At 71.3% G+C, this 115,343-nt stretch carries 97 protein-coding genes, 1 tRNA gene and 3 pseudogenes (1 of these 101 cut by a window edge); 62 read left to right on the forward strand and 39 right to left on the reverse strand.

What is annotated here, in order from left to right:
• The 4 genes in view from N6H00_RS31055 to N6H00_RS31070 are tightly spaced (at most 40 nt apart) and all read left to right on the forward strand, a layout consistent with a single transcriptional unit that may run on beyond the window.
• Positions 1 to 1,901 carry the 3' portion of a SpoIIE family protein phosphatase gene (locus N6H00_RS31055; RefSeq protein WP_443073249.1) on the forward strand. It extends 571 nt beyond the left edge of the window, so the window shows 1,901 of its 2,472 coding nt (coding positions 572-2,472); the start codon falls outside the window, past its left edge; it ends in the stop codon at positions 1,899 to 1,901.
• Positions 1,898 to 3,082: a sugar ABC transporter substrate-binding protein gene (locus N6H00_RS31060; protein ID WP_268975143.1), complete on the forward strand. Its 1,185-nt coding sequence runs from the start codon at positions 1,898 to 1,900 to the stop codon at positions 3,080 to 3,082. Before N6H00_RS31055 ends, N6H00_RS31060 begins: the two co-directional genes overlap by 4 nt.
• Positions 3,083 to 3,122: 40 nt before the next feature.
• Entirely contained in the window at positions 3,123 to 3,899 is a 777-nt protein-coding gene (locus tag N6H00_RS31065; protein ID WP_268975144.1) for an ATP-binding cassette domain-containing protein, read from the forward strand.
• Positions 3,896 to 5,104, forward strand: coding sequence for a sugar ABC transporter permease (locus N6H00_RS31070; RefSeq protein ID WP_268975145.1), 1,209 nt, complete (start codon positions 3,896 to 3,898; stop codon positions 5,102 to 5,104). The genes N6H00_RS31065 and N6H00_RS31070 overlap by 4 nt, the downstream gene beginning before the upstream one ends.
• Positions 5,105 to 5,116: 12 nt before the next feature.
• Here N6H00_RS31070 and N6H00_RS31075 read toward each other — a convergent pair whose 3' ends face one another.
• Together N6H00_RS31075 and N6H00_RS31080 are read right to left on the reverse strand one after the other, a co-directional pair.
• Positions 5,117 to 5,353, reverse strand: coding sequence for a DUF397 domain-containing protein (locus N6H00_RS31075; protein ID WP_268975146.1), 237 nt, complete (start codon positions 5,351 to 5,353; stop codon positions 5,117 to 5,119).
• Complete coding sequence (locus tag N6H00_RS31080) at positions 5,350 to 6,171, reverse strand: helix-turn-helix domain-containing protein (protein ID WP_268975147.1); 822 nt, start codon at positions 6,169 to 6,171, stop codon at positions 5,350 to 5,352. Before N6H00_RS31080 ends, N6H00_RS31075 begins: the two co-directional genes overlap by 4 nt.
• Before the next feature lie 121 nt (positions 6,172 to 6,292).
• Between N6H00_RS31080 and N6H00_RS31085 the strand changes: the two genes are divergently transcribed.
• From N6H00_RS31085 to N6H00_RS31095, 3 genes are all read left to right on the forward strand, one after another.
• Positions 6,293 to 6,706 (forward strand): ATP-binding protein, encoded by a 414-nt coding sequence (locus tag N6H00_RS31085; RefSeq protein ID WP_268975148.1) that lies wholly within the window; start codon positions 6,293 to 6,295, stop codon positions 6,704 to 6,706.
• 438 nt (positions 6,707 to 7,144) lie between these two features.
• Positions 7,145 to 8,332 carry a methyltransferase domain-containing protein gene (locus N6H00_RS31090; RefSeq protein ID WP_268975149.1) on the forward strand — a complete coding sequence of 396 codons (1,188 nt, stop codon included), beginning with the start codon at positions 7,145 to 7,147 and terminating at the stop codon, positions 8,330 to 8,332.
• A gap of 155 nt (positions 8,333 to 8,487) precedes the next feature.
• Positions 8,488 to 10,767: a phage holin family protein gene (locus tag N6H00_RS31095; RefSeq protein WP_268975150.1), complete on the forward strand. Its 2,280-nt coding sequence runs from the start codon at positions 8,488 to 8,490 to the stop codon at positions 10,765 to 10,767.
• Positions 10,768 to 10,903: 136 nt separating this feature from the next.
• Here N6H00_RS31095 and N6H00_RS31100 read toward each other — a convergent pair whose 3' ends face one another.
• The 3 genes from N6H00_RS31100 to N6H00_RS31110 are packed head-to-tail and all read right to left on the reverse strand — an operon-like array spanning position 10,904 to position 13,278.
• Positions 10,904 to 11,950, reverse strand: a complete 1,047-nt coding sequence (locus N6H00_RS31100) for a bile acid:sodium symporter family protein (protein ID WP_268975151.1) — start codon at positions 11,948 to 11,950, stop codon at positions 10,904 to 10,906.
• Entirely contained in the window at positions 11,943 to 12,398 is a 456-nt protein-coding gene (locus N6H00_RS31105) for a hypothetical protein (RefSeq protein WP_268975152.1), read from the reverse strand. The genes N6H00_RS31100 and N6H00_RS31105 overlap by 8 nt, the downstream gene beginning before the upstream one ends.
• Positions 12,399 to 12,414: 16 nt before the next feature.
• On the reverse strand, positions 12,415 to 13,278 hold the full coding sequence (locus N6H00_RS31110) for an isocitrate lyase/PEP mutase family protein (protein WP_268975153.1): 864 nt from the start codon (positions 13,276 to 13,278) through the stop codon (positions 12,415 to 12,417).
• Positions 13,279 to 13,495: 217 nt separating this feature from the next.
• Here N6H00_RS31110 and proP point away from each other — a divergent pair, with 217 nt between their 5' ends.
• Positions 13,496 to 14,995, forward strand: a complete 1,500-nt coding sequence (gene proP / locus N6H00_RS31115) for a glycine betaine/L-proline transporter ProP (protein WP_268975154.1) — start codon at positions 13,496 to 13,498, stop codon at positions 14,993 to 14,995.
• 214 nt (positions 14,996 to 15,209) lie between these two features.
• Here the strand turns inward: proP and N6H00_RS31120 are convergent, their stop codons facing one another.
• Positions 15,210 to 16,010 (reverse strand): helix-turn-helix domain-containing protein, encoded by an 801-nt coding sequence (locus tag N6H00_RS31120; RefSeq protein ID WP_268975155.1) that lies wholly within the window; start codon positions 16,008 to 16,010, stop codon positions 15,210 to 15,212.
• An 89-nt stretch (positions 16,011 to 16,099) separates the two neighbouring features.
• Here N6H00_RS31120 and N6H00_RS31125 point away from each other — a divergent pair, with 89 nt between their 5' ends.
• Complete coding sequence (locus tag N6H00_RS31125; protein ID WP_268975156.1) at positions 16,100 to 16,411, forward strand: 4a-hydroxytetrahydrobiopterin dehydratase; 312 nt, start codon at positions 16,100 to 16,102, stop codon at positions 16,409 to 16,411.
• Positions 16,412 to 17,061: 650 nt separating this feature from the next.
• Here N6H00_RS31125 and N6H00_RS31130 read toward each other — a convergent pair.
• The 5 genes from N6H00_RS31130 to N6H00_RS31150 form a co-directional block, all read right to left on the reverse strand.
• Positions 17,062 to 18,237: a S1 family peptidase gene (locus N6H00_RS31130; protein WP_268975157.1), complete on the reverse strand. Its 1,176-nt coding sequence runs from the start codon at positions 18,235 to 18,237 to the stop codon at positions 17,062 to 17,064.
• 178 nt (positions 18,238 to 18,415) lie between these two features.
• Positions 18,416 to 19,249, reverse strand: a complete 834-nt coding sequence (locus tag N6H00_RS31135) for an aldo/keto reductase (RefSeq protein WP_329618580.1) — start codon at positions 19,247 to 19,249, stop codon at positions 18,416 to 18,418.
• Positions 19,250 to 19,352: 103 nt separating this feature from the next.
• On the reverse strand, positions 19,353 to 20,033 hold the full coding sequence (locus N6H00_RS31140) for a hypothetical protein (protein WP_268975158.1): 681 nt from the start codon (positions 20,031 to 20,033) through the stop codon (positions 19,353 to 19,355).
• A 19-nt stretch (positions 20,034 to 20,052) separates the two neighbouring features.
• On the reverse strand, positions 20,053 to 21,855 hold the full coding sequence (locus tag N6H00_RS31145; protein ID WP_268977183.1) for an AMP-dependent synthetase/ligase: 1,803 nt from the start codon (positions 21,853 to 21,855) through the stop codon (positions 20,053 to 20,055).
• A 210-nt stretch (positions 21,856 to 22,065) separates the two neighbouring features.
• Positions 22,066 to 22,959: a LysR substrate-binding domain-containing protein gene (locus N6H00_RS31150; protein WP_268975159.1), complete on the reverse strand. Its 894-nt coding sequence runs from the start codon at positions 22,957 to 22,959 to the stop codon at positions 22,066 to 22,068.
• Between the two features lie 192 nt (positions 22,960 to 23,151).
• Here N6H00_RS31150 and N6H00_RS31155 point away from each other — a divergent pair, with 192 nt between their 5' ends.
• On the forward strand, positions 23,152 to 24,240 hold the full coding sequence (locus N6H00_RS31155; protein WP_268975160.1) for a bile acid:sodium symporter family protein: 1,089 nt from the start codon (positions 23,152 to 23,154) through the stop codon (positions 24,238 to 24,240).
• 11 nt (positions 24,241 to 24,251) lie between these two features.
• On the opposite strand, the gene N6H00_RS31160 is transcribed toward N6H00_RS31155, so the two are convergent.
• Positions 24,252 to 26,216 carry a sialidase family protein gene (locus tag N6H00_RS31160; protein ID WP_268975161.1) on the reverse strand — a complete coding sequence of 655 codons (1,965 nt, stop codon included), beginning with the start codon at positions 26,214 to 26,216 and terminating at the stop codon, positions 24,252 to 24,254.
• Between the two features lie 342 nt (positions 26,217 to 26,558).
• On the opposite strand from N6H00_RS31160, the gene N6H00_RS31165 reads away from it, so the two are divergent.
• Both N6H00_RS31165 and N6H00_RS31170 read left to right on the forward strand, forming a co-directional pair.
• Entirely contained in the window at positions 26,559 to 27,833 is a 1,275-nt protein-coding gene (locus N6H00_RS31165; protein WP_268975162.1) for a serine hydrolase domain-containing protein, read from the forward strand.
• Positions 27,830 to 29,020: a serine hydrolase domain-containing protein gene (locus tag N6H00_RS31170; RefSeq protein WP_268975163.1), complete on the forward strand. Its 1,191-nt coding sequence runs from the start codon at positions 27,830 to 27,832 to the stop codon at positions 29,018 to 29,020. The genes N6H00_RS31165 and N6H00_RS31170 overlap by 4 nt, the downstream gene beginning before the upstream one ends.
• A gap of 272 nt (positions 29,021 to 29,292) precedes the next feature.
• Here the strand turns inward: N6H00_RS31170 and fdhD are convergent, their stop codons facing one another.
• Genes fdhD through N6H00_RS31190 form a run of 4 tightly spaced genes read right to left on the reverse strand, consistent with a single transcriptional unit; the run spans position 29,293 to position 35,379 of the window.
• Entirely contained in the window at positions 29,293 to 30,168 is an 876-nt protein-coding gene (gene fdhD / locus N6H00_RS31175) for a formate dehydrogenase accessory sulfurtransferase FdhD (protein ID WP_268975164.1), read from the reverse strand.
• 5 nt (positions 30,169 to 30,173) lie between these two features.
• Complete coding sequence (locus N6H00_RS31180) at positions 30,174 to 31,046, reverse strand: 2Fe-2S iron-sulfur cluster-binding protein (RefSeq protein WP_268975165.1); 873 nt, start codon at positions 31,044 to 31,046, stop codon at positions 30,174 to 30,176.
• Positions 31,043 to 33,427: an NADH-ubiquinone oxidoreductase-F iron-sulfur binding region domain-containing protein gene (locus N6H00_RS31185; RefSeq protein ID WP_268975166.1), complete on the reverse strand. Its 2,385-nt coding sequence runs from the start codon at positions 33,425 to 33,427 to the stop codon at positions 31,043 to 31,045. Before N6H00_RS31185 ends, N6H00_RS31180 begins: the two co-directional genes overlap by 4 nt.
• 2 nt (positions 33,428 to 33,429) lie before the next feature.
• On the reverse strand, positions 33,430 to 35,379 hold the full coding sequence (locus N6H00_RS31190; protein ID WP_268975167.1) for a molybdopterin oxidoreductase family protein: 1,950 nt from the start codon (positions 35,377 to 35,379) through the stop codon (positions 33,430 to 33,432).
• Between the two features lie 278 nt (positions 35,380 to 35,657).
• Here N6H00_RS31190 and N6H00_RS31195 point away from each other — a divergent pair, with 278 nt between their 5' ends.
• The 17 genes and pseudogenes from N6H00_RS31195 to N6H00_RS31275 all read left to right on the forward strand — a co-directional run bounded on the left by N6H00_RS31195 (position 35,658) and on the right by N6H00_RS31275 (position 58,779).
• A complete protein-coding gene (locus N6H00_RS31195; protein WP_268975168.1) occupies positions 35,658 to 36,335 on the forward strand; it encodes a GntR family transcriptional regulator in 678 nt (225 codons plus the stop codon).
• 291 nt (positions 36,336 to 36,626) lie between these two features.
• Positions 36,627 to 37,808, forward strand: coding sequence for an ROK family transcriptional regulator (locus N6H00_RS31200; protein WP_268975169.1), 1,182 nt, complete (start codon positions 36,627 to 36,629; stop codon positions 37,806 to 37,808).
• A gap of 368 nt (positions 37,809 to 38,176) precedes the next feature.
• Positions 38,177 to 39,706: a sugar ABC transporter ATP-binding protein gene (locus N6H00_RS31205; protein WP_268975170.1), complete on the forward strand. Its 1,530-nt coding sequence runs from the start codon at positions 38,177 to 38,179 to the stop codon at positions 39,704 to 39,706.
• A gap of 50 nt (positions 39,707 to 39,756) precedes the next feature.
• Positions 39,757 to 40,779, forward strand: a complete 1,023-nt coding sequence (locus N6H00_RS31210) for an ABC transporter permease (protein WP_443073250.1) — start codon at positions 39,757 to 39,759, stop codon at positions 40,777 to 40,779.
• An 8-nt stretch (positions 40,780 to 40,787) separates the two neighbouring features.
• On the forward strand, positions 40,788 to 41,840 hold the full coding sequence (locus N6H00_RS31215; RefSeq protein WP_268975172.1) for a substrate-binding domain-containing protein: 1,053 nt from the start codon (positions 40,788 to 40,790) through the stop codon (positions 41,838 to 41,840).
• A 60-nt stretch (positions 41,841 to 41,900) separates the two neighbouring features.
• On the forward strand, positions 41,901 to 43,091 hold the full coding sequence (locus N6H00_RS31220; RefSeq protein ID WP_268975173.1) for a Gfo/Idh/MocA family protein: 1,191 nt from the start codon (positions 41,901 to 41,903) through the stop codon (positions 43,089 to 43,091).
• Between the two features lie 13 nt (positions 43,092 to 43,104).
• Positions 43,105 to 44,112, forward strand: a complete 1,008-nt coding sequence (locus N6H00_RS31225; RefSeq protein ID WP_268975174.1) for a sugar phosphate isomerase/epimerase family protein — start codon at positions 43,105 to 43,107, stop codon at positions 44,110 to 44,112.
• Between the two features lie 335 nt (positions 44,113 to 44,447).
• Positions 44,448 to 46,895 carry a PQQ-dependent sugar dehydrogenase gene (locus tag N6H00_RS31230; RefSeq protein WP_268975175.1) on the forward strand — a complete coding sequence of 816 codons (2,448 nt, stop codon included), beginning with the start codon at positions 44,448 to 44,450 and terminating at the stop codon, positions 46,893 to 46,895.
• A gap of 746 nt (positions 46,896 to 47,641) precedes the next feature.
• Positions 47,642 to 48,925: a ThuA domain-containing protein gene (locus tag N6H00_RS31235; protein ID WP_268977185.1), complete on the forward strand. Its 1,284-nt coding sequence runs from the start codon at positions 47,642 to 47,644 to the stop codon at positions 48,923 to 48,925.
• A gap of 343 nt (positions 48,926 to 49,268) precedes the next feature.
• Complete coding sequence (locus tag N6H00_RS31240; RefSeq protein ID WP_443073093.1) at positions 49,269 to 50,411, forward strand: inositol-3-phosphate synthase; 1,143 nt, start codon at positions 49,269 to 49,271, stop codon at positions 50,409 to 50,411.
• Positions 50,408 to 51,247: pseudogene (locus N6H00_RS40615) on the forward strand (SCO3242 family prenyltransferase); the annotation flags it as partial. The gene N6H00_RS31240 and the pseudogene N6H00_RS40615, both read left to right, overlap by 4 nt.
• Positions 51,248 to 52,053: 806 nt before the next feature.
• Positions 52,054 to 52,938, forward strand: a complete 885-nt coding sequence (locus tag N6H00_RS31250; RefSeq protein WP_268975177.1) for a sugar phosphate isomerase/epimerase family protein — start codon at positions 52,054 to 52,056, stop codon at positions 52,936 to 52,938.
• Between the two features lie 410 nt (positions 52,939 to 53,348).
• Positions 53,349 to 54,119, forward strand: coding sequence for an EboA domain-containing protein (locus tag N6H00_RS31255; protein WP_268977186.1), 771 nt, complete (start codon positions 53,349 to 53,351; stop codon positions 54,117 to 54,119).
• On the forward strand, positions 54,119 to 55,057 hold the full coding sequence (locus tag N6H00_RS31260) for a TatD family hydrolase (RefSeq protein WP_268975178.1): 939 nt from the start codon (positions 54,119 to 54,121) through the stop codon (positions 55,055 to 55,057). The genes N6H00_RS31255 and N6H00_RS31260 overlap by 1 nt, the downstream gene beginning before the upstream one ends.
• A 7-nt stretch (positions 55,058 to 55,064) precedes the next feature.
• On the forward strand, positions 55,065 to 56,243 hold the full coding sequence (gene eboE / locus N6H00_RS31265) for a metabolite traffic protein EboE (RefSeq protein ID WP_268975179.1): 1,179 nt from the start codon (positions 55,065 to 55,067) through the stop codon (positions 56,241 to 56,243).
• Entirely contained in the window at positions 56,240 to 57,700 is a 1,461-nt protein-coding gene (locus N6H00_RS31270) for a nucleotide pyrophosphatase/phosphodiesterase family protein (protein ID WP_268975180.1), read from the forward strand. The genes eboE and N6H00_RS31270 overlap by 4 nt, the downstream gene beginning before the upstream one ends.
• Positions 57,697 to 58,779 carry a sugar phosphate isomerase/epimerase family protein gene (locus tag N6H00_RS31275; protein ID WP_268975181.1) on the forward strand — a complete coding sequence of 361 codons (1,083 nt, stop codon included), beginning with the start codon at positions 57,697 to 57,699 and terminating at the stop codon, positions 58,777 to 58,779. Before N6H00_RS31270 ends, N6H00_RS31275 begins: the two co-directional genes overlap by 4 nt.
• A 37-nt stretch (positions 58,780 to 58,816) precedes the next feature.
• Here N6H00_RS31275 and N6H00_RS31280 read toward each other — a convergent pair whose 3' ends face one another.
• The 4 genes from N6H00_RS31280 to N6H00_RS31295 all read right to left on the reverse strand — a co-directional run bounded on the left by N6H00_RS31280 (position 58,817) and on the right by N6H00_RS31295 (position 65,398).
• Positions 58,817 to 60,208 carry an OFA family MFS transporter gene (locus N6H00_RS31280; protein WP_268975182.1) on the reverse strand — a complete coding sequence of 464 codons (1,392 nt, stop codon included), beginning with the start codon at positions 60,206 to 60,208 and terminating at the stop codon, positions 58,817 to 58,819.
• A 76-nt stretch (positions 60,209 to 60,284) separates the two neighbouring features.
• Positions 60,285 to 62,423: an acetate--CoA ligase family protein gene (locus N6H00_RS31285; protein WP_268975183.1), complete on the reverse strand. Its 2,139-nt coding sequence runs from the start codon at positions 62,421 to 62,423 to the stop codon at positions 60,285 to 60,287.
• Between the two features lie 2 nt (positions 62,424 to 62,425).
• The gene (gene frc, locus N6H00_RS31290; RefSeq protein WP_268975184.1) at positions 62,426 to 63,703 is read right to left on the reverse strand and encodes a formyl-CoA transferase; all 1,278 of its coding nucleotides are present in this window, start codon (positions 63,701 to 63,703) and stop codon (positions 62,426 to 62,428) included.
• 12 nt (positions 63,704 to 63,715) lie between these two features.
• Positions 63,716 to 65,398, reverse strand: a complete 1,683-nt coding sequence (locus N6H00_RS31295) for a thiamine pyrophosphate-binding protein (RefSeq protein ID WP_268975185.1) — start codon at positions 65,396 to 65,398, stop codon at positions 63,716 to 63,718.
• A gap of 193 nt (positions 65,399 to 65,591) precedes the next feature.
• Between N6H00_RS31295 and sucC the strand changes: the two genes are divergently transcribed.
• The 4 genes from sucC to N6H00_RS31315 all read left to right on the forward strand — a co-directional run bounded on the left by sucC (position 65,592) and on the right by N6H00_RS31315 (position 69,605).
• Positions 65,592 to 66,746 carry an ADP-forming succinate--CoA ligase subunit beta gene (gene sucC, locus N6H00_RS31300; protein ID WP_443073094.1) on the forward strand — a complete coding sequence of 385 codons (1,155 nt, stop codon included), beginning with the start codon at positions 65,592 to 65,594 and terminating at the stop codon, positions 66,744 to 66,746.
• 11 nt (positions 66,747 to 66,757) lie between these two features.
• The gene (gene sucD, locus N6H00_RS31305; protein ID WP_268975186.1) at positions 66,758 to 67,654 is read left to right on the forward strand and encodes a succinate--CoA ligase subunit alpha; all 897 of its coding nucleotides are present in this window, start codon (positions 66,758 to 66,760) and stop codon (positions 67,652 to 67,654) included.
• A gap of 187 nt (positions 67,655 to 67,841) precedes the next feature.
• Positions 67,842 to 69,386: an aldehyde dehydrogenase family protein gene (locus tag N6H00_RS31310; RefSeq protein ID WP_268975187.1), complete on the forward strand. Its 1,545-nt coding sequence runs from the start codon at positions 67,842 to 67,844 to the stop codon at positions 69,384 to 69,386.
• A 134-nt stretch (positions 69,387 to 69,520) separates the two neighbouring features.
• Positions 69,521 to 69,605, forward strand: a tRNA-Leu gene (locus tag N6H00_RS31315).
• Here the strand turns inward: N6H00_RS31315 and N6H00_RS31320 are convergent.
• Together N6H00_RS31320 and N6H00_RS31325 are read right to left on the reverse strand one after the other, a co-directional pair.
• On the reverse strand, positions 69,570 to 71,255 hold the full coding sequence (locus tag N6H00_RS31320; RefSeq protein WP_268975188.1) for a recombinase family protein: 1,686 nt from the start codon (positions 71,253 to 71,255) through the stop codon (positions 69,570 to 69,572). The genes N6H00_RS31315 and N6H00_RS31320 overlap by 36 nt on opposite strands.
• A gap of 327 nt (positions 71,256 to 71,582) precedes the next feature.
• Entirely contained in the window at positions 71,583 to 72,068 is a 486-nt protein-coding gene (locus tag N6H00_RS31325; RefSeq protein WP_329618581.1) for a hypothetical protein, read from the reverse strand.
• A 213-nt stretch (positions 72,069 to 72,281) separates the two neighbouring features.
• On the opposite strand from N6H00_RS31325, the gene N6H00_RS31330 reads away from it, so the two are divergent.
• Entirely contained in the window at positions 72,282 to 73,952 is a 1,671-nt protein-coding gene (locus N6H00_RS31330; RefSeq protein WP_268975189.1) for an IS1182 family transposase, read from the forward strand.
• Positions 73,953 to 74,253: 301 nt separating this feature from the next.
• Here the strand turns inward: N6H00_RS31330 and N6H00_RS31335 are convergent, their stop codons facing one another.
• Together N6H00_RS31335 and N6H00_RS31340 are read right to left on the reverse strand one after the other, a co-directional pair.
• The gene (locus N6H00_RS31335; RefSeq protein ID WP_268975190.1) at positions 74,254 to 74,817 is read right to left on the reverse strand and encodes a GNAT family N-acetyltransferase; all 564 of its coding nucleotides are present in this window, start codon (positions 74,815 to 74,817) and stop codon (positions 74,254 to 74,256) included.
• A complete protein-coding gene (locus N6H00_RS31340) occupies positions 74,817 to 75,812 on the reverse strand; it encodes a hypothetical protein (protein ID WP_268975191.1) in 996 nt (331 codons plus the stop codon). The genes N6H00_RS31335 and N6H00_RS31340 overlap by 1 nt, the downstream gene beginning before the upstream one ends.
• 68 nt (positions 75,813 to 75,880) lie before the next feature.
• On the opposite strand from N6H00_RS31340, the gene N6H00_RS31345 reads away from it, so the two are divergent.
• The 4 genes from N6H00_RS31345 (at position 75,881) to N6H00_RS31360 (ending at position 77,575) form a co-directional block, all read left to right on the forward strand.
• On the forward strand, positions 75,881 to 76,546 hold the full coding sequence (locus N6H00_RS31345) for a Scr1 family TA system antitoxin-like transcriptional regulator (protein ID WP_268975192.1): 666 nt from the start codon (positions 75,881 to 75,883) through the stop codon (positions 76,544 to 76,546).
• Positions 76,543 to 76,869 (forward strand): hypothetical protein, encoded by a 327-nt coding sequence (locus N6H00_RS31350; protein ID WP_268975193.1) that lies wholly within the window; start codon positions 76,543 to 76,545, stop codon positions 76,867 to 76,869. The genes N6H00_RS31345 and N6H00_RS31350 overlap by 4 nt, the downstream gene beginning before the upstream one ends.
• 144 nt (positions 76,870 to 77,013) lie before the next feature.
• Complete coding sequence (locus N6H00_RS31355; RefSeq protein WP_268975194.1) at positions 77,014 to 77,445, forward strand: hypothetical protein; 432 nt, start codon at positions 77,014 to 77,016, stop codon at positions 77,443 to 77,445.
• 7 nt (positions 77,446 to 77,452) lie between these two features.
• Positions 77,453 to 77,575 (forward strand): hypothetical protein, encoded by a 123-nt coding sequence (locus N6H00_RS31360; protein ID WP_268975195.1) that lies wholly within the window; start codon positions 77,453 to 77,455, stop codon positions 77,573 to 77,575.
• Between the two features lie 181 nt (positions 77,576 to 77,756).
• Here N6H00_RS31360 and N6H00_RS31365 read toward each other — a convergent pair whose 3' ends face one another.
• From N6H00_RS31365 to N6H00_RS31385, 5 genes are all read right to left on the reverse strand, one after another.
• Positions 77,757 to 78,014: a hypothetical protein gene (locus N6H00_RS31365; RefSeq protein WP_268975196.1), complete on the reverse strand. Its 258-nt coding sequence runs from the start codon at positions 78,012 to 78,014 to the stop codon at positions 77,757 to 77,759.
• A gap of 289 nt (positions 78,015 to 78,303) precedes the next feature.
• Positions 78,304 to 78,513, reverse strand: coding sequence for a hypothetical protein (locus N6H00_RS31370; RefSeq protein ID WP_268977300.1), 210 nt, complete (start codon positions 78,511 to 78,513; stop codon positions 78,304 to 78,306).
• A 45-nt stretch (positions 78,514 to 78,558) separates the two neighbouring features.
• Positions 78,559 to 79,578, reverse strand: a complete 1,020-nt coding sequence (locus N6H00_RS31375) for a hypothetical protein (protein WP_268975197.1) — start codon at positions 79,576 to 79,578, stop codon at positions 78,559 to 78,561.
• A gap of 85 nt (positions 79,579 to 79,663) precedes the next feature.
• Positions 79,664 to 80,314: an NAD(P)-dependent oxidoreductase gene (locus tag N6H00_RS31380; RefSeq protein ID WP_268975198.1), complete on the reverse strand. Its 651-nt coding sequence runs from the start codon at positions 80,312 to 80,314 to the stop codon at positions 79,664 to 79,666.
• Positions 80,315 to 80,452: 138 nt separating this feature from the next.
• A complete protein-coding gene (locus N6H00_RS31385; protein WP_268977188.1) occupies positions 80,453 to 81,349 on the reverse strand; it encodes an NADP-dependent oxidoreductase in 897 nt (298 codons plus the stop codon).
• 149 nt (positions 81,350 to 81,498) lie between these two features.
• Between N6H00_RS31385 and N6H00_RS31390 the strand changes: the two genes are divergently transcribed.
• A complete protein-coding gene (locus tag N6H00_RS31390; RefSeq protein ID WP_268975199.1) occupies positions 81,499 to 81,918 on the forward strand; it encodes a winged helix-turn-helix transcriptional regulator in 420 nt (139 codons plus the stop codon).
• 25 nt (positions 81,919 to 81,943) lie between these two features.
• Here the strand turns inward: N6H00_RS31390 and N6H00_RS31395 are convergent, their stop codons facing one another.
• The 6 genes from N6H00_RS31395 to N6H00_RS31420 form a co-directional block, all read right to left on the reverse strand.
• A complete protein-coding gene (locus tag N6H00_RS31395; protein ID WP_268975200.1) occupies positions 81,944 to 83,344 on the reverse strand; it encodes an MFS transporter in 1,401 nt (466 codons plus the stop codon).
• Positions 83,345 to 83,362: 18 nt separating this feature from the next.
• Complete coding sequence (locus N6H00_RS31400; protein ID WP_268975201.1) at positions 83,363 to 84,601, reverse strand: flavin reductase family protein; 1,239 nt, start codon at positions 84,599 to 84,601, stop codon at positions 83,363 to 83,365.
• 80 nt (positions 84,602 to 84,681) lie between these two features.
• A complete protein-coding gene (locus N6H00_RS31405; protein WP_268975202.1) occupies positions 84,682 to 85,635 on the reverse strand; it encodes a PDR/VanB family oxidoreductase in 954 nt (317 codons plus the stop codon).
• A complete protein-coding gene (locus N6H00_RS31410; RefSeq protein WP_268975203.1) occupies positions 85,632 to 86,165 on the reverse strand; it encodes an aromatic-ring-hydroxylating dioxygenase subunit beta in 534 nt (177 codons plus the stop codon). Before N6H00_RS31410 ends, N6H00_RS31405 begins: the two co-directional genes overlap by 4 nt.
• Positions 86,158 to 87,456: an aromatic ring-hydroxylating oxygenase subunit alpha gene (locus tag N6H00_RS31415; protein WP_268975204.1), complete on the reverse strand. Its 1,299-nt coding sequence runs from the start codon at positions 87,454 to 87,456 to the stop codon at positions 86,158 to 86,160. The genes N6H00_RS31410 and N6H00_RS31415 overlap by 8 nt, the downstream gene beginning before the upstream one ends.
• On the reverse strand, positions 87,453 to 88,655 hold the full coding sequence (locus N6H00_RS31420; RefSeq protein WP_268975205.1) for an acyl-CoA dehydrogenase family protein: 1,203 nt from the start codon (positions 88,653 to 88,655) through the stop codon (positions 87,453 to 87,455). Before N6H00_RS31420 ends, N6H00_RS31415 begins: the two co-directional genes overlap by 4 nt.
• Positions 88,656 to 88,899: 244 nt before the next feature.
• Here N6H00_RS31420 and N6H00_RS31425 point away from each other — a divergent pair, with 244 nt between their 5' ends.
• A complete protein-coding gene (locus tag N6H00_RS31425) occupies positions 88,900 to 89,220 on the forward strand; it encodes a hypothetical protein (protein ID WP_268975206.1) in 321 nt (106 codons plus the stop codon).
• Positions 89,217 to 90,479, forward strand: coding sequence for an amidase (locus tag N6H00_RS31430; RefSeq protein WP_268975207.1), 1,263 nt, complete (start codon positions 89,217 to 89,219; stop codon positions 90,477 to 90,479). The genes N6H00_RS31425 and N6H00_RS31430 overlap by 4 nt, the downstream gene beginning before the upstream one ends.
• A gap of 46 nt (positions 90,480 to 90,525) precedes the next feature.
• Here N6H00_RS31430 and N6H00_RS31435 read toward each other — a convergent pair whose 3' ends face one another.
• A complete protein-coding gene (locus tag N6H00_RS31435; RefSeq protein ID WP_268977189.1) occupies positions 90,526 to 91,056 on the reverse strand; it encodes a nuclear transport factor 2 family protein in 531 nt (176 codons plus the stop codon).
• 301 nt (positions 91,057 to 91,357) lie between these two features.
• Between N6H00_RS31435 and N6H00_RS31440 the strand changes: the two genes are divergently transcribed.
• From N6H00_RS31440 to N6H00_RS31450, 3 genes are all read left to right on the forward strand, one after another.
• Positions 91,358 to 92,161 (forward strand): IclR family transcriptional regulator, encoded by an 804-nt coding sequence (locus N6H00_RS31440; protein WP_268975208.1) that lies wholly within the window; start codon positions 91,358 to 91,360, stop codon positions 92,159 to 92,161.
• Between the two features lie 114 nt (positions 92,162 to 92,275).
• Positions 92,276 to 93,331, forward strand: coding sequence for a maleylacetate reductase (locus tag N6H00_RS31445; protein WP_268975209.1), 1,056 nt, complete (start codon positions 92,276 to 92,278; stop codon positions 93,329 to 93,331).
• A complete protein-coding gene (locus N6H00_RS31450; RefSeq protein WP_268975210.1) occupies positions 93,328 to 94,230 on the forward strand; it encodes a dioxygenase family protein in 903 nt (300 codons plus the stop codon). Before N6H00_RS31445 ends, N6H00_RS31450 begins: the two co-directional genes overlap by 4 nt.
• Positions 94,231 to 94,283: 53 nt before the next feature.
• Here the strand turns inward: N6H00_RS31450 and N6H00_RS31455 are convergent, their stop codons facing one another.
• A complete protein-coding gene (locus N6H00_RS31455) occupies positions 94,284 to 95,099 on the reverse strand; it encodes an alpha/beta fold hydrolase (RefSeq protein WP_268975211.1) in 816 nt (271 codons plus the stop codon).
• 365 nt (positions 95,100 to 95,464) lie between these two features.
• On the opposite strand from N6H00_RS31455, the gene N6H00_RS31460 reads away from it, so the two are divergent.
• The 9 genes from N6H00_RS31460 (at position 95,465) to N6H00_RS31500 (ending at position 104,015) form a co-directional block, all read left to right on the forward strand.
• Positions 95,465 to 95,689 (forward strand): hypothetical protein, encoded by a 225-nt coding sequence (locus N6H00_RS31460; RefSeq protein WP_268975213.1) that lies wholly within the window; start codon positions 95,465 to 95,467, stop codon positions 95,687 to 95,689.
• The gene (locus tag N6H00_RS31465; protein WP_268975214.1) at positions 95,671 to 96,465 is read left to right on the forward strand and encodes an ABC transporter substrate-binding protein; all 795 of its coding nucleotides are present in this window, start codon (positions 95,671 to 95,673) and stop codon (positions 96,463 to 96,465) included. Before N6H00_RS31460 ends, N6H00_RS31465 begins: the two co-directional genes overlap by 19 nt.
• Entirely contained in the window at positions 96,465 to 97,376 is a 912-nt protein-coding gene (locus N6H00_RS31470; RefSeq protein ID WP_268975215.1) for an ABC transporter ATP-binding protein, read from the forward strand. Before N6H00_RS31465 ends, N6H00_RS31470 begins: the two co-directional genes overlap by 1 nt.
• Positions 97,373 to 98,197, forward strand: coding sequence for an ABC transporter permease (locus N6H00_RS31475; protein WP_268975216.1), 825 nt, complete (start codon positions 97,373 to 97,375; stop codon positions 98,195 to 98,197). Before N6H00_RS31470 ends, N6H00_RS31475 begins: the two co-directional genes overlap by 4 nt.
• Positions 98,198 to 98,246: 49 nt before the next feature.
• On the forward strand, positions 98,247 to 99,209 hold the full coding sequence (locus N6H00_RS31480; protein ID WP_268975217.1) for a quinone oxidoreductase family protein: 963 nt from the start codon (positions 98,247 to 98,249) through the stop codon (positions 99,207 to 99,209).
• Positions 99,210 to 99,298: 89 nt separating this feature from the next.
• Positions 99,299 to 100,531, forward strand: coding sequence for an IS30 family transposase (locus tag N6H00_RS31485; RefSeq protein ID WP_443073095.1), 1,233 nt, complete (start codon positions 99,299 to 99,301; stop codon positions 100,529 to 100,531).
• Positions 100,532 to 100,543: 12 nt separating this feature from the next.
• A complete protein-coding gene (locus N6H00_RS31490) occupies positions 100,544 to 101,254 on the forward strand; it encodes a Tn3 family transposase (protein ID WP_268975218.1) in 711 nt (236 codons plus the stop codon).
• A 270-nt stretch (positions 101,255 to 101,524) separates the two neighbouring features.
• Positions 101,525 to 102,961: a carboxylesterase family protein gene (locus N6H00_RS31495; protein WP_268975219.1), complete on the forward strand. Its 1,437-nt coding sequence runs from the start codon at positions 101,525 to 101,527 to the stop codon at positions 102,959 to 102,961.
• A 31-nt stretch (positions 102,962 to 102,992) separates the two neighbouring features.
• Positions 102,993 to 104,015, forward strand: a complete 1,023-nt coding sequence (locus tag N6H00_RS31500; protein ID WP_268975220.1) for an alcohol dehydrogenase catalytic domain-containing protein — start codon at positions 102,993 to 102,995, stop codon at positions 104,013 to 104,015.
• Between the two features lie 30 nt (positions 104,016 to 104,045).
• Here N6H00_RS31500 and N6H00_RS31505 read toward each other — a convergent pair whose 3' ends face one another.
• On the reverse strand, positions 104,046 to 104,978 hold the full coding sequence (locus N6H00_RS31505; protein WP_268975221.1) for a helix-turn-helix domain-containing protein: 933 nt from the start codon (positions 104,976 to 104,978) through the stop codon (positions 104,046 to 104,048).
• Positions 104,979 to 105,109: 131 nt separating this feature from the next.
• On the opposite strand from N6H00_RS31505, the gene N6H00_RS31510 reads away from it, so the two are divergent.
• The 8 genes and pseudogenes from N6H00_RS31510 to N6H00_RS31545 all read left to right on the forward strand — a co-directional run.
• Positions 105,110 to 105,505: an MmcQ/YjbR family DNA-binding protein gene (locus N6H00_RS31510; RefSeq protein ID WP_268975222.1), complete on the forward strand. Its 396-nt coding sequence runs from the start codon at positions 105,110 to 105,112 to the stop codon at positions 105,503 to 105,505.
• On the forward strand, positions 105,502 to 105,870 hold the full coding sequence (locus N6H00_RS31515) for an MmcQ/YjbR family DNA-binding protein (RefSeq protein WP_268975223.1): 369 nt from the start codon (positions 105,502 to 105,504) through the stop codon (positions 105,868 to 105,870). The genes N6H00_RS31510 and N6H00_RS31515 overlap by 4 nt, the downstream gene beginning before the upstream one ends.
• Positions 105,871 to 105,970: 100 nt before the next feature.
• Positions 105,971 to 107,275: a replication-associated recombination protein A gene (locus N6H00_RS31520; RefSeq protein WP_268975224.1), complete on the forward strand. Its 1,305-nt coding sequence runs from the start codon at positions 105,971 to 105,973 to the stop codon at positions 107,273 to 107,275.
• A gap of 376 nt (positions 107,276 to 107,651) precedes the next feature.
• On the forward strand, positions 107,652 to 108,377 hold the full coding sequence (locus N6H00_RS31525; RefSeq protein WP_268975225.1) for a recombinase family protein: 726 nt from the start codon (positions 107,652 to 107,654) through the stop codon (positions 108,375 to 108,377).
• Positions 108,374 to 108,526, forward strand: a complete 153-nt coding sequence (locus tag N6H00_RS31530) for a hypothetical protein (protein WP_268975226.1) — start codon at positions 108,374 to 108,376, stop codon at positions 108,524 to 108,526. The genes N6H00_RS31525 and N6H00_RS31530 overlap by 4 nt, the downstream gene beginning before the upstream one ends.
• A gap of 446 nt (positions 108,527 to 108,972) precedes the next feature.
• A complete protein-coding gene (locus N6H00_RS31535) occupies positions 108,973 to 110,655 on the forward strand; it encodes an IPT/TIG domain-containing protein (protein WP_268975227.1) in 1,683 nt (560 codons plus the stop codon).
• A gap of 244 nt (positions 110,656 to 110,899) precedes the next feature.
• Positions 110,900 to 112,191, forward strand: a pseudogene (locus N6H00_RS31540) (IS256 family transposase).
• Between the two features lie 39 nt (positions 112,192 to 112,230).
• Positions 112,231 to 112,395, forward strand: a pseudogene (locus tag N6H00_RS31545) (TerD family protein); the annotation flags it as partial.
• 386 nt (positions 112,396 to 112,781) lie between these two features.
• On the opposite strand, the gene N6H00_RS31550 reads toward N6H00_RS31545, so the two are convergent.
• The gene (locus N6H00_RS31550; RefSeq protein ID WP_268975228.1) at positions 112,782 to 114,734 is read right to left on the reverse strand and encodes a recombinase family protein; all 1,953 of its coding nucleotides are present in this window, start codon (positions 114,732 to 114,734) and stop codon (positions 112,782 to 112,784) included.
• A gap of 269 nt (positions 114,735 to 115,003) precedes the next feature.
• On the opposite strand from N6H00_RS31550, the gene N6H00_RS31555 reads away from it, so the two are divergent.
• Positions 115,004 to 115,288: a hypothetical protein gene (locus N6H00_RS31555; protein WP_268975229.1), complete on the forward strand. Its 285-nt coding sequence runs from the start codon at positions 115,004 to 115,006 to the stop codon at positions 115,286 to 115,288.
• Positions 115,289 to 115,343 lie beyond the last annotated feature (55 nt).

A 115,343-nucleotide genomic window follows, 5' to 3' on the forward strand; every position in this document is an offset into this window, starting at 1 on the left:
TGTTCGGCATCGCGCCGGAGGACTTCGACGGCCGGGTGGAGACCCTGCTGGCGGCCGCCGTCCCGGACGACGTGCCCGTCCTGATGTCGGTCCTGGAGCCGGACATGCTGACCTCGGGCGCCGCCCACCTGGAGTTCCGCATCCGCCGGCCCAACGGCGAACTGCGCTGGCTGGGCCTGCGCTCCCGGGTCGAGACCGGGACGGACGGCAGGCCCCGGCGCATGCTCGGCGTGGTCGCGGAGACCTCGTACCTGCGGCCCAGCGCCGACGAGGTGTCCCTGGTGCAGCGGCTGTCCGCCGCCCTGGCCGGGGCCACGACCATCCGCGACGTCGGCCGGGCCGTGGTCGGCGCGCTGTGCGAACCGCTGGGGGCGAGCCGGGTCGCGGTCGCCGAGCTCCAGGCCGACCAGCTGGTGGTCGGCCTCCTCGTGCCCGCCGAACCCGGCGCCTGGCCCGAGGTGTGGCGGTCCGCCTGGCGCTCCGAATGGCCCGAGCCGCCCAGCCACGCCCTGCCCTCGCTCACCGAGGCGCTGCGCGTGGGCCAGGTCAGCATCTGGCCCGAGGGCGCCGATCTCGAACCCGGCCTCGCCGGCATCGGCCCCGGCGGCCTCGCCGTCCTTCCGCTCCCGGCGGACGGCCGCACCGTCGGGGTGTGCCTGATCGGATGGGAGCGGCGGCACGCGTTCGGCCCGGAGGAGCGCTCGCTGCTGACCGCGACCGCCGGTCTGGTGGGGCAGGCCCTGGTGCGCGCCCACGCCCTGGACGCCGAGCACGAGCTGGCCACGATGCTCCAGCGCAGTCTGCTGCCCCGCAAGGTGCCGGAGCTGCCCGGCGGGGTGGCCGTCACCCGCTATCTGCCCGCGACGATGGGCCTGGAGGTGGGCGGCGACTGGTACGACGTGATCCCGCTGACCGAGAGCCATGTGGCGCTGGTCATCGGGGACGTGCAGGGCCACAGCGCCGCGGCCGCCACCATCATGGGCCAGATGCGCACCGCCATCCGCGCCTACGCCGTGGAGGGCCATCCACCCGATGTGGCCGTGGCGCACGCCAACCGCCTCCTCGTCGGCATGGAGACCGACCTCTTCGCCACCTGCTGCTACGCCGACCTCGACATGGAGGAGGGCGAGGCGTGGCTCGTCCGGGCCGGACACCTCCATCCGCTGCTGCGCCACCCGGACGGCAGCACCGAGGTCCTGGAGATCGAGGGCGGCCCGCCGCTGGGCGTGGTCGCGGACGCCGAGTTCCCGATGACCGCGGCCGGGCTGTCCGCCGGCACCCTGCTCGCCCTGTTCACGGACGGCCTGGTCGAGTCCGCCCGGCTCGACCTGGAGGACGGGATGCTCCGGGCCCGCCAGGCGCTCGCCCGCGCCGACCCGGCCGACCCCGGAGGGGTGGCGGACGCGCTGCTCGGCGGTGTCAGCCGCCGCGAGGACGATGTCGCGCTGCTGTTGCTGCGCTACGACGGGATGCGGGTGCGGCCCACCCGGGCCGGCTGGACGGTGTGGCGGCTGCCCGACGCCGTCATGCACACCCGCCGCTTCACCGCGCGCACCCTGCGCAACTGGGGCGTGAAGGAGGAGCTGGACGTGGCCCTGCTGGTCACCTCCGAGCTGGTCACCAACGCCCTGGTGCACACCCAGGGCGAGGTGCGGCTCAGTCTGACGCTGACCGCGGACCGGCTGCGGATCGCCGTGAACGACCCGTCGCCGCGCACCCCCGTCAAACCGGCCACCGTGGACTGGGAGGCGACCGGCGGACGCGGGCTGCTGCTCGTCGAGGCCGTGTCGCAGTCCTGGGGCTCGGTGCCGCTGAGCGGGGGCAAGCAGGTCTGGAGCGAGGTCGCCCTGTCGTTCCGGCGGGAGGAGCCACCGGCGGCCGGAAGGGGGACGACCAGATGAGGTGTTTCCGTACCTACCCCCGTACGCGCCCGCACCCGCGTACGCACCCCGGCACGCACCCCCGTCGTACGACCCGTGCGCGCCTCCGTGCGGCCGTCGCCGTCGCGACGGGCCTGGGCCTGGCCGTGTCCCTCGCCGCGTGCGGCAAGGCGGCCCAGGTCGGCGAGACGGCCGGCCCGACCGGCCACCACCGCGGGGCCCTGCGGATCGGCGTGCTGCTCCCGGACAACGAGATCGCCCGGTTCCAGCGCTTCGACAAGCCACTGATCCAGCAGCGGGTCAAGGAGCTGTGCCCGCGCTGCACGATGACCTACGCCTACGCCCAGCATGACCCGGCCGCCCAGCGCTACCAGGTCGAATCCATGATGGCGAACGGGGTCGACGTCCTGATCCTGGACGCGGTGGACACCAAGGCCATCCGCCACTCCGTGATCCAGGCCCACCAGGCCCACGTCCCGGTCGTGGCCTACGACCGGCTCGCGGAGGGGCCGGTCTCCGGCTACGTCTCCTTCGACAACTATCGCGTCGGCGAACTCCAGGGCCAGGCGCTGCTGAGGGCCCTGGGCCCGGACGCCCGCCACCGCCAGATCGTCATGATGAACGGCTCGACCACCGACCCCAACGCGGCCTGGTACGAACGGGGCGCGCTGTCCGTCCTCAAGGGCGAGGTCAGGATCGGCAAGTCCTACCAGACCGTCGGCTGGCGGCCGGAGAACGCCAACCACAACATGACCGCCGCCATCGCCATCCTGGGGCCGCACGCCATCGACGGCGTCCTCGCCGCCAACGACGGCGTGGCCTCGGGCGTCATCGCCGCCCTCAAGACGGCCCGTATCCATCCGCTGCCACCCGTCACCGGCCAGGACGCCGAGCTCAACGGCGTCCAGCGGATCGTCGCGGGTGAGCAGTACATGACCGTCTACAAGCCGTTCAAACCCCAGGCGTACGCCGCCGCCGAGATGGCCGTCGCGCTCGGACACGGCAGGTCGCTCACCGGGATCGCCGACCGGAGGGTCGACAACGCCACCGCCCGCGACATCCCGGCCGTGCTGCTCAGGCCGCTGGCGGTGACCGTGCACAACATCAAGCGGACCCTCATCAAGGACGGCATGTATCGCGTCGATCAGATCTGTACCGAGAAGTACGCGGACGCGTGCCGCGCGGCCGGACTCATCGGCTGACGCGGCTCACGCTCACCGAACGACGGGAAGGGAGGAGCGGATGGCTCATCGACCGTCGGCCCCGCCCCTGCTGGCGCTGCGGGGCGTCTCCAAGCGCTTCGGCGCGGTCCAGGCGCTCGCGGACGTCGAGCTGGAGATCCACGCCGGTGAGGTCATCGCCCTGGTGGGCGACAACGGCGCCGGGAAGTCCACCCTGATCAAAGTGATCGCGGGCGTCGAACCGGCCGACGCGGGCACCCTCGAATGGCAGGGCCGCCCCGTCCATATCGGCCGCCCGCACGACGCCCAGCACCTGGGGATCGCCACCGTCTACCAGGACCTCGCGCTCTGCGACAACCTCGACGTCGTCGGCAACCTCTTCCTCGGCCGCGAGATCCGCCGGGTCGGGGTCCTGAACGAGGTCGAGATGGAGCGCCGTACCCGGGACCTGCTGGCCACCCTCGCCATCCGCGTCCCCGATGTGCGCAGGCCCGTCGCCTCCCTCTCCGGAGGCCAGCGGCAGACCGTCGCCATCTCCCGGGCGCTGCTCGGCGAACCGCGCCTGGTCCTGCTGGACGAGCCCACCGCCTCCCTCGGCATCGAACAGACCGCGCACGTTCTCGACCTGGTGGAGCGGCTCCGTGACCGGGGACTCGGGGTGCTGCTGATCAGCCACAACATGGGCGATGTCAAGGCCGTCGCGGACTGGGTCGCGGTGCTGCGGCTCGGCCGCAACAACGGGTTCTTCGACGTCACCACGACCTCCCAGGAGCAGATCGTCTCCTCCATCACCGGCGCGTCCGACAACGCGGTGACGCGGCGGAAGGAGGAGCTGTGAACGGATTCGGCGACCCGGGCGGCCCCGCCGAACGCTTCCCCCACGCGTTCGTGCGCCGACTGCGCGCCGGTGAACTCGGCTCCGTCCCCGTCGTGGCCGGGCTCCTCCTGATCTGGATCGTCTTCCAGCTCCTCAACTCCCACTTCCTCTCCCCGCGCAACCTCTCCAACCTCAGCGTGGACATCGTCGGCACCGGCATGATCGCGGTCGGCGTGATCTTCGTCCTGCTGATCGGGGAGATCGATCTGTCGGTGGGCTCGGTGAGCGGCCTGGCCTCCGCCCTGTTCGCCGTGTTGAACGTCAACCACGGCATGCCCGAACCACCCGCCGTCATCCTGGCCGCACTCTGCGGTACGGCGGTCGGCCTCGTCCACGGCTTCTTCACCGCCGCTGTCGGCGTCCCAGCGTTCGTGGTCACCCTCGCCGGACTGCTGGGCTGGTACGGCCTGATGCTCGCCCTCATGGGCAGCTACGGCTCCATCAACCTCGACGATCAGGGCCTGGTCGTCCAGTTGACCAACTACTACTTCGGCGATGTCGCCGCCGCGTACGGGCTCGCGGCGCTCGGCACCGCCGGATACTTCCTCGCCGCCCGACGAGAAGCCAAGCGCCGTCGCGCCGCCGGGGTGCCCGCCCGGTCCCGTGGCGAGATCGCCGTACGCACGGGGGCGCTCGCGGTGGTGGCCTTCGCCGCCGCGTCTGTGCTCAACCAGTTCCAGGGCCTGCCGCTGGCCCTGCTGATCTTCCTGGCCGTCCTCGTCGTCCTGGACTACGTCCTGCGCCGCACGGCCTACGGGCGCATGATCTTCGCACTGGGCGGCGGGGTCGAGGCGGCCCGCCGCGCGGGCATCCGTGTGACCTGGGTGCGGATCTCCGCGTTCACGATGTCGGGCCTGATGGCCGCCATCGGCGGACTCTTCCTGGCCTCCCGGATCAGCTCGGTCAGCCAGACGGCGGTCACCACGAGCCTGTTGATGAACGCCATCGCGGCCGCCGTCATCGGCGGCACGAGCCTCTTCGGCGGCCGCGGCAGCATCTGGTCCGCGCTGCTGGGCGTCCTGGTCATCCAGTCGATCGCCTCCGGCGTGACCCTGCTGGACATCCAGGCCGCCGTGCAATACATGATCACCGGTGGGGTGTTGTTGCTCGCCGTCGTGATCGACTCCCTGTCCCGCCGTGCGCAGAAGACGCACGGCCGGGCTTAGGGAGTCAGCGGGTCAGCGGGCGGCGAAGGCCAGGAAGTCCGTCCAGGCGGTGGCGGCTATGCGGAGGTGGGGGCCGCCGGGGTTCTTGGAGTCCCGTATGTGGACGGTGGTGGGGGTGGCGGCGACTTCGACGCACTGGCCGCCGGTGTTGTCGCTGTAGCTGGACTTGTGCCAGTCGTAGGCGACCTCGACGCAATCGCCGCCCGTGTTGTCGCTGTAGCTGCTCTTGAACCACACGAGTCTGCTCATAGCTCACCCATCAACTGCTCGATGAACCTTACGGATTCCTCTGGCCCGAGAGCCTGAGACCTGATCATGGCATAGCGCCGGGCGAGGATGCCTACCTCGTCGGCTTTCGAGACCAGGATGCTCTTGCCCTGACCTTCCAGGTAGACAAGTGGCGTCTCCTCCGGGGTCTCGATTAACTTCATCGGGCCGGGGAGTCCGGCGTGTCCGGCGCGACTCATCGGCATGACCTGGATGACGACATTAGGGCGCGCGGCGCATTCGATGAGGTGCTCGTACTGCGGGCGCATGATCTCTGGTCCGTCGATCAACCGACGTAGCGCCGCCTCTTCGAGGACAACGCTCACCACTGCTACCGGCTTGCGATTGAGGAGCGCCTTGCGGTCCGTACGGGCCGCGACCAGCTGTTCCACCTCCTCCTCGTCGACCGGCGGGAATGCGTAGTCGAACAGTGCGCGGGCGTACTCCCTGGTCTGGAGCAAACCGTCGATCAGGTGCGTGCAGTACGACGAGACACTGAGCGCTTCCTGTTCCAGCTGAACGAAGCCCTGAAAGTGAGCCGGATACCGCTCAAGCTTCAGATACTTGATCGCAGACCTCAGCAACCCGCCCGCGTCCAGAGCCTTCTCGGCCGCATCGATGAACCCGTCCGTGGGCGGCTTCGCGCACGTCTCGACGGCGCTCACCGCCGACCCGGTGTAGTTCATCAGCGCGCCCAGCTCGTCCTGGGTCAGTCCGGCACGCTCTCGTAGAAGCCGCAGCACAGCGGCGAAGTACTGGACGGTCGGCGGCGCGGAGTCCTTCTTCTTCGACGGGGCCATACAGGCCACCCCCCTCAACTTCGGTCAACGTCAATCAACCGGCGTTCGACAGGAGTTGCCGGTCGCCGCGGTCGACGCTCTGTTACTGGTGAAGGTAGCCTCCTGCACTGACAGTGGGAGCATGAACGCGGAAAGTCACGACGTAAATCCGCTCCATGGCTGGAAGCAGCGGTTTACGCCCGTCCCCCCATCCGTCCCTCACGCCCGCCGCGCCGCCGGTGCCGCTCTCCGGGCCTGGGGCCTGGACAAAGGCTCAGCCGGCCTCGTACTTCTGGTCCTCTCCGAGCTGGCGACGAACGCCGTCTGCCACGGGCGCGTACCGGGGCGGTACTACGAGGTGCGTATCGCATACGACGCAGAGAAAATGGTCGGGGTGGAGGTGTCCGACCCGAGGGAGGGCCGCCCCCTGCTCGCGGCCCCGGCACCGGAGGACGAATCCGGACGCGGTCTGGCGATCGTGGATGCCCTGGCCGAGGCGTGGGGCATCCGGGAGCGCATCGTCGGCAAGACGGTCTGGGCCCGCATCCGCCTCTGACGGTGCTCGGTCAGGCGCGGCGCCGTCTCGCGCCTTCGGCGCACTTGAGCAGCGGGGCAGGGGGGGCGGGGGCGCGGCGCCGCCGCCGACTGACGGAGCGGTGGGGGCGGATGCTGGTGGCGGCTCGGCGTCGCGGGCGGTGCGGCCCGACCCGGAGTGCGAGCGGGGTCCGGGTACCCCTCCTCAAAACGCTTGATCTGACGCAACTAATTTGTCAATCAGTTTCCAGAGGGGTACCCCACCCCCGCCAACCCGGAACGAACCGGCACTCCGGCGACGGCCCCGGCCCCGAGCACGGAAGCCGCCACCGGCGCCCACACCCACGGACCCGGCGGACGGCGGCGGCCCGCGCCCCCCACCCCCGCCGCCGCTGCTCAATTGCGCCGAAGGCGCGAAACGGCGCCGCACCCAACCAACGACCCCAACGAGGAGCGAGCCATGACGTCAGACGCAATCAGCCAGCCCGGTCGGCCCGGCCGGGCCGCGCTCGGCCGATTACTGCTCGACGCGGGAGTGATGGCGCCGGACTGGGCGCCGACCTTCGCCACCGTCGACCGGGCCGCGTTCCTGCCGGGGCTGATGTGGACGTTCGCTACGGGGACACAAGAGGCGGTCGCCGTCGACCGGGCCGAGGACCCGGACGCCTGGTACGCCGCCGCCGACAGCGACTTCCCCATCGTCACGCAGTGGGACGACGGCGCGCACACCGGCCCCGAGCCGGGGCGGATGTCCACCAGCTCGTCCTCCATGCCCTCCGTCGTCTACGCCCTGCTGCGGGACCTGGCCGTGGACGAGGGCATGTCCGTGCTCGACGTGGGCACCGGCACGGGTGAGACGGCCGGGGCGCTGACGCATCGCTGTGGCGGCCGTAAGGTCACCACGGTCGAGGTGGACCCGGCCGTGTCGCGCCACGCGGGCGAACGGTTGGCCGCCGCCGGGTTGCGGCCGGACATCGTGGTCGGTGACGGCGCGGCGGGCTGTGCGGGCAACGCACCGTATGACCGCATCCTGGCCACCGTCGGTCTCCGGGAGATCCCCGGCGCGTGGATCGAGCAGACGCGGCCCGGGGGTCTCATCGTCGCTCCCTGGGGCACGCATTACACCCACGCGGACGCCGTGGCCCGGCTGGTGGTACGGAACGGGACGGCCTCGGGGCATTTCACCCGCCCCGTCGAGTTCATGAAGCTGCGCACCCAGCGGCTGTCGCTGCCGCCGCACAGGGAGTACGTCCCGGATGAGGGCGAGGGCAGCGACGGTGGCGACACCTCCACCACCGACATCACCGAGGCGGAGTTCATCACCGCACCGTACTCCGCTCTCCGCTTCGCGCTCGGGCTCCGGGTGCCCAGCTGCGTACAGGTCGTGGCCGACCAGCGCGACGGCGCGCGGCCCGTGTGGTTCTACGGGTTGACCGACCGCTCCTGGGCGTGCGTGGTGTTCCGCGAGGGGGCGGCGGAGGCGCGCGTCCGGCAGGCGGGGGAGCGCCGGTTGTGGGACGAGGCGGAGACCGCGTACCGCTGGTGGGTCGAGCAGGGCAGGCCGGACCACACCCGCTTCGGCCTCACGGTCGGCCCGGCCGGCCAGCGGGTGTGGCTGGACGATCCGGCCGATTCCTGGGCCCCGTAGCAGCCGTAAGGCGTGAGCCGCACTCGTGGGTTGCCGTAAGCGGAATCGATCCGTCCTGGTAACCCACCGTCCGCCGCGTCGCGGAAACGCTGTGCCACGCTTGAAGCCGGCTCGCGCGCCTGGCGCGGGCCGGTGATGCGAAGTGAGGGCGCGGCGTGCAGAAGCCCCGATGGAAGACCGTGGGGGGAGCCCTGCTGCGGGTGACGGCGGTGTGGGCGGTGTCCACGCTCACGATGCTGGCGCTCGCCGGGATTCTCCCCGACTTCAGCCTGAAGTCGGGCGACGGTGACAGCGCGACACGGATCGCGGTCACGGCGGCCAGCGGGGCGGGGGCCTTCGGGGTGCTCAGCGCGCTGGTGTGGCCGCTGCTCGTACGGGCGCTGCTGCTGATGCCCGCGCTGGTGCTGGGGCTGCTGGTGTTCGCGCTCAACGGCTCGATGCTGCTGATCGCCCTCAGCCTGATCCCGGACGGGCCGGGCACCGCCGAGCCGGAGACCGCCGTCGTGGTCGCGGCCGTGATGTCGGCCGCGTCGTCGGCCACCAGCACCTTCCTGACCGTGCGGGACGACGGGGCGTACCGGCGTCGGCTGGCGCGGCTGGCCGGGCGGCGCAGACGGCGGCTCGGCCAGGACGAAGGGGACGAACAGTCCCCGGGAACGGTGTTCCTCCAGCTCGACGGGGTGGGGCACGCCGTACTGCGGGAGGCGCTGCGGGAGCGCGAGAACCGGCCCCCGCTGATGCCCACCGTCGCGGGCTGGGTCCGCACCACCCACCGGGTCATGCCCTGGCGCACCGACTGGTCCAGCCAGACCGGCGCCAGTCAGCTCGGCATCCTGCACGGCTCCAACGAGGACGTGCCCGCCTTCCGCTGGTACGAGAAGAAGAGCGGGGAGGTGATGGTGAGCAACCGGCCGACCAGCGCGGCGGTGCTTCAACGCCGCGCGGCCGCCCGCGCGAGACACGACGGACTGCTCACGGTGGACGGGGCGAGCCGGGGCAACCTGTTCACCGGCGGCGCCGATCAGCTGGCCCTGGTGCTGTCGGTCGCGGCGCGGCGCGGCAAGCACAACCGCTCCCGGTCCGGATACTTCGCGTACTTCTCCGACCCGGCCAACGCCACCCGCACCGCCGTGTCGTTCCTCGCCGAGGTCGTCCGGGAGATCGGCCAGTCCACACGCGCCAAGCTGCGCCGCGAGACGCCCAGGGTCAAACGGGGCGGGCTGTATCCGCTCATCCGCGCGTTCGCCACCGTCGTGGAGCGGGATGTGGTGGTGACGGCGGTGATGGGGGACATCCTCTCCGGCCGTACCGCGATCTACGCCGATCTGGTGGCGTACGACGAGGTGGCCCACCACTCGGGGCCGCGCAGCCGGGACGTCCAGCAGGTGCTCGCCCGGCTCGACCGCTCCATCGCGCTGATCGCCAACGTCGCCGAGTACGCCCCGCGCGACTACCGGATCGTGCTGCTGTCCGATCACGGGCAGAGCCCCGGCGAAACCTTCTCGGGGGCGTACGGGCTGACCCTGGAGGACCTGGTGCGGGCCGGCTGCGGTCTGCCCGTGTCGCGGCGGGCCGGGCGGACCCCGAGCGGTGCGGAGGCGCGCGAGGCGGGGCGGGCGGCGCTGCGCCGGCCGGAGAAGCCCGAGGTGGAGCCGGACGGGCGGGCCGGTGCCGCCCAGGCCGACGAAGACGTCGCCGCCCGCCATGCCACCGTGTCCGATCCGATCGTGCTCGCTTCCGGGAACCTGGGCCTGGTCTCCTTCCCCGATGTGCCGGGACGGATGAGCCGCGAGCAGATCGACGCCCGCCACCCCACCCTGCTGCGCACCCTCGCCGACCATCCCGGGGTGGGCTTCCTGCTCGTACGGTCCGAGGCGCATGGCGCGGTGGTGCTGGGCGCGGACGGCGCCGAGCACCGTCTGGACACCGGGGAGGTGCTGGGGGGCGTGAGCCCGCTCGCCGCCTTCGGGCCCGGCGCCGAGGACGCCGTGCGGCGCACCGCGCACTTCCGGAACACCCCCGACATCATGGTCAACTCCGCCTACGACCCGGTGCGCGGCACGGTGCACGCCTTCGAGGAGCAGATCGGCTCGCACGGCGGACTCGGCGGCGAGCAGGGGCACCCCTTTCTGCTCTGGCCGGCCGAGCTGACCGCGCCGGTGGCGGCGGGGGAGGAGCTGGTCGGGGCGGAGCAGGTGCACCGGGTGCTGCGGCGCTGGCTGGCGGAGGCGGACGGGCCCCAGGTGCCGGAGGAGGAAGCGGAAGCGGAGATCGCGGCCGAGGCACGGGCCGGGGCCGACGCGCGGCCGCCGGCCGGCGCGGAGCTGCCGGAGGCGTCCGGCGCGGCGCACACCGTGCCGGAGTCCCGGCGCGACGGCGCCCCCGCCGCACCCTTCACCGTGGTCAGCCGGGGCGTACCGGACCAAGCCCGGTGATGCGGGCGCGCCGCGCCGCCCGCCATCGTGGTGATCGCCCGCCGTGCCTGAGCCGATCTCCTCCCTGCCGTCCCCCTGCCGTCCCCCTCCCCGTCCCCTCCCCTCCCGCCCTGCTCCGCCCCCGGCCCCCCGCCCCTCACCTCGTGGCCTCCGTGACCTGGACCGGCCCGCCGGGCGCGGGGGCGGCCTCCGGCGGCCGACGGGACCAGCGGCCCGCGATGACCGCGCACACCATCAACTGGAGCTGATGGAAGAGCATCAGCGGCAGGATCACCGGCCCGGCCGCGTCGCCGAACAGCACCGCGGCCATGGGCAGCCCGGTGGCCAGCGACTTGTTGGAACCGCAGAAGACGATGGTGACGCGGTCCGCCCGGCTGAAGCGCAGCCGCCGGGCGGTCAGCGACGTCGTGGTCAGGGCCAGCCCCAGCACGGCCGCCGCCACGCCCAGCAGCGCGCCCAGCCGGGCCGGGGTGACCTGGTGCCAGATGCCCTCCGTCATGCCCCGGCTGAACGCCGTGTAGACCACGAGCAGGATCGAGCCCCGGTCCAGGAGGCCGAGCACCTTCTTGTGGCGGCCGATGAAGGGCGCGGTCCAGCGGCGCAGCGCCTGCCCGGCGAGGAAGGGGAGCAGCAGCTGGGTGGCGATGGCCAGCAGCCCGTCGGCCGAGAAGCGGACGTCCGAGCCGATCAGCCACGCCGCGAGCAGCGGCGTGGCGATCATGCCGAACAGGCTGGAGTACGTACCCGCGCAGATGGCGGCCGGGACATTGCCCCGGGCGGTGGAGGTGAGGGCGACCGAGGACTGGACGGTCGAGGGCACCACACAGAGGAAGAGCAGACCGGTGGCGAGCCGGTCGGTGAGGAGGAACCGGGCGAGACCGGTCGCGGCCAGTCCCAGCAGCGGAAAGAGCACGAAGGTGCTCGCGCCCACCACCAGGTGCAGCCGCCACTGCCGCAGCCCGTGCAGCGCCTCGCGGGTGGACAGACGCGAACCGTAGAGGAAGAAGAGCAGCCCGATGGCGATGTCCGCGGCGGTGCCGGCGGCCGTGGCCGCCGTGCCGCTCGCGGGCAGCAGCGCCGCCACCGCGACCGTCCCGAGGAGGGCGGCGACATAGGGGTCCACCGCCCTCCCGAGCCGGCCCGGCCACGACAGCGGCCCGGACGTCCACCGCACATCAGTCACCGCCCTCGCCCTGCCACGGCGGGTGGCCGAGCTGTGCCACCCAGTCCGCACCGGCGGTGTCGTGGGCCACGACGTCGATGGCGCCGCCGCCCCCGTCGTGGTCGCTGCCCGCCGTGCCACGGCTCAGCAGCAGGGTGTTCAGGGTGCGGTCGACCTCCAGCCAGGAGTCCGCGAAGGAATTGTCGATGACCACCAGACCGTTGTGCCCCCCGGTGACGACCGATGGGGTGGCGTCCGGCTCGCAGTCGTCGCGCGGGGCGCTGCCCGTGGCCGGGTGGGCCGTGGCCATGGCGGGGGCCGCGGGGCCCGCGCACAGCACACTCGCGGTGGCGGCGAGGACGAGGCCCGCCGCGGACGGCCGGGGCGAGCCGGTCTCTTTTCTCGGCTTACGGCGCCGGCCGGTGCCGGGCCCGAGGAACGTCGAGGACATGAGGAACGTCGAGGACATGGCGTGTGGCCCCGGCTCAGACCTTGGCCGGCCGGCGGTTGCCATGGTGCCTGCTGATGTTCTTCTCCAGCAGCTCCGTGGCGCCCTTGACCCCGATGGCCCCGGTCTCCCGGGTGTCCGGCAGCCGCCCGTCCGACGTCTTGAGATCGCTCAGCGCGCCGTCGATCGCCCCATGGGCGGCGAACAGACACGGGGTGCTGTAGATCGCGACATCCACCCCCAGTCCGGACAGTTCGGTCAGGGAGAGCCTCGGCGACTTCCCGCCCGCGATCTGGTTGAACAGCAGGGGCTTGTCGCCGATGACCGTGCGGACCTTGCGGATCCACTCCACGCTGCGCACCCCGTCGACGAGGACGACATCCGCGTCGGTCTCGGCCAGCGCGGCCGCCCGGCGCAGGATCTCCGACTCCTCGGAGGCGTCCGTGCGCGCCACCACCACCAGGTCCTTCCTGGCGCTCAGCACCAGGTGGAGCTTTTCGAGGTACTCCTCGAGCGGAAGGAGCAGCTTGCCGTCCGCGTGGCCGCAGCGGCGCGGGCGCCGCTGGTCCTCCAGGATCACCCCGGAGGCCCCGGTGCGCTCCAGCCGCTGCACCACATGGCAGGCGACCTCGTGGTCCACATAGCCGTCGTCGATGTCCACCAGCAGATGGTGTTCGGGGAAGGCGAGCCGCAGCCGCTCCACGAAGGCGAGCATGTCGGGCCAGGCGATGAAACCGATATCCGGCAGCCCGTAATGCGAGGCGGCGAAACCGAATCCGGATACGAAGAAGCCGTTGTAGTGCTGGGCGGCGATGGATGCCGAGTACATGTCGTAGATGCCGATGAGGGGTGTGGTGTGAGGCGAACCGATGGCCTCTCGGAGGGAATTGCCGTAGAGCATGATGTCCCCTTGATTCAGGAGCCTTTCGGCGGTGCATGACGGTTACGAGGCTGCGTGCGCAGGTTTACTGGAGGTCAAGAAGCGGTAAAGCAACGCGCCGTGCATTCCCAGAAGATGCCTGGCCCGACTCGGGTTGGGGTCGAACGTTCCTCGAGTGCCGTGGACCGCGTCGCGAGTGGTGTGCGACACGCTTGGCATGCCGCGGGTCGCTCGGGGTATGCGCAACGAGCCTGTCCACGGAAAAGAGTTGCTTGTGCCTGTCCGAACCGATGTCGAAGCCTCCGCGTCCGCCGTCTCCCGGCACCGCCTGCTGTGGCGTGCCATCCAGCGACGCAAGAACCCCCCACTGCGCCGGAGCGACATCACGGTCACCGAGGAGAAGACCGTCCGGAAAGCGGTGAAGGCCGCGGCGCTGGGTAACGCCATGGAATGGTTCGACTTCGGGATCTACAGCTATCTCGCGGTCACCATCGGAAAGGTTTTCTTCCCGTCAGGTAATGACACGGCCCAGGTGCTTTCCTCCCTCGCGACCTTCGCGGTGGCCTTTCTGGTCCGCCCGGTGGGAGGCATGTTCTTCGGTCCGCTCGGTGACCGGATAGGCCGTAAGAAGGTATTGTCCTTCACGATGATCATGATGGCGTCCAGTACGCTCGCCATCGGACTCATCCCCGCCTATACGACCATCGGCTTCTGGTCGCCCGCGCTGCTCATCCTGTTCCGTATGCTCCAGGGGTTCTCCACCGGTGGGGAATACGGCGGCGCCTCCACCTTCATCGCCGAATACGCGCCCGACAAGCGCCGCGGGTACTACGGCAGCTTCCTGGAATTCGGCACGCTGATCGGCTACACCGCGGCGGCCGGACTGGTCACCATTCTCACCGTGACGCTCGCCGACTCCTCGATGGATTCCTGGGGTTGGCGCATTCCGTTCCTGGCCGCCGCGCCGATCGGACTGGTCGGTCTGTATCTGCGGCTGAAGCTCGACGACACCCCCGCGTTCCAGAAACTGGAGGACGAGGGCTCCACCAGCGCGGCGGACCGCGAGAGCCTGCCGTTCTGGCAGGTGTTCCGCACCCAGTGGCGGGCGATGGTGCTGTGCATGGCGCTGGTCGCCGCGTACAACATCACCGACTACATGCTGCTGTCCTACATGCCGACCTATCTGTCGGACACCCTCCACTACAGCAGCACCAGCGCCCTGGTCCCGATCATCATCGTGATGCTGGTGCTCATGGCCGCCATCACCTTCGTCGGCCGGTTCTCCGACCACATCGGCCGCAAGCCCGTGCTGATGGCCGGCTCCGTCGGCTTCCTGGTGCTCGCCGTGCCGTGCTTCCTGCTCATCAAACAGGGCGGGATCGTCCCGGTCTTCGCCGGGCTGCTGCTCCTGGGGCTGTGCCTGCTGCCGTACGTGAGCGTCATGTCCGCCTCGCTCCCCGCGCTCTTCCCGACGAATGTGCGCTACGGCTCGCTCTCCATCGCCTTCAACATCTCCGTCTCGCTCTTCGGCGGCACCACCCCGCTGGTGACCGAGGGCCTGATCAGCTTCACCGGGAACGATCTGATGCCCGCCTTCTACACGATGCTCGCCGCGGTCGTCGGCATCATCGCCGCCGCCGTGATGAAGGAGACGGCCCGCAAGCCGCTGGAGGGCTCGCCCCCCGCCGTGGCCACCAAGGAAGAGGCCATCGCGCTGGTGGAGTCCCAGCGCTCCTGAGCCACCCGGCCGGTGTCCCCGCCCCCGGCGCCCCCGGCCGCCATTACCTCGGCGGTAATCGACCCCCGCGCGCGACGGCGGCAGGGTTGAGCCATCGGGTTCCGGGCCGGCGCCCTCCGGTCCGGAACCCGATGCCGAGGCCGGCGCGGCCGACGTGATCGTCCTGGCCGGGACGGCCGGATCCGCTCCGTCCTCGGCTTCCTGGACCGGGTCCCTACGGCCGGCTGAACCGCCCCAGCGCGGCGGCGGTCTCCGGGTCGGCCGGCAGGAACGTCTCGATGGCCAGCTCGGAGACCGTGACGTCCATGGGGGTGTTGAAGGTCGCGATCGTCGAGATGAACGACAGCACCCGCCCGTCGTGCTCGATCATCATCGGCAGCGCGAAGGGCGGGGTGTCACCGGCGGTGGCCGTCTCCCGGCCAGTCCCGGGCAGCGGATACGCGGCCACCTCGTCGTACAGCGCGCGCAGCGGCGCCGAGCGCATCAGCGCCAGCTGCCGGTCCATCTGGTCCAGCAGATGGCCGCGCCACTCCCGGAGGTTGCGGATGCGCGGGGCCAGCCCCTCGGGGTGGAGGGTGAGGCGCATCGCGTTCAGCGGCGGCTTCAGCAGATGCTCCGCCACCCCCTGAAGGAGCGCCGTGATGCCCCGGTTCGCCGCCAGCACCTCATAGGTGCCGTCCACCACCAGCGCCGGATACGGCTCATAGCCGGTCAGCAGCCGCTCCAGCGACGCGCGCAGGGCGCTCATCGACGGGTCGTCCACCGAACGCTCCGGGTAGTGCGGGGCGTAACCGGCGGCGACCAGCAGGGCGTTCCGCTCGCGGACGGGCACGTCGAGCCGGTCGGCGAGCCGGAGCAGCAGCTCCTGGCTCGGCCGCGACCGGCCGGTCTCGATGAAACTGATGTGGCGGGCGGAGGAGTCGGCGCGCAGCGCGAGCTCCAGCTGGCTCAGCCGGCGGCGGTCCCGCCATTCGCGCAGCAGTGTGCCCACCCGGGGCGGCGCGGCAGTCGTCATGACCCGAAGGTAGCCGACGCCCGGCGGCGCCCATCCGCCCATGGCAGGGTGGAGGGGCCGACCGGCGACCCGCGACGAAGGGAAGTGTCATGGCAGTCGAGCCGCTCACCGACCAGGAGATCCAGGGGCGTCTGGAGCAGCTTCCCGGCTGGTCGTTCGCGGACGACCGGCTGACCCGGACGTACGTCTTCAAGGGGCACCCACAGGCGGCCGGGCTGGTCGCGGAGGTGGCCACGATCCAGGAGGAACTCGACCACCACTCCGACCTGACCCTCGGCTACAACAAGGTGGCCGTCTCGGTGAACACCCACAGCGTCGGCGGCAAGGTGACCGCGCTCGACTTCGAGCTCGCCGCCCGCATCGAAGCAATCGCCCCCCAACACGGCGCCCGCACCGACTGACCCCCGGCCGACCGGACGCCGCGCCGCGCGGGCGCCGGGCCGCGGGTGCTGCGCCGCGCCGTGCCGGGCCGGGTGGAGTGCTGCGTCGCGCCGGGCTGGGCGGGCGCTGCGCCGTGCCGGGCTGGGTCCGGGTTGGGCGGCTGCTGCGCCGTGCCGGGCCGCGCCGCGCCGGGTTAGGCGGACGCCGGGTGGGTGCTGCGTCGCGCCGTGCTACGCCGGGTGGGTGCTGCGTCGCGCCGTGCTACGCCGGGTGGGTGCTGCGTCGCGCCGTGCTACGCCGGGTGGGTGCTGCGTCGCGCCGGGCCGCGCGGGTGCTGCGTCGCGCCGGGCCGCGCGGGTGCTGCGTCGCGCCGGGCTGGGCGGGTCCTGCGTCGCGCCGGGCTGGGTCCGGGTTGGGCGGCTGCTGCGCCGTGCCGGGCCGCGCCGCGCCGGGTTAGGCGGGTGCTGCGTCGCGCCGGGCGGGCGCCGTGCCGTACCGGGCGGGCGCCGTGTCGTACCGGACGGATGCCGCGTCGCGCCGGGTGGGGCGGGATGGCTCCGGGCCGGGCCGGCCTGGGGCGGGTGTCGCGTCGGGTCGTGCCGGTAGCGCCTGCTCGCGCTCGCGTGAGACCGCCCCCGGCTCGGGCCGGGGGCGGTCTCGGCGCCCGGCGTCAGCCGGTGGTGAGGGTGAGCCCGTAGGTCGTCAGGATCGGGTTCACCGGCTGGTAGTACGTCGTCCCGCCGACGGTGCAGTTGCCGGAGCCGCCGGAGGTGACGCCCTGGGCCTCGCTGCCCGAGATGAACGAGCCGCCGGAGTCGCCCGGTTCGGCGCAGACGTTGGTGCGGGTGACCCCGCTGACCGTGCCCTGCGGATACTGCACGCTGGTGTCGTGCTGCTGGATGGTGCCGCAGTGCCAGCCGGTGGTCGAGCCGGAGCGGCAGACGGAGGAGCCCACCGGCGACTGCTGGGAGCCGGAGACGGTGACGGTGGTGGACTCGGGGCCGATCACCCACGGCTGCGGCACCCAGTCGGCGTTGGTGGACACCCATGCGTAGTCGTTGCCGGGGAAGCTGGAGCCCTGGAAGCTGCCCTGGGCCACCCGGTTGAAGCCGGTGGTGGTGTCGCCGGGATCGCCGCAGTGGCCGGCGGTGACGAAGCCGTTCTGGGTGCCCTGGGTCACCGAGAAGCCGATCGAGCAGCGGGCGGCGTCGTTGATGTAGAACGCCTCGCCGCCCCGCAGGTCGTACAGCGGCTTCGGCTGCTCGGCCGACTTCACGATCCGCACCACGGCCTGGTCCGCGCCGCTCGCGGCGACGAAGGCGGCCGCCTCGTCGGGCTCGGCCGACTGCACCACGACGCTGTTGGTCTTGACGTCGACGTACCAGGCGGACGCCACGTGGATCGCCGGGGCGCGCTGCGCGGCGGTGCGGTCCAGGGCGTCCTTGGCGTCGGTGAGGGCCTCGAGACTGTTCTTGACGACGGCGGCCTTGGCGCCGCCGGCCGTGATGGTGCCGCTCTGTTCCTCGTCGGTGGTGGCGACGGTGAGTTCGGCGGTGTTGCCGGACACCCACGCGCCGCCGTAGGCGCCGCCCAGGCTCTTGCGCAGCTCCGGTTCGGCGGCCCCGGCCCGGTATTCGTTGGATATCCGCGTCCGCGCCTCGTCGGCCGTCAGGCCCAGATCGCGCTGCATCGAGGCCAGCATCTCGGGGGGTATCTCCCGCCGGGGGCGGGGGGAGGGCTCGCCGGGGTCGGCCACCGCGGGCAGGCCGTTGCCCAGGAAGAGGGCGGCTATCGCGAGGGTGCAACCGGCGGCCAGCTCAAGGCCGGGACGGCGTCTGCGGGACATCTTCGGTCTCCTCGGCTAGGGAAATGGTCACACTCTGTGCCCTTCTGGGCGCCAAGCGTAATGGCCGGGGAGGTGCCTCGCTCGGTGGGCGCATACGGGTCCGCCCCGCCGCGGGGGACGCGACGGGGCGGATGGGGCCAGGCGGGGCCGGGTGGGGCCGGGCGGCCGGGGTCGGGTCTCAGACCGCGTTGAAGGTCTCGGGGTCCGAGCCCAGACGCTTGCCGGCCTCGAGGGAGTCGATCGCCGACAGGTCCTCGGCGTCCAGCTGGAAGTCGAAGACGTCGATGTTCTCCTTGATCCGCGAGGGGGTCACGGACTTGGGGATCACCACATTGCCGATCTCCAGATGCCAGCGCAGCACCACCTGGGCGGGGGACTTCCCGTGCTTCTCGGCGATCGTCGCGAGCGTCGGGTCCGCCAGCAGGCCCTTGCCCTGGCCGAGCGGGGACCACGCCTCGGTGGCGATGTCATGGCGGGCGTTGAAGGCGCGCAGCTCCGCCTGCTGGAGCTGCGGGTGCAGCTCGATCTGGTCGATCACCGGGACGATCGAGGTCTCGGAGAGCAGCCGCTGGATGTGGGCGGGGTGGAAGTTGGACAGGCCGATGGCCTTGGCGCGGCCCTCGGCGTAGATCTTCTCGAACGCCTTCCAGGTGTCCAGGTACTTGTCGACCTTGGGCAGCGGCCAGTGGATCAGGTAGAGATCCACATAGTCCAGGCCGAGCTTGGCCAGCGAGGTGTCGAAGGCGCGCAGGGTCGAGTCGTACCCCTGGTCCGCGTTCCAGAGCTTGGTGGTGACGAACAGCTCGTCGCGCGCGATGCCCGACGCGGCCAGCGCCTTCCCCGTGCCCTCCTCGTTGCCGTATATCGCGGCGGTGTCGATGCTGCGGTAACCGGCCTCCAGCGCGGTGCCCACCGCGGTCCGCGCCTCGTCGTCCGGTACCTGCCAGACGCCGAAGCCGAGCTGCGGCATCCGGACGCCGTTGTTGAGGGTGATGAAGGGGACCTTGCTCACGAGCGGTCGATCCTTACGTCGGTTGTGGATGCTTGCTACCAGAGCCACAACGATCAGCGGCCGGCCGGCATTCCCGCCATCAGGTCATCGAATGGCCTGATCACTACTGTGGTGCCGCCAGGCGCAGCGGGTCCGCGAGCTCGTGCCGGAAACGGCGCAGGGTGTGTCCCTCGCGCACCGTGGCGCCCACCGCGACCGCCGCCCGGGGCACCGCCGCGCGCGGCGCCCGCACCACCATGGCCAGCCGGTACGTACCGTCGATGCGCACCGCCGAGGTGCGCCGGATCTCCCAGCCCGGGTCGGAGCGCAGCTCCCGCCGCGCCTCCAGCCAGACCCGCTCGCCGTACGCGGTGGGGACGCCGTGGCGGAATCCGAGCCGCGGACCGAGGTGGGCCGCGCGCTCCGCCGCCCCGGTATCCGCCTGCCCGGTGAGCTGGCGCGGGGTCATGGACCAGGCCACCGGCTGGAAGACCGTGCCGCCCCGCCGCACCGGTTCGGCCGTGAGGGTGACATCGAGGTTGACCGAGTGCAGAACGGGGTCCGGGGTGTCCCGGGCGCAGGTCACCGACAGGTGCACCAGGTGGTAGACGGCGTTGTCCGCCTCCGTCCGGAGGAAGTCCAGCAGATCCGGATCCGGTCCGACGAGCTCCGCCGTCACCGGTAACGCCACCGGTCCGCCCAGGATCACGCGTCCGGCCAGCCTCGGGCCGGTGGGCTGGGGTGTTTCCTCGGACAGCAGGGCCAGTTCGCGTTCGGGAAGTTCGGGGAGAATGACATCGATCATTTCGTGCCCCCTTCGCGGCTCAGGAACGGTACAGCGCCTCGACCTCGGCGGCGTACGCCTGTTCGATGGCCTGTCGCTTCAATTTGAGCGACGGCGTCAGCAGACCATGCTCCTCCGAGAACTGCGCGGCAAGTATGCGGAAGGTACGAATGGACTCCGCCTGGGAGACGGTGGTGTTCGCCGCGACCACCGCCCGCCGGATCTCGGTCTCCAGGTCGGAGTCATGGACCAGGTCACCCGGCGGCAGCTCCGGTTTGCCGCGCATCGTCAGCCAGTGCGCGACCGCCTCCGAGTCGAGCGTGACCAGCGCAGCGATGTACGGGCGGTCGTTGCCCACCACGATGCACTGGGCGACCAGCGGATGCGCCCGCACCCGCTCCTCCAGGCCCGCCGGGGAGACGGACTTGCCGCTGGAGGTCACCAGGATCTCCTTCTTCCGCCCGGTGATGGTCAGATAGCCGTCCTCGTCCAGCGTGCCCAGGTCGCCGGTGGCGAGCCAGCCGTCGCGCAACACCGCGTCGGTCGCCTTGGGGTCGCCCAGATAGCCGGCGAAGACCTGGCCGCCGCGCACCCACACCTCGCCGTCGTCGGCGAGGTGCACCGTGGTGCCGGGGATCGGCACGCCGACCGTCCCGAAGCGGGTCTGCTCGGGCGGGTTGGCGGTGGCGGCGGCGGTGGACTCGGTGAGGCCGTACCCCTCGTAGATGGTGACGCCCGCGCCCGCGAAGAACAGACCGAGCCGCCGCTCCATGCCCGAACCGCCCGACATGGCGTGCCGGACCCGGCCGCCCATCGCGGCACGCACCTTGCCGTACACGGTCTTGTCGAAGAACTGGTGCTGCATGCGCAGCGCGGCCCCCGGGCCCGGCCCGGTGCCGAACGCCTTGGCCTCCTGCGCCTCCGCGTACCGCACCGCCACGTCCACGGCCTTCTCGAACACCCCCGACTTGCCCTCCGCCTCGGCCTTGCGGCGGGCCGCCGCGAACACCTTCTCGAAGATGTAGGGCACCGCGAGGATGAAGGTCGGCTGGAAGGTCTGCAGATCGGGCAGCAGGGCGGCGGCCGAGAGCTTGGGCTGGTGTCCGAGCTTGACCTTGCCGCGGATGGCGGCGACCTCCACCATCCGGCCGAAGACATGGGCGAGCGGCAGGAAGAGCAGGGTGGCGGCCTCGTCGCCCCGCTTGGAGTGGAAGGCCTCCTCGTACCGCTCGACGATGTTGTCGCACTCGGCCATCAGATTGGCGTGCGTGATCACACAGCCCTTGGGGCGGCCGGTGGTGCCCGAGGTGTAGATGACGGTCGCGGTCTGCTCGGGCGTCACGGCCAGCCGGTGCCGTTCGACCACATCGTCCTCGATGGTCCGCCCGGCCGCCAGCAGCTCCTCCAGCGCCCCCGCGTCCAGCTGCCACAGCCGCTTCAGATGCGGCAGCCGGCCGACCACCGAGCCGACCGTCATCGCGTGGTCCTCATGCTCCACGACACAGGCCGAGACCCCCGCGTCATGCAGCATCCAGCAGACCTGCTCGGCGGAGGAGGTGGGGTAGAGCGGGACGCTCTGGGCGCCGAGGGACCACAGGGCGAAGTCGAAGAGCGTCCACTCGTAGCGGGTGCGGGACATGATGGCGACGCGGTCGCCGAACCGGACACCATGGGCCAGCAGCCCCCTGGCGAGCGCCGTCACCTCGTCCCGGAACTGGCCCGCGGTCACGTCCTGCCACCGGCCGTCCGCCGCCTTGCGGGCCAGCGCCACCCGGTGGGGGTCGGACCGCGCGTGTTCGAAGACGGCATCCGCCAGTCCTCCGGCCTGGGGCGCCGTCGCCATCGGGGGGACGGTGAACTCGCGCAATACCTGCTCCTTGAAGCCGCTGGGCACAGCGCCGCGACCGTACCCGATCCGGCCCGGATGCGGGAGAGGTGTTTTGTGCCCGGAACGCACGGAATGCCGGGCGGCCGGTGAGGTGGCGGGCAGGCCCATCAGGCGTCGGCCAGGGCGGATTGCGAGGAGTCCGACCCTATGCGCCCCGGCTGTGGCTCATATGTAACGGTCTTCTGCACGAAATCTTCCCGATCGCGGCACAGGGCCCGCCAGGATCGCGGCGGCGAGCCGCTCCGCCGCGGCGTGCGAGGCACCGTCCTGTCGCCGCCTTCCGTACAACAGCACGAAATCCACCGGGCCGAGGTCGGGCAGCCCGGCCCGTTCGGGCACCGGCGCCAGTCCGGGCGGAATCAGGCCATGGGTGTGCGCCATCACCCCGAGCCCGGCGCGCGCCGCCGCGACCAGGCCGTTGAGACTGCCGCTGGTGCACACGATCCGCCATGACCTGCCGTGCCGCTCCAGCACGTCCAGGGCGCGGGCCCGGGTCAGCCCCGGGGGCGGAAAGACGATCAGGGGGAGCGGACGGTCCGGATCCAGCCGCAGCCGTTCGGCGCCGATCCACACCAGCCGGTCCCGCCACACCAGCTGTCCCCCCGGCCGCTCCTCGGACCGCTTGGCCAGCACCAGATCGAGCTTGCCCGCCTCCAGCCGCTCGTGCAGCGTGCCCGACAGCTCGACGGTGAGCTCCAGATCCACCTCGGGGTGATCGCGGCGGAACCCCTCCAGGATCTCCGGCAGCCGGGTCACCACGAAGTCCTCCGAGGCGCCGAACCGCAGCCGTCCGCGCAGCCGGGTGCCCCGGAACCAGCTCGCCGCCCGCTCGTTCGCCTCCAGGATGGAGCGGGCGAACCCCAGCATCGCCTCGCCGTCCTCGGTCAGCTCCACCCCGTGGGTGTCGCGGGTGAACAGCTGTCGCCCCACGGCCGCCTCCAGCTTGCGCACCTGCTGGCTCACGGTGGACTGGCGCACCCCGAGGCGGTCGGCGGCCTGGGTGAAGCTGAGGGTCTGGGACACCGCGAGAAACGTACGGAGCTGGGCGGGGTCGTACATGGCACCACCGTACGGGAGGCCATCACGGAACGCGATGACAGTCAGAGCGGTATGCGGGATTCCCGATGACGGTGTTCAGGAGCACCATGGACGGGGCCCCGTCCGTGTCCATGCCAGGGGTCGTGCCAGGGGCCGTGCCAGGGTTCACGCCAGGGTTCACGCCAAGCCGGAGAACAGCGAGAAAGAGAACGAATGCCCAGCCCGCACCGCCCGCACCGCCCGTTCCCGCGCACGATCTCCCTCCCTTCCTGGCTCCCCCTGGACGGTTTCATCCTCGGACTCGTCGGCACCGTGGCGCTCGCCGCGCTGCTGCCGGTCAGCGGCCGGGCCGCCACCGTCACCGACGGCGCCACCACGGTCGCGGTCGCCTTCCTCTTCTTCCTCTACGGCGCACGGCTCTCCACCCGTGAGGCGCTGGACGGGGTGCGCCACTGGCGGCTCCACCTGACCGTGCTGGTGTGCACCTTCGTCGTCTTCCCGATCCTCGGCCTGGCCGCCCGCGGCCTGGTGCCGTACGTGCTGACGCACCCGCTCTACACCGGGCTGCTCTTCCTGTGCCTGGTGCCCTCCACGGTCCAGTCCTCCATCGCCTTCACCTCGATCGCCCGGGGCAATGTCGCCGCCGCGATCTGCGCGGGCTCCTTCTCCAGCCTGCTCGGCGTGGTCGTCACCCCGGTGCTGGTCGCGCTGCTGCTGGGCGGCAGCCAGGGCGGCTTCTCGGCCGACTCCATGGTCAAGATCGCGCTTCAGCTGCTGGCCCCCTTCCTCGCCGGTCAGCTGCTGCGCCGCTGGATCGGCGGCTTCATCTCCCGGCACCGGGCGGTGCTGCGCCTGGTGGACCGGGGCTCGGTGCTGCTCGTGGTCTACGCGGCGTTCAGCGAGGGCATGACCCGGGGCATCTGGCACCAGGTCACCCCGGCCCGGCTTGCCGTCCTGCTCGGCGTCGAGGCGGTCCTGCTCACGCTGATGCTCACCCTCACCTCGTACGGCTCGCGCAAGCTCGGCTTCGTCCGCGAGGACCGGATCACGATCGTCTTCGCGGGGTCGAAGAAGAGCCTGGCGGCCGGGCTGCCGATGGCGAGCGTGCTCTTCGGCGCCCAGGCGAGCCTGGCGGTGCTGCCGCTGATGCTCTTCCACCAGATGCAGCTGATGGTCTGCGCGGTGCTGGCCCGCCGCTTCGCGGCGCGGGCGCCGGAAGCGGCGGATACGGAGGCGGGGACCGAGGCGGATGCGGACGCGCCGGCGGGGTCCGGCGCGGACCCCGCCCTGACCCGCGTGTAGCTGTCCAGCTTTCAGCTGTGGGAGGACCGTACGCGGTCCAGGGGGAGGCGGACCAGGGCGTCCGGGCGGGAGCCGTCGAGCGGGGCGTTGAACTCGCGGACCCGGCGCAGTTCGGTGTCGGTCAGCGCGCGGGCGTAGAGGCGGAACTCGTCCAGGTCGCCGGTCATCCGGGAGCGGCTGTCCACGGCCTGGCCGAGGTGGAGGCCGAAGGGCGCGGTGCGGCTCACGGTGCCCGGGGCGTCGGGGGCGGTGGCCGGGGCGCCGCCGTCCACAGCGAGGGAGAGCCGTCCGCCGCCGCGGATCAGGGCGAGGTGGTGCCACTGCCCGTCGTTGTACGCGGTGCCGGTGGCGACCGAGGCGCTGGTGAAGTTCGCGAAGCCGTTGACCGTGGTGATCAGCGCCCGGATCCGGTGGCTCCCGGGCTCACCGCGCAGCCAGACCTGCGGCTGTTTGGTGCCGATGCCGCCCATCCAGAGGAACGGATGCTGCCCGGAGGCGGCGGAGTAGCGGAACCACAGGCTCACGGTGAAGTCGCGGGTGCCGAGCGGCAGGGCGGTGCGGTACGGGACGCGTACGGCGTCGTCCGTGCCGTCGAAGGACAGCGCGCCGCCGAACCGGCCGTCGTCGCGCACCGCCGCACCGCCGAGCACGGTCGCGGACCGGGCGCCGGACGCGCGGTCGTCGGTGGTGGGGGCGGGCGCCTGCCGGGGGCCGAGCCAGTCCTCGGTGAAGCGGGCGAAGCGGATCTCGTCCCGGGCGTCCACCGCACCGCCCTCGTACAGCAGCCCCACCGTGTCCCGCGAGATCGCGACCATGTCGGAGTAGCCGGACCAGTCGGTGGTGACCACCGTGCCGCGATCGACACCGTCCCAGGTGCGGCCCTCGTCCCAGGAGGAGCGGATCATCATGGTGCGGCGCCGGTCGGGATCGGCGGGGGCGGAGAAGAGCAGCCGGCCGGGACCGTCGCGGCCGGGGTCGCGCAGCCGCAGGATCGACCCCTGCACCTGGGGAGTGGGCAGATCGGGGATGGTGCGGAAGGGCGCGGTGAAGCTCTCGCCGCCGTCGCGGCTGATGGCGTAGTCGCGGTGGCCGAGGTCGGTGCCGTCCTGCTCCCGCCCGCTGACGTAGATCGCTCCGTCGGCCCGCTCCACCAGCGTCATCTCGGACGGCTTCTGGCGGAACGTACCGTCGTCCGCGAGCGGGAAGGTGTCCACCGCGCCGATGCGCCAGCTGTCGCCGCCGTCGTCGCTGTAGGCGAGCGCGGCGTGGTTGTCGGTGATCCGGCCGCCGCCGTAGCTCTCGGTGTTGAGGGTGAAGACCAGCCGGCCCTTGTGCCGGCCGCGCTGGAGCTGGATGCCGTGGACGGGGCCGGTGGCGTACCAGGAGTTCCACTGGGGCGGCAGCAGCGAGGGGCTCAGATCGCGCGGGGCCGACCAGGTGGCGCCGTTGTCGTCGCTGTACTGGAGATGCGGGGTGCGGTCACAGGGGACGTCGCAGCTCTGGGAGTCGTCGCGGCCGGTGTTGTAGGTGCTGGCGAGCACGATGCGGCCGGTGCGGGTGTCCACGATGGGCGCGGGGTTGCCATGGGTGTCACCGTCGCCCTCGTTGATCACCTGGAGCGGGCCCCAGGTGCGGCCGCCGTCGGTGGAGCGCTTGAGGACCAGATCGATGTCCCCGGCGTCACCGCAGTTGTCGACCCGGCCCTCGGCGAAGGCGAGCAGGGTGCCGTCCTTCGCTTCAACGACCGCGGGGATACGGAAGCAGGAGTACCCCTGCTCCTGGGCGGACTTGAAGAGGACCTGCTGGTCGAAGCCGGAAGCGGGGGCGGAGGCGGTACGGGCCGCGGACACGGATTCCTCCGCGTTCGCGGCCCGGACCGGAAGTGGAATCAGGGCCAGCGCCGCGGCGGTGAGGAGCACACCGGCGCGGCGGCGCCAGGGTCTGGTACGGGGACGTGTGCGGAGAACTGACGCCATGGTCACGGACCTGCCCTTCGGACCGCCCCTTGGGGGCATCTGGCCATCACACCTGGACATCACGACATCAAGACATCCCATGTCTCGCGCATGGCTGCGGCAGAAGTGTCTCGTCCGGGGGCATCCCGGGACAAGAACCGTGCGTCATCTCTGTGTGACGCAGCGGAAGTTGGGTCGCGGGTCGGCGGGTGCGCCGCCGGGTCGGCCCATGGCCGTCAGCCGAACCCGACCACGGGGGCTGAACCCGACCACAGGCTGAGCCCCGCCGTGGGGCTGTCCCCACCTGAACGCGGGGGCCTGCCGCATGGCCGGGGCGCTGCCGCGCCTGGAGGCTGGTGAGGCATGAACGCATCCACGAAACGCCCTCGCTTACGGTTTGCCACGGCCGCCGCCGTGGCCGCCGCCCTCGTCGGCGGAGCGGCCGCCGTCCCGGCCGCCGCCACCGGAGCGCCCGCCACCGCTTCCGGAGCGCCCGCCACCGCCGCGTCCGCAGGCTCGTCCGCCGGCCACCGGCTCACCGAGGACGCGCTGCGCCGCGAGGTGGAACGGACCCTGAAGGACGCCGGTTTCATCGGCATCACGGTGGAGGTGCGCGACGGCCACCGCCGGATCCACGCGCGTGCGGGCGAGGCCGAGCTGAACTCGGGCCGTCCCATGCCGTACGGGGCGCACTACCGGGCCGCGAGCGTCACCAAGTCCTTCGTGGCCACGGTCGTCCTCCAGCTGGTCGCCGAGGGACGGCTGTCGCTGAGCGATCCGGTGGACCGGTGGCTGCCGGGCGTGGTGAGCGGCAACGGCAACGACGGCCGCCGGATCACCGTACGGAATCTGCTCCAGCACACCAGCGGCATCCACAACTACTCCTACAGCGACGACACCGGCGACTCGGCGGAGGACTTCGAGCGGACCCGGTTCGACCATGTCTCCCCGGAGCAGGTGGTGGCCGGGGCGGTGAAGCACCGGCCCGACTTCCCGCCCGCTTCCGCCGACGACCCCGAGCCCGACTGGAACTACTCCAACCCCGGCTATGTGCTCGCCGGGATGATCATCCAGAAGGTCACCGGGCACACGTGGCCGCAGGAGGTCCGCGACCGCATCATCCGCCCGCTGGGCCTGACCGGCACCTACGAGCCCGGGGACGATCCGCGGCTGAAGGCCCCGTACGCGCATACGTACCAGCGCTTCCCCGGCTCCGGCACCTGGACGGACACCACGCTCCGCAATGTCTCCTGGGGTGGTGCGGCCGGTTCGCTCATCAGCACCGACCGCGATCTGGACCGGTTCTTCACCGCGCTGCTGAGCGGCCGTCTGCTGCCCCCGGCGCAGCTCGCCGAGATGCGCCGCACGGTCCCCGTCGCGGAGGACTTCGAGGTGGCGTTCCCTCACCTCCAGTACGGGCTCGGGATGATGCGGCAGCCGCTCAGCTGCGGCGGCTACCGCTGGGGCCACGGCGGCGACCTCGAAGGGGCCACGGTGCGCACCGGCTTCACCGAGGGCGGGCGGCGCTCGGTGACCATCAGCAGCAGCGGCAAGACCGCCGACGACGAGCAGGTGCTCAGGGCCGAAGGCGCCCTCCAGGGCCTCATCGACCGCGTGCTGTGCGGCGGCGCGCGATGATCCGGCGGGCGACCGCGGCCACCGCGGCCGCCCCCGCCCGCGCGGCCACCGCCGTCTGCCTGGCCGTCGCCGCGCTGGTGGCGGCCGCGCCGCCGCCGTCGCACACCGCACGGCTCGCCCAGGACGCCGAGGCGGTCCACCGGGCCGGGGCGGTCGGGGTGGCGGCCGTCCTGGACACCCCGTCCGGCACGGCCACCGCCCACAGCGGCGCGGCCGACACCCGCACCGGGCGCCCCATGCGGCCCGATGACCACTACCGGGCGGGCAGCACGCTGAAGACCTTCGTCGCCACCGTCGTTCTCCAGCTCGTGGGCGAGGGGCGGCTGTCGCTGGGCGATCCGGTGGACCGGTGGCTGCCGGGCGTGGTGAGCGGCCACGGCAACGACGGCCGCCGGATCACCGTACGGATGCTGCTCCAGCACACCAGCGGGGTGCCCAACGTCACCCGGCTCCCCGAGCTGCTCCCCGCCCTGTACTCGGCGGACGGCTACTACCGGAACCGGTTCCGGCACTACACGGCCGAGGAACTGGTCGCCGCCGCGGTGCGGCAGGCCCCGGACTTCGAGCCGGGCACCGGCTACCGCTACTCCAACACCGGCTATGTCCTCGCCGGAATGATCATCGAGAAGGTCACCGGGCGCGGCTGGCGCGCGGAGGTGCGCGACCGGCTCATCCGCCCGCTGGGGCTCACCGGCACCTCCCTGCCGGGCGACGCCCCGGTGCTTCCCGCTCCTTACGCCCGCGGCTACCACACCTACGCGGAGGGCGGCGGGGGCCCGGTCGACACCACGCTGTTCAACGGCACGGCGGCGGACGCCGCGGGCGACCTGGTCACCACCCCACGCGACGTCAACCGCCTGTTCACCGCGCTCCTCACCGGACGGCTGCTGCGTCCCGCCGAACTGGACGAGATGCGGCGCACCGTGCCGATGCCCGAAGAGCCGGGGCGCCGCGTGGGCCTGGGCCTGGAGACCACCCCGCTGAGCTGCGGTGGCTTCTACTGGCACCACGGGGGCAACGCCCTGGGCTACAGCAGTGAGAACGGCATCACCACGGATGGCCGCCGGGCCGTGACCGTCGCGACGAACAGCTTCGACGAGGCGGACGAGGGACGGCAGGACGCCGCGGACCAGGCGGTGAAGGAGCTGATCGACCACGCGCTGTGCGGGCGCTCGGCGGCGCCATGAGCTCCGACACCTGGGCACGGTCATGACGGCGGGCCGGGGCCAGTCGGCCTGCGGTGGGGCTCAGTCCCGTGGCGGGGCCCAGGGCCGGGTCCAGTCCCACGGCGGGGTCCAGCCGCACGGCGGGGCTCAGCCCCACGGCCGGGTCCAGTTCCGTCGCCGGGCGCTGGTCGGCCGGTGCAGGGCGGAGCTATGGCGCCCGGTAGGGGCCGGCCGGCGCAGGGGGCGCTCCTCGCCGGCCGGCCCGCCAACCCGTGCAGCGGGCCGACCGCTCCTCAGGCCCCGCCGACCGCTGTCCGCAGGGCGAGCCGGTGCTCACCCGCGTACACGTTCATCGAGGTGCCGCGGAGGAAGCCGACCAGGGTCAGCCCCGTCTCCGCCGCCAGGTCCACCGCCAGCGAGGACGGCGCGGACACCGCCGCCAGCACCGGGATCCCCGCCATCACCGCCTTCTGCGCCAGCTCGAAGGAGGCGCGCCCGGAGACCATCAGCACCGAGCCCGACAGCGGCAGCAGACCCTGCTGGAGCGCCCGTCCCACCAGCTTGTCCACCGCGTTGTGCCGGCCCACGTCCTCCCGCAGGTCCAGCAGCTCACCGTCCGGGGTGAACAGCCCGGCCGCGTGCAGCCCGCCGGTCCGGTCGAAGACGCGCTGCGCCGCGCGGAGCCGGTCCGGGAGCGCGGAGAGCGTCTCCGGCTCGACCCGCACCGCAGAGCCGTCAGAGCCGTCAGAGACTTCGCGGTCGTCCCCGAGCGGCCAGCGCGCGGTCGTCCGCACCGCGTCCAGGCTGGCCTTGCCGCACAGCCCGCAGGACGACGTTGTATAGACGTTGCGCTCGAGGGTGATGTCCGGGACGGGCACGCCCTGGGCGAGCTTCACGTCCACCACGTTGTAGGTGTTGGAACCGTCCTCGGTCGCGCCCGCGCAGTAGACGATGTTCGCCAGTTCCTCCGCGCGCCCGAGGACGCCCTCGCTCACCAGGAACCCGGCGGCGAGGGCGAAGTCGTCGCCCGGTGTGCGCATGGTGATCGCCAGCGGTTTGCCGTTCAGCCGGATCTCCAGCGGCTCCTCCGCCACGAGGGTGTCCGGCCGGGTGCTGACCGCCCCGTCCCGGATGCGGATGACGCGGCGTCGCTCGGTGACCCGTCCCATGTCGATCAGTCCTGGTTCTGTGCGTGGTTCTGTACGTGTTGGTAGCCGAAGCGACCCTTGATGCACAGGTTCCCGTGCGTCACGGGATTATCGTGCGGCGAGGTGACCTTCACGATCTCATTGTCCTGCACATGGAGAGTGAGATTGCAGCCCACACCACAGTAGGCGCACACCGTCGTGGTCTCCGTCTGCGCCGACTCGTCCCAGGTCCCGGCCGCCCGCATGTCGAACTCGGTCTTGAAGCTCAGAGCGCCCGTCGGGCACACCTCGATGCAGTTGCCGCAGTAGACACAGGCCGAGTCGGTGAGGGGCGCGTCGTGCTCGGTGGAGATACGGGCGTCGAAACCGCGGCCCGCGACCGCGATCGCGAAGGTGTTCTGCCACTGCTCGCCGCAGGCGTCCACGCATTTGTAGCAGAGCACGCATTTGCTGTAATCGCGGACGTACAGGTCGTTGTCCACCTTCGGCTCCTCGGCCACCCGGGCCGCCTCGGCGCCGAACCGGTCCGGCTCGGCCCCGTACTCCTCGATCCACTCGGCGGCGCGCGGGGTCGTCGACAGATCGGTGGAGGAGGCCAGCAGCTCCAGGACGACCTTACGGCTGTGCCGGGCCCGCTCGGTGTCCGTGCGCACCTCCATGCCCGGCTCCACCCGGCGGGAGCAGGCCGGGGCGAGGGTGCGGGAGCCCTCGACCTCCACCACGCACACCCGGCAGGCGTTCTTCGGGGTGAGCGTGTCGCCCTGGCACAGGGTCGGGATGTCCTTGCCCGCGGCGCGGCACGCGTCCAGCAGGGTGCTGCCCTCCGGGGCGCGGACCGGCTCGCCGTCCAGGGTGAGGTCGACCAGACGGCGCGGGGGTCGCAGCGGTATCGCGGTCACTTGAAGGCTCCCAGACGGTCGATGGCGGACTCCACGGCGTTCCAGGCGGTCTGGCCCAGACCGCAGATCGAGGCGTCCCGCATGGCCCGGCCGACCTCGCGCAGCAGCGCGATGTCCCCGGCCGCGGCGTCGCCCGTAAGGTCCTTGATCCGGTGCAGCGCCTCCTCCTGCCGTACGGTGCCCACCCGGCAGGGGACGCACTGGCCGCAGGACTCGTTGCGGAAGAACTCCGCGATGCGCAGCAGGACGCGGGGCAGCTCGACACTGTCGTCCAGCACCAGCACCACCCCCGAGCCGAGCGTGGCGCCCGCGGCGCGGGTGCCCTCGAACGTGAGCGGGACGTCCAGCTCGTCGGGGCGTACGAATGCGCCCGCCGCGCCGCCGAGCAGCACCGCGCGCAGGGTCTTCGGCGGCCCCGCGAGCTCCAGCAGCGCCCGCAGCGTCGCCCCGAACGGCAGCTCGTAGACGCCGGGGCGGGCCACCGTGCCGGAGACGCAGAACAGCTTGGTGCCGGTGGAGGCGGAGGTGCCGGTGCGCGCATACCGCTGTGCGCCTTCGATCAGAATGGGCAGCACATTGACCAGCGTCTCCACGTTGTTGACCGCGGTCGGCTTGCCGAACAGCCCTTTCTCGACCGGGAACGGTGGTTTGCTGCGCGGTTCACCGCGCCGCCCCTCGATCGAATTGAAGATCGCGGTCTCCTCACCGCAGATGTACGCGCCCGCGCCGCGCCGGATCTCGATGTCGAACGCGAACCCCTGGCCCATCACGTCCTCGCCGAGGAGGCCGCGGGCGCGGGCCCGGTCGATGGCGGTGCGCAGCCGGCGCAGCGCACGCGGGTACTCGCCGCGCAGGTACAGATAGCCGCGGTGGGCCCCGGTCGCGTAGCCCGCGATGGTCATGGCCTCGACGAGGGCGTACGGGTCGCCCTCCATCAGGACCCGGTCCTTGAAGGTCCCCGGTTCGCTCTCGTCGGCGTTGCAGACCAGATAGTGCGGATGGTCGGGCTGCTGGGCGGTGGCCGCCCACTTCCGCCCGGTCGGGAACGCGGCCCCGCCCCGCCCGACCAGACCCGCCTCGGTCACCTCCCGGATCACCCCGGCGGGCCCGAGCGCGAACGCGCGCCGCAGGGCGGCGTAACCTCCGTGGGCGCGGTAGTCGTCGAGCGACCCCGGGTCCACCACCCCGACCCGACGCAGCAGCACCAGACCGTCGCGCCCGGCCTCCGGCGCCGTGAGTGCGCTCCCGGGCGCGGAACTCCCCGTCCGCGCAACGACGTTCGCGGTCTGGCCTGACACCTGGCCTGACACCTGGCCTGACACCTGGCCTGACACCTGGCCTGACACCTGGCCTGACACCTGGCCTGACACCTGGCCTGACGCCGGGGCAGGCGCCCCGCTGGGCACGGCCGGGCCACCGCCGGCCCCCGCTCCCGAGGCGGCGGCTCCGGCCCGTGGCGCGTTGGTTTTCGTCCCCAAGGCGTTGGTCCCCGTCCGCGGCCCGGACGCGCCGTGCCGCCCCCCAGCGGGTGCGGTATCCCTGGACTGCCGCACGGCGTCCCCGCGCGGGCTGTCCGCCCCAGCATGCGGTTGGCCGGGGGCGGCCGGGGCCGGATCGGCAGCGGCCCGGTGTGCGGTCCGCTCGGTCCACGGCCCGGCCGGGGCCTGCCGCCCGTCGGCCCTGGCCTCCGGCGCGGGGGCGGGCTGGGCGGCGGAGGTGCCGGCGGCGGAGGTGTCCGCCTGTGTGGGCTGGGCGGCCGGGGTTCGTGCTTGCGGCGCGGCGGCCGCCGCTTGCGGCTCGGCCGCCGCCTCGTGCGGCGCCGTCGCGGCGTCGGCGACCGCCTCGGCGGTGGCCGGGGCGACGACCGCCGTCCGCGGGGCCTCGCCCGCGCGGATCACCAGGGCCGCCGGGGCGCGTTCGCACAGGCCCAGGCACGGGCTGGGCTGCCAGACGGCTCCGGACCCCGCCGAGCCCGCCGGGCCCAGGTCCCGTTCGAGCTCCGCGCACACGCCCGCGGAGCCCCGGGCGGCGCACGCCAGGTCCGTACAGACGTGGACGACGGTCGCCGGACGGGGTTTCACCGCGAACATCGCGTAGAAGGTCGCCACCCCGTAGCCCTCCGCCGGAGGGACCGTCAGCCGTCGGCACAGATAGGCCAGGCCGCCCTCGCTGATCCAGCCCACCCGGTCGTTGAGGGCGTGCAGCCCCGGCAACAGCAGATCGCGCCGCTCACGCGCCTCGCGGCCGCCGCGCGCCCAGCGCAGATCGGTGTCCGTACGGTCGTCCGCGCCCTCCCAGGCGGACGCGGGCGGGCCGAGCAGCGCGTCGACCGCCGCCCGCTCCTCGTCCGTGGGCTTGCTGTCACCGAAGCGCAGATCCACGATCAGCTCCTTACGGCGGTCACGGGAAGCTTCTCGATCCTTATGGCCGACGCCTTGAACTCCGCCGTCCCCGCGATGGGGCAGTTGGCCTCGATCGTCAGGGAGTTGGTGTCCACCTCGTCGGGGAAGTGCATGGTCATGAAGGCGAGTCCCGGTCGCAGCCCGGGGTCGATCCACACCGGCGCCACCACCGAACCGCGCCGCGAGGTGACCCGCACCCATTCCTCGGCCTCCACCCGGTAGCGGTCGGCGTCCTCCGGGCAGAGTTCGATGTACTCGCCGCGTCGCAGCGGGGAGGCGAACCCCCCGCTCTGCACCCCGGTGTTGTACGAGTCCAGGCGCCGCCCTGTGGTGAGCCGGATCGGGTAGGCGTCATCGGTCAGATCGACCGGTGGATCGTGCTTGACCGGGCCGAAGGGGGCGCGGGCGCCGCGCCGGGCCGGATCGCTCTCCCAGAGGCGGCCGTGCAGATAGGTGGGCTCCAGGCGGTCGGTGCTGGGGCAGGGCCACTGGATGCCCTGGTGCTTCTCCAGCCGCTCGTACGTCATCCCGAAGTGGTCCGGGGAGACGGCGCGCAGCTCGTTCCAGACCTCCTCCGCGTCCGCGAACGCCCAGTCGTGGCCCAGCCGCCGCGCCAGCTCGCAGAGGATGTCGATGTCCTCGCGCGCCTCGCCCGGCGGCTCCACGGCCTTGCGCACCCGCTGGACGCGCCGCTCGCTGTTGGTGGTGGTGCCGTCCGTCTCGCACCACGCGGCGGTCGCCGGGAGCACCACATCGGCCAGTTCGGCGGTCCTGGTCAGGAAGATGTCCTGGACCACCAGGTGCTCCAGGGACGTGAGCCGCCGGACGGCCTGCTCGGTGTCGGCCTCGGACTGGGCCGGGTTCTCGCCGATGCAGTAGACGGCGCGCAGCTCGCCCGCCTCCATCGCCTCGAACATCTCGGTCAGGTTCAGCCCGTAGCGCGGCTGGATGACCACGTCCCAGGCGCGTTCGAACTTCGACCGGACGGGCGGGTCCAGGATGTCCTGGAAGCCGGGCAGCCGGTTGGGGATGGCGCCCATGTCGCCGCCGCCCTGGACGTTGTTCTGGCCGCGCAGCGGCTGGAGCCCGGAGCCGTACCGGCCGACGTGGCCGGTCAGCAGGGCCAGATTGATCAGCGCCCGGACGTTGTCGGTGCCGTTGTGGTGCTCGGTGATGCCGAGGGTCCAGCACAGCTGGGCGCGTTCGGCGGTGGCGTAGGCGTGCGCGAGATCGCGGATCGCGTCGGCCGGGACGCCGGTGACCTTCTCGGCGACGCTGAGGGTCCAGGGCTCCACATGGGCCGCGTACTCCTCGAAGCCGCTGGTCGCGCGCTCGATGAAGGCGTGGTTGGCGAGCCCGGCGTGGATGATCTCGCGGCCCACGGCGTGGGCGAGCGGGATGTCGGTGCCGACGTTGAGCCCCAGCCAGCTCTCCGCCCATTCGGCGGTCGAGGTGCGGCGCGGGTCGACCGCGTACATCCGGGCGCCGTTCCGGATGCCCTTGAGGACGTGGTGGAAGAAGATCGGGTGCGCGAAGCGGGCGTTGGAGCCCCACATCACGATCAGATCGGTGTCCTCGACCTCCCCGTACGAGGAGGTGCCGCCGCCGGAGCCGAACACGGCGGACAGTCCCGCGACGCTGGGCGCGTGGCAGGTGCGGTTGCAGGAGTCGACGTTGTTGGTGCCCATCACCACCCGGGCGAACTTCTGGGCCACGTAGTTCATCTCGTTGGTGGCGCGGGAGCAGGAGAACATGCCGAACGCGTCGGGCCCGTGGGCCGCCGTCACGGCCCGGAATCCGGCGGCGGCCCGGCTGAGCGCCTCGTCCCAGGAGGCGGGGCGGAGTTCACCGCTCACCGGATCGCGCACCAGGGGGTGGGTCAGCCGGGGGTACTGCTTCTGCTGTCGGTCGCGCTGGCGGTTACGGGCCACGACGGGCTCCTTACGGCGGTCACGCCGCGCTGCGACGTGAGGGAACCGAGCGTCCGGGTATCGTCGACAGAATATTGAATACAGTATTCCCAAGAGGGGGGTCAAGGCGTCGGACGCCACCTCGATCCCGCTCGTGTCGTCCGGACCGCAAGGGACCGCGGCGAGTCGTTGACCAGGTGTCAGAACCCTCGAACGCGCCTGACGCATGGACAGTGTGGGTAAACTGTAGACAATAACCAATCCATGTATCCGGAAAACGACGAGCCAGAGGGGGCGCGATGCCGGCCAGGGGACTACCCCAGGGTGCGGTGCCGAAGCTGGAGCGGCCCGGCCCACTCCGCGAGCGTGTCTACGAGGCGCTGCTCGAACTCATCACCACCCGCGCCCTCCGTCCTGGCCAGCACCTCGTGGAGAGCGAGCTCGCCGGTCATCTCGGGGTCTCCCGCCAGCCGGTGCGCGAGGCCCTCCAGCGGCTGAACACCGAGGGCTGGGTCGATCTGCGGCCCGCCCAGGGCGCGTTCGTCCACGAGCCCACCGAGGAGGAGGCCGATCAGCTCCTTACGGTGCGCACGCTCCTCGAGGCGGAGGCCGCCCGGCTGGCCGCCGCCGAGGCCGACGCGGCCGGGGTCGCCGCGCTGGAGGACCTGTGCGCCAAGGGCGAGCGCGCGGTGCTGGACGACGATGTGGACGGCGCGGTCGCGGCGAACGCCGAATTCCACGCCAAGGTGATGCGGCTGGCCGGAAACGCGGTCCTGTCCGAGCTGGCCGCCCAGGTGGACCGCAGGGTCCGCTGGTACTACACCCCGGTCGCCCGGCAGCGTGGCAAGCAGTCCTGGATCGAGCACCGCGAGTTGATCGCGGCCATCGCCGCCGGCGACGAACAGCGCGCCACGGCCGTCATGCGCGCCCACACCGAACACACCCGCCGCACCTACCACGAGCGCGACCGGTCCTGACCCTCCCGCCTACCGCCGCCCCGCCTGCCGCCGCCCCCGCCGCCCCGCCTGCCGCCGGGCGGCGGCACCCTCTTGGCGCCGGTGGACCGTGACGCCCTCGATCTCCGTGCCCTCGCGCAGCGGGCCTGTCCCGAAATCTACTCCGCTTTGTCCTGCGGCAGGAGAAAGTCGACGGCAATTCCGGCGCAAGTTCTTCCCACCCCCGACAACCGCTGCTACGTTCCCCGTGAAAGCCCGGCAGCGGGGCTCCAGGGATGCCGATATGACGGCGGGAGGGGCGGCGTGAGGCGCATGACGGCACGACCGGCCAACGCGCATCAGGCGCGACTGCTTCGCCTGCTGCGCGACGGCGGCCCCAACTCCCGTGCTCAGCTGGGCGATCAGATCGACCTCTCGCGTTCGAAGCTCGCCGTGGAGATCGACCGGCTGCTGGAGACCGGGCTGGTGATCGCGGACGGGCTCGCCGCCTCGCGCGGCGGCCGGCGCTCGCACAACATCCGGCTCGCACCCGGTCTGCGGCTGCTCGGCGTGGACATCGGCGCCACCTCTGTCGATGTCGCCGTGACCAACGCGGAACTGGAGATTCTCGGCCACCTCACCCAGCCCATGGATGTGCGCGAGGGACCCGTCGCGGTCTTCGAGCAGGTGCTGGACATGGCCGCGAAGCTCCGGGCCTCCGGGGTGGCCGAGGGGTTCGACGGGGCGGGCATAGGAGTGCCCGGCCCCGTGCGGTTCCCCGAGGGCGTGCCCGTGGCGCCGCCGATCATGCCGGGGTGGGACGGCTTCCCGGTACGGGAGGCGCTCAGCCAGGAACTGGGCTGCCCGGTCATGGTCGACAACGATGTGAACCTCATGGCGATGGGGGAGCAGCACGCGGGCGTCGCCCGTTCCGCCAAGGACTTCCTCTGCGTGAAGATCGGCACCGGTATCGGCTGCGGGATCGTCGTCGGCGGTGAGGTCTACCGCGGTACGACGGGCAGCGCGGGCGACATCGGCCACATCCAGGCCGAACCCGACGGCCGCCCCTGCGCCTGCGGCAACCGCGGCTGCCTGGAGGCGTACTTCGGCGGCGCGGCGCTGGCCCGCGACGCCGAGGCGGCCGCCCGCGACGGCCGGTCCGCCGAACTCGCCGCCCGGCTGGAGGCCGCGGGGAGCCTCGCCGCCACGGACGTCGCCGCGGCGGCGTCCGCGGGCGACGCGACCGCGCTCGACCTCATCAGGGCGGGCGGCACCCGTACGGGCCAGGTCATCGCCGGGCTCGTCAGCTTCTTCAACCCCGGTCTGGTGGTCATCGGCGGCGGTGTCACCGGGCTCGGCCATACGCTGCTCGCCGCCATACGGACCCAGGTCTACCGCCAGTCCCTGCCCCTGGCCACCGGCAACCTCCCCATCGTGCTGGGCGAACTCGGCCCGGCCGCCGGGGTCACCGGCGCGGCCCGCCTGATCAGCGACCACCTCTTCTCCCCGGCCTGACGGCCCGCTCCGCCCGCTCCCCGTCCGGCCACGGCCGTCCGGCCCCGTCCGGCGGCCCGTAACCCCGGCACAGCGCACCAGCACGGCAGCAGCACGGCACCAGCACCACGGCAGCACCACTCCAGCACGGCATCCGCACCGCCCCTCGGCGCACGCCACGCCGGGGCACGAGCCGCACCACCGGCACCACTGAGCCGCACCACCGCGCCGCGCCGTACCCCGTCGCGCCCCGCACCGCTCCACCGCGCCGCGCCGTACCCCGCCACGCCCAATGACCCGCCCACCGCATCGAGCGAACGCGAATGCGCGACCGACCCGCCCACCGCATCGAGCGACAGCGCACGTGCGAACCGCCGAGGAGGCCCGCCATGGCACCGGCACCACCCGACCCGCGCCCGCTCCTCACCATGTCCGCGATCACCAAGTCCTTCCCCGGGGTACGCGCCCTCGACGGCGTCGACCTCGATGTCGAAGCGGGTGAGGTGCACTGTCTGCTCGGCCAGAACGGCGCGGGCAAGTCCACGCTCATCAAGGTGGTGGCCGGGGCGCATCAGCCCGACGGCGGCGAGATCCGCTGGCAGGGCGCGCCGGTCACCCTCAAGTCGCCCGTCGCCGCCATGCGGCTGGGCATCGCCACCATCTACCAGGAACTGGACCTGGTGGAGGGGCTGTCCGTCGCGGAGAACGTCTTCCTCGGCCATGAGGTGGCCACCGCCGGTTTCGTCCGCTCCCGCGCCGCCCGCACCGCCACCGCCGCCCTCCTCACCCGGCTCGGCCACCCCGAGATCGATCCGGGGCGGCTGGTCGGGGAGCTCTCCGCGGCCGGGCAGCAGATCGTCTCCATGGCCCGCGCGCTCTCCCACGACGTCCGGCTGATCGTGATGGACGAGCCGTCCGCGGCCCTCGACCCCGACGAGGTCGACAACCTCTTCCGCATCGTCGGCGATCTCACCGCCGCCGGGGTCGCCGTCGTCTACATCTCGCACCGGCTGGAGGAGATCCGCCGGATCGGCGACCGCGTCACCGTGCTCAAGGACGGCCGCGCCGCCGCCCGCGGGCTGCCCGCTCGCACCACCCCCACCCGCGAGATCGTGGCGCTGATGACGGGCCGGGACGTGGAGTACGCGTTCCCGCGCCGCACCACGGCCGCTCCGGCGCCCACCGCCGAACCCGTGCTGCGGCTGGAACACCTCGCCAGGGACGGGGAGTTCGAGCCGATCGACCTCGACCTCGCACCCGGTGAGATCGTCGGGCTCGCCGGACTCGTCGGCTCCGGGCGGTCGGAGATCCTGGAGACCGTCTACGGCGCCCGCCGCCCCACCTCGGGCCGGGTCTTCGTCGGCGGCCGCCCGTTGCGCCCCGGCAGCGTGACCGCCGCCGTGCGCGCCGGGCTCGGTCTGGCCCCCGAGGAGCGCAAGGCGCAGGCGCTGCTGATGCTGGAGTCCGTCACCCGCAATGTCTCGGTCTCCTCCCTGCCCCGCTTCTCCCGCGCCGGCTGGGTGGACCGCGGCGCGGAGCGGGCGGCGGCCCGCCGGTGCGTGCGCGAGTTGTCGCTGCACCCCGACGACCCCGAGCGTCCGGTGCGCACCCTGTCCGGCGGCAACCAGCAGAAGGCCGTGCTGGCCCGCTGGCTGCTGCGCGGCTGCCGGGTGCTGCTGCTGGACGAGCCGACGCGCGGGGTGGACGTCGGGGCCCGCGCCGAGCTGTACGCCGTGATCCGCCGGCTCGCCGACGACGGCATGGCCGTCCTGCTCGTCTCCAGCGAACTGCCCGAAGTCCTGGGCCTCGCCGACCGGGTGCTGGTGCTCCGCGAGGGCCGCGTGGTGCATACGGCGCCCGCGCGGGAGCTGGACGAGCACCGCGTCCTCGATCTCGTCATGGAAGGGAGCCCGTCGTGAATTCACCCGGGAGCAGGCCGGCGGCCGGCACCCCGGCCGACCCCGCACCGGTGCCGGGAGCGGGCGCCACGCTGACGGCCGGTCCGGCCGGCGGACCGCCGGCCGGCCGTGCCGGCGCCGACCCCCTGGGCCGGCTGCGGCGCCTGGCCGATCTGCGCAACCTCTCCCTCGTCGGGGTGCTGGCGGTGCTGGTCGCCGTCGGCGGCTTCACCAAGCCCGATGAGTTCCTGAGCACCGACAACCTCCAGCTCGTGCTCACCCAGGCGTCCGTCATCGGCGTCGTCACCGTCGGCGTCACCTTCGTCATCACCAGCGGCGGCATCGATCTGTCGGTCGGCGCGATGGTCGCCCTCGCCTCCGTATGGGCCACCACCGTGGCCACGCAGGACTACGGACTCGGCGGCATCCTGCTGTGCGCGGTCCTGGTGGGGCTCGGCTGCGGACTGGTCAACGGGGTGCTCATCGCGTACGGCGGGATGGTCCCGTTCATCGCCACCCTGGCGATGCTGGCCTCGGCCCGTGGGCTGGCCCTGCAGATCAGCGACGGCAGGACCCAGGTCGTCACCGTCGACCCGGTCCTGGACCTCGGACTCCCGGACGCCTACGTCCTCGGCATCCCCCCGCTGGTGCTCATCTTCGCGGCCGTCACGGTTCTGGGCTGGCTGGTGCTGAACCGGACGACCTTCGGCCGCCGCACCGTCGCCATCGGCGGCAACGCGGAGGCGGCCCGGCTCGCGGGCATCGACGTCAGACGGCAGCGGCTGATGCTGTATCTGCTCTCCGGGCTGTGCTGCGGTGTCGCCGCCTTCATGCTGATCGTCCTCACCGGCTCCGGCCAGAACACCAACGGCAACCTCTACGAACTCGACGCCATCGCCGCCGCGATCATCGGCGGCACGCTGCTCAGCGGCGGCCGGGGCACCATCACCGGCTCGGTCCTCGGCGTCCTCGTCTTCACCACCATCACCAATCTGTTCGCCCTGAACAACCTCCAGAGCGATGTCCAGCAGATCGCCAAGGGCGCGATCATCGTCGCCGCCGTCCTGGTACAGAAGGGTCGTTCGACGCCATGAGGCACGTCATGAGGGACGCCAAGAGCTCCGCCACCAGTCGCAGAAACCTGCTGCTGGGCACCGCCGCCGCGGGCGCGCTGTTCGCCGCCGGGTGCACCAGCAACGAGAACAACGACAGTGACGGGAACAGCAAGCCGGCCGCCAACACCTCCGACGACAAGCCCGGTAAGGAGGTCACCATCGGCTTCGCCGGGCCGCAGGCCGACCACGGCTGGCTCAACGCCATCAACGAGCAGGCCAAGCGGCGCGCCAAGGAGTACCAGGACGTCACGCTGGAGGCCACCGAGGGCTCCAACGACACCGCCCAGCAGATCGGCCAGATCGAGACCCTCATCAACAAGAAGGTCGACGTCCTGGTCATCCTGCCCGCCGACGGCAAGGCGCTGACCCAGGTCGGGCTCAAGGCGATGCGGGCCGGCATCCCGGTGGTCAACCTCGACCGCGTCTTCGCCTCCCCGCAGGCGTACCGCTGCTGGATCGGCGGCGACAACTACGGCATGGGCCTCAACGCCGGGCACTACATCGGCGAGCAGCTCAAGGACAAGAAGAACGCCAAGGTCCTCGAGTTGGCCGGGATCGACAACCTGGAGCTGACCCGGCAGCGCACGAAGGGCTTCGACGACGCCCTGAAGAACTACCCCAACATCGAGAAGGTCGGCCGCCAGGCCGCGGAGTTCACCGTCGAGTCGGGCCAGGCGAAGATGGCCCAGCTGCTCCAGGCCCACTCCGGCTTCGACGCCCTGTGGAACCACGACGACGACCAGGGCGTCGGCGCGGAGCGCGCCATCAAGCAGGCCGGGCGGGACGACTTCCTCATGGTCGGCGGCGCGGGCGCCAAGCACGCCATGGACGCCATCAAGGCCGACAACACCGTGCTGAAGGCCACCGTGCTCTACCCGCCGACCATGGCCGCCTCCGCCATCGACCTCGCCCGCGCGCTCGGCCAGGGCAAGGGCGTCGGCGGTCTGGCGGAGCTGGAGATCCCGGCCTCCCTCACCCTCTACTCCGCCGTCGTCACCAAGGACAACGTGGACCAGTACCTCCCCACGGGATTCAGCTGAGCCCCGCACGGGCCCGGACCCCCCACTTCGCGTCGGTTTGCGATCGTCAGAAGGAGTCCCATGGAAAGTCCTGAAGCCTCAACGCTCGGCGTCGGCATGGTCGGCTACGCCTTCATGGGCGCCGCCCACTCCCAGGGCTGGCGCACCGTCGGCCGGGTCTTCGACCTCCCCGCCCGACCCGTGATGTCCGCCGTCTGCGGGCGCGACGCGGACGCCGTACGGGCCGCCGCGGAGCGGCACGGCTGGGCCGCCGCCGAAACCGACTGGCGGTCGCTGATCGCCCGGGACGATGTGCAGCTGGTCGATGTGTGCACCCCCGGTGACAGCCATGCCGAGATCGCCATCGCGGCCCTGGAGGCGGGCAAGCATGTGCTGTGCGAGAAGCCGCTGGCCAATTCCGTCGCCGAGGCGGAGGCCATGGTGGAGGCGGCGCGGCGGGCCCGGGAGCGCGGACAGGTGGCGATGGTGGGCTTCAACTACCGCCGCGCGCCCGCCATCGCCCATGCCCGCACGATGGTGGCGGAGGGCCGGATCGGGGTGCTGCGGCACGTACGGGTCAGCTATCTCCAGGACTGGATCGTCGACCCGGAGTACCCCCTGGTGTGGCGGTTGCGGCGGGAGTACGCGGGCTCCGGCGCGCTGGGTGACCTGGGCTCGCACATCGTCGACCTCGCGCAGTACCTGGCGGGGGAGCGGCTGATCGGCGTCTCGGCGCTGACCGAGACGTTCGTACGGGAGCGGCCGCTGCCCGCCGGGGCGGTGGCGGGGCTCGGCGGCTCCGGGGCGGGCGGGGTGGCGCGCGGACCGGTCACGGTCGATGACGCGGCGCTGTTCACCGGCCGGTTCGGCTCGGGCGCGGTGGCGTCGTTCGAGGCCAGCCGCTTCGCCGCGGGCCGTAAGAACTCGCTCAGGATCGAGCTCAACGGCGATCGCGGATCGCTCGCCTTCGATCTGGAACGGCTCAATGAGCTGTCGTTCCATGACCACACCGAGCCCGCGACCGACTCCGGGTTCCGCCGCATCCTGGTCACCGAACCCGACCACCCCTACCTCGAGGGGTGGTGGCCGCCGGGCCACGCCCTCGGCTACGAGCACACCTTCGTCCACCAGGCGCGGGACATGGTGCTCGCGATCGCCGGGGGGACCGGCCCCGAGCCCTCCTTCGAGGACGGGCTCCAGGTGCAGCGGGTGCTCGCCGCCGTCGAGGACAGCGCGGAGAAGAACTGCGTCTACACCCCCGTGTCCGCCTGAGGAGGAGGTCCGCATGCCCAGACCCTTCACGCTCTTCACCGGCCAGTGGGCCGACCTCCCCCTGGAGGAGGTCTGCCGGCTGGCCCGCGACTTCGGCTACGACGGCCTGGAACTCGCCTGCTGGGGCGACCACTTCGAGGTGGACCGCGCGCTCGGCGAACCCGGCTATCTGGACGGGCGGCGCCGGCTGCTGGAGAAGTACGGCCTCACCTGCTGGGCCATCTCCAACCACCTGGTCGGCCAGGCCGTCTGCGACTCCCCCATCGACGAACGCCACCAGGCCATCGTGCCCGCCCGGATCTGGGGCGACGGCGAGGCGGAGGGCGTCCGGCGGCGGGCCGCCGCGGAGATGGCCGACACGGCCCGCGCGGCGGCGGCCTTCGGGGTGCGCACCGTCATCGGCTTCACCGGCTCCTCCATCTGGCATCTGGTGGCGATGTTCCCGCCGGTGGTGCCGGGGATGATCGAGCGGGGCTACGAGGACTTCGCCGAGCGCTGGAACCCGGTCCTGGACGTCTTCGACGCCGAGGGCGTGCGCTTCGCCCACGAGGTGCACCCCAGTGAGATCGCCTACGACTACTGGACCACCCACCGGGCCCTGGAGGCCGTGGGCCACCGCCCCGCCTTCGGACTCAACTTCGACCCCAGCCACTTCGTCTGGCAGGACCTGGACCCCGTCGGCTTCCTGTGGGACTTCCGGGACCGGATCTACCACGTCGACTGCAAGGAGGCCAGGAAGCGGCTGGACGGCCGCAACGGCCGCCTCGGCTCCCACCTGCCCTGGGGCGACCCCCGCCGGGGCTGGGACTTCGTCTCGGCGGGCCACGGCGATGTGCCGTGGGAGGACGTGTTCCGGATGCTGCGCTCGATCGGCTACGACGGCCCGGTGTCGGTCGAGTGGGAGGACGCCGGAATGGACCGGCTCACAGGCGCCCCGGAGGCGCTGGCCCGGCTGAAGCGGTTCGACTTCGACCCGCCGACGGCGTCGTTCGACGCGGCCTTCGGCGGCGGCGAGAAGTAGCCCCCGGCCGGGCCCGTGAGCGGGCCGGACCCTAGCCGGGCCGGCCCTGTAAACCGCCCGGCCGGGCGGTCGAGGAACCCCACAGACCCCTGGGTGGGGGACGGCACACACCGCGCCCCCACCCCGCTTTGTCCTGCCCGTGGATGAAGAGCCACCCGCTTTATGTCAAAGGGGTTTCCGGACCGGACAAACCCCGCTACGGTCCTTGATATGTACCGGTCACCCAGGGACCCCTCTCCCCGGACCGGTCACCCCGGCGCGACGGCGCGCGCCTGTGCCAGTCACGGCGGCCTGACGGCCCGCCCGTACACCCCCTCTTTCCACGGAGGATCAGCGTGCACAGGAAAAGGCTTCGACTGCGCGGGCCCCTCGCGCTCGTCACGAGCGGACTGCTCGTCGGCGCGGGGCTCGCGTTCACCGCTCCACCGGCGGGCGCGGACCAACCCGCCCCGGTAGCGGAGGAGTTCCAGCAGGTCACCCTCGCCAAGGGGGTGGAGGAGACCGGCGAGCCCATGACGCTCGCCGTACTGCCGGACCGCTCGGTCCTGCACACCTCGCGCGACGGCACCCTGTGGCTGACCGACGAGGGCGGCGACACCAAGGTGTCCGGCAAGCTCCCGGTCTACACCCACGACGAGGAGGGGCTCCAGGGCGTCGGCATCGACCCCGGCTTCAGCGAGAACCGCGCCATCTACCTCTACTACGCGCCCCCGCTCGACACCCCGGCCGGTGACGCCCCCGACGAGGGCACGGACGCCGACTTCGCGACGTTCGACGGCGTCAACCGGCTCTCCCGCTTCACCCTGGAAACCGATGGCACCCTGGACCTGACCAGCGAGAAGAAGGTCCTCGACGTCCCCGCCTCACGCGGCACCTGCTGCCACGTCGGCGGCGACATCGACTTCGACGCCGACGGCAACCTGTACCTCTCCACCGGCGACGACACCAACCCGTTCGCCTCCGACGGCTTCAGCCCGATCGACGACCGGGAAGGCCGCAACCCCGCCTACGACGCCCGGCGCTCCGCGGGCAACAGCAACGACCTGCGCGGCAAGATCCTGCGGATCAAGGTGGCCGACGACGGCTCGTACACCGTCCCGGAGGGCAACCTCTTCCCGCCCGGCACCGAGAAGACCCGGCCCGAGATCTACGCGATGGGCTTCCGCAACCCCTTCCGGATCAGCGTCGACAAGCCCACCGGCACGGTCTACGTCGGCGACTACGGCCCGGACGCGGGCGCCGCCGACCCGAACCGCGGACCGGGCGGCGCGGTGGAGTTCGCACGGGTGACCAAGCCCGGCAACTACGGCTGGCCGTACTGCATCGCCGACAACAAGCCCTACCGGGACTACGACTTCGCCACCGGCACCTCCGGCGACACCTTCGACTGCGCCGCGCCCGAGAACACCTCGCGGTACAACACCGGGCTCACCGAGCTGCCGCCCGCCCAGCCCGCCTGGATCCCGTACGACAACGACTCCGTGCCCGAGTTCGGCTCCGGCTCCGAGTCGCCCATGGCCGGGCCGGTCTACCGCTACGACGCCTCGCTCGACTCCCCGGTGAAGTTCCCCGAGAGCTACGACGGGAACTTCTTCGCGGGCGAGTTCGGCCGCCAGTGGATCAAGCGGATCGAGCAGGGCGACGACGGCGCCGTACAGAAGATCAACGACTTCCCGTGGAGCGGCACCCAGGTCATGGACTCGGCCTTCGGCCCGGACGGCGCGCTGTACGTCCTCGACTACGGGCTGGGCTACTTCAACGGGGACGAGCACTCCGCGCTCTACCGCATCGAGAACGCCACCGACGGCCACTCGCCCATCGCCGAGGCGAGCGCCGACCGCACCTCCGGCAAGGCGCCCATGAAGGTCGCCTTCTCCTCCGCGGGCACCTCCGACGCCGACGGCGACACCCTCAGCTACCACTGGGACTTCGGCGACGGCGTGACCTCCGCCGCCACCAACCCCACCCACACGTACAAGAAGAACGGCACCTTCACCGCGACGCTCACCGTCAAGGACCCCACCGGCCGCACCGCCGCCGCCAACGTGCACCTGACGGTCGGCAACACCGCGCCCACGGTGACGCTGCGACTGCCCGCCGACGGCCAGCTGTTCAGCTTCGGCGACGAGGTTCCGTTCAAGGTCACGGTGACCGACCCGGAGGACCGGACCATCGACTGCGCCAAGGTCAAGATCACCTACATCCTCGGCCACGACAGCCACGGCCACCCCGTCACCTCGGCAGGCGGCTGCTCCGGCACCATCAAGACCAACGCCGACGGTGAGCACGACCCCAACGCCAACATCTTCGGGGTCTTCGACGCCGAGTACACCGACGGCGGCGGGGGCGGCCAGCCCCCGCTGACCACCCATGACCAGAGCATCGTCCAGCCCAAGCACCGGCAGGCCGAGCACTACGGCGACGGCGAAGGCGTCTCGGTGGTCTCCCACGCCCCGGCCAACGGCGGCAAGACGGTCGGCGACATCCACAACGGCGACTGGATCTCCTTCACCCCCTACGTCCTGGGCAACGCCAAGGACTTCACCGCACGGGTCTCCTCGGCGGGCACGGGCGGCACGCTCGAAATCCGCACCGGGTCCGCGACCGGACGGCTGCTCGGCACCGTCACCGTCCCGGTGACCGGCGACTGGGAGACCTTCCAGGACGTCAAGACCACGCTGCGGAACCCCCCGGCCCGCAGCACCACGCTCTGCCTCGTCTTCAAGGGCGGTGAGGGAGCCCTCTTCGACGTGGACGACTTCACGATCGGCACCACCGGCTGACGACCGGGGCCGGGGGCGGCCGCGCAGGCCGCCCCCGGCCCGGAGGAAGGAGCACGACGGATATGCATCCGCACCCTTCTCCGCAACGCAGACCCCACCCAGCCTCCGACCTAGGGTCTCTATCGGACCCCGACTCCGGCCCCGGCCCGGGACCTGACTCCGGGTCCGGCTCCGGCCCGGGGCCCGGCTCCGGGTCCGGTTCCGGCCAGGGGCCCGGCTCCGGGTCCGGCTCCGGCCAGGGGCCCGGCTCCGGGTCCGGCTCCGGGTTCGGTTCCGGGGCCGCCGCCGGATCCCGTTCCGGGTCCGACTCCCGATCCCGCCTCGGGTCCGGCTCCGGGTTCGGCTCCGGGCCCCGCCTCGGGTTCCGTCCGGGACCCGACTCCGGGTCCGGCTCCGGGGCCGATGCCGGGTCCCGCCTCGGGTCCCGTCCGGGACCCGACTCCGGGTCCGGCTCCGGGGCTGACGCCGGGTCCCGCCTCGGGTTCCGTCCGGGACCCGCCCCCGGGCCTGGCTCCGGGGCCGACTCCGGGTCCCGCCTCGTACCCGGCTCCGGGCGTCGCTTCGGGCCCCACCTCGGGTTCCGTCCGGGACCCGCCCCCGGGCCTGGCTCCGGGGCCGACTCCGGGTCCCGCCTCGTGCCCGGCTCCGGGCGTCGCTTCGGGCGTCGCCGCGGGGCCCCGCGTGGGGCGCGCCTTGCTGCCGTCGGGGCTGCCCTGCTGCTCGCCCTGACGGCCCTGCCCGCCACCATGTCCCGGGCCGCCGCCGCCTCGGACCCGTCCGGCCGGGTGCTGGTGTTCTCCAAGACGGCCGGCTTCCGCCATGACTCGATCCCCGAGGGCATCGCCGCCGTCGAGGAACTCGGCGAGCAGGGCGGCTTCGCCGTGGACGCCACCGAGGACGCCGCCGCCTTCACCCGCGCCAACCTGGCCCGCTACGACGCCGTCGTCTTCCTCTCCACGACCGGCGACGTCCTGGACACCGCCCAGCAGGCCGCGTTCGAGCGCTATGTGCGGGCGGGCGGCGGCTACGTCGGTGTCCACGCGGCCGCCGACACCGAATACGACTGGCCCTTCTACGAGGGCCTCGTCGGCGCGTACTTCCGGTCCCACCCCGCGATCCAGCAGGCCACCGTGGGCGTCGAGGACCATGCCCACCCCGCGACCGCGCACCTGGGGCGGACGTGGGAGCGGACCGACGAGTGGTACGACTACCGGACCAACCCCCGGGAGCGGGTGCGGGTCCTCGCCACGCTCGACGAGTCCTCGTACCAGGGCGGCGGGATGGGGGAGGACCACCCCATCTCCTGGTGCCAGGAATACCGCGGCGGCCGCGCCTTCTACACCGGCTTCGGCCACACCAAGGAGTCCTACGCCGACCCGGCCTTCCGGCAGCACCTGCTCGGCGGCATCCGCTACGCCACCGGCGCCGCGCACGCCGACTGCCGCCCCGAGCGGGGCTACCGCCCGCTCTTCGACGGCACCTCGACGGACGGCTGGCAGCAGGCGGGCCCGGGGTCCTTCACCCTCGACACGTCGGCCGGCACGCTCACCTCGACGGGCGGCATGGGCCTGCTCTGGTACCAGGCGCGCGAGCTGCGCTCGTACTCGCTCAAGCTCGACTGGAAGCTGACAGGCGACAGCAACTCCGGCGTCTTCGTGGGCTTCCCGGCCTCCGACGACCCCTGGTCGGCGGTCGACAACGGCTACGAGGTGCAGATCGACGCCACGGACACCCCCGACCGCACCACCGGGTCGGTCTACGGCTTCCAGTCCGCGGACCTCGCCAAGCGGGACGCGGCGCTGAACCCGCCGGGGGAGTGGAACACGTACGAGATCCGTGTGCAGGACGAACGGCTGCGGATCTGGCTCAACGGCGTGAAGATCAACGACTTCACCAACCGGGACCCGGCGCGCAGCCTGCGACAGGGCTACGTCGGTATCCAGAACCACGGGGAGGGGGACGAGGTCTCCTTCCGCGACATCCGCGTCAAGGACCTGCCGGCGAAGGGCGGCGGCCACCACGACCGCTAGGCGCTACGACCACTAGGCCACCACGACCGCTGGGTCACCACCACCGCTGGGCGCCCCGGTCCGCCGCCCCGACGGCCCGAGGGGAGCCGTGGGGGCGGCGTGGCGGCGGGAAGGAGTACGCCGCCTCCTCCCCGCCGCCACCCAAGCCGCCCCACAGGGGCCGGGGCCCGACGGCCCCGACCACCCGGCCTCCGCCCTGGGGCCCGGGGGGCGGCGACCTCGTCCCGAGACCCGGCGCCGCACCCGCACCCCCGCCGCCGCGTCCAGCGCAGCGCATCGCAGCGCTTCGCGTCCGCGGCGCCCGAACCACCTGCGCAACCCACGCCCACCCGGGAGGCAGCCAGTGACCACCCGCCCCGACGACATCACCCCACCCCGCGACGCACCCCGTACGGGGGTCTGGCTCATCGGCGCTCGCGGTTCCGTCGCCACCACCGCCGTGGCCGGCTGTGCCGCCGTCGCCGGGGGGTTGCAGCCGGCGACCGGCATGGTCACCGAGACCCCGCCGTTCGCGGACAGCGGCCTTCCCGCGCTCGCCGACCTCGTCTTCGGCGGCCATGACACCGCCGCGACCCCGCTGCCCAAGCGGGCCGAGGCGCTGGCCGCCGACGGGGTGCTGCCGCATGGGCTGCCCGCCGCCGTACGCGCCGAACTCGTCGCCGCCGACGCGGCCGTCCGCCCCGGCGGGCCGCAGCCCGGCGACGGCCGCGGTGCGGAGGAGCTGATCGCGGCCTTCGCGGCCGACCTCACCGACTTCCGCCGTACGCACGGGCTGGCCCGCGCCGTCGTCGTCAACGTCGCGTCCACCGAAGCGGCCCCGGCGGACGCCGACGCCCTGCCGCCCAGCTCCCTCTACGCCGCCGCCGCGCTGCGCGCCGGGTGCCCGTACGTCAACTTCACCCCCTCCACCGGTCTCCACCACCCCCGGTTGCGCGAGCCCGCCCGCCGCTCCGGTCTGCCGTACGCGGGGCGCGACGGCAAGACCGGGCAGACGCTGCTGCGGTCCGTACTCGCGCCGATGTTCGCGCAGCGGGCACTGGCCGTACGGGCCTGGTCCGGTACGAACCTCCTCGGCGGCGGCGACGGCGCCGCCCTCGCCGACCCGGGCGCCGCGGCGGCCAAGAACGCGGGCAAGGCGCGGGTCCTCTCCGACAGCCTCGGCGAACTCCCCGACGGCGAGCTGCACATCGACAACGTGCCCGCGCTCGGCGACTGGAAGACCGCCTGGGACCATGTCGCCTTCGACGGCTTCCTCGGCTCCCGGATGATCCTCCAGACCATCTGGCAGGGCTGCGACTCGGCCCTCGCCGCACCGCTCGTCCTCGATCTGGCCCGGCTGACCGCCCGCGCCCATGAGCTGGGCCTGGCCGGGCCGCTCCCTGAACTCGGCTTCTACTTCAAGGACCCGGACGGCGGCCCGCCCGCGCTCGCGGACCAGTACGCGGCGCTCGTCGGCTTCGCCGAGCGGCTGCGGGGGCGGTCATGACGCGGGCGGTGGGGACCTGGGGGGACTGGGCCGAACTGCTGCGCGTATCGGCCCTGTTCACCGTCCCCGGTGACGCCCTGGCAGGCGCGGCCGCGGCCGGCCGCGGCCCCAACCGGGGCACGGCGCTCGCGGTCTGCGCGTCGCTGTGTCTGTACGAGGCGGGCATGGCGCTCAACGACTGGGCGGACCGGGACGTGGACGCCGTGGAACGCCCCGGCCGCCCACTGCCGTCGGGCCGTATCGCCCCGGTCGCGGCGCTGACCGCCGCGACCGGGCTGACCGCCGCCGGACTGGCCTGCGCCGCCGCCGCGGGCCGCCCGGCCCTCGCCACGGCTACGGCCCTGGCGGGCACGGTGTGGGCGTACGACCTGGGGCTGAAGAACACCCCCGCGGGCCCGCCCGCCATGGCCGCGACCCGCGCGCTCGACCTCCTACTCGGCGCCACGGCCTCCGCCGGTCACCTGCGCCCGGCCCTGCGTCCGGCCGTCCTCCTGGGCGCCCACACCCTCGCGGTGACCACGGTCTCCCGGCGGGAGGCGGTCGGCGGCTCCTCGACGGCGCCCCTCGGCGCACTCGCGGCGGCAGCGGCGATCGCCTGGACCGCCACCCGTCACCCACCCCGCCCCGCCGCAACCCCGACCGGCGCGGGACCCGACCGCGTAGTGGGCCGCCACGCGGCGGTCGCGGCCGCACCCGGGGCCACCGCGCCGGAGCGTGGCCCGGCTGCCGGTGTCGCCGTCAGCCGGGCGCTCGCTCGCCTGCTGAGCCAGGGTGCGGGGAAGGCGCGGCGTGGTGGCCCGTCGGGGGGACTCGCCGAGGTCGTCCTGGTGGCCCCCGCCCCCATGAGGGGCAGCCCACCGGGTGGGCGGCGGACCGCCCGTCGCCCCTCCGTGGGACCCGACCGCGTAGTGGGCCGCTCCGCGGCGGTCGCGGCCGCGGCAGGGGTCGGCAGCGCGGTTGGCCGGAGAATCGCTCGTGCGGGGGGCCAGGGTGCGCGGGCGCGGCGTGGTGGCCCGTCGGGGCGACTCGCCGGGGTCGTCCTGGCGGCCCCCGCCCCCATGAGGGGCAGCCCACCGGGTGGGCGGCGGACCGCCCGTCGCCCCTCCGTGGGACCCGACCGCGTAGTGGGCCGCTCCGCGGTGGTCGCGGCCGCGGCAGGCGTCGGCAGCGCGGTTGGCCGGAGAATCGCTCGTGCGGGGGGCCAGGACGCGCAGTCGCGGCGGGGCGGCCCGTCGGGGCGACTCGCCGGGGCCGCCGTGGCGGGCATGGCCACCGGCGTGGCCAAGCGACATGCGGTGGCCACAGCCCGCACCGGGCGCGGTGGCTCACCGGCGGGGTGGCCCGCCCGGCGGGCCACCCCGGGCGCGCGCGCTTGGCACCGCACGCGATCGACGAGCCGCTTCGCGGCCGTCGCGGGGGCCGTACTCGCCGGGGGGTACGTCGCCACGGTCGCCCGGCCGTTGGCGCACGCCGCGCTCAACCCCTCCCCGTACCTCCTCCAGCGCGCCGTCGGCAGTGGCATCCGCGCGACGATCCCGCTTCAGGCCGTACTCGCCTCCCGCGCCGGGGCGCACCGTACGGCCGCCGGACTGCTCGCGCTCGTACCCGTCGCCCGCCGGCTGGCGAGAAAGGTGAGCGCGACATGAGCCGCCCCACCCCGGAAACCCTCCGCTTCGCCTACGGCACCAACGGTCTGACCGACCTCCGCCTGACCGACGCCCTCGCGCTGCTCGCCGACCTCGGCTACGACGGCGTCTCGCTGACCCTCGACCACATGCACCTCGACCCACTCGCCCCGGACCTCGCCTCCCGCACCCGCCGCGTCGCGCGCGACCTCGGGCGGCTCGGCCTCGGTGTCGCGATCGAGACCGGCGCCCGGTACGTCCTCGACGCCCGGCGCAAGCACCACCCCACCCTTCTCGACCCGGACCCCGAGGCCCGCGGCGCCCGCGTCGATCTGCTGCTGACGGCCGTCCGGGTGGCCGCCGACCTCGGGGCGCCGGCCGTGCACTGCTTCAGCGGAGTGCTGCCACCCGGTGAGTCGGAGCGGACGGCGTGGCGGCGGCTGGCGGACGCCATCGGGCCGGTGACCGACGCCGCCGGGGCGGCGGGCGTGGCCCTGGCGATCGAGCCGGAGCCGGGGCATCTCCTCGCCGACCTCGCCGGATTCCACCGGCTGCGCACGGCGCTCGGCGACCCGGCGGCCCTCGGCCTCACCCTCGACATCGGCCACTGCCAGTGCCTGGAACCGGCCCCGCCCGCCGAGTGCGTCCGCACGGCGGCGCCGTGGGTGCGGCATGTACAGATCGAGGACATGCGGCGCGGGGTCCATGAGCATCTGCCCTTCGGCGACGGAGAGATCGACTTCCCGCCCGTGCTGGAGGCGCTGCGCGCCACGGGCTACCGGGGGCTCGTCGGCGTCGAACTGCCTCGCCATTCACACGCCGGTCCCGAACTGGCCCGCACCTCCCTGCGCTTCCTCCGGGACGCCGAACGGGCCGCGATCGAGGGAGGCGTCCGGTGCTGACCCCGAGGGAACTGCGCGCCACGGTGGAGAAGCGCCTGGACGAGGCCGGACGCGCCTGGCTGGACCGGGCCCTGACGGAAGCCGTGAAAGCGGCGCACACCGGCCCGCAGCCCGGCGCTTCGGGTCCCGCCCGCTGGGAGCTGGACTTCGCCTCCGCCGGCCGCCACGTCCGCCCCACACATGCCCGGCAGGCCGGGAACACGCAGCGGCCCGAAGGCACCCCCGAGACCTGCGAGGCTCGCGACGCACGTGGGGCCCCGGGCGCTCGCGAGGCCTCGGGTGTCCGTGAGGTCTTGGGTGCCCCGGAGGTGCCGGGTGCCCCCGAGGTGCCGGGCGCTTGCGATGCCAGCGAGGCTCGCGACGCGCGTGAGGCCCCGGGCACTTGCGATGCCCCGGGCGTCCGTGAGGCCCTGGGTGCCCCCGAGGTGCCGGGTGCCCCCGAGGCCCCGGGCGCTCGCGATGCCAGCGAGGCTCGCGACGCGCGTGAGGTCCCGGGCGCTCGCGAGGCCCCGGGCGCTCGCGATGTCAGCGGGGCGCGCGATGTGCGTGAGGCCCGCGTGGCCCCGGACGCCCGCGAAGCCCACGGCAGCCGCGGACCCCACGGCGCCCGAGAGGCCCGAGACGCCGGGGCGGCACCGGATCTCCCCGACGCCGTCCGCGTCCTGCTCCTGCACGCCGCCAACGTGGACGCTCGTACAGCCGTGAGGCTGTACGCGCACGGCACCGGTGCCGAGCGCCGCGCCGTGCTCCTCGCGCTGCCGTATCTACGTATCGACGGGGCGGACGCCGTCCCCCTCGTCGAGGACGCCCTGCGGACCAACGACACCCGGCTCGTGGCGGCCGCCGTCGGCCCGTACGCCGCCCGCCACCTCTCCCCGCACAGCTGGCGGCAGGCCGTGCTGAAGTGCCTGTTCACCGGCGTCCCGCTGACCGCCGTCGCCGACTGGGAGCGCCGTGCGCGCGGCGACGCCGAGCTGGCCCGCATGCTCACCGACTACGCCCGCGAGCGCACCGCCGCCGGCCGCCCCGTACCCGGCGACCTCGACCCCGTACTGGCCCGGACCCGCGCCCCGCTCGGCGAGGAGCCCCTGACCCGAGCCCTGCCCCGCGAAGAGCCCCTGACCCGAGCCCTGTCCCGAGAGGCGTCCCTGCCCCGCGCCGTGTCCCGCGAGGAGTCCTGATGCGCATCTTCGATCCCCACATCCATATGACCTCCCGCACCACCGACGACTACGAGGCCATGTACGCCGCGGGGGTGCGCGCCGTCGTCGAGCCGTCCTTCTGGCTCGGGCAGCCCCGCACCTCGCCCGCCAGCTTCTACGACTACTTCGACTCCCTCCTCGGCTGGGAGCCCTTCCGGGCCGCCCAGCACGGCATCGCCCACCACTGCACCCTGGCCCTCAACCCCAAGGAGGCCAACGACCAGCGCTGCGTCCCCGTCCTGGACGAGCTGCCGCGCTACCTCGTCAAGGACGGCGTCGTGGCCGTGGGCGAGATCGGCTACGACTCGATGACCCCCGCCGAGGACGCCGCCCTCGCCGCCCAGCTCCAGCTCGCCGCCGAGCACGGTCTGCCCGCCCTCGTCCACACCCCGCACCGCGACAAGCTCGCCGGTCTGCGGCGCACCCTCGACGTCGTCCGGGAGTCCGCGCTGCCCCCCGACCGCGTCCTGGTCGACCACCTCAACGAGACCACCGTCGAAGAGGCCAAGGACAGCGGCTGCTGGCTGGGCTTCTCCGTCTATCCGGACACCAAGATGGACGAGGAGCGGATGGTCGCGATCCTGCGCGCGTACGGGCCCGAGCGGGTGCTGGTCAACTCCGCCGCCGACTGGGGGCGGAGCGATCCGCTCAAGACCCGCAAGGTCGGTGACCTGATGCGCGCCGAGGGTTTCGCCGAGGACGACATCGACCTGGTGTTGTGGCGCAATCCGGTCGCGTTCTACGGGCTCAGCGGCCGTCTGGACCTGGACCTCGACAGCGAGGAGACCGCGGCCACCGCCACCCACGAGGGCAACTCCATCCTGCGCGGCGGCGCCCCGGCCACCCCGGCCCCCTCGACCCCGGCCACCCCGGCAACCCCGGTCACCCCAGCAGCCGCCGCGTCGACGGGACGGTGAGTACCCCATGCGCTTCCGCCACCCCGACGGCTCCACCGTCCACCTCGCGTACTGCACCAACGTCCACCCCGCCGAGGACCTCGGCGGCGTCCTGGAGCAACTGAAACTGCACTGCGAACCAGTGCGCCGCCGCCTGGGCCGCGACCGGCTCGGCATCGGCCTGTGGCTGGCCCGCGAGGCCGCCCGCGCCCTCAGCGCCGATCCCGCCGAACTGCGCCGGCTGCGCACCGCGCTGGACACCCGTGGCCTGGAGGTGGTCACCCTCAACGGCTTCCCCTACCAGGGGTTCGGCGCCCAGGAGGTCAAGTACCGCGTCTACACACCGGACTGGACCGACCCGGAGCGGCTGGAGCACACCACCCACCTGGCCCGGCTGCTGGCCGCGCTGCTGCCCGACGACATCGCCGACGGCTCCGTCTCCACCCTGCCGCTGGCCTGGCGCACCCCCTTCGACGCCGACCGGGCCCGCACCGCCCGCCGCCACCTCACCACCCTCGCCCAGCGGCTCGACGCCATCCAGGAGCTCACCGGGCGCTCCGTCCGCATCGGCCTGGAGCCCGAGCCCGGCTGCACCGTCGAGACGACCGCGCAGGCCATCGAGGCGCTCACCGGGCCCGGCGGTCCGCCCCTGGAGCGCATCGGCGTCTGCCTGGACACCTGCCATCTCGCGACGCAGTTCGAGGATCCGCACGCGGCCGTCGACGCGCTCACCGCCGCCGGGGTCCCCGTCGTCAAGGCGCAACTGTCCGCCGCGCTGCACGCCGAGGACCCGGGCCGGCCCGCCGTACGGGAAGCCCTCGCGGCCTTCGCCGAGCCCCGCTTCCTCCACCAGACCCGCACCCGGGCCGCCGAAGGCGGCGTCCACGGCACCGACGACCTCGACCAGGCGCTGGCCGGCGGGCTCGACGACACCGCGCCCTGGCGGTCCCACTTCCACGTGCCGCTGCACGCCCCGCCCGAGCCCCCGCTCACCTCCACCCTCCCCGTGCTCGCCGACGCCCTCGCCCGCCTCGTCGGCGGGCCCGCCCCGCTGACCCGCCACCTGGAGGTGGAGACCTACACCTGGCAGGCGCTCCCGTCCGAGCTGCGGCCCCGCACCCGCGACCGGCTCGCCGACGGCATCGCCGCCGAACTGGCCCTCGCCCGCGATCTGCTCACCGACCTCGGCCTCAAGGAGCTGCCATGAGCGACAGGAGCGACGTGAACGCTGACCTGGGCCACGTCAGCGACGCGCGCACCGGACCACGCCCGACCCCCCTCCTCGTCCTCGACGTCGTCGGGCTCACCCCACGCCTGCTGGACCACATGCCGCGCCTCAAAGCGCTCGCCCGGTCCGGCTCGCACGCGGCGCTGGGCACCGTACTGCCCGCCGTCACCTGCGCCGCCCAGTCGACGTTCCTCACCGGCACCACCCCCGCCGAGCACGGCATCGTCGGCAACGGCTGGTACTTCCGCGAGCTGGGCGAGGTGCTGTTGTGGCGGCAGCACAACGGGCTCGTCGGCGGCGACAAGCTGTGGGACGCCGCCCGCCGTGTCCACCCGGGCTACACCGTGGCCAACGTCTGCTGGTGGTACGCGATGGGTTCGGACACCGACATCACCGTCACCCCGCGCCCCGTCTACTACGCCGACGGCCGCAAGGAGCCGGACTGCTACACCCGGCCCCCCGAACTGCACGACGAGCTCACCGAGAAGTTCGGCACCTTCCCCCTCTTCCACTTCTGGGGCCCCGGTGCCGACCTGGTCTCCTCGCGGTGGATCATCGACGCCACCCGCCACATCCTGCGCACCCGCCCCACCGATCTGGTCCTGGCCTACCTTCCGCACCTGGACTACGACCTCCAGCGGTACGGCCCCGACGATCCCCGCGCCCACACCGCCGCCGCCGAGCTCGACGCCGCCCTCGGCCCGCTGCTCGACGACGCCACCGCCCGCGGCCGCACCGTCGTCGCGCTGTCCGAATACGGCATCACCCGGGTCTCCCGGCCCGTGGACATCAACCGGGCGCTGCGCCGCGCCGGGCTGCTGGAGGTGCACACCCAGGACGGCATGGAGTATCTGGACCCCGGCGCCTCCCGGGCCTTCGCGGTCGCCGACCACCAGCTGGCCCATGTGTACGTGCGCCGCGCCGAGGACCTCGACGCCACCCGCACCGCCCTGGCCGGTGTCCCGGGGATCGCCGAACTCCTCGACGACGCGGGCAAGAAGGCCCACGGCCTGGACCATCCCCGCTCCGGGGAGCTGGTCGCGGTCGCCGCGCCGGACGCCTGGTTCACGTACTACTACTGGCTCGACGACGCCCGCGCCCCCGACTTCGCCCAGCTGGTGGAGATCCACCGCAAGCCCGGCTACGACCCGGCCGAGCTGTTCATGGACCCCAAGGACCCCTATGTGCGGGTGCGGGCCGCCACCGCGCTGGCCCGCAAGAAGACCGGGATGCGCTACCGCATGGCCGTCGTCCCGCTCGACCCCGCCCCGGTGCGCGGCAGCCACGGCCGCCTCCCGGACCGCGACGAGGACGGGCCCGTCCTGCTCTGCTCCCGGCCCGGCGCGGTCGGCGGCCGGGTGGCCGCCACCGATGTGAAGACCCTGCTCCTCCGACTCGCCGGCCTGACGAACCCGACCCCAGGAGACACCCCGTGAAGAGCGCCCACGACCACCCCGAACTGGCCGAGACCCTCCGCCGCCGCAGATTCCTCGGCGTCGCCGCGGGCGCCACGGCCGCCACCCTGCTCGGCACGGCCACGGCCACGGCCACCGAGAACACCGCCACCGGGAACACCGCCTCGGGAAAAGCCGCCGCCGAGAACACCACTGCCGCCCAGCGCGGCCGGGGCGGTCCGCTGGTGCCCCGCGGCCATCTCGGCATCCAGCTCTACACCCTCCGCGACCAGGTGCAGTCCATCGGCTTCGCCCGGGTCTTCCAGGAGCTGGCCCGGTACGGCTACGACCAGGTGGAGTTCGCCGGATACACCCAGGGGTCGGCGGGCGCCATCACCCTGGGGCAGCTGAAGCGGCTGATGCGGGACCACGGGCTGCGCGGTATCGGCAGCCACGTCGGCTACTACTCCGACGATCCGAAGGCGTACACCTTCGCCACCAACCTCACCCAGGTGCTCGACGACGCCGAGGCGCTGGGCCTGCCGAACGTGGGCACCGCCTCGGGGCCCTGGCGCTACGGCACCACGGTGGACGGCTGGAAGCGCTGTGCGGAGGAGTTCAACACCTACGGCGCGGCGGCCAAGGCGCGCGGACTGAAGTTCTACCAGCACAACCACGCCGAGGAGTTCTCCTTCGCCACCGACCGGCCGGACGTCCGGCTCTACGACGTGCTGCTCGCCGAGACCGACCCGGAGCTGGTCCACCTGGAGATGGACATCTACTGGGCGTACGTGGCCCAGTACCGCTTCGGCAGGAAGGCCGACGGCTCCCCGGCGCCCTTCGAGCCGCTGGACTACGTGGTGCGCGCCCCGCACCGCTATCCGCTCTTCCACGTGAAGGACGGCGAACACGACGAGACCGTCCCCGACGGCTACCGGATGGTGGACGTCGGGGACGGTGACATCGACTACCGCCGTTTCCTGACCGCGGTCGGCAGGACCCATGGCGGGCGCCGTGACCACCACTGGATGGTGGAGCACGACCAGCCCGCCGATTCGCTCACCACCGCCCGCCGCTCGGCCCGCTACCTGCGGTCGCTGCGGTGCGGCGGACGGGGCTGAGCGAGGGCCCTGTCACCGGTCTCCGGGGACGGAACGGCTAGACCGCCTCGCGGCTGATCGGCTGCGGGTTCGGGGCGATGCCCCGGATCCGCGGCCGGCCGGGCTGCCGCAGCAGCAGGGCCACCGCGGCCGCCACCATGGAGATGCCTCCGGCGAGCGCGTAGGCGCCGTCGTAGCCCCAGGCGTCGACCACCATGGAGCCGAGGCCGCCGCCGAACAGCCCGCTGATCAGCTTTCCGCTGTACACCAGGCCGTAGTTGGTGGCGTTGTAGTTCTCCCCGAAGTAGTCCGGGGTCAGCGCCGCGAACATCGGGTAGAAGGCGCCGCCGCCGAATCCGGAGAGGAAGGCGAAGAAGAGGAACAGCACCTCGTTGTGGATGTTGCCGGCCCAGATCACCCCGAACTGGGCCAGGCCCAGCACGACGATGACGAACACCAGGGTCGTCTTGCGGCCCCACAGGTCCGAGAGCCAGCCGACCACACCGCGTCCGACGCCGTTGATGACGGACATGATGCCCATGGACGAGGCCGCGACCAGCGGGCCGAATCCCACGTCCTTGGCGTAGTCGACCTGGAAGGAGATCCCGAAGATCGACACCCCGGCGGTGAGCACCAGGGACACCCACATCAGGGGCAGCATGCCGGTCCTGATGGCCTCCTTGGGCGTGTACTGCCGCACCGCCGGAGGGTTCTTCGCCAGGCTCGCCGCGCTCTTGGCGTTGCCGGAGTAGCCGATCGGGTCGATCTCGGCGGGCCACCAGTTCTTCGGCGGGTCCTTGAAGAACCAGGCGCAGATCGCCACGATGATCAGCACGTAGACGCCGATGAGGTCGAGGACCTCGTCGTAGTTACCGGTGTCGAACCAGTAGTTGAAGATGAAGATGAACGGCAGCGCGCCATAGGCGAAACCGCCGTTGACGAAGCCCGTCTTCGCGCCGCGCCGCTCCGGGAACCACTTGCCCACCATGTTGATGCAGGTGGCGTAGACGAGTCCGGAGCCGAGCCCGCCGACGACGCCGAAGCCGACGATCGCCGCGAAAACGTTGTCGAGGTGGGCGAGGGCCACGAAGCCGATCAGACACAGCCCCGACCCCAGGTACATGGCCCTGCGGGCGGTCAGTAACCCCTTCTCCCGCAGCCATCCGGCGGGGAAGGCGATGCCCGCCTGGAAGAACACCCAGACGCTGAGGATCCAGAAGGTGTTGCTCTGGGTCCAGCCGTGCGCGTCCGAGAGCGTGTCCTCCGCCGAGCCGTACGCGTACTCGGACACGCTGATGGCCATCATCGCGACCCACGGCAGATAGACCATCAGCTTCCGGCTGTGGCCCAGGATGTCGCGGTCGGTCTCGCCGATGCGATACGTGCGTCCCTTGCTGTCCTGCACTTCCCGGTAGGGGAGAACCCCTTCCGGCCGTTCTGCTGTGCTCATGTCGTCCCCTTGGCTTCGAAGGAACCCGGCCAGCGCCCCCTGTCCAAACTCTTCGTGCTCCGGGAAACGTGGCCGGCTATGTCGTGAGCAGCCCCGCTGACCTGGCCCAGCGGTACTTGGCGCCCAGGACGGCCACCGGCTTCTCGGTGGTGTACGGATAGGCCACCACCCCGCGCTCGAAGAGGTACGCGCACGCCTCCTCGACCTCGGTGTCACCCGCGAGCGAGGCCACCACCGGTTTCGCGATGCCCCGCTCCCGGAATTCCGCCACAACCCGCGCGGTCAGCTCGGCGAACACCATCGGCGGGGTGACGATGGTGTGCCAGTAGCCCAGCACCAGGGCGTGGATCCGCGGGTCCGCCAGGCCCAGCCGGATGGTCGCCTCGTAGGTGGCCGGCGGTTCGCCGCCGGTGATGTCCACCGGGTTGCCGGCCGCGCCGAACGGCGGGATGAAACGGCGGAAGGCGGCGTCCAGATCCTCCGGGATCTCCATCAGGGAGAGCCCGTTGTCGACGATGGCGTCCGACAGCAGCACCCCGGAGCCCCCGGCGCCGGTGATGATGACGACGTTGTCACCCTGGGGGGTGGGCAGCACGGGCAGCGCCCGCGCGTACTCCAGCATCTCGTTCAGGCCCGGTGCCCGGATCACCCCGGCCTGCCGCAGGATGTCGTCGTAGACCGCGTCGTCCCCGGCCAGCGCGCCGGTGTGGGAACCGGCCGCCCTGGCGCCCGCCGCCGTACGGCCCGCCTTGAGCACCACCACCGGCTTCCTGGGCACCGTGGCCCGCGCCGCCGCCACGAAGGCGCGGCCGTCCTTGAGGTCCTCCAGGTGCATCGCGATGCACTGGGTGCGGTCGTCCTCACCGAACCAGGTGAGCAGGTCGTCCTCGTCCACGTCCGACTTGTTGCCGAGGCCGACGATCGCCGAGACGCCGGTCCTGGTGGTCCGGGCGAAGCCGAGGATCGCCATCCCGATGCCACCGGACTGCGAGGTGAGCGCCACCGGGCCCTTGACGTCGTAGGGGGTGCAGAAGGTGGCGCACAGGTCCTGCCAGGTGGAGTAGTACCCATAGATGTTGGGCCCCAGCAGCCGGGTCCCGTGTGCCTCGGCGATCTCCACGATCCGCTGCTGGAGCTCGTGTTCACCGGTCTCGGCGAAGCCGGACGGGATCAGCACGGCGTTCGGGATGCCCTTGCGGCCGACCTCCTCCAGCGCGGCGGGCACGAACTTCGCGGGGATCGCGAAGACCGCCACGTCCACCTCGCCGGGGACGTCGCCGACGCGTCGGTACGCCTTGCGGCCCAGGATGTCGTCGGCCTTGGGATTCACCGGGTGGATCTCCCCGGGGAAGCCGCCGTCGATGAGGTTGCGCATCACCGAGTTGCCGATCTTGCCGGGCTCGTTGGAGGCGCCCACCACCGCCACCGAGCGCGGCTGCATCAGCCGGCGCATCGTGCCCAGGATCTCCTCGCGCGAGTAGCGGCGGCGGGGCGGCGGGGGAGCGTCGCCGATCAGCAGCCGCACATCGGCGGCGAGCACCCCGCTCGCGGTGGCGAACACCGGGTTGAGATCGACCTCGGTGATCTCGGGGAAGTCCGCCACCAGCCGGGAGACCCGCACGATCAGGTCGGCGAGCGCCCCGCGGTCCACCGCCTCCCCGCCCCGCACCCCGCGCAGCACCTCGGCGGCGCGGATCCCGTCCAGCATCGACAGCGCCTCGTCCTCGCTCGCCGGGGCCAGCCGGAAGGTGATGTCCTTCAGCACCTCCACCAGCACCCCGCCGAGCCCGAACGCCACCACCTTCCCGAAGGTGGGGTCGGTGACCGCGCCGACGATGACCTCCTGTCCGCCGTCCGGGATCATCTGCTGCACCTGGACGCCCTGGATCCGGGCCTTCGGGTCGTAGGTGCGGGCGTTGTCCACGATCGCGGTGAACGCCCCCCGCACCTCGGCGCCGGACGTCAGCCCCACCCGGACCCCGCCCGCGTCGGTCTTGTGCAGGATGTCCGGGGACACGATCTTCAGGACGACCGGGAAGCCGATCCGGTCGGCGAGCGCCACCGCCTCGTCGGCGGACTCCGCCAGTCCCTCGGCCGGGGTCGGGATGGAGTACGCGTCGGTGATCCGTTTGCCCTCGGGCGCGGTCAGGGCCGTGCGCCCCTCGGCGCGGGCGGCGTCCAGCACCGCGCGCACGGCGTCCTTGTCGTACGTCACCGTCAGATCACTCCGTCCGTCTTGAGCAGCCGCACTTCCTCGTCGCCGAGCCCCAGCTCGCCGATGTAGATCTCTTCGTTGTGCTCACCCAGCAACGGCGAGCGCTCGACCCGGACCGGGGAGTCGGAGAGCTTCAGCGGGGAGCCCACCGTGGTGAAGGAGCCGCGCTCGGGGTGGTCGACCTGGACGATCATCTCGTTGGCCGCGAGCGACGCGTCCTCCACGATCTCCTTGGTGGACAGGATCGGCCCGCATGGGATGTTGTGGGCGTTGAGCCGCTCCAGCACCTCCCACTTGGGCAGGGTGCTGGACCACTCCTCGATCAGCTGGAACATCTTGGCCAGCTTCGGCAGCCGCGCCTCGGGCGTCGCCCACTCCGGGTCCTCCGCCAGCTCGGGGCGGCCGATCAGCCGCGTGATCGGCTCCCAGCCGACCGGCTGCACGATGACGTAGACGTAGTCGTTGGGCCCGCCGGGCGCGCATTTGACCGCCCAGCCGGGCTGACCGCCACCGCTGGCGTTGCCACTGCGCGGCACCTCGTCGCCGAAGTCCTCGTTCGGATACTCCGCCAGCGGCCCGTGCGCCAGCCGCTGCTGGTCGCGCAGCTTCACCCGGCACAGGTTGAGCACCGCGTGCTGCATCGCCACATTGACCCGCTGGCCGCGCCCGGTGTGGACGCGCTGGTAGAGCGCGGCGAGAATGCCCGCCACACAGTGCACCCCGGTGCCGGAGTCGCCGATCTGGGCGCCGGTGGCCAGCGGCGGACCGTCCTCGAAACCGGTGGTGGACATCGAGCCGCCCATGGCCTGCGCGACCACCTCGTACGCCTTGAACTTGGTGTACGGGCCCTCGCCGAACCCCTTGATCGAGGCGTACACCAGCCGGGGATTGATCTCCTGGATGCGCTCCCAGGTGAACCCCATGCGGTCCACCGCGCCCGGACCGAAGTTCTCCACCAGCACGTCGCTGCGGCGGATCAGCTCGGTCAGGATCTCCTTGCCGCGTTCGCTCTTGGTGTTGAGGGTGATGCTGCGCTTGTTGCAGTTGAGCATCGTGAAGTAGAGCGAGTCCACGTCCGGGAGATCCCGCAGCTGCTTGCGGGTGATGTCGCCGCTGGTGTTCTCCAGCTTGATCACATCCGCGCCGAGCCAGGCGAGCAGCTGGGTGGCGGACGGACCGGACTGCACATGCGTCATGTCGAGGACACGGATGCCGGCCAGGGCTTGACCGGGCTCGGCTTGACCGGGCTGGGCTTGATTGGCCTCAAGAGCCTGGGACATGGTGCGGCTCCCTCACTTGTACATCGTCTGGTTCATCGTTCCGGGGGCGTACGCGTCCGGGTCCACCCAGACGTTGATCAGCGACGGCTTGCCGGACTCCCGGGCGCGGCGCAGCGCCGGGCCGATGTCCGCCGGGTCCCGGACCTCCTCGCCGTAGCCGCCGAGCATCCGCGCGAACTGGTCGTAGGGCACATCGCCGAGGGTGTTGCCGACCCGCTCGCGCTCCTCGCCGTACTTGGCCTTCTGGCCGTAACGGATCTGGTTCATTGAGGAGTTGTTGCCGACGATGCCGACGAACGGCAGGTCGAAGCGGACCAGCGTCTCGAAGTCCCAGCCGGTCAGGGAGAACGCGCCGTCGCCGAAGAGCGCCACCACCTCCTTGTCGGGGCGGGCCTGCTTGGCGGCCATCACGAACGGCACCCCGACGCCGAGCGTGCCCAGCGGCCCCGGGTCCATCCAGTGGCCGGGCGACTTGGGCTGGACCACCTGACCGGAGAAGGTGACGATGTCGCCGCCGTCGCCGATGTAGATCGAGTCCTCGGTGAGGAAGTCGTTGATCTCGCTGACCAGGCGGTAGGGGTGGATGGGGGAGGCGTCGGAGCGGAGGTTGGGCAGCCGCTTTTCGAGCGCCTTCTGCTCGGCGGCCCGCAGCTCGTCCAGCCACTCCTTGCGCTTGCCCGCCCCGCCGTTGATGCGCCCCGAGGCGGCCTGGGTGACGGCGGAGAGCACCAGTCCCGCGTCGCCCACGATGCCGAGGTCGATGTCGCGGTTCTTGCCGACCGTGCGGTAGTCGAGGTCGATCTGGACCACGGTGGCGTCGGGGGAGAGCCGCTTGCCGTAGCCCATGCGGAAGTCGAAGGGGGTGCCGACGATGACGATGAGGTCGGCGCCGGCGAACGCGTAGCGGCGGGAGAGCTGGAAGTGGTGCGGATCGCCGGGCGGCAGCGTGCCGCGCCCCGCGCCGTTCATGTACGCGGGCACATTGAGGGTGCGCACCAGCTCGATGGCCGCGTCGGTGGCGCGGGTGGTCCACACCTGACTGCCCAGCAGGATCGCCGGCTTCTCGGCCCGGACCAGCAGGTCCGCGAGCTTCTGGACGGCCTCGGGGTCGCCGGCGCTACGGGTGGAGGCGCGGTAGTGCCCGGCCTGGGGGACGCGGGCCGTCTCCACCGGCACCTTGGCGTCCAGCACATCGCGCGGGATCTCCAGGAAGGAGGGGCCGGGGGCGCCGTGGAAGCACTCGCGGAAGGCCATGGAGACCATGTCGGCGGCGCGCGCGGTGTCCGGGACGGTGGCGGCGAACTTGGTGATCGGCGCCATCATGTCGACGTGCGGAAGGTCCTGGAGCGACCCCATCTTGTGCTGGCTGTGGGCGCCCTGGCCGCCGATGAGGAGCATGGGTGACTCGGCGCGGAAGGCGTTGGCGACGCCGGTGACCGCGTCGGTGGTGCCGGGGCCGGCGGTGACGACGGCGCAGCCGGGCTTGCCGGTGATCCGGGCGTAGCCGTCGGCGGCGTGGGCGGCGACCTGTTCGTGGCGTACGTCGATGACATCGATGCCCTCGTCGACGCAGCCGTCGTAGATGTCGATGATGTGGCCGCCGCAGAGGGTGTAGATGACCTCCACGCCCTCCGCCTTGAGTGCTTTGGCGACCAAGTGCCCGCCGGAGATGAGGTTCTGGCTGTCGTCGGGCATGGCGAATCGCGTCCCTTCGTAGGGGTCGGTGCGGCCTTGCGACGCTGCGGCTCGCTGGATTGCATACAGTCGACGTTATCCTGTATGAACTTTGTTATCCCACCATCGGCCGAGCGATGTCCAGGGGGCGTGCGCCACTCGTTCGATCCAGCGCTGGATCAAGCGCTGTTGACCGGTCATCAGGGAGCGGGCTATGGACCTGTACGAACATCAGGCACGGGAACTCCTCGACCACGGCGGAGTGTTGGTGCCCCGGGCGGAGGTCGTGGACTCGCCCGAAGCCGCCCGCGCGGCCGCCGAACGCCTCGGCGGACGCGTCGTCATCAAGGCCCAGGTGAAGACCGGCGGCCGGGGCAAGGTGGGCGGGGTGAAACGCGCCGAGGACCCGGCCGCGGCCGAGCTGACCGCGCGCCGGATCCTCGGCATGGACATCAAGGGCCACACCGTCCACCGGGTGATGGTGGCCGAACCGGTCGAGGTGGAGCGCGAGCTGTACCTCGGCTTCACCCTCGACCGGGCCGCGGGCCGGTTCCTGGCCATCGCCTCCGCCGAGGGCGGGATGGAGATCGAGGAGGTCGCCGCGCACCGCCCCGAGGCGGTGGCCCGGATCGCGATCGACCCGGCCGAGGGGGTGACCGAGGCGAAGGCCGACGAGATCGCCGCCGCCGGCCACCTGCCGCCGGAGACGGCCGGGACCATCCGCCGGCTGTGGACCGTCCTGACCACCCACGACGCCCTGCTGGTCGAGGTCAACCCGCTGGTGGTGACCCGCAACGGCGCGATCGTCGCCCTGGACGCAAAGGTCACCCTGGACGACAACGCCCGCTTCCGGCAGCCGCCATGGGACGGCTCCGCCGACGGCACCGAGGCCCGCGCCGACGACCCCGACCCCACCCGGGAGTCGCTGGAGGCCCGCGCCGCGGCCGCCGGACTCGGCTACGTCAAACTCGACGGCCAGGTGGGCGTCATCGGCAACGGCGCGGGCCTGGTCATGTCCACCCTGGACGTCGTGGCCGGCTGCGGCGCCCGCCCCGCCGACTTCCTCGACATCGGCGGCGGCGCCTCCGCCCAGGTGATGGCCGACGGACTGTCCCTCGTCCTCGACGACCCGGATGTGCGCTCGGTCCTGGTCAACGTCTTCGGCGGCATCACCGCCTGTGACGCGGTGGCCGACGGCATCGTACGCGCCCTGGACACCGTCACCCTCACCAAGCCGCTGGTCGTCCGGCTCGACGGCAACAACGCCGCACGTGGCCGGGCCATCCTCGGCCAATTGGCTCATCCACTCGTCCACCAGGCCGACACCATGGACGGCGCCGCCGCGCGGGCCGCCGAACTCGCCGCGTAGGGGCTCACCTCATGGCCATCTTCCTCACCAAGGACAGCAAGGTCATCGTCCAGGGCATGACCGGCGCGGAGGGCATGAAGCACACCCGCCGGATGCTCGCCGCCGGCACCGATGTCGTCGGCGGCGTCAACCCCCGCAAGGCCGGCACCCGGGTCGGCATCGACGGCCGTACGGTGCCCGTCTTCGGCTCCGTACGCGAGGCCATGGACACCACCGGCGCCGACGTGAGCGTCCTGTTCGTCCCGCCGCCCCACGCCAAGGCCGCCGTCACCGAGGCCGCCGACGCCGGCATCCCGCTCGCCGTCGTCATCACCGAGGGCATCCCGGTCCACGACACGGTCGCCTTCCAGGCGTACGCACGGGCCCGCGCCACCAGGATCATCGGCCCCAACTGTCCCGGGCTGATCTCCCCGGGCCAGTCCAACGCCGGCATCATCCCCGCCGACATCACCAAACCGGGCCGGATCGGCCTGGTCTCCAAGTCCGGCACCCTCACCTACCAGCTGATGTACGAGCTGCGCGACCTCGGCTTCTCCACCTGCGTGGGCATCGGCGGCGACCCGGTCATCGGCACCACCCACATCGACGCGCTGACCGCCTTCGAGGCCGACCCCGACACCGACCTCATCGTGATGATCGGCGAGATCGGCGGCGACGCGGAGGAGCGCGCCGCGGACTTCATCAGGGCCCACGTCACCAAGCCGGTCGTCGGCTACGTGGCGGGCTTCACCGCCCCCGAGGGCCGCACCATGGGCCACGCGGGCGCGATCGTCTCCGGTTCCTCGGGCACCGCCGCGGCCAAGAAGGCGGCGCTGGAGGCGGCGGGCGTGCGCGTAGGCGCGACCCCCACGGAAACCGCCCGGCTGGTGTTGGCCCTTCTGGCCGAACCATCCGGCAACCCAGCGTGATGTGAGCCGTACCCGCTCCGCGATCCGGCCACTGCCACGCCCCGTGCCGCTACCTTCCTCTCCGACGGCCACGGACTGTCGGCTGTGTGCCCGTGGACACGCCTCCATGGGCACACGGCCCACAGACACACACCCGTACGGACCGCCACACCCCGCCCCGCCCGTGCAACGAGAGCGGAGACCACCGATGGCACCCACCCTCACCCTCAAACCCGGAACCGCCTGGGACGACGCCTGGCAGCGCTGCCTGGCCCTCGCCCCCGAGGCATTCCAGGACGACCGAGTCCTCAACCTCTGGGACGGCACCTGGCACCGCGACGGCCGGGCCCTCCCCGCCACCACCCCCGTCGACGGCACCCCGATCGCGGGCCCGCCCCGGCTCGACGCCACCACCGCCCACCAGGCCGTACGCGCCTCCCTCGACCAGCACCGCCGCTGGCGCCACATCGCCCTCCCGGAGCGCCGGGCGCGGGTGGCCGCCACCCTCGACGCCCTCGCCGAACACCGTGAGCTGCTCGCCCTCCTCCTGGTGTGGGAGATCGGCAAACCCTGGCGGCTGGCCCAGGCCGATGTGGACCGGGCCATCGACGGCGTCCGCTGGTACGTGGGGGAGATCGACCGCATGACCGAGGGCCGCGCCCCGCTGCCCGGCCCGGTCTCCAACATCGCCAGCTGGAACTACCCGATGAGCGTCCTCGCCCACGCCATGCTCGTCCAGGCACTGGCCGGCAACGCCGTCATCGCCAAGACCCCGACCGACGGCGGACTGGCCTGCCTCACCCTCGCCTGCGCGCTCGCCGCCCGCGAGGGCATCCCGGTCACCCTCGTCAGCGGCAGCGGCGGTGAGCTCTCCGAGGCCCTGGTCCGCTCGCCCGAGATCGGCTGCGTCTCCTTCGTCGGCGGCCGCGACACCGGCGCCCGGGTCGCCACCGCCGTCGCCGACCTCGGCAAACGCCACATCCTGGAACAGGAGGGGCTCAACGCCTGGGGCATCTGGAACTACACCGACTGGGACGCCCTCGCTCCGCTGATCCGCAAGACCTTCGACTACGGCAAGCAGCGCTGCACGGCCTATCCGCGCTTCGTCATCCAGCGCTCGTCCTTCGACGCCTTCCTGTCCGTCTACCTCCCGGCGGTGCGCGCCATCCGCGTGGGCCACCCGCTGGCGGTGGAGAACCCCTCCGACCACCTCCCCGACCTGGACTTCGGCCCCCTGATCAACGCGGCCAAGGCCAAGGAGCTGAGCGATCAGGTGGCCGAGGCCATCGACCGCGGCGCCGTCCCCCTCCACCGCGGCGACCTCGCCGACGGCCACTTCCTCCCCGGCCAGGACCTCTCCGCGTACGCCGCCCCCGTCACCCTCCTCAACCCGCCCTCGACCTCCCCGCTGCACCACGCCGAGCCCTTCGGCCCGGTCGACACCCTCGTCCTGGTCGACACCGAGGCCGAGCTGCTCGCCGCCATGAACGCCAGCAACGGCGCCCTCGTCGCCACCCTCTCCTGCGACGACCCGGCCACCTTCGACCGCCTGGCCCCCCAGATCCGGGCCTTCAAAACCGGCCACGGCACCCCCCGCTCCCGCGGCGACCGCGCCGAACTCTTCGGCGGCTTCGGCGCCTCCTGGCGCGGCGCCTTCGTCGGCGGCGACCTGCTGGTCCGCGCCGTCACCGAGGGCCCCGAGCCCGAGCGCCTCCCCGGCAACTTCCCCGACTACCAGCTGCTGCCCGACTGATCACCCACCGTGCCCATCCCCGCGTCTCCCCAGGTGAGCGCGGGTATGGGCGGGCGGCATACGCAGGTGAAACGCACTCCGAAACCTTGGTATCGTTGTGCCTGTCACCGCGGCCCACCGCGGGGACACACCTGGTCCGGGTGGCGGAATGGCAGACGCGCTAGCTTGAGGTGCTAGTGCCCTTTATCGGGCGTGGGGGTTCAAGTCCCCCCTCGGACACGTTCTTACGTACACGGATGAAGCGGGTTGTGACTCAACGGTCACAACCCGCTTCTTCATGTTGTAGGTGAGCGTGAGGCCGAAAGCCTGGTAGAGAGGGGCTTTGCGGTCGGCGGGGGCGGTGAGAAGCCGGTCGGTGAGGTCACCGAGGTCTTTGATCATGCCGTGGATCTGTTCGTCGGTGAGCACGGTGCGCCGGGCTGCGCTGGCAGCGATGAGCTGTTCTTGCGCGGCGGCTTTGTCGGCCTCGGCCTGACTGATCCAGCCGGCCACGGTTGTGGGGTTGGCTCCGGCGTCGAGTGCCGCGCGGTATTGGTTCAGTCGCCGGTCGCAGTCGGTAATGGTGCGGCGGGCGGCCTCGAGGCCGGGCAAGGGGGTGGCTGCTGTCCGCTGGGATCGCTGCATGGCCTGCAGTGTGGTCTTCAGCTGCCCGGGGGCGAAGGCCTGTGCGATCCACCGGTCGAGTTCCGGGAGGATGACGGCCTCCCGGATGTAGACGGTGAGCGGGTGGTCGAGGGTGCCGCTCTTGGCGTATTCGTACGGGTAGCGACAGCGGTAGTGGGGGTGGCCGTGGTTGAAGGTGCCCTGCATCTTGCGGTCGCACAGGGAGCAGCGGATGAGTCCGCGCAGGGCATAGGTGCGTGGTGTGGTGCGGGGGCTGCGTTCTGCGGGGTGGTGCTGGCGGCGGTCAAGCCTCCTGGCTTGAGCGCGGGTGAAGGTGTTCTTGCTGATCAGGGGTTCGTGGACGGGCTTGGCGGACCAGACCCACTGTTCGGGGGTGTTCCATGTTTGTTGGGTGCGGTGCCCCAAGGTGACATCGTCGATGTCGAGAAGGACTTCCTGCTTGCGTTGTTTGTTCCATACCTCGTGGCCGGTGTAGCGGGGGTTGATGAGGATGGCGCGGACGGCGTTCTTGGACCAGGCGCGGCCGTCGCGGTGCGGATTGCGGGCGCGGTCGTGGGCTGAGGGGCAGGGGATGTTGTCGCGGGTCAAGCCTTCGGCGATGGCGTACAGGCCCGTTCCGCGAAGGTACTCGGTGAAGATGCGGACCACGATGGGCGCGCTGACGGGGTCGGGTTCGAGACGGTGGAGGCGTTTGCCGTCGGCGGCCTTGGCCGGGTTGGGGTGTGGGCCGGCGTCGGCGAGCCGGTAGCCGTATGGGGGTCTGCCGCCGAGGTAGCGGCCTTCGATCTTGGCTTGAGAGCCCATGGCGGTGCGTACGCGGATCTTGACCCGGTTGCGTTCGCCTTTGCTCATGCCGCCGAAGACGGACATGACGAGGTCGTGGGCTTCGTTGTCGGGGTCGATCGGCCCGCCGATTTCGGGAACCCAAAGAGGGACGTTGAAGTGGGTGAACAGGGGGAAGGTATTGCCGAACTGGTTGCCGTAGAAGGTGCGCTGGGGTTCTCCGATTACGACCGCGTCGAAGCCGCGGTGGGGGTCGCGCAGGGCTGTGAGGAGGGCAGCGGCCTGAGGGCGGCGTTTCCACGGCAGCGCACGGGAGTGCCCGGAATCGAAGTACTCGGCGACGATCTCGCCTCCGGCGGGTTCGATGAGAGCGCGGGCGCGGGTGAGCTGCCAGTTGCGGGAGGCCTCCGGGTCCTGGAGGTCCTCGGTGGAGCAGCGTCCGGCGAAGGCGAAACGGGGCATGGGCCGTCTTCCTCGGGATCACTTGGTGTGCACAGTGGACGGTGGTCGTCCGTCGTAGCTCCGGCTCGGCCTGGAGGGCCAGCCGTCCACCGTGTCTTCGCCCGGTCGTGGATAGTCAGCTCTTCTGATGAACGGTGCGGTGGTGTTGGTGCTCGTCCTGGATGAAGGCCAACAGCGCTTCAGCGGCATGCTGTGTGAGCGGCACAGGACCGCTCGGGAGGATCACGGTCACCTCGGGCGGCTCATCCGCTTCCTGGGCCTGGCGCACTGCTGCTGGGGAGCTTGGGGTGGTAGCGGCTGGTGTCATGGCATGCCCGCTTCGCGCGTTCACAGCCTTCTCTCCCGATGGGATCGGGGGTAGTGGCAGCGCTCGGTCCCGGCTTGCCGCTCCCGGCGGTCGCACAGCGGCCGGGAGGCGGCTGAGGGCTTCTTGGGGCGGGTGAAGATGAGGACGTCCTCGTGCTGTACGAGGTGGAGGGGGATTCCTTGGCGGCGGGCGTCGCGGACGTTCTTCAGCTGGAAGAACGAAGGACGGGCAATGAGCCGACCGTCGCGGATGCCGGCGAGGAGAGCCACACAGCGCTCTTCCGGGATCAGTCCGGCGGCTTGCCCGGCGGCCAGGACAGCGGAGGGCAGGTCGATGAGCTCGCCGTGGGTGCGCCAGGGTCGGGTGGTGACGACGACGGTGCCGCCCGGGCGCAGCACCGCTCGGCACTGAGTGAGGATCTTGGTGAAGCCGTCCAGGAGCTGGTCGGTGGAGACGTGGGCGAGGTTGTGCGGGTCGCGGCCGTATCGGTAGTCGGTTGTGACCACGCCGCGCTCGCCGGTTTCGCTCGTGCAGTGGACCCGGCCATGGGCCGATCGTCCGTATGGCGGTGAGGTGACCACCAGCGCGACTTTGGCCGAGACATCTCCCCACGAGGAGGGTTGATCATCTTGGCTCGATGCGGAGCGTGCGTGACGTCGGCCTTCAAGACCCGGTTGCGGTCTTGAAAGGCCGACGTTGTCGTTTGGGGTGGGTGGCGGGTGTCGATGCAGCCGAGCGGGCCGGGCGAGATCCCGGCGGAGACAGTGCGCGTGGCGCGGGCCGCGTTCCCGAAAGGGAGCCTGGCGATCCGGGTCCGGGACGAGCTGGGGGTGCTGTTCACCGACGCGCAGTTCGCGGATCTGTTCCCGGCGCGGGGAAAACCCGCCTGGTCGCCGGGCCGGCTGGCACTTGTGCTGGTGTTGCAGTTCGTGGAGGGGCTGACTGACCGGCAGGCTGCCGAGGCAGTGCGGGCGAGGATTGCCTTCAAGTACGCGATTGGGCTCGAACTGGGTGATCCGGGCTTCGATTTCTCGGTCCTGTCGGAGTTCCGGGACCGTCTGATCGAGGCTGAGGCCGGACGGCGGGTTCTGGATGGCATCCTGGCCGCGGCTGGGGAGAAACGGCTGCTCAAGAGCGCGGGCCGGGCCCGCACCGACTCCACGCACGTGCTGTCCGCGGCCCGTGAGCTGTGCTGGCTGGAGAAGGTCGCAGAGACACTGCGGTCAGCATTGAACGCGCTGGCAAAGGCGGCCCCCGACTGGCTGGCTGACATCGCTGAACCGGAGTGGTTCAAGCACTACTCGACGAGGGCCGAGGACTCCCGGTTTCCCCAGGCCCGCACGAAGCGGGACGAGGTGGGCCTGCGAATCGGCAGGGACGGGACACGGCTGCTTGAGGCCGTCCTCTCATCGGCGGCGCCCGGAGATCTGCGGGATCTGCCTGAGGTCGAGATCCTGCGGCAGATGTGGGTTCAAAACTTCCACCTGGTCGACGGCGAGGTGATGCGCCGGGGCCCAAAAGACCGGCCGCCAGGCGCAATGCGCCTGGTCACCCCCTATGACATCGAAGCGCGTGGCAGCGTCAAACGCGACACCCTCTGGCACGGTTACAAGGTCCATCTCACCGAGACTTGCGAGCCCGACGTCCCGAACCTGATCACGAACGTAGTCACCACCGCCGCCACCGTTTCCGATGACCGCATGGCGGCAGTCGTCCACGCAGGTTTGGCCGAGCGGGGTCTGCTTCCGCGTGAGCACTGGGTCGACACCGGATACGCCAACGCCGCAGCCATGACGGACGCCCGTGATCACGGCGTCGCACTGCACGGACCGCTCAAGTCGGTGACCAGTTCGCAGGCCCGAACAAGAACCGCCTACGGCCAGGACGCCTTCATCGTCGACTGGGACAACCAGCGTGTGACCTGCCCCAACGGGCGCACCAGCACCAGCTGGCGGGAAGACCGTTCCCAGCACGGTCTCGCGGTGGTCCGGGCCCAGTTCCGCGTGCGTGACTGCCGGCCATGTCCCGTCGTGCACGACTGCGTCCCGGCCCTGAAGGCCAAGGGCCGGGCCATCACCCTGCGGCCGCAGCAGGCCCACCAGGAACTCCAGCAGGCCCGCGCCCTACAGCAGACCGAAGAGTGGAAGGACCGTTACAAGATCCGCGCCGGGGTCGAAGGAACCTTCTCCCAGGGCGTGAACCGCTGCGGACTCCGCAGATCCCGCTACCGGGGTCTGCCCAAGACCAGTCTCCAGCACCAGCTCATTGGCGCTGCGATCAATCTCGCCCGCATCGACGCTCACCTCACCGACACACCACGAGCCTCTACGCGCACCAGCCACTTCGCGACACTCGACCCCGCCGAGCCGATGCTCAGCGGGGCCGAGTAGCGCCACCCCCGAATTCGCCAACAGCGTCGGCGTGGAACCCAGGGCGGGGCGTCGTTCTTCGTATCGGAGGGCGGTCGGGCGGCTTGCACCAGCCTGACCCGTTTGCAGCGGTGGCCTCGGCCCACAGCACGAGCAGCCGCGTGTAATCCTCGGTCCGCCGCTTGTCGGCGGGCTCGTCCATGAAAAGTCGGATACGGCGGTTGATCTTCGCCAGAGCAGGGGACATCGCACGGCCGTGAGGCCGGAAAACGGTGGGCATGCGCATACCGTATGGGCCGGCACCGACATGGCCGGTCCGCGGTTACCCGGCAGTCTGGGGGAGTTCGAGGACCATCGCGTCGTAGAACGGCGCTTCCTCCCACGGGTGGGAGACGCCGACCTTGCGGTATCCCCACGTGGCGTACGCGGAATGTGCTGGCGCGGCCTCAGGCTCGGGGCGCATCGTAAGAGAGACGCGCTCCACGCTCAGCCCGTCGAGCAAGCGGGCATGGAGGCGAGCAGCGATGCCGCGGCGTCGCCATGGTTTTCGAACCGCGAGTTCGATGATCACGTAGGTGCGGGTGCCGTCCTCGCGCGTGAAATCCTGCGGTAGCGGATCCTGGACGGTCTGCCACCATCCTGTGTCGGCGGGTAGGAGGAAGCCGAAGGCGAAGCCCACCACCTCGTCGTCTCCGCTGTGAGCCAGGACGAGACGCATGCCGGGACGCTCAGCCTGTATCTGGTAGCGGTCGATGAACTCTTTGATGTCCCGTGGACCCTCACAGTACGGCGGCTCGGCGTAGACCTCCTCGTAAGCCGGCAGGAACGCGTCAAGCTGGGCTGAGGCCTCCCGGCCCTCGAACAGCTCGAACCTCACCTCGTGCATCACGCCGCACCCTTCGTGTGGGCGTACTCCGTCAACTGTGCAGCTGCCTGTTGAGTACTGGCGGCGTCGACAGTGCTGAGGAGGTCCCTCACCTCGGACAGTTTCCTCATCGCGCGCCCCGACTCGACCTCTTCCAAGTGTTCCAGGCTTTCCACGGCATAGGCCGCACCCTCGTCGACCTCACCGGCCTTCACCAGTCCGCTCGCGAGCGTCATCCGATAGAGCGCGCGATTGCGGCCGTAGGCACTGTCCTGGCGCGCGATCGCGGCCTTCACGAAGTTCACCGCTGCCGGATAGTGCCCGATCTCCATGTAGTGAAGCCCTTGGCAGTAGTCCAATTCCGCAGGACCGTGGAACGCCGCCCACTCCGGTGAAGGCCGTCCGCTGTCTCGCTCGACCAGGCGCATCGATTGGGCCAGGGCCCTGTTCGCTGCCTTCTGGTCACCCATGAGAGAGAGGGCGCGGACCTCACGGACTCCGACAAGGGACTGAAGCATGGGGGAACCGTAGTGGGCGGCGCGGCCCTGGGCAGCGCGGGCGAGGTCGTACCCATCCCGAGGGCGGCCTTCGAAGCTGGCTTGCAGAGACAGGCCGGCCAGGACGAGGATTTCGAGGCTGTCGTCCCGGAGCATCGTGGCGATGGTCAGAGCTTCCCCCCAGTACTGACGAGCGATGTCCTGCTTGTCGGCGTCATAGGCCAGCCATGCACAGTGCTCGGCGGTTTCCCCCGCGAGGAGCTGAAGCTGACGGCCGAGTGTGTCCGGGTAGGTGCTGGTGTTGATGACACGGCGGACTCGACGCAGATGCCTGATCGTGAGGGACAGTACGTCGCCCCCGCCGTAGGCGTCGTCGAGCTGGTACAGGGAGCGGAGGCCCTCGCGGAGTTCGAGGAGATGGGCAGTGCCGATAGCGCCATCTCGGCGTGGGGTAGATCGTGTCACCGGCTTGGGCAGCCCTGCGGCGGCTGCCAAGCCAATCGAGTCGTTGAGGAACACCCGTCGGTCCACGCTCGTGACGCCTTCCTGTGCGGGGAGGGGGGTGCTCCCCACGGTGGCACCCGGAGGTGGTCCAGGGAAACCCAGCTCCGCCGGGTTCACGCCGAACATGGCGTGAAGCACGCGCCAGGCCCGCAGACGGGGGGCAGGGGGTAACGGTTGTCGCCAGCGCGGTCATCCACACCGGACATGCCCTTCCGGGCTTCCTGCGCATCCCGGACTATCCGGTGGGTCTGATGGCCCAGCACTTCCGCGCCGAGCTGCAACTCCATGTCCCGCCACGCGCGCCACTGACCCCCGGCACCGGTGAGGATGTGACTCTGCTGCTGGACGAGTTGGGGTTGCACAGGCCCCTCGGCGACCCGGACGTGATGCCGGACCAGATCGCCCATCTCCAGCAGCTCACCAGCTCGCGGCAGGGACCGCGGATTCTGGTGGTGCCGCAGCGGGTCTTACCGCCCCGCGGCCTCCTGCTGTACCAGATGACACTCCACGGACACGAACTCGTCGCGGAGGAATGGGCCGACCTCGTCATCTACCACACCGGTGAGGCCCTGGAGCCCTGGCAGCACAGGCTGCGCGTCGCCATGGACGCCGCCGTGCCCCTCGATGAGGCAGCAGTGTGCGTGAACGAGAGGCGCGCCCCGGTTGAGGAGCAGGCCGCGGCACCCAGCCCTCCGGCGCGCCCTGAGAGCCGCCTGTACCTCGCCCCGGGAGGGGACGGAGTCCTGTGAGCAACCACGTTGACCGCGCCCCGGCCGGCCGCCGGTGGATCAGCCTCGGCCTGCTGCTCGGCGGCCACTCATGCCACACCCCCGGCCCGCTCAGCGCCTTCCGCCCAGGCCAGGAGACACCCCTGAACTGGGACCCGGCCGCGCAATTGGACTCGGCACTGTGGGAGGTGCGGCACGCCGGATTCGATCCGGATGAGGACTACCCCCGCACGCCGGACCGCACCTGGCGACTCGTCTGCACCGGATGCGGCACTCCCCGGAGGTTGAGCCTGACCGCCATCCGCGGCGGCAGGCGGTGCTGCGGGCCCGTGCCCACGTCCTGACCGGGCGGGCCGCTGACCGTCCGGCCCCACCCGGGCACACCCCAGGTCAGCAGCCCGCTCCTCTCCTCCGTCCCGCGCCAGCGTCATGCCGGGGCGGACATCACCGACATGCACACCAATAAGAGGACGGCTATGAGCGGGGCCGTGCCCGCCAGCCTCCGACCGGACACCCCGATCGGCATCAAGTACGCCGATGACACCTGGCAGGCGATCTCCACCGCGAACGACTGGGGCCGCTGCGTCCTCGACGCCCTGGGCGACCACACCGGCGCGGTCCTCGAAGACACCGCGTTACGCCACCTGGTGTGGTTCGTGCCTCCGGGAGGAGTCGACGGCTGGCCCACCCCCGAACCACTGCGTCTGACCCTGTACCGGGCTGGAGACAGCCTCCTCGTGCCCCGACTGAATGGATACCGGGGAGTCAACGTGTGGCTCCGCACCCCGAAGGCGAACGGACTGTTCACCGACCCCAACACGCTGCGCCTCGGCTATGGAAAGCCTGGTCGGGCCGCTGGATCAGGCAGCGGGACGAAGCCCCGTGGTGGTGTGCCACTTCTGCGCCACCCCCACGCGTGATGCTCAGGTGATCGACGCATGGGAGTCGTTCAGTACCGGCGCCCACGTCCGCTACGCCTGCCACCCCTGTCTGAGCGCGACCGGTGGCGACCGCGTCCACCTCCTCGCCCAGCCGGAAGGCCCGCAATGAGCCCCCGTACCGAGCAGATGCTGTGCGTCCTGGCCGTGGCCGCGCTCCTGGGCGTGCTCAGCTACGGCATCACCCACCCATGACCCTCACCCCGACCGGGGCGCGCCCACGAGTCCCGGCCGGGGTGGTCCCAGGCTCCGGCCGCCGCTTCCTACCCCCGAGGGGAGGGCGGCCGGAGCCGTCACGACAGAACTGACAGGTGGTCGGCATCGTCCGCACCGCCGCAGTCATCGTCCTGGCCGCGGCCTCCGGGATGCGCTCGTCCGAGCTGATGGAACTGGAAGTCGGCTGCTGCCGGTCGGAAGAATCCGCCCCCGGCCTGATCCGGTACCGGCTGGTCAGCAAGGTAATCAAAGGCCAGGGACTCGGCGGCGTCATCGACGAATGGGTGGTCATCGAACCCGCCTACCGCGCTGCGGAACTCATCGAATGCCTGCACCCCGACCCTGTCGAAGGCGCGTCCCTACTGGGGCGGTTTGCCTTCGATATCCGCTACCGGTGGTTCCGGAACTGGATCAACTCCGAAGCCGGGGCACGGCTCGGCCTCGCCCCCACCCCGGACGGCCTCGTCAACCTGTGGCGACTACGCAGGACCCTTGCACTGGAGATGGCCTACCGGCCCGGCGGCGTACTCGCAACCAAGATCCATCTGAAGCACATCGTCGTCGCGACAACCGAGGGCTACAGTTCCCGCCCCGGCGGGGCCCAGGCCGAGCTGCTGGCCGAGGTCAACAAGCTGGAGGGCGACCGCAATGGTCCTGGCGGAGTTCCGAAACTATCACCCCGGTGTACGAGCCGAGCGCGGAGGCCAGGTTGTGCGCCCGGATGCCGAGGGCGACCCCGGCGGCGAGCGCGGCGACCGCGTTGTGGGCGTAGTGGGCGCCCGGGACGGAGGGCGCGGACACCTCGCCGAGCAGATCGCGCACCGCGTCACGCACCAAGGCCGCCTCGTCGGACCGCGGGCCGGACTGACCGCCCGCCTCTCACTCCTCCCGTGCGCCACGGGCCACTTCGGCCATGACCTCCGTAGCGATGCCGAGGAGGGGGCGGAAGTCCCCGTAGGCGGCTTTCCACCACGCCGAGGTGCGCGGGTCGAGGATCTGGCACGTGATGAGCGCGTCCCAGTCGGCCGCCACCCGACACCGTTGCATGTGGTGGTCCTCGTGCGGGAAGTGCCCCGTGCGTCGTGCCTGCCCTACCCGCAACACGCTGCCCCGTAAGACAACGTCGCTGCTTTCATCGAGCAGCCGCAACGCGCGGTCCGTGTCGGTGAGGTTGGCCGTGCTGACCATGTCGATCAGACTGACCATGCCGTCGCCGCGCGTGGGTCCCGGCTTGTAGCCCTGCTCCTCCATCAGCTCGCACAGGCGTCTCGCCCGAGGGTTGGCGGAGAGGAATGCCTCTTCCAGGGCCTTCTGGCTCAGCGTGCTGAGGGGCTGCCCCATCTCGGCACACATGACCCCAAAAGCCTCGCGCAGACCGGTTCTCCAGGCGCGCTTCCCCCCGGTGGCTTTCTGCACGTCCTCCAGGAAGGCGTTGATCTGATCCTGGCTGATCCCGCGAATCTGGGCGAGGCGGACGATCATCCCAAGCATCGGCTTGGGTGACAGCGGAAGCAGCGCCTCGATGGCCTTCTGGGAGTAGACGTTGATTCTAGGAGGCGGCGGTCCGATCTCAGGTCGCTTCAGGAGGTTCTCGACTCCCTTCCGCAGTGCGGTGCGGAGGTTGCGGGTGGCGCCGGGATCCGGGTTCATCGCCAGTAGCCTCCCTTTCACCCCCGGGCACAGCTGGCCGGCAGTACGGGCCCCAGCGCAGAGTTCGGCGGCCAGCACTGCGTTATCGATCTCTTCAGCCGCGGCATCCGCGGTCAGCTTCGGAATGAAGCCGACGTCGTAGTCCCGAAGAAACGTCTTGTCCTTATAGACGTCCGGACCGTAGCCAGCAGCGTCCAAGGCCTGCCGTACGGGCCGGAACGCGAGGGGTGGCTTGTTATTACGGCTCACGCCCGAGGCTACAGGGTGTCCCGTATGCGACTCGGCCCGCCATCTTGCTGGGGGCGGGCCGAGGTCTGGTTGTGTGGGCCGGTGGTCAGTAGCCGACGGTGAAGCGCTGGTGGTGGTGGCGGGGCAGCTCGATCTCGTCGAGGAGGGCGACGGCGTAGTCCTCGACGGAGATGGTGCTGTTGCCGTCTCCGTCGGTGACGAGCTCGTCTAGGGCGGTCCGATAGACGCCGGTGCGGTCGCCGGGGGCGATGTCCGCCGCGGGGCTGAGGTTGGTCCAGTCGACGTCGGTGACGGTCCGGTAGTGGTCGAGGGCGTCGCCGTGGGCGTGCATGATCTGCAGGAGGAACTCGGGCAGGCCGGGGGCGTCCCAGACCTGCTTGCCGTCGGGGGTGCGCAGGGAGCCGGCGCCGCCGACGGTGATCAGGCGGGGAGCCTGTGCGCCGAGGGTGCGCAGACCTTCGGTGAGGGCTTCGGCGGCGGGCCGGATGGTGGCGAGGTGGCCGGGGCCGTCGCCGCCGCCGACGGCGCTGACGACGACGTCCTGGTCCTTCGCGGCGGCGGTGATCGACTGGGGGTCGAGGACGTCGCCCGTGGTGACGGTCAGGTCGGCGTGTTGCTCGGTGACCTTCGCCCGGTCGCGGACGACGGCGGTGACGTGGTGGCCTCGGCGCAGGGCCTCGCGGACGATGGCGGAGCCGATGATGCCGTTGGCGCCGAAGACAGCGATGTTCGTCATGGGATGTCCTTCGTGGTTCCGTCGGTGTCCGGGCCGTGCTCGACGGCAGGGGCGCAGTGGCAGAGCGATCGGTCGGCGCCCGGCGGCACCTGCACACCGTGCAGGTGCCGCCATTGCCGTCGTCCGCGCGCGAGTGGTTCACGGCACGAGGACGATGCGTCCGCGCAGACCCCCCTCGGCGAGACGTGCGTGCGCCGCCTCGGCGTCCGCGAGGGAGAAGGTTTCGGCGATGCGGGCCAGCACGACGCCTTGGTCGGCCAGTTGGGACAGTTCGGCGAGCTGGGTGCCGTCGGCGTGTACGTCCAGGGCGTCGACGCGGATGCCGCGTTCGGATGCCGGCTCCTGGCCGGGCCATACGCCGATGTAGGCGCCGCCGTCGCGGACCGGTGCGAGGGCCGGATTGCCGAGGATCGCGGTGTCGATGACGCCGTCGAAGGCGGCCGAGGGGAGGGCCGCGTCGCGGGGCAGGAAGTCGTCGGCGCCCCGGCTGCGCAGGAACTGCTCGTCGCGCGCGGAGGCGAGGGCGGTGACCTTCAGGCCGCGGTGGTGGGCGAGTTCCACGGTGTGCGCGCCGACGCCGCCCGCCGCGCCGGTGACCAGCAGGCTCTGCCCGGCCTTGAGCGCGGCCATGTCCAGGGCCTGCGCGGCGGAGAGCGCATTGAGGGGGAGGGCCGCGGCGTGGGTGTCGTCCAGGGTCGTCGGGGCCGGTGCGATCGCGTCCGCGGGGAGCACGACGTACTCGGCATGGGTGCCCAGCGGGGTGTGATGCCCGGTGGACAGGCCGATGACCCGGTCACCCGGGGACCAGCTCACCCCGTCGCCGACGCTGTCGATGGTGCCGGCGACGTCCCAGCCCGGGCCGACGTGCTCGCCCGCGCTACCGAAGACGCCGGCCCGCATCGCCGCGTCCACGGGGTTCAGGGCGGCCGCCGCCACCTTCATCCGGACCTGGCCCGGGCCCGCTTCGGGCACCGGGAATTCCGTGATCTCGACTGCTTCGGGGCCGCCGAAGCGGGGCACGATCGCGGCACGCATGAGCATGCTGTTCCTCCTGCGATGGGTGAGCGCGGGACGAGTCACCGTCCAGCCGTTTCTTACCTTTGGTGCGCAACCCCACTCTGCGGCAGTATGGAAGTCCGTACAAAAGGCACACGCGTGTAAGTGAGACGAGAGGCAGGCGCACCATGGCCCCCGAGTCCCCGGCCGATCGCGTACCGGAGCGGGCGGGACCGTGCGCGCGCTGGCCCGCCGAGCACGGCGAGACCATGCGGCAGATCGTCGAGCGGGCCGGTGACAAGTGGTCCGTGCTCGTGATCGGCACGCTGGAGCACGGCCCCCTGCGCTACACCGACCTGCAGCGCTCCATCCCCGGCATCTCCCAGCGCATGCTCACCCACACCCTGCGCCAGCTGCGCCGCGACGGCCTGGTCACCCGCACCGCCTACCCCGAAGTGCCGCCGCGCGTCGAGTACGCGCTGACCGACCTGGGCGCGACGCTGCTGGTCGCGGTCACCGCCATGGTCGACTGGGCGGGCACCCACCACGACGAGATCATCCGCAATCGCGCCCACTTCGACCGCGAGGCCGCCGAGCCGCGGACCTGAGCCGTGTCGGTGCCGGCCGCGTCCGTCACCGGAGCTCGGCCGTTTCGGTGGACTCGTTCCGGGGCGCGGTCACGGTGCGCTTCTGTTCCAGGCGCCGCAGCGCCCTCGGCGCCGTCTCGGGCAGGGCCATCAGGCACGCCAGGGAGAGGACGCAGGTTCCGGCGAGGTAGTAGCCGACGTTGACGGCGTTGCCGGTGGCGGCGACGATCCGGTTCGCGATCAGCGGCGAGATGCCCCCGCCGAGCACTGCCCCGAGGTGGAAGGCGATGCCCATGCCGGACTGGCGCTGGTCGCGGGGGAAGAGCTCGGTGAAGAAGGTGTACATCGGGCCGAAGAGGATGCCGGTGGTCGCGAAGCCGAGCGCCAGTGCGGCGGTGAGGGCGCCCATCGAACCCGTTCCGGCGAGCGGGAAGACGACCAGCACCGCGACCAGCGACGCGAGCGCCCCGGCGGACATGACCGGCCGTCGGCCGAACCGGTCCGAGGCCCAGGCGCCGAGGACGTTGGCGGCCGCGTGGACCACGAGGCCGAGGGTGCTGGCGTTGACCACGTCCTGCCGGGGCAGGCCGAGGCCGTCGGGCGCGGCGGACGTCGCGTAGGACATCATGAAGGTTGCCAGCGCGAACGTGCACGAGTTCAGGCCGATGTTCACGCCGGCGGCCAGCAGCACTCGCCGCCAGTTGGAGCGGAACACATCGGCCACCGGGCGCCGGTTCCTGAGGGTCTCGCCCTCCTCACGCACCATCTGCTGGAAGACCGGGCTCTCCGCCACGCCCCGGCGGATCCAGATGCCGATGACGATGGCGATGCCACCGGCGAGGAAGGGCAGCCGCCAGCCCCAGGACTCGACGCTGGAGTCCGGCAGGAAGAGCACGGCGGTGAACGCCAGATTGGCGAGGATGTTGCCGACCGGTGAGCCGAGGGCGACGAACACGCCGTACCGGGCCCGTTTCTGGTCGGGGGCGTGCTCGATGGCCAGGGCGGCGGCGCCGCCGGTCTCGCCGCCGCGGAAGAGTCCGTGGGCCATCCGCAGGACGACCAGGAGCAGTGGCGCCGTCACCCCGATCTGGGCGTAGGTCGGCAGCAGCCCCATCAGGACGGTCGCCGCGCCCATGCCGATGAAAGTGAGGAGCAGCGCGAAGCGCCGCCCGTACCGGTCGCCGAGCCAGCCGAACCCGGCGGCGCCGAGCGGGGCCATCAGGAAGCCGATGGCGAAGGTCGCAAGGCCGAGGAAGGTGCCGAACCAGGCGTCGCCGGTCTGGAAGAAGGTGTCGGTGAGGACGAGCGTGGTCGCCGTCCCGTAGATGGCGAAGTCGTAGAACTCCAGGGAGGTGCCCACGCCACTGGCCATGGCGATGCGGACGATGCCGGTGCGGGGCGGCGCCGCCGCGGTCGGTTTGGCCGCCGTCGATATCTGCTCGGTCATGTGTGTACCTCGGGCCTGTCAGGGGAGTTTCGGTGCGTAGTCGGCAGGTGGTTTGCCGCCGGTCAGTTCGGTGATCCGCTCGGCGTGGTCGAGTGCGGCGGCGAGGATCGCCCGGAAGCGTTCGACTCCGGAGCCGGGGCCGAAGCCGCCCACCATGAGCTCGAAGGCGACGCGCTGGTCGGCGCCGAAGACCGGCACCTGGAGGGTGCGGGCGTGGTGCTGCGGGCGGGGGTCGCGGCAGTAGTCCGCGTATCCGGACGCCATCCGCTCCCAGAGCCGGGCGAGGGCGCTGTGCCCGTCCCCGGCCCCGGGGCCGCTTCGTGCTTCGGCGGTCAGCCCGCCGAAGTGTTCGGTGAGGGTGTGCCCGAAGGAGATGGCGTAGCCCTGCTCGCGGACCAGGGCGAGGGTGTCGTCGAGGAGGGGGGTGTCGACGCGGCCCATCAGGCGTCGGGCGCCCTCCACCCAGGCGCGGTGGAGGTCCGGTTCGCACCAGGCGGCGAAGCCGGGGTCCATCGGTGCCGCGAAGGGGAAGCAGGTCCCGACGTACGGCTGTTGGGTGTCGGCCGCCGTGAGCACGACCACTTGGCCGCGCACCACGGTGGACAGGGCGCACTCGACGTCCAGCTCCCGGGCGAGGTCCTGGACGAGGTCGCCGACGCCCGCGGCGATGCGGAGCCGGGAGCCCAGTTCGGCGAGTTCGACACCGGTGACGCGCGGAGCGAACGATCCGTAGCCGCCGTTGAGAAAGACGAGCGGTGCCTCGTCGGCGCGGGGGCCGAGGCCCAGGTCCTCCACCGCGCCCAGCACCATCACGTGGTCCCCGGCCGGCAGCACGTCGTGCACCGTGGCGTCGAACCAGGCCACCGCGCTCCGCAGCCGGGGCACACCGTGCTCGTCGAACTCCCAGGCGTCGCCGGTGAACCGGTCCTCGGGGGCGGCGGCGAAGAATTCCCGGCACAGACCCTCGTGCTCGGCGCCCAGGACGGAGGCGCGGAACCGGCCGGCGCGCCGGATGCCGGCGTAGGTCCGGGACCGCGTCTGGGGCAGGAACCCGACCAGGGGCGGGTCCTCGGACACCGAGGTGAAGGTGCCGACGACCATCCCGATCGGGCCGCCCGACTCGTCGACCGACGTGATGATGGTGATGCCGGTCGGATACCGCCCCAGGACCGAGCGCCATCGCGACTTGGGCGGTGGCTGCGGGGTCATCACCGGGTTGCCCTCGGGTGCGGTCTGCTGTTGTCTCTGACTACCCATCATTTTCCCTGTCGGAATGAGGGCCCGAGGTGGTCGCGCCGGGACCGTGTCGGTCTTGTCGGAGTCACCGCGGGCGGCGGTCAGTACAGCTCGATGCGGAGCCGGTCCGAGCGGGCCCGCGAGACACAGAGCGCGATCTCTGTGCCGGCCGCGTGCTCGGACGCGGTCAGGCAGTGGTCGCGGTGGTCGGCGGTGCCCTCCAGCAGGCCGGAGACACACGAGCCGCAGATGCCCTCCTCGCAGGACTTGGCGACCGGGATGCCCGCCTCCTCCAGCACGGAGAGGATCGATCGGTCCGCGGGGATCTCGAACTCCTCGCCGGTGTCGAGTTCCACCATGAAGGGCTTGTCGTCCGAGGTGTCGACCGGCTCCGCGCGGAAGTGCTCGACATGGACCTGTGCCTCGCCCACGACCGGGGCGAAGAGGGCGGTGACCTGGTCCATGAAGCCGACCGGTCCACAGGTGTAGACATGGCTGTCGGCACTCAGCGTGGCCGCCGACGGGCGGAGGATGTCCGGGTGTTCGTCCCGCGGTCTGCCGATGTGCAGGGTGACCCGGTCGCGGAACTCGGCACGGTGCTGCAGTAGGTCGCCGAAGGCGAGCTCGGCCTGTGAGCGTACGAAGTAGTGCAGCGCGAAGTCGGCGCCGCAGCGCTGGAGTTCGTAGGCCATGCTGAGCAGCGGGGTGACTCCGATGCCGCCGGCCACCAGCAGGTGCCGGTCGGCGCCGTCGGCGATGCCCAGCAGATTCCGCGGCTGGCCGATCGTCAACTCGTCGCCCACGGACGCCTGGTGCAGCGCGGCCGAGCCGCCTCGAGACTCGGCCTCGCGCTTCACGGCAATGAGGACGGACGCCCGGTCGGCCGGGTCTCCCGCCAGCGAGTACTGGCGCAGGACTCCGGTCGGCCCGGTCACGTCGATGTGCGCGCCGGCGGCGAAGGGGCCGAAGGCGGCGCCGTCGGCCCTGCGCAGCCGCAGGGAGCGGACCGTCGTGCTCTCCTCCACGATCTCGGACACCTGGACGGCGACGCTCACAGCAGGAACCCCGCGGCGGGCACGGCGTCCTCGGAGTCCACCAGCCGGATCACCTTGCGCACGATCCGGTCGGCGGACCGGTCCACGCCGAGCCGCACCGTGAACTCGATGTCCCCGGCCCACAGGTCATGGTGCCCCCGCTTGTAGGCGACGACGATCTGAGCGGCGCGCAGTGACACCGAGTCGTCGGTCACCTCGACGGGTACGAAGCGGGACACGGTGCGCACGGTCCTGGCCGAGTCGACGGCCGCGATGGCGTACCCCTCAGTGAGGCGCGTCACGCGCATGGCCCGCATACGGGCGTCGTCGTAGACCATGTTCAGCTGGTCGTCGAAGTCCTCGGTGGTGGCGTCGAGGGGGATGACGTAGATGCCGTCCTCGGCGTAGAGATCGTTCCAGGCCGGGTACTCCTTGCGGTCGAGCAACTCGGCCTCGCGCCATACGAGTTCGATGGCCCGGGTGACGCGTGTGTCGGAGAGGGTGGCCGGGGGAGTGGTGGGGGCGGTGGGGATCGTGGCGGTGTCAGCCATTGCTCATCATCTTCTTCCACATCCGGTACGCGGCCCGCATGCCGGTCTCGTCGGTGCTGTGCGAGGTGGTCCAGCCCTCGGGGGCCTCGACCTCGCGCTTCAGGCCGCGGTTCACCATGATCGGCATCTCCGGGCATGCCTGGGCGCCGCGCTGGACCCGGTCCCACCCCTCGGAGTCGTCGGGGGTGCCGAAGCCGAACGGGCCCTGGAAGTGCTCGTGGATGCGCAGGCGTTCGCGGCGGACCGGTCCCGCGATCTCCTCCGGGGCGTCCACGCCGAGCGCCACATGCTCGATGATCGTCTCGTCGACGGAGACCGGGCGAAGGACACGGAAGAACGCCGAGGACAGGCTCACGTTGGGGAACAGGTTCAGGTTCGAGCCGGTGCCGTGCATCGCGCGGACCAGCTTGCGGATCTGCGCGTCCTCCACGCCGGCCTGCTTCAACTCAGCCACCAGGCCGTCGAATCGGGACTGCAGGGGCTCGGTGCCGTCATCGTCGTCGAGGTCGATGTGCGCCGGCACCATGTGCATCACGCTGTGTCCGTTGCCGAGGTCGTGGCAGGTGGAGGCCGGGTCTGTCATGAAGCTGAGCATGTCGGCGGTCTCCGCGTCCACCGAGCTCATCCAGGATCGGTGCACGATCGGGAAGTGGTAACCGTCGGTGGTGTTCTCCAACTGGATCTTCCAGTTGCCCCGGAACCGGAAGCGGTGGGTGCCGATCACCTTGAGCGGATAGCCGCCGCCCTGCTTCAAGAAGCGGTCGGCCCACAGCCGTACATCGCCCAGGAACTCCTCCAGTGGCTCGGCCTCGTGGTCGAAGGTGGCGAAGATCAGGCCGCGGTAGCTCTCGGTGCGCAGCTTGCGCAGGCCCATCTCGTCCTTGCTCATCACCCCTTCGTAGCCGTCGGGATAGGGGATGCCGCGCAGCCGCCCGTCCAGACCGTACGACCAGGCGTGGTAGGGGCAGGTGAAGCCGTTCGCTTCGCCGCGCGGCTTCTCGCACAGGCTGGCGCCGCGGTGTCGGCAGCGGTTGACGAGGGTGTGGAAGGCGCCCTTGCGGTCCCGGGTGACGAGCACCGAATTGCGGCCCACATAGGTGGATTTGAAGCTGCCCGGTTTCGGCAGCTCACTCTCGTGCGCCACCCAGATCCAGGTCTTCTCGAAGATCTCGGTCATCTCGCGTTCGAAGATGTCCGGGTCGGTGTAGACCCGGGCGGCGACGCGGTCCTCCTGCACGAGATCGGCCGGCTCCAGCTGATGGATGGTGGCCGGGGTGAATGCGATGGTCATGCGGTTTTCTCCTCGGTGTCGCCGCTCCCGGGCCGGTCCCGGTCGGCACGGGGGTCCCTGGGGCCCAGGAAGCCGGGGGTGGTCGGATCCAGGCCCAGCAGAACGGCTCCGGCGTCGTCGTAGATGTGCTGGCTGAGCGAGGCGTGCAACTGGGGGACCTGAGCGTCCATGCGGATCCGGTTCAGCGGGTGCGAGTTCTGGATGATCGCCGCTCCGGACACCTTGGACAGGTCGTGGACGACCTGGGCGGCGGTGTCGGAGACATGGACAGCGCTGAGCCGGATGCGCGCCATCTGGTCGGCGCTCACCGCTTCGCCGGAGCTGACGGTCTCCCACACCTCCTCGGCGACGTCCAGGAAGTAGCGGCGGGCCGACCGCAGCGCCACGTACGCTCGCGCGAACTCCGTGCGGTAATAGGCGCGTTCGCCGACCGACGGCGCCCCCGTGATACCCCGGTAGGAGCCCGAGCGCTGGGCGTGATCGAGGGCGCCGAGCGCCACGCCGAGCCCGATGGCCGCATGGCACTGTGCCTGGTAGCCCAACAGCGGGTAGTGGAAGAGGGGCTCGTCGATCTGTGAGGCGCCGCCGCGGACGTAGGTCCACTCCAGCGGGATCTCGACGTCCTCGACCACCGTGTCGAAGGAGCCCGAGGCGCGCATCCCGCTCACGTCCCAGTCCTGGACGATGGTGACCTGATCGGCGGGGAGGACGGCGGCGCGGGGCTGCCCGCCCGCGGACTCGTCCAACAGGCCCACGTTGATGTAGTCGGCGGCCATGCAGCCGCTGGCGAACTTCCACCGGCCGCTCACCCGGAACCCGTTCGCGGTCCGTTCGGACTTTTGCATGGGAAAGAGGCCGCCGGCCAGGACCATGTCCGGACCGTCGCGGTAGATCTCCTTCTGCGTCTCGACGGGAAGCGCGCCGAGGTAGGTGCTGGCGGAGGCGAAGCCCACCACCCAGGCGGTGGAGCCGTCGACGCGGCCCACTTCCTCGACGAGCCTGAGGAACCGGTGGGGCGGCAGCACACACCCCCCGAACCGGATCGGAGTGGCATGCCGGTAGACGCCGAACGGCATGAACTTCTCGACGAAGTCACGGGGGACGTATCCCTGGGCTTCGAACTCCGCCCGCCGTTCGGCGAGCTCGGCAAGAACTGCCTGCCACTTCGCACCGGCTGTTGGTTCGGGTGCATCACCCATGATCGCTCCTTCCGGCTGGTTGAGGGCCTTACCGGTTCTGGCTGGTGGAAGGCCCCATCGGATGCTCAGTCATCGGTCAGGTCGATGCGATGGGTCGGACCGGTCAGTGGACCGTCTCGGCGGAACCGGCACGGCGATGTGGTCGGATCCAGGGGTCGGAACGAGCGCGCCGCCACCGGCGCGCCCCCGCCCGTCGGGCAACGTCGCAGAGGGGCGGAGCATGGAAAAGGAGGAGTGGCGGAGCATGGAAAAGGAAGAGCCGGTCGTCCGCGCCCCGCGGATGACCCTCACCTGCTACAACGACAACCACGGCTACGGCTGGAAGCACGTCGACCTGTTCGTCCACGACGCGGCGGGCCGTGAACTGGGCTGGGTGCACTGGGGAGTCGCCCAGGACGGCCCGGACGCGGCGGACGCGGAGACAGCCCGGGTCGAACCGGCCCTGCGGCGCACCTCCGCCTGGCGCCACGGGGTGAGCGCCGGCGGGGTGGATTTCTGGGAGGCCGACGCCCAGTGGGGCGCCGACGTACCGGGGGAGACCGACGCGCGGAGGGCAGTCCAGTGAGCGACACCGTCCGACAGCCCTGGCCCCTGAGCGAACTCGTCGCCGATCTGTGCTCGGGACGGAGCACGCCCGAGGCGGCTCTGCGGCGCAGCCGTGAGCGCATCGCACAGACCGAGGAACAGGTCCGTGCCTGGGTGGCCTTCGACGAAAGCCTCGCGCAAGGTTCCGCACCCGTCCCCGCCGGTCCGCTCGGCGGTGTCCCGATGGGCGTCAAAGACATCATCGACCTGGCCGGACTGCCCACCCGCTGCGGCTCCGTGCTGCGCGCCGACGCCGCCCCTGCCGAGCGGGACGCCCCCGTCGTCCGGGCCTGGCGGGCGGCCGGGGCTGTCCCCCTCGGCAAGACCGTGACCACGGAGTTCGCCTTCTTCGCCCCCGGCCCGACCCGCAACCCCGCCGACCTGCGGCACACGCCCGGCGGTTCCTCCAGCGGCTCGGCCGCGTCGGTCGCCGCGGGACAGGTCCCGCTCGCCATCGGCTCCCAGACCGCCGGATCGGTGACCCGGCCGGCCGCGTACTGCGGGGTCGCCTCACTGGTCCTGCGCCACGGTCACCTGTCCACCGACGGTGTCGCCGGACTAAGCCCCAGCCTCGACGCGCACGGTATGTACGCGGCCACCGCCGCCGACGTCGCCCTCGCCTGGGCGGCCCTCACCGGGGAGCCGGATCCGGCCCGCGACGCGCACACTGCCCCGCGGATCGCGTTCTGGCACGCTGCCCCGCTCGCGGCCGTGTCCGACGAGATGGGTGCGGCGCTCGCCTGCGCCGAGGCCGGGCTCACCGACCGCGGCGCGAAGGTCGACGCCTTCCCACTGGAGGCGCTGATCGCCGAAGTGACCCAGGCACATCCGGTGGTGATGGCCTACGAGGCCGCGCGCGAACGCGCCGCCGAACGGGAGCACGCCGATCGTCTCAGCGCGCCCCTGGCCGGGCTGCTGCGTACCGGCGCGGACACCCCGGAAGCCGACTACCGCGCCGCGCGCCGTCTCGTCGAGGCCGCGCGCGAGGAACTCGGCGTACTCCTGTCCCAGTACGACGCGGTGCTCGGCCCGGCCGCACCCGGGGCGGCCCCGGAGGGGCTCGGTGCCACCGGCGATCCCGTGCTCAGCCGCCCGTGGCAGGCACTCGGCCTGCCGACCGTGGCCGTACCGGGGCTGCGGAATGCGGCAGGGCTGCCGCTCGGACTCCAGGTGATCGCGGAATCCGAGGCGGCAGCCCTGCGCGCTGCGGTCTGGGTGGAGCGAAACCTCCGCGGGTGAGGCGGGCCCCTCTCGCGGAGGCGTGCGGGAGGGGCCGGGGGCCGGGTCAGGAGCCGGCGGCGTGCTCATTGGTGTGGTTCGTGCCCGGCGCCTTGAGCAGGACGGACTGCTTCGGGTAGCTGCCGGCGAAGAAGTCGGGCAGGTCGACGATGGCGACGTTCTCGGTCCGGGTGCGAGTGATCTTCCACACCCCGTCGACCTTACGGAAGGCGTTGTTCAGCCGGCTGCCGCGGATCAGGGACTTGCCGTCCTCGAAGAGCCAGGGCTGGAAGTGGATCCACTGGCCGTCGGCCTCGTCCCCGTGCACATGGATCTGCTCCGAGGTGAGCCAGTGGGCATTCAGGAGCAGCTTCGGGTCCTGGTCCTGCGGCCAGAAGCGGTTGAAGTGCGCGCGGATCGCCTCCTTGCCCTGGGCCCGGCCGAACTGGTTGTCGTAGTAGTCGCCGACCCCCTCCCAGATCGCGTCGTCGGTGTAGAGGTCAAGGATCAGCTCGATGCGCTGCTGGTCGTTCTCCACCCCGTACTCCGGGCAGGGCGTGTCGCACAGGAACATGTAGCGGGCCTGGATGCGGCGGATGTCGGCCTCGGCCTACAGAACCTCGATGCGCTTGACCAGGGTGTCGATGGTGTCTTGGCTACTCATGGGGGCAGCATCTCGGCCGCTCGCCCGGGAGGGAACCGATTGGTCCACTGGCCGGATCGACGGCGGCTACGGGCCCGCGCCCCGGGTCTGTCACAGCTGGTGGGGGTTGCCATTTGGTTGACGTGGCTTGAAAAATCATTGATGTTGAGTGGAATCGGCGAGGGGAAGCGGTATGCGCGCGAGTGCCCAGGCAGAACGCGAAGCCTCGGAGCGGGCTGTCCCGGATGTCCCGTCCGTGGTTCCCGGAACGCAGGCGATCTCCGTACTCGGCAAGGCCCATCTGGTGCTCGGGGCCTTCGATTCAGGCTCGACCTGCCTCGGCCTGAGCGAACTCAGCCGCCGCTCCGGCGTGCCCAAGGCGACCGTGCACCGGATCGGCACCGAACTCGTCGAACTCGGCTACCTCAGTCGTACTGGGGACGGGTACCAGCTCGGCTGGCGCATTTTCGAGCTGGGCCGCCTTGTCCCCGGTCCGGCCCAGCTGCGGGCGGTCGCGCGTCCGGCGATGCTGGACCTGCGGAGCGCGACCCGGGCCGTGGTTCACCTGGCGGTGCCGCACGGCACCGACTGCTGCTATCTGGAGCGACTCGGCGGACGCCGCGAGGCGGCCGTCGTCGCCGCCGTCGGCTCGACCGTCTCCCTGCTGCTGACCGTCTCCGGTCGGGTCCTGCTGGCCCACAGCGAGGATCAGGAGGACATCCTCCAGGATCTGGAGGCCCAGCGCGCCAACGGTTTCCTGTCCGGCGACCGGCTCGACCCGGATGCGCTGCGCGCCGAGCTGGCCGGGATCCGCACACGCCGCTGGGCCACGGAGCGGGAGCAGTTCATGCACGGGTACAAGACCTTCGCCGTGCCGATCATCTACTTCGGAGACGAGCGGGTGATCGCGACGGTCTCCGCGACGGTCCCGGCCGACCGCCGCGACGACCAGCAGCTGATTCACGCACTATGGGCGACCGCGGCCGACATCGGCCGCAGTCTGCAACGGCAGGGCACCTCCCGCACGGACCCTCAGCCGCGCACCGGCATGGCCATCTGAGCGCGGGCCGGAAGCGGCCGTCGCGACGTGCGGGACGGCGATCGGGATGGCCGTCGGTCCGGCCAGCGGACTGACCCGCCGCTCCGGCCCATCGGCCCGGGCAGCATGTGCCGAATGAAATTCGCACACGAGACTCCCGCACAGCGCGTGGTGTTCGCGCCGGGAGAGGCCGTCCCCACGGTCGTCGACGAGGTGGCCCGGCTCGGATCGAAGCGCGTCCTGATCGTCGCGGGCCCGTTCGCCCCGGCGCTGACCACGGCCCTCCGCGAGCGTCTGCCCGAGGCGCGGATCCACGACGAGGTGGTCGAGCACGTCCCGGTCGAGGCCGCCGAGCGGGCCCGTGCCGCCGCACGGGAGCACGGCGCCGATACCCTGGTGTGTGTCGGAGGGGGCTCCGCGACCGGCCTCGCCAAGGCAATCACCCTCACCACCGGCCTGCCGATCGTCGCCGTCCCCACCACATATGCGGGCTCGGAGGCCACCAACGTCTGGGGGCTGACCCGGGACGGCGTCAAAACCACCGGCGTGGACGCGACGGTGCTCCCGGCCACCGTCGTCTACGACGCCTCGCTCCTGCTCACCCTCCCCGCGGAACTAGCGGTCGCCAGCGGCCTCAACGCCCTGGCCCACTGCGTCGACGCGATGTGGGGGCCGCGCGCCGACCTCATCGACCGCGCCCTGGCCGAAGAGGCGGCCCGCGCGCTGAGCGGCGGTCTGCCCGAAGCCGCCGCGCACCCCGACCGGTTGGCGGGCCACGAGCAGATGCTCTACGGCGCCTACCTGGCCGCGGTCGTCTTCGCCTCCGCCGGGTCAGGGCTGCACCACAAGATCTGCCATGTGCTGGGCGGACGCTTCGACCTCCCGCACGCGCAGACCCATGCCGCTGTCCTGCCGCATGTCCTGGCGCTCAACGCGCCCCACGCCCCGGAGGCCGAGCGCCGCATCGCCACCGCGCTCGGCGCGCCCACCGCCACCGAGGGGCTGACCGCCCTCTACGCCCGCCTCGACGCGCCCACGGCGCTCAAGGAGTTGGGCATGCCGGAGAGCGGAATCGCCGAAGCAGTGGAGCCGGTGCTCGCCGCCCTACCCGAAGGCAACCCCGCCCCTGTGACCCGCGACCGTCTCAGCGCACTGCTGCGGGCGGCCTGGGAAGGAGACCTCCCCCGATGACCACTCACGCTGCCCGCACCACCCCCGACGCCGAGCAGCAGATCCGCGAGGCGGAACTGGTCGAACGCGTCACGAAATCCTTCGCTGAGTGCTCCGACCCCAGGCTCCGACTGCTCATGAGCAGCCTGGTCCGGCATCTGCACTCCTACATCCGGGAGGTCCGGCTCACCGAGGAGGAGTGGAACCGGGCCATCGACTTCCTCACCCGCTGCGGACACATCACCGACGACCGCCGCCAGGAGTTCATCCTCCTGTCCGATGTGCTGGGCGCGTCCATGCAGACCGTCACCGTCAACAACGCGGCGTACGGTGATGCCACCGAGGCCACCATCTTCGGCCCGTTCTTCGTGGAGGACTCACCCGCCGTCCCCCTCGGCGGCGACATCTCCGTCGGCGCACCGGGTGAGCCCTGCTGGGTCGAGGGCACGGTCACCGACACCTCCGGCACCCCGCTCGCGGGCGCGCGGATCGAGGTGTGGGAGGCGGACGAGACCGGCCACTACGACGTCCAGTACGACGACCGGCGCACCGCCGCCCGCGGCCATCTGATCAGCGACTCCGAGGGGCGGTTCCGCTTCTGGGCGGTCACCCCGACGCCGTATCCGATCCCGCACGACGGCCCGGTGGGGGAGTTGCTGGAGACAGTGGGCCGCTCCCCGATGCGTGCCTCGCACCTGCACTTCAAGGTCGACCACGAGGGCTGCCGCACGCTGGTGACCCACATCTTCGTGCGGGGCGACGAACTCCTCGACTCCGACGCGGTGTTCGGCGTCACGGAGTCCTTGGTCAAGGACTTCGACCGGCAGCCCGCGGGTGTCCCCACACCAGACGGCCGAACCGTCCAGGGGCCCTGGTCCCGGGTGCGCTTCGACATCGTCCTGGCTCCGGCCCGGGTCTGAAAGCGGCGTTCCCACCGGAGCACTCCGGTGGGAACCCACGTCTCAACGACGTTTCACGGACGGCCGTGGCCGACCCACTCGATGACGGTCTCGGCGAACTCCTGCGGCACCTGTTCGGGTGCGGCCACGTGTCCGTCCGACAGCACCCGGGTGGGACAGCCGAGGGCCGCGGCGAACTTCGCCAGGGACGGCATGGAGAACCTGTCGTCGGGTGCGCACACCGCGAGGGTGCGTGCGGTGATGTGCGGCAGGCGGGGTTCCATGGCGTAGCGGCGCACCGCTTCGTGGCCCTCCTCGACGCGGTCGAGGACGGTGAGCGCGTCGACGACGTACCGGCCGAGGGCGGCCTCCTCGCCAGGCTGGTAGAAGCCGCGCCGGTTGTCCCACAGCTCGCGCAGGTGTGTGCCGTCCTGTGTCGGGTCGACGTGGTCGACCCGATGGCGGGTGCCGGTGCGCTTCTCGTCGTCGACGAACGAGGTCGCCGACAACAGCAGGCTCGCCACGCGGTCCTGGAAGCGGGCCGCCACCTCGACGGCGATCACCCCGCCGGTGTGGTGTCCGACGAGGTGGAACCGGTCCAGGCCGAGCCCTTGGACGAGGTCGGCGACGGCGTCCGCGAAGCGCTCGATGGTGTGCGGCCCGTCAGGCTGCGCGGACGCCCCATAGCCGAGGGTGTCCATGGCGATCGCCCGGTACCGGGTGCCGACCAGGGGGAGTACGTCGAGGTACTCGGTCCAGGAGCGGGGCGTCTGGTGGAGCAGCAGCACGGGCTCGCCGGCGCCGCACTCCACGTAGTGCAACTGCCCGTAACGGCTGGGCAGATAGCCCTTGCGCAGCGCGATCGTGTCCGCCTTCGTCATATCCGTCATGGGTGCTTGGTCGCTTTCGTCACTGGGCCGACGGCATCGGATGCCGACGGCTTCGATGGGGGTGGCGTGAGGCAGGTGCGCGACGTCGTCCGCCGCACCGAACGGGTCGAACCCCGCGGTGGAGCCGCCGTTTCGGCGCTGGATGGTGCCCAAGTCGCTGACTGACCAAAGGAGTTGTGGATCGAGGGCTGTCACATGAAGCAGTACCAGGCCCCTTGTCGACAGGACAAGACCGCCGAACGGTCGGCCCGCTGAGTGGACCAGGCGCTTCTTGACGCTCTTTGCCGCGCAGTAGCGTGCGCCAACTCGTCGACCCGCCCCGCGTCCTGACGGCCTTGCGGGAAGCGTTCTACTCCGAGGTGACCATGCAGACAGCGTCTCGCTCGTATCACCGCTACACCAGCCCCGTCCTCGTGACGCTCGCTCTGCTCGCGGTGTCCGCGTGCGGAGCGGGCACCGCCGACTCCGGAGTCGGCTCGGGTTCCGCAGGGGCGGGCAAGTCCCAACTGCGCATCGCGGTCGGCATCGACGCCGCGTACGCGCCGTTCTTCCTGGCCGACCAAGAGGGACTGTGGGCGAGCACGGGGTGAACGTCGACCTCGTCCAGTTCGCCAAGGGCGGAGACGGCGCCGACGCCCTCACCGCCGGCGAGGTCCAGATGGCGGGGAACTCCGACGTCACCACCATCGGCCTGCTCGCCCAGAACCCCAATCTGAAATCGCTGCTCGTCTACCAAGACTCCGGGAAGTACCTCAAGGTCGTCCTGAGGTCCGGGGTGAAGTCCCCCGACAAGGTCCGCAAGATGGCCGTGGTCCCGGGCCTGTCCGAGCTGGCAGCCACGCGGTTCCTCGAGTCGAAGGGCATCAAGCGCGACTCGGTCGAGTTCGTCACGGCCGACCCTGCCGAGATCCCGGCGCTCACCAAGAAGGGCGACGTGGACGCGTACGTCCTGTGGGAACCGTGGCCGACCAAGGGGGTGGAGTTGGGCGCGCGGGTCATGGAGACCACTGGGGACTACGGATTCCGGGCCGAGCACTGGCTGTTGTCGACCTCCTCCTGGCTCAAGGACCACGAGGACACCGCCGCCAAGGTGGCCGCCGCCCTCACGGAAGCGGCCAAGAAGACCGAGCAGGACCCGGACGCCGCGGCCCGAGCCACCAAGGAGGAGGCGAAGGTCCCCACGGCGCAGACCCTGACGGCGGTGAAGGAGATCGACTTCGGCGTTCGCGACTTCACGGCGAAGGACCTGAAGCGTTACGAGGACACGGCCCAGTTCTATCTCGACACCGGCAAGGTCAAGGCCCGCCCGGACGTGGCCGGGGCCGTCCAGCGCGGCTGGCTGCCCGAGCACACGAAGGGGTCCTGATGAACAAGGGGATCGAGAAAGAGAAGGTACCGGGGGAGGGGGCCGCGGCAGCGGTCACCGTGACAGCCCCCGGTACCCCGACGCAGGCGCCGGCGCCGGCCGGCCGCGGTGCGGCCCTGCGGGTCGAGGGGGCGGGCATCTCCTTCGGTGAGTTCCAGGCGGTCCAGGGCATCGACCTGGACATCGCGGCCGGAGAGTTTCTCTGTCTGCTCGGACCGAGCGGCTGCGGCAAGTCCACCCTGCTGTCGGCGATGGCGGGATTCATCCAGCTCAGCGAGGGGACTCTCACCGCGGACGGCGTGGCCGTCCGAGGCCCCGACCCCGAACTCGGCATGGTCTTCCAGAGCAGCGAGGCCCTCTTCGACTGGATGACGGTGCAGCAGAACGTCACCTTCGGGCCCCGTATGCGCGGCCGTTCCCGCGCCGAGCAGAACCGGGTGGCCGACGAATACCTCGGCCTGGTCGGTCTGCGCCACTGCGCGGACCGTTACCCCGGCCAGCTCAGCGGCGGTATGCGCCAGCGCGTCCAGATCGCCCGGGTCCTGGCCAACGAACCGGGCGTCGTCCTCATGGACGAGCCCTTCGGCGCGCTCGACGCGCAGACCCGGCAGGTGCTCCAGCAGGAGACGGCCCGCATCTGGAGCGCGTCCGGCTGCACCGTCGTCTTCGTCACGCACGACATCGAGGAGGCGATCCTGCTCGCCGACCGGGTCGCCGTGATGACGGCGGGCCCCGCGGCCTCGATCAAGTCCCTGTACACGGTCGACCTGCCGCGTCCCCGCGACGAGTCCGACCCCGCCGCCCTGCGCCTGCGCAGCCAGCTGCGCGAGGACATCGGAGAAGAGGTCCGCAAGGCCATGCGTGACCAAGGACTCGACGACCGGCCCGACCGAGAGGCGAAGGGCGCATGACGATCACCACCACCGAGACCCCGACCCCGGCCCGCACCCGCAGCGGCCGACCAGGCGGGACCGGGGCCCAGGGGCTGCGCACGCTCGCCTTGTACGCCCTCGCCATCCTGGTCGGCCTGGGTGTCTGGCAGCTGGTGGCCGTGAAGTACGGGCCGTCCCTGGTCGCGTCGCCGAGTGAGACCCTATCGGCCGCCCGCGAGCTGGCGTCCGACGGCACCCTGGGCAACTCGGTCATCGCCTCGAGCCGCCGCATCCTGATCGGCTGGGGCCTGGGCGTCGTGGTGGGCGCCCCGGTCGGCCTGCTCATCGGGCAGATCAGGATCGTCCGCCAGCTCCTGGAGCCGTACATCGAGTTCTTCCGCTTCATCCCGCCGGTCGCGTTCGTGACGCTGGCGGTGGTGTGGCTGGGCATCGGCGAGACGTCGAAGGTCGTCCTGATCTTCTACACGGCCGTCTTCATCGTCACGCTCAACACCAGCGCGGGCGTGATGGCCGTCAACGAGTCCAAGCTGCGGGCCGCCGCCAGCCTCGGAGCCAGCCGCCGCCAGATCCTCCAGCGCGTCGTGCTGCCCTCCACCGTCCCGTACATCCTCACGGGCGCCCGGCTCGCCATGGGCAACAGCTTCCTGACGATCGTCTCCGCCGAGATCGTCGCCGCCCAGGTGGGCCTCGGCTCCCTGATCTGGACCTCCCGGAACTACGGCCGCATCGACTGGGTCTTCGTCGGCATCACCACCCTCGGCATCCTGGGTCTCGTCTACGACCGGATCCTGCGCGTCATCGCGATGCGTGTACTGTACAAGTACGGAGCCAAGGTGTGAGCGCGGGAACAAGGCCAGCAAACGGGTGAAAGAACGGAGAAAACAGCACGTGAGCACTTCCACAACTTCATCAAGGGCCCTGGTCCTGGAGGAGTTCGGCACCCTGCCCCGGCTCACGGAGCGGTCCGTCCCCGAGCCGCGCCCCGGCCACACCCTCGTCCGGATCGTGGCGGCCACCGCCGCCCATCTGGACCTGAACATCCTCGACGGACAGTTCGGCATCCTGCCCGAGTTGCCGTTCATTCCCGGCACCCAGGGCAGCGGCTACGTCGTCGCCTCGGGCACCCACCCCGAGGGCGCCCTGGTGCGACTGCGCGGCGAGGGGCTCGGCCTGAGCCGTGACGGCGCCTGGGCCGAGCACGCGCTCGTCCCGGACGCCGCCGCGGAGGCCATGCCCGAGGGCACCGATCCCGCTCTGGCCTGCATCTACTTCTCCCCGGTCGGCACCGCCTGGGCGACCGTCCACGCGATCGCCCAGGTGCGGCCGGGGGAGCGGGTGCTGGTCACCGGCGCGTCCGGTGCGGTCGGTGCCGTGGCCGTGCAACTCGCGGCGCGCGCCGGCGCGGAGGTCATCGGCGCCGTCGGCCGCCCGGCGAAGCTGCCGCACGTACCCGGCGTCGCCAAGGCGCTGCTCGCCTCCGACCTCTCCGAGGAGGCGATCGGCGGCAAGGTCGACGTCCTGATCGACTCGGTCGGCGGCCAGATCCTGCGGGGCGCCCTCACCCTGGTCCGCCCGCGCGGCCGGGCCGCGCTCCTCGGCTACACGGCCGGCCGCGAACTCACCCTGGACCTCGCGGACTTCTTCCTCGCCGACATCACCCTCCTGCCCGTCAACATGATCTCCCGCAGCAAGGAGGTCGCCCCCGAGGTGCTCCGCCTGCTGCCCGACCTGTCCTCGGGCGCGCTGACGCTGCCGTACGAGAGGTACGGGATGGACGCGCTCGGCGAGGCCGTGGAGCGGCTGCGCACGGGGCAGGCGGTGGGCAAGATCGTGCTCGACATGGAGCACTGACACGGCGCGCTTCTCCGCGGATGTCCCAAGGGCCCCCTCCTGGCCTTAGGTTCTAGTGGTCGTTGCAACACCCCAGCTCAGGGGTGGCAATGGACTTCAAGATCCGGGAGGACCGGGGGCCGCAGGGACCCAGGAAGCTGGTCCAGGAGCGGGAGGCATACTTCCGGCTTGTGGATCAAGGAATGGGCTACTCCGAGGCCGCCGCAGTCATCGGCATCAACGTCCGCACGGGCAAGCGATGGCGCAACGGACGCGGCGCCTCGGGCAAGAACAAGGCGGCACCACCGATCAACGCGGTGGTGCCGCCGTCTGTTGAGACAACGCCGCCCGCGCCCTCGCGCTACCTGGCCGAGGCAGACCGCATCCACATCGCCGACCGGCTGCGTGAGAAGGCCACCATCCGGGCCATCGCGGCTGAGCTGGGCCGCAGCCCGTCGACCATCAGCCGGGAGATCCGCCGCAACCGGCACCCCACGAACGGCCAGTACCGGCCCCACGCCGCCCAGGCCCGCGCCGTCGCCCGTCGGCCCCGCCCCAAGCCCGGCAAGATCGGTCAGAATCCCGGGCTGCGGGACTTCATCCAGGACCACCTGACCCTGCGCTGGAGCCCCGAGCAGATCTGTCACGCTCTGCGCATCCGCTTCCCCGACCGGCCGGGGATGCACGTGACCCACGAGACCATCTACCAGGCCCTCTACGTCCAGGGCCGCGGCGAACTCCGCCGCGAACTCACCCGCGCCCTGCGCACCGGACGGGCCATCCGCCGCCCGAACCGCCACGCGGCCAAGCGCCGGCCGCGCTACTCCCACCCCATGGTGGTGATCAGCGAACGGCCCGCCGAAGCCGCCGACCGGGCCGTCCCCGGCCACTGGGAAAGCGACCTCATCGTCGGCCGCAACTCCCGCTCCGCCATCGCCACCCTGGTCGAACGCAGCACCCGCTACCTGCTGCTCGTCCACCTGCCCACCGACCACAGCGCCCCGGCCGTCCGCAATGCCCTTATCGACACGATCAAGACCCTCCCGCCGCACCTGAAACGGCCCCTGACCTGGGACCAGGGCTGCGAGATGGCAGCACACCACGCCTTCAGCGTCGCCACCGACGTCCCGGTCTACTTCTGCGACCCGGGCAGCCCCTGGCAGCGCGGCTCGAACGAGAACACGAATGGGCTGCTGCGGCAGTACTTCCCCAAGGGCAGCGACCTGTCCGTCCACACCCGCCAGGACCTGGACGCCGTCGCCGCCGAACTCAACAGCCGCCCACGCAAAACGCTCGGCTGGGAAACCCCAGCCGAGCGTCTGTCTAAACTACTCGCGGCTTGATCAACTCACCACGTGTTGCGACGACCCCTTGAATCCGCCGGCCTGACCTTCTACCGGCCGTCGAAGCAGACCGAGTACGTGCACATCGACGCGCTGTTCGGCGAGAGCGGGAAGAACGTCATCGACTGGGGCCTGATCGAGTCCCAGTTCCGGCACCTGATGAAGGTCGCCGTCTCGGTACGGGAGGGGGTGATCTCCTCGTCCACGCTGCTCAAGCGGCTGCGCTCGGGCTCGAAGAAGAACGCCACCTACGCCGCGTTCCGTGAGGTCGGCCGGGTGATCCGCACCGTGCAGCTGTTGCGGTACCTGTCTGATCCGGCGCTTCGCCGACGGGTGACCGCGGCGACAAACAAGACCGAAGCGTTCAACGGCTTCTCGCAGTGGATCGGCTTCGGCAACCGGGGCGTCATCGCGGACAACGACCCGGTCGAGCAGGAGAAGGCGATGAAGTTCAACGCCCTGCTCACGAACGCGGTCATCTTCCACAACGCCCTGGACATCGCCGAGATCGTGCGGCAGCTGCTGGACGAGGGATGGACGATCGAGCCCGAGGATTTGGCCCACATCTCGCCGTACCTGACCGAGCACATCAACCGGTTCGGCGGGTACGGCACGCATGAACTCGGAAACCAGCCCGAGGCGTACGACCCGAAGCTGGACGTCGACTTCACCCAGCTCCGCGAGCAGGCCCCGACTGCCGCCGACCTCGGTCAGGCCGCCTGAGCCGGCCTCCAAACCGTTGCCGCTGCCGATCAATCACGGCGGCGGCAACGGCTGCACAACCCTTTCGTCAAGTGGCACCGTGCTGTGGCCGCTCGGGGCCTCAGAGTCCGCTGACGGCAGGACCCCGGCATGCCCGCGGCAGCCTGAGCTATGAGAAGACCAGGGACAGAAGTGTCACCTGGTGACCACTGGGTGTCCGCTGTCCGCCGGGCGATTTGTCAGATCCCAGGGAACGATGGAGAACATCGAACCGCGCCGGAAGGACATGCCATGACCGCCACCGCTCCCAAGGCTCCGACCGCACCTGGGGTGCGGTCCTGGTGGGGGATCCCGTACGCCACCGCCGAGCGGTACCGCCGCCCCGTGGTCGCGGCCTTCGACCCGGAGCGCCCCTATGACCGCAAGGGCGTCGTCTCCGTCCAGCCCGGCAGCGGCGACTGGCTGGAGGCGGACAGTGGGATGGGCGAGGACTGCCTGAACCTGAACGTGTGGGCCCCCAAGGAGCCGACAGCGGACGCCTTGCCGGTGGCCGTGTACATCCACGGCGGCGGATTCGAGTACGGTGCCAACACGCAGATCACCTCGAACGCCTCCGGTCTCGCCGCGACGGGGCGCGTGGTGGGCGTGTCGATCAACTACCGGCTCGGCGCCCTGGGCGCGGTCTCGCTGTCCCAGTACGGCGGCGCTCTCGCCGAGGCCAGCAACCTCTGCCTGCAGGACGTCATCGCCGCGCTGACCTGGATCAAGCAGAACATCGCCCACTTCGGCGGCGACCCCGACAACGTCACCGTCTACGGCCACAGCGCCGGCGGCTTCTCCGCCTTCGGGCTGCTCGGTGCCCCCTCCGCCAACGGCCTGTACCGGCGTCTGGCCGGATTCTCCGGCGCCGCCTCGCGCGTCCAGCCGGCCTGGTGGGCCGAAGAGCTCGCGCACCGGTTCGTCGCCGAACTCGGCGTCGCGGACACCCCGGAGAAGCTGCTCAACCTGGACGCGTCAGCCCTGGTTCCCGCCCTGCACAAGGTCCTCCCGACGGACCTCGGCGTCCGCGCCGGAGTGGACTCCAAGGCCATGGGAGTCGTCCTGGACACCGGACAGCCCGGAGCGGTGCTCCGCTCCCACCCCATGGACGTACTCGCCTCGGGCACACACCGCGACATCGATATCCTGCTGAGCGCGGCCACCGACGAGTTGGGCTGGTGGGTGGCGAACGACTTCGACCGCTTCGACCCGCACACCGTCGAGGCCATCACCGACGAAGTCGCCGGGTGGCGCATCCCCCGCTCCCGCGCGCAGCAGATCGTCGACGCCTACGACCTGGGCGGCCGCACTCCGGCCGAGGTCCGCTCTGCGCTCCTGACGGACTACATCTACGGGCTCCCCGCCGCGCGCGCTGCCCTGGCCCACGCCGCCGCGGGCGGCAACGCCCATCTCCTGGCGATCGGCCCCGCCGAGGGCGTTCCCGCCGTCCACGGCAGCGAAATGCACGCCCTGGTCGGCCAGGAACAACCGGGGCGCAGCGCTGAGCAGGCCGAGCGAGACACCCGCATCCGCGACATCGTGCTGGACTTCGCCACCGGCGAGTACAACCGTCTGTGGCCCGCCGTGGTCGACCGGCCCACCTCCGGGAGCGTCGGCGCGATGCCCTTCGAGGCCGCCGCGCACTACCAGGCGGCTCTCGACCTGTACGAGGGCATCGACCGCCCGTGACAGTCGACGGTCGACGGACAAGGAGCTTGGCATGAGCCACCCCACGGCAGCCGACGGCGCCACACCCGCGACGATGCGGGCCATCGTCATCACTCACCCGGGCGGCCTCGACGCACTGGAGGCCAAGGACGTGCCGGTGCCCGCACGCAAGCCCGGCTGGGTGCGGATCAAGGTGAAGGCGTTCGGCGTCAACGAGTCCGAGGTCACCACCCGAAAGGGGGAGTCGGACGCGGAGGTCACCTACCCGCGCGTCCCTGGGATCGAGGGCGTCGGCGTGGTCGACGAGGCCGACGAGGACAGCGGGCTACGCCCGGGTCAGCAGGTCGCGACCATGATGGGCGGCATGGGCCGCTCCTACGACGGTGCCTACGCCCAGTATGTGACCGTCCCCGCCGGGCAGGTCATCCCGTTCGAGACCGGCCTGCCGTGGGACGTGGTCGGCGCCCTGCCGGAGATGTTCCAGACCGCGTACGGCTCGTTGACCCGCGGCCTGGACCTGAAGGCTGGGCAGACGCTGCTGATCCGCGGCGGCACCTCCACGGTGGGTCTGAGCGCGGCGACGATGGCCAAGGAGATCGGGGCCACCGTCATCTCCACCACCCGCAACGCCGAACGCGGCGACGAGCTGCGGGCGATGGGGGTCGACCACCCGGTCGTGGACGACGGGCACCTCGCCGAGAAGGTCCGCGACCTCGTGCCGAAGGGCGTCGACGCGGCGCTGGAGCTGGTGGGCTGCACCGCCCTGCCTGACACCTTCGGATGCGTACGGGTACACGGCACCGTCTGCTTCACCGGCGCCCTGGCAGGCGGGTGGTCCCTCCCCGACTTCACCCCGTTCATGATCCCCAGCGGGGTGCGGCTGACCAGCTACGCGGGTGAGGCCGCCGACCTGCCGGCCGACGTCTTCGCCCGCCAGCTCCAGGCCATCGCCGAAGGGCGCCTCAAGGTCCCGGTCGCCAAGGTCTACCGCGGTCTGGAACAGGTCCGTGACGCCCAGGCCGACATCGAGTCCGGCACCACCTCGGCCAAGCACGTCGTCGTCCTGGACGACTGAGAAGCGAGCCCTCAGGGCGCCGCACTGCGCTCACGGACCGGTTGTGGCTTGGCGGGCCGCGAACGCGGCCGGCGTGAGACCGGTGCGGTCGCGGAAGAAGCGGCCGAAGTTCGCGGGATCGGTGAAGCCGAGGTGGGCGGCCACCGTCCGGGCCTCCCACCGCGCGCTTCCCAGCAGGCGCCGGGCTTCGAGCAGCCGCCGCTCGTCGATGAGCTCCCGCACTCCCTTGCCGGTGGCGTCCCGGGCGGCGCGGCTGAGGGTCCGGACCGAGCAGCCGAGCAGCTCGGCGTAGTCCGCGGCCTGGTGCAGTTCGCGGAAGTGCAGCTCCAGGGCGTCCACGAACCGTCCGTAGGTGTCACCACGGCCCGTGCCAGCCGACGTGTCGGTGGGGGTGATGCCGGGGGCGTTGGCGAGGCGCAGCAGCAGCGATTCGAGCAGGCTGCGCCGCAGGGCGTGGTGGATATCGAGGGGGCGGCGCCCGAGGGCTCGGTGTTCGTCCAGGAGCTGGAGGGCTGTCTGCTGGAGCCAGGCGGCGTCGTCGGGGTGCGGGCTCAGTACGGCAGGGGCCTCGTGCGCGGTGAGCGGGGCCAGGAGGCGGGCGATATCGGACCGCAGCACGTCGGGTTCGAACAAGATGAACGGGCCGCGGGCGGCGCCGGGCGGATGCCAGCACTGGGCGTGTCCGGGACGCACCCACAGCCACTGGCCGGGGGCGACGGTCCGCGTGACGTGGTCGACGTCGTGCCGCAGCTCACCCTCGGTGACCAGGATCAGGTAGTGGAAGGTGGCGCGGCCCGGACGGGGCGGGTTCCACGGCCAGTCGTCGTGCTGGGCGAAGAAGTCCTCGACGGTACTCACCTCCAGCCCGTAGGGAGTGCCGACCGGGGGCTGGAAACCGTACAGCGGAACCGCAGCCGATCCGGCCTGGCCACTCGGCCTGGGGTGTCGCTTGTCGACCATCACGTGTCCGCAGTCTACTGCCCCTTTTCATCTGTTCCAGGGAAAGGATGAGCTGTGCCGCCGCGACCGCACGGCACGCCCTCCGCGTCCTTCGAGGCCGCAGCCCGTCACCGACCTGAGGAAGGCAACCTCCCATGAACGGATCGACCCTGCAGAAGACCGCCGCCGACTGCGCCGAGGAGCTTCCCGGAGCCCAGCTGGAGCACCCCTTCGGCCCCGACTGGCAGGTCTTCAAGGTACGCGGCAAGGCGTTCATGCTGATGACCGAGGCCCCCGGGCGCCCCGTCGTGATCCTCAAGTCGGACCCCGGCGAGGCCCTTGCCCTGCGGGAACACAATAGCCACATCACCCCCGGCTACCACATGAACAAGAAGCACTGGATCACGCTGGAGGGCGGGGACGGCATCGACGAGGAGCTCGTCAGGGAGCTCGTCACCGAGTCCTACCGGCTCGTTGTCGCTCACCTGCCCAGGACCGAGCAGCCCATCGACCCGCACACCTACGGCAGCGGAACGCGAGCGCCCCGGTGAGCGCGGCCGGTGACCGGCTCCAGGACACCGCCCGCCGGGCGGCCCTGGCCCTCCCCGACGTCAGCCACGGACGCCCCTTCACCCCCGGACTCGACGTGTACAAGGTCGCGGGCAAGGTATTCCTGATCGTCACCGACGACCCGGACGAGCAGATCATCACGATCAAGTGCGAACCCGAACACGCCCGCGCGAACGTACACCGCTACGCCTCGATCACACCGGGCCGCTATCTCGACAAGCGGCACTGGATCTCGCTGCGGCCGGGACCCGGCATCACCGAGCGGCTGGTCACCGACGCGGTCGAGGATTCCTACGACTTGGTCGTCGAGCGGCTTCCGCGACGCGACCGCCCCCGAGTCCGATGAGCACCGCGAGCCTTCCCACCAGCGCCTGAGCCAACGCCTGTCAGTGCCCCGTGCAAGTCTCGCCACGCCCGCACATGTCCGCCACCGACCCGAGAGACCGATGGAACCGACCCTGCCGCTCTTCAACGAGGAGCCCGCCCGGCCACTCGCCGACCTCCTGCGCCCCACCCAGCTGGAAGATGTCGTCGGACAGGACCACCTCCTGGCCCCGGACGCCCCACTTGGCCGCATGGTCGCCCAGCAGCGCCTCAGCTCCGCCATCCTGTGGGGGCCGCCCGGTGTCGGGAAGACGACCATCGCCCGGCTCCTCGCGGACGGCAGCAACCTGGCCTTCGAACCGGTATCGGCCACCTTCTCCGGCGTGGCCGAGCTGCGGAAGGTCTTCGCCGCCGCACAACGCCGGCGCGGCATTGGCCAGGGCACCCTGCTGTTCGTCGACGAGATCCACCGCTTCAACCGCGCCCAGCAGGACAGCTTCCTTCCCTACGTCGAGGACGGCACGATCACTCTGATCGGCGCCACCACGGAGAACCCGAGCTTCGAACTCAACGGCGCCCTCCTCTCCCGCACCCAGGTCCTCGTCCTCAAACGCCTCGACGAAGCCGCCCTGTCCACGCTGCTCCACCGCGCCGAGCAGCTCACCGGCCACCGGCTGCCCCTGGACGACGACGCCCGCCGCGCCCTGATCGCCTTGGCCGACGGCGACGGCCGCTACCTCCTCAACATGGCCGAACAGCTCCAGGCCCTCCCCGACACCGAAACCACCATGGACGCCACCGCGCTCGCCGATCACATCCAGCAGCGCGCCCCGCTGTACGACAAGGCGCAGGAGAGCCACTACAACCTGATCTCCGCGCTGCACAAGTCGATGCGCGGCTCCGACCCGGACGCGGCCCTGTACTGGCTCGCCCGCATGCTCGACGGAGGCGAGGACCCTCTGTTCGTCGGCCGCCGGCTGGTCCGTTTCGCGAACGAGGACATCGGCATCGCCGACCCGCACGCCGTCCAGCAGGCCCTCGCCGCCTGGGACGTGTACGAGCGACTCGGCTCCCCCGAAGGCGAGCTGGCGATCGCCCAGGCCGTCGTCTACCTCGCCACCGCCCCCAAGTCCATCGCCGTCTACCGCGGCTTCAACGCCGCACACCGAGCCGCCCGCCGCACCGGCTCCCTCATGCCACCCGCCCACATCCTCAACGCCCCGACCCAGCTGATGAAGAACCTTGGCTACGGCAAGAACTACCGGTACGACCCCGACACCACCGACGGCTTCTCCGGTGCCGACTACTTCCCCGACGACATGAACCGAGAGACCTACTACCAGCCCACCCGCAACGGCTACGAAGCCCAGATCACCGAACGCCTGCGCCGCTGGGCCGCACTGCGCGCTCGTAGCCAAAGCGACTGACCCACTGACACCCGCGAAGATTCCGTCGTACGGAACTCACTCGCCTCACCGGGAAGCTCTCGCTGCCGATCGTCGCGGCCGTTCGTCGCCCGTCAACCTCGTTCTTCCTCGCTACGCTGCGGGCGCTCCAGGTTGACCGCCTCCTCATCGGCGGCAAAGGGCAGCAGCTATCGAGCGATGCACATCTGCATGCTGAACGCCGGTTCGTCGGCATCTTGAGCGTGGTCCAACATCACATTCCGTGTTCGCAGAAATGAGTAGTTCTGAGAGACCGGAGATCCCCGCCGGACCGCATCCGATTTGTCTCTGATCCTCGTTCTCACAACCTCTCGCAAAACGGCTTTCGCACAAAGCCCCTCGCGATAGGTTCTGCGACATGCCCCAGCCCGCCGCACCGGCCGCCGTCGTCGAACAGTTCGACTGCCCCACCTGTGAAGTGCCCGCCGGAAGCACCTGTCGCACCCGCGGTGGCAAAGTCGCCCCCAAGTACCACACCCCGCGCTTCATGCTCGTCCCCCAGCTCCGCGCCGAGCTCGAAGTCCGCACCCCCGCCGACCGCGGACCCGGCCGAGTATGGGAGATGGGCCCGGCCATCGACGCCGCAGCGCCCGAGGCCACCACGAAGCCCACGAGGGTGGGATACGCGAGGTGCAGCACCGCCCAGCAAGAGCTCCAGAGCCAGCTCGACGCCCTCGAAGAGGCGGGCTGCGATCCCGTGTTCTCAGAGAAGATCAGCACCCGGGTCAAGGTCCGGCCAGAGTTCGTCAAGGCGATGGACTTCGCCCGCACCATCAAGAAGGCCGTCCCCCACCAGCGGGTGATCCTCACCGTGCACGAGATGAAGCGCCTCGGGCGCGGCGCCGCCGAGCTGCTGACCATCGCCGAGGACCTGCGCCACCACGACATCCAGCTCGAACTCCTCACCGGCCCCCTCCAAGGGGTCTACGACCCGTCCGGGCACGGGCGCGCCTGTTCGCGTTCTTCGCCGGCATGGCCGAGTCCCAGCGTGAGTACATCCGGGAGAAGTCCCTGGAAGGTCAGGCGTCGGCCCGCGAGCGTGGCCGTCACGGCGGACGGCCCAAGGTCGTCGACGATGACATGACCGCCTACGCCCGTAGTCTGCGGGCCAACGGCGTGCCCGTCCCCGAGATCGCCCGCAAGCTCGTCATCACCTCAGGCAAGAACCAGGGCAAGCGGCCCTCGGTCGCCACCGTCTACCGCATACTCGCCGAGGATGAGCCGGAGAGCTGAGCGGCCATCCGGGGCTTCCCGTCCTGGTCTTTGCGGCGGGGCACCGTCTTGAGGGTGATCTGGAGGAAGGAGTGGGACCAGTTGTTCCTGGTCCGGATATGCCATGGCGCTCGTATGCGGCAGATCGGGCAGCCCGAAGCATCACGGCTGAGCCATTTGGGTGATATCGCATAGCTGACCCTTGTCACCTGTTTGACATTATGGGTCACTTTGAGTAGTGGAGCCGGTGGGCCGCCCACCCTTTGCCGGGGAACGTGCTGTAGGTGGCAGTCGCGGTTCTCTCGCGTGGCCGTTCGGCCATGAGGACCATCGGCCGCCTGGAGCGCGGGCCGCGCTGCCGCAGGCGGAGCCCCACAGCGGCATCAACCGACGTCCCTGCCCTGGGGCTGCGTCTCCGCCCGGGCAGTGGCTGCGGTTTCCCGATACGTGCTCAGAAAGGCTGTGCCGTGACCGTCTTGACCCGACCTGATCCGCTGCTGGGCGCCGTCGCGCTGCCCCGGCAACGCTCCACGGCGCTGGCGGCGTCCAACATCACCATCCCTGTGGGCAGTTCCCCGCTCGGTGTGGCGCTGACGCCCGACGGGACACATGCCTACGTCGCGAACCGGGCGTCGAACACCATCAGCGTGATCGACACCGCCACCAACACCGTCACCGCGACCATCGCCGCCGCCGGTGGCCCGATCTTCCCGGCGGTCTCCCCGGACGGCACCCGCGCCTACGTGACCCTGGCCGATGCCAGCACGGTCGGTGTGATCGACACCGCTGCCAACACCATCACGGCCACCATCGCGGTCGGCGCCGGACCGGCCGTGGTAGCGGTCTCCCCGGACGGCACCCGCGCCTACGTCACCGTCCAGAGCGCCAACACCCTCAGCGTGATCGACACGGCCACCAACACCGTTACCGCCACCGTGAACACCGGGCCCTTCCCGGTCGGCGTCGCCATCTCTCCCGACGGCACCCGCGCCTACGTCTGCAACGTGGGCGACAGCACCGTCAGCGTGATCGACACCGCCACCAACACCGCCACCGGCAGCTTCACCGCAGGCGACGTGCCGGTGATCGTCGCCTTCAGCCCGGACGGTACCCGCGCCTACGTCTGCAACGCGGGCAGCGACACCGTCAGCGTGATCGACACCGCCACCAATACCGCCACCGCCACCATCGGCGTCGGCACCACGCCTCGTTTCGTGGCGGTGAGCCCGGACGGGGCCACCGCCTACGTCGTCGACTTCGCCGACAACGCCGTCAGCGTGATCGACACCGCCACCAATACCGCCACCGGCAGCATTGCCGTGGGTAATGGCCCCGTCTGCGTCGCGGTCGCCCCCACCGGGACCCGGCTGTACGTGACGGACAGCGCCGACAACACCGTCAGCGTGATCGCCCTGACGCTCGTGCCCAGCCAGGGCTCCACCGCAGGTGGCACCATCGTGACCATCCGAGGCCACGACCTGGCTGGCGCAACTGCCGTGCGCTTCGGCGACAAACCCGCCACCATCCTGGCCAACACCGCGACCTCCGTCACCGTCCGCACCCCCGCCGGACAGGGCGCGGTCCCCGTGACCGTCACCACCCCCGGCGGCACCGGCAACTTCGGCACCTTCTACTACCGCCCCGCCCCGCTGCTGACCGGGATCACCCGGACCACGGGCCCCGTCACCGGCGGAGGAACCGCCGTCATCACCGGAGCCAACCTGGCCGGAACCACCTCGGTGCGCTTCGGCTCCAGAGTGGCCACCATCCAGTCCGTCACCGACACCGCCGTCACCGTCGCCGTCCCCAGCGCTCCCTCCTCCGGCCTGGTCTCGGTCACCGTCGTCACATCCGCAGGGAACGCCACCGGCCTGACCTTCACCTACCTCGACACACCCTCTCTGACTGCCGTCAGCCCCGGCATCGGACCAACCAGCGGCGGCACCGCCGTCACCATCACCGGCGCCAACCTCGCCACCACCCAGGAAGTCACCTTCGACAACACCGCTGCGGCCTATGTCGTCATCTCCGACCAGATAATCAGCGCAGCCGCCCCGCCCCACCCCGCCGGAGGAATCACCATCACGGTCAGCACCCTCGGCGGCAGCTCCCAGAGCACCTACACCTACCTCAACGGACCCGCCATCTGACCCCGCCGCCGGCCCGACCACGGCCGCCTTCCGCCAAAGAGCGGACAGCGGTCCTCTCCGGGAAGCCGCCACCACGCTGGCCCTTCCTGAAGAGTGATCGTCTTCTCACCCTGCACCCGCCGGTCCCGTTGATCGCAACGATCAGCGCAAGGCGGTGCGGGCCAATCGGATCGTCTGTGGCTGCTGCATCCTGATGGGGACTGTAAGACGTTCGGTGTAACTCCCGATCATGGAAGATGCATCGATGTCCAGTGAGAAGGTGTCCGAGGCTGAGGCCGTCGAGCCTACGAAGGCTGCGCGGGTGAAGGCCGTGGACGAACAGTTGATCGACGGGCTGGTGAGCCGAGCGCAGGCCGAGGGTCTGCAGCTGACCGGCGAGGGCGGGCTGCTGCAGCAGCTGACCAAGCGGCTGCTGGAGTCCGCCCTGGAAGGCGAGATCACCAACCACCTCGGCTACGACAAGCACGAGCCGGCGGGCAAGAACGGCGGCAACTCCCGCAACGGCAAACGCTCCAAGACCGTGCTGGCCGACGTGGGGCCGGTGGAGATAACCGTGCCCCGCGACCGGGAAGGCTTCTTCGAGCCCAAGATCGTCAAGAAGCGGCAGAAGCGCCTGCCCGGCGTCGACGAAATGGTGATCTCGCTGGCCGCGAAGGGCCTGACCACCGGCGAGGTCCAGGCCCATCTGGCCGAGGTCTACGGCGCCGACGTCTCCCGTCAGACCATCTCCACCATCACCGACAAGGTCCTCGAGGGCATGGCCGAATGGCAGAGCCGACCCCTCGACACCGTCTATCCGGTGGTCTTCATCGACGCCATGCACGTGAAGATCCGCGACGGCGCGGTCGCCAACCGGCCCATCTACGTGGCCCTGGCCGTCACCACCGAGGGCCGGCGCGAGATCCTCGGGCTATGGGCCGCCGGCGGCGGCGGGGGCGCCAAGCACTGGCTGGACATCCTCACCGAGATCAAGAACGGCGGCGTGAGCGAGTGCTCATGCTCGTCTGCGACGGTCTCAAGGGCCTGCCCGAGGCGGTGGAGACGGTCTGGCCCCGTACCATCGTGCAGACCTGCGTGGTCCACCTGCTGCGGAACTCCTTCCGCTCTGCAGCCCGCCAGGACTGGGACAAGATCGCCGAGCTCCTCAAGCCCGTCTGCACCGCACCGACCGAAGAAGCCGCCCTGGACCGGTTCGCCGAGTTCGCCGACGCGTGGGGCAGGAAGTATCCGGCGATCGTGAAGCTGTGGGAGAACACATGGGAGGAGTTCACCCCTTTCCTGCGGTTCGACACCGAGATCCGCCGCATCGTCTGCACCACCAACGCGATCGAGTCGGTCAACGCTCGGATCCGGCGAGCGGTCAAGTCCCGCGGACACTTCCCGAACGAGCAGGCCGCCCTGAAGTGCGTCTACATGGCCATCATGTCGCTCGACCCCACCGGCAAGGGCCAGGCTCGCTGGACCATGCGCTGGAAGACCGCGCTGAACGCCTTCGACATCACCTTCGACGGCCGACTCTCAGCCGCCCGCCACTAACCAACCACCCCAGTTACACCGCTCGTTTGACAGACCCGCCAGGAGTTGGCCCGCTACACCCTGACCGGCGGCGGGCACTACACCGCGATGATCATGGCCAAGGTGGTCAGGAGCGGGAACGGCTGGCAGATGACCGCGATCGGCAGCCCCTCCAATGGCCGCACGTTCGAGGACCTCCTCCCCGACATCACCCCTCACCTGTAACGCCTCGCCGCGGCAGACGGTCGGCGGGGCGCTGGACCCATGGCGCTGAGGGCCGTCGGCGAAGAAGGCCCAGCCCACCATCGCGTACATGCGCGGGGCACTATGGACAACCACGTGGCGCCAGCGTCGCAGGCGCGGTGGTAGCGGTGCGCCCCTCAGCTGTTCGACAGGGCCCCGTATCAGTCAGCTAACGCCGTCTCTGCCTACTGGTGGCCGGCTGCCTTCTTCGTTTCGCGGGGCTGGCCGTCAGCGTGCTGCCGTACCGGCGTGGAGCGTCCGCCACGGACGCGGGTGCCGCACCTGTGGTGCACGTGAGGTCCCCTCACCAAGGTGACCTGGCCGGGCTCGAGCACCGGGCGGGGTCGCCGTCCGAAGATGGACGGGACCTACCCCGCGCCTGTGGGGAAGTCGTCGGGGACGGCCATTGCGTTGTGGCCGTCGAGGGGGATCACGGTCCCCGAGTCGGTTCTCCCGCACTCCTTCGTCGTGACTCCCGCCGAGTACTCGACCCCGTGGCTACGACAGAAGCAGCTCTCCCCGCGACACCGGCGTGTACGTATGGTGCGTGTCGGTCCTCGGACATGTACCATTTCCCCACGGTTGTTCGTCGACCGTGGGGATTTGTCGTTCTTCGGGTCGAGCGTGACCTCGGCGTTCACGGTCGCTTGCGCTGGAGCGTAGGTGAGCCGGAGCCCCAGCAGGCGGTAGATCTCGGCCTTGTCTTCGGCCTCGGCTTGCTGAATGACGGTCGTCAGATCGCTGATGGACCGGACGAGCCGGGCGATCTCATCGCGGGACATTCTCGTGCCCGGCCCCTTCGATGCCGTACGGAGTTCGGCTTCGGCCCTGGCCCGACGGGTTTGTGTCTCGGCGATCCACTGTGTGACGAGGGTGGGGTCGGCGCCGGCTTCGAGGGCGGCTCGGTGGGTGGCCAGTTTGGCATCGCAGTCGGCGATGACCTCACGGGCGGCCGCGACAGCGGCGGACTCTGGTTCGGGTGCCGCTGCGGTCGTCGCCATGAGGTCGATCGTGTCGTCAAGCCGGTGCGGCAGGAACACGGTCGCCAGCCAGCTGTCGAGTGGCACGGTGATCCAGCTCTCGCGGAGGTAGATGTTGCGGGGGTGGTGGACGCGGTTGGCCAGGGCGTATTCCTCGGGGAAGCGGCAGCGGTAGTAGGCGTCGCCGTGGAACCACTGTCCTTGCATCCGACGTGTGCAGATACCGCAGGTAATGCGTCCGCGGTACAGGTAGGAGCTGCGGGTGCGGTGCTTCTGGTGAGTGGTGCCGGGGCGCGAACGGACCGCGAAAAGGTCCTGGACGCGGGCGAAGACGTCATCGTCGACCAGCGGAGTGTGGACGATCTTCTTCGAGACGATCCACTTGTCCTGGCTGTTCCAGCGCATGGCGGTGGTGTAGCCGAGGGTGACGTCGTGGATATCGAGCAGTGCTTCGTGTTTGTGCTGCCGGTTCCAGACCTGACGGCCGGTGTAGCGGGGATTGCCGAGGATCGCGCGGACGGCGCTTTTGGCCCATGCACGAGTGTCGCGATGGGGGTTGCGGGCCCGGTCGTGGGCGGAGGGGCTGGGGATGCCGTCGCGGGTCAGGCCCTCGGCGATGGTGAAGATGCCGTGGCCGCTGAGGAACTCGGTGAAGATTCTGGCCACGACCGGGGCGGTGTCCGGGTCCGGTTCGAGGCCGTGCAGACGTTTGCCGTCGGCTGCCTTGCCGGGATTGGGGTGATGGCCGAGGTCGCTGAGCCGGTATCCGTACGGGGGCCTGCCACCGAGATAGCGGCCCTCCATCAGGGCCTGGGAGGCCATGGCGGAGTGCACGCGGACTTTGATGCGGTTGCGCTCGCCCTTCGACATGCCGCCGAAGACCGACATGATCAGGTCGTGGGCCTCGTTGTCCGGATCGATGGGACCGCCGACTTCCGGTACCCACAGCGGCACGCCGTAGTGGACGAAGAGTGGGAAGGTGTTGCCGAACTGGCTGCCGTAGAAGGCTCGCTGGGGCTCACCGATGACCACTGCGTCGAACCCGCGGCGGCTATCGGCGAGTGCGGCCAGCAGCGCTGCCGCCCGGGGGCGGCGTTTCCAGGGCAGAGCACGACTCTGGCCGACATCGAAGTACTCGGCAACGATCTCCCCACCCGCGGGTTCGATCAGCGCCTGGGCCCTGTTCAGCTGCCATAGGCGCGAGGCTTCCGGGTCTTGCTGGTCCTCGGTGGAGACGCGTCCGCAGAAGGCGAACAGCAGCCCGCGGCCGGCGGTCGGCACGGGTGCAGGCGTGAGTTGGTCTTGTCGAAGCCATGGGAGTGGGCGGTCGTCATCAGCCATCGGGGGACCCTTTCGGTCCTTGGTAGTCCTGGTGGTCCACCACCGATAGCTCCGTCTTTTGAAGAGAGCCAGCCCGCCCGGCGTGTCGGGTGAGCATTCCTGCTGTTCTTCGGTACGAGTCCGCGCGCTGTCACGCACGTCGGTATCTACAGCGGCCACCACCACATGATCGACGCACCCCACCCCGGCGCCGTGGTCAGAGAAACCCGCCTCAAGCTGACCGGTCCCACCTACCAGGGAGCAACCCGCCCGAGTCCGCGCGGTACGCAGTGAGCACGCACTCCACCCCCGCCGAGATCGACACCTTGATGCGCACGCTCGTCCGCATCCTGGCCGGCGTCGCCGGCCTCGCCCTCATCTTCACCGCCGTCAACGTCACCCTCTTCGCCGTCGACCACCACATCCCTTGGCCGATCGCCGTCCTCCTCGACCCGATGGTCGCCCTCACCCTCACCAGCGTCCTCTACGCCGACGCACGACTCGCCGGCTGGGGCATCCCCCACCACGCTGGTCCACCGCCCTGCGCTGGTCCGCCGACTTGGCCGCTACCGTGATGAACACCTGGACCTCTCTCTGGCCCGACGACCACATCGGCTGGCCTCGCCATGC

The organism is Streptomyces sp. S465 (assembly GCF_026898115.1).
In the GTDB taxonomy this organism is placed as follows: Bacteria; Actinomycetota; Actinomycetes; order Streptomycetales; family Streptomycetaceae; genus Streptomyces; species Streptomyces luomodiensis.

Excerpts from the sequence above, each read along its gene's own strand:
- N6H00_RS31060 (WP_268975143.1), top strand. The coding sequence starts at position 1,898 with ATGAGGTGTTTCCGTACCTACCCCCGTACGCGCCCGCACCCGCGTACG.
- N6H00_RS31065 (WP_268975144.1), top strand. The coding sequence starts at position 3,123 with ATGGCTCATCGACCGTCGGCCCCGCCCCTGCTGGCGCTGCGGGGCGTC.
- N6H00_RS31075 (WP_268975146.1), bottom strand. The coding sequence starts at position 5,353 with ATGAGCAGACTCGTGTGGTTCAAGAGCAGCTACAGCGACAACACGGGC.
- N6H00_RS31080 (WP_268975147.1), bottom strand. The coding sequence starts at position 6,171 with ATGGCCCCGTCGAAGAAGAAGGACTCCGCGCCGCCGACCGTCCAGTAC.
- N6H00_RS31085 (WP_268975148.1), top strand. The coding sequence starts at position 6,293 with ATGAACGCGGAAAGTCACGACGTAAATCCGCTCCATGGCTGGAAGCAG.
- N6H00_RS31090 (WP_268975149.1), top strand. The coding sequence starts at position 7,145 with ATGACGTCAGACGCAATCAGCCAGCCCGGTCGGCCCGGCCGGGCCGCG.
- N6H00_RS31105 (WP_268975152.1), bottom strand. The coding sequence starts at position 12,398 with ATGTCCTCGACGTTCCTCATGTCCTCGACGTTCCTCGGGCCCGGCACC.
- N6H00_RS31110 (WP_268975153.1), bottom strand. The coding sequence starts at position 13,278 with ATGCTCTACGGCAATTCCCTCCGAGAGGCCATCGGTTCGCCTCACACC.
- proP (WP_268975154.1), top strand. The coding sequence starts at position 13,496 with ATGCGCAACGAGCCTGTCCACGGAAAAGAGTTGCTTGTGCCTGTCCGA.
- N6H00_RS31120 (WP_268975155.1), bottom strand. The coding sequence starts at position 16,010 with ATGACGACTGCCGCGCCGCCCCGGGTGGGCACACTGCTGCGCGAATGG.
- N6H00_RS31125 (WP_268975156.1), top strand. The coding sequence starts at position 16,100 with ATGGCAGTCGAGCCGCTCACCGACCAGGAGATCCAGGGGCGTCTGGAG.
- N6H00_RS31130 (WP_268975157.1), bottom strand. The coding sequence starts at position 18,237 with ATGTCCCGCAGACGCCGTCCCGGCCTTGAGCTGGCCGCCGGTTGCACC.
- N6H00_RS31140 (WP_268975158.1), bottom strand. The coding sequence starts at position 20,033 with ATGATCGATGTCATTCTCCCCGAACTTCCCGAACGCGAACTGGCCCTG.
- N6H00_RS31145 (WP_268977183.1), bottom strand. The coding sequence starts at position 21,855 with ATGGCGACGGCGCCCCAGGCCGGAGGACTGGCGGATGCCGTCTTCGAA.
- N6H00_RS31150 (WP_268975159.1), bottom strand. The coding sequence starts at position 22,959 with ATGTACGACCCCGCCCAGCTCCGTACGTTTCTCGCGGTGTCCCAGACC.
- N6H00_RS31155 (WP_268975160.1), top strand. The coding sequence starts at position 23,152 with ATGCCCAGCCCGCACCGCCCGCACCGCCCGTTCCCGCGCACGATCTCC.
- N6H00_RS31160 (WP_268975161.1), bottom strand. The coding sequence starts at position 26,216 with ATGGCGTCAGTTCTCCGCACACGTCCCCGTACCAGACCCTGGCGCCGC.
- N6H00_RS31165 (WP_268975162.1), top strand. The coding sequence starts at position 26,559 with ATGAACGCATCCACGAAACGCCCTCGCTTACGGTTTGCCACGGCCGCC.
- N6H00_RS31170 (WP_268975163.1), top strand. The coding sequence starts at position 27,830 with ATGATCCGGCGGGCGACCGCGGCCACCGCGGCCGCCCCCGCCCGCGCG.
- fdhD (WP_268975164.1), bottom strand. The coding sequence starts at position 30,168 with ATGGGACGGGTCACCGAGCGACGCCGCGTCATCCGCATCCGGGACGGG.
- N6H00_RS31195 (WP_268975168.1), top strand. The coding sequence starts at position 35,658 with ATGCCGGCCAGGGGACTACCCCAGGGTGCGGTGCCGAAGCTGGAGCGG.
- N6H00_RS31200 (WP_268975169.1), top strand. The coding sequence starts at position 36,627 with ATGACGGCACGACCGGCCAACGCGCATCAGGCGCGACTGCTTCGCCTG.
- N6H00_RS31205 (WP_268975170.1), top strand. The coding sequence starts at position 38,177 with ATGGCACCGGCACCACCCGACCCGCGCCCGCTCCTCACCATGTCCGCG.
- N6H00_RS31215 (WP_268975172.1), top strand. The coding sequence starts at position 40,788 with ATGAGGGACGCCAAGAGCTCCGCCACCAGTCGCAGAAACCTGCTGCTG.
- N6H00_RS31220 (WP_268975173.1), top strand. The coding sequence starts at position 41,901 with ATGGAAAGTCCTGAAGCCTCAACGCTCGGCGTCGGCATGGTCGGCTAC.
- N6H00_RS31225 (WP_268975174.1), top strand. The coding sequence starts at position 43,105 with ATGCCCAGACCCTTCACGCTCTTCACCGGCCAGTGGGCCGACCTCCCC.
- N6H00_RS31235 (WP_268977185.1), top strand. The coding sequence starts at position 47,642 with ATGTCCCGGGCCGCCGCCGCCTCGGACCCGTCCGGCCGGGTGCTGGTG.
- N6H00_RS31250 (WP_268975177.1), top strand. The coding sequence starts at position 52,054 with ATGAGCCGCCCCACCCCGGAAACCCTCCGCTTCGCCTACGGCACCAAC.
- N6H00_RS31260 (WP_268975178.1), top strand. The coding sequence starts at position 54,119 with ATGCGCATCTTCGATCCCCACATCCATATGACCTCCCGCACCACCGAC.
- eboE (WP_268975179.1), top strand. The coding sequence starts at position 55,065 with ATGCGCTTCCGCCACCCCGACGGCTCCACCGTCCACCTCGCGTACTGC.
- N6H00_RS31270 (WP_268975180.1), top strand. The coding sequence starts at position 56,240 with ATGAGCGACAGGAGCGACGTGAACGCTGACCTGGGCCACGTCAGCGAC.
- N6H00_RS31280 (WP_268975182.1), bottom strand. The coding sequence starts at position 60,208 with ATGAGCACAGCAGAACGGCCGGAAGGGGTTCTCCCCTACCGGGAAGTG.
- frc (WP_268975184.1), bottom strand. The coding sequence starts at position 63,703 with ATGTCCCAGGCTCTTGAGGCCAATCAAGCCCAGCCCGGTCAAGCCGAG.
- N6H00_RS31295 (WP_268975185.1), bottom strand. The coding sequence starts at position 65,398 with ATGCCCGACGACAGCCAGAACCTCATCTCCGGCGGGCACTTGGTCGCC.
- sucC (WP_443073094.1), top strand. The coding sequence starts at position 65,592 with ATGGACCTGTACGAACATCAGGCACGGGAACTCCTCGACCACGGCGGA.
- sucD (WP_268975186.1), top strand. The coding sequence starts at position 66,758 with ATGGCCATCTTCCTCACCAAGGACAGCAAGGTCATCGTCCAGGGCATG.
- N6H00_RS31310 (WP_268975187.1), top strand. The coding sequence starts at position 67,842 with ATGGCACCCACCCTCACCCTCAAACCCGGAACCGCCTGGGACGACGCC.
- N6H00_RS31320 (WP_268975188.1), bottom strand. The coding sequence starts at position 71,255 with ATGCCCCGTTTCGCCTTCGCCGGACGCTGCTCCACCGAGGACCTCCAG.
- N6H00_RS31335 (WP_268975190.1), bottom strand. The coding sequence starts at position 74,817 with ATGCACGAGGTGAGGTTCGAGCTGTTCGAGGGCCGGGAGGCCTCAGCC.
- N6H00_RS31380 (WP_268975198.1), bottom strand. The coding sequence starts at position 80,314 with ATGACGAACATCGCTGTCTTCGGCGCCAACGGCATCATCGGCTCCGCC.
- N6H00_RS31385 (WP_268977188.1), bottom strand. The coding sequence starts at position 81,349 with ATGCGTGCCGCGATCGTGCCCCGCTTCGGCGGCCCCGAAGCAGTCGAG.
- N6H00_RS31390 (WP_268975199.1), top strand. The coding sequence starts at position 81,499 with ATGGCCCCCGAGTCCCCGGCCGATCGCGTACCGGAGCGGGCGGGACCG.
- N6H00_RS31395 (WP_268975200.1), bottom strand. The coding sequence starts at position 83,344 with ATGACCGAGCAGATATCGACGGCGGCCAAACCGACCGCGGCGGCGCCG.
- N6H00_RS31400 (WP_268975201.1), bottom strand. The coding sequence starts at position 84,601 with ATGGGTAGTCAGAGACAACAGCAGACCGCACCCGAGGGCAACCCGGTG.
- N6H00_RS31410 (WP_268975203.1), bottom strand. The coding sequence starts at position 86,165 with ATGGCTGACACCGCCACGATCCCCACCGCCCCCACCACTCCCCCGGCC.
- N6H00_RS31415 (WP_268975204.1), bottom strand. The coding sequence starts at position 87,456 with ATGACCATCGCATTCACCCCGGCCACCATCCATCAGCTGGAGCCGGCC.
- N6H00_RS31420 (WP_268975205.1), bottom strand. The coding sequence starts at position 88,655 with ATGGGTGATGCACCCGAACCAACAGCCGGTGCGAAGTGGCAGGCAGTT.
- N6H00_RS31425 (WP_268975206.1), top strand. The coding sequence starts at position 88,900 with ATGGAAAAGGAAGAGCCGGTCGTCCGCGCCCCGCGGATGACCCTCACC.
- N6H00_RS31445 (WP_268975209.1), top strand. The coding sequence starts at position 92,276 with ATGAAATTCGCACACGAGACTCCCGCACAGCGCGTGGTGTTCGCGCCG.
- N6H00_RS31450 (WP_268975210.1), top strand. The coding sequence starts at position 93,328 with ATGACCACTCACGCTGCCCGCACCACCCCCGACGCCGAGCAGCAGATC.
- N6H00_RS31455 (WP_268975211.1), bottom strand. The coding sequence starts at position 95,099 with ATGACGGATATGACGAAGGCGGACACGATCGCGCTGCGCAAGGGCTAT.
- N6H00_RS31460 (WP_268975213.1), top strand. The coding sequence starts at position 95,465 with ATGCAGACAGCGTCTCGCTCGTATCACCGCTACACCAGCCCCGTCCTC.
- N6H00_RS31470 (WP_268975215.1), top strand. The coding sequence starts at position 96,465 with ATGAACAAGGGGATCGAGAAAGAGAAGGTACCGGGGGAGGGGGCCGCG.
- N6H00_RS31475 (WP_268975216.1), top strand. The coding sequence starts at position 97,373 with ATGACGATCACCACCACCGAGACCCCGACCCCGGCCCGCACCCGCAGC.
- N6H00_RS31485 (WP_443073095.1), top strand. The coding sequence starts at position 99,299 with ATGGACTTCAAGATCCGGGAGGACCGGGGGCCGCAGGGACCCAGGAAG.
- N6H00_RS31495 (WP_268975219.1), top strand. The coding sequence starts at position 101,525 with ATGACCGCCACCGCTCCCAAGGCTCCGACCGCACCTGGGGTGCGGTCC.
- N6H00_RS31500 (WP_268975220.1), top strand. The coding sequence starts at position 102,993 with ATGAGCCACCCCACGGCAGCCGACGGCGCCACACCCGCGACGATGCGG.
- N6H00_RS31510 (WP_268975222.1), top strand. The coding sequence starts at position 105,110 with ATGAACGGATCGACCCTGCAGAAGACCGCCGCCGACTGCGCCGAGGAG.
- N6H00_RS31520 (WP_268975224.1), top strand. The coding sequence starts at position 105,971 with ATGGAACCGACCCTGCCGCTCTTCAACGAGGAGCCCGCCCGGCCACTC.
- N6H00_RS31525 (WP_268975225.1), top strand. The coding sequence starts at position 107,652 with ATGCCCCAGCCCGCCGCACCGGCCGCCGTCGTCGAACAGTTCGACTGC.
- N6H00_RS31530 (WP_268975226.1), top strand. The coding sequence starts at position 108,374 with ATGACCGCCTACGCCCGTAGTCTGCGGGCCAACGGCGTGCCCGTCCCC.
- N6H00_RS31550 (WP_268975228.1), bottom strand. The coding sequence starts at position 114,734 with ATGGCTGATGACGACCGCCCACTCCCATGGCTTCGACAAGACCAACTC.